Origin of the sequence: Neisseria sp. (genome assembly GCF_030527965.1) — a bacterium.
Lineage (GTDB): Bacteria > Pseudomonadota > Gammaproteobacteria > Burkholderiales > Neisseriaceae > Neisseria.
In genome coordinates this window covers 1-95,156 of the sequence record NZ_JAUMZU010000010.1, presented here as the reverse complement: position 1 = coordinate 95,156, position 95,156 = coordinate 1, and the positions used below count along the sequence as shown (strand labels likewise).

At 48.2% G+C, this 95,156-nt stretch carries 90 protein-coding genes, 4 tRNA genes and 3 pseudogenes; 56 read left to right on the top strand and 41 right to left on the bottom strand.

Annotated features, from left to right (window positions below; all coding sequences use genetic code 11):
- From Q4A84_RS06135 to Q4A84_RS06125, 3 genes are all read left to right on the top strand, one after another.
- On the top strand, positions 1-370 hold a 370-nt coding region (locus Q4A84_RS06135), incomplete at its 5' end, for an EamA family transporter (RefSeq protein ID WP_303088049.1).
- Positions 367-693, top strand: a complete 327-nt coding sequence (locus Q4A84_RS06130) for a nitroreductase family protein (RefSeq protein WP_303088048.1) — start codon at positions 367-369, stop codon at positions 691-693. The genes Q4A84_RS06135 and Q4A84_RS06130, both read left to right, overlap by 4 nt.
- Before the next feature lie 8 nt (positions 694-701).
- Positions 702-851, top strand: coding sequence for a hypothetical protein (locus tag Q4A84_RS06125; RefSeq protein WP_303088047.1), 150 nt, complete (start codon positions 702-704; stop codon positions 849-851).
- Between the two features lie 195 nt (positions 852-1,046).
- Here Q4A84_RS06125 and Q4A84_RS06120 read toward each other — a convergent pair whose 3' ends face one another.
- Positions 1,047-2,126 (bottom strand): alkene reductase, encoded by a 1,080-nt coding sequence (locus tag Q4A84_RS06120; protein ID WP_303088046.1) that lies wholly within the window; start codon positions 2,124-2,126, stop codon positions 1,047-1,049.
- 120 nt (positions 2,127-2,246) lie between these two features.
- Between Q4A84_RS06120 and Q4A84_RS06115 the strand changes: the two genes are divergently transcribed.
- Positions 2,247-3,155, top strand: coding sequence for a LysR family transcriptional regulator (locus Q4A84_RS06115; RefSeq protein ID WP_303088045.1), 909 nt, complete (start codon positions 2,247-2,249; stop codon positions 3,153-3,155).
- Positions 3,156-3,220: 65 nt separating this feature from the next.
- Here Q4A84_RS06115 and Q4A84_RS06110 read toward each other — a convergent pair whose 3' ends face one another.
- Positions 3,221-3,664: a helix-turn-helix domain-containing protein gene (locus tag Q4A84_RS06110; RefSeq protein WP_303088044.1), complete on the bottom strand. Its 444-nt coding sequence runs from the start codon at positions 3,662-3,664 to the stop codon at positions 3,221-3,223.
- A gap of 277 nt (positions 3,665-3,941) precedes the next feature.
- Here Q4A84_RS06110 and Q4A84_RS06105 point away from each other — a divergent pair, with 277 nt between their 5' ends.
- Positions 3,942-4,562: a hypothetical protein gene (locus Q4A84_RS06105; RefSeq protein ID WP_303088043.1), complete on the top strand. Its 621-nt coding sequence runs from the start codon at positions 3,942-3,944 to the stop codon at positions 4,560-4,562.
- Positions 4,534-5,046, top strand: coding sequence for a hypothetical protein (locus Q4A84_RS06100; RefSeq protein ID WP_303088042.1), 513 nt, complete (start codon positions 4,534-4,536; stop codon positions 5,044-5,046). The genes Q4A84_RS06105 and Q4A84_RS06100 overlap by 29 nt, the downstream gene beginning before the upstream one ends.
- A gap of 207 nt (positions 5,047-5,253) precedes the next feature.
- Here the strand turns inward: Q4A84_RS06100 and Q4A84_RS06095 are convergent, their stop codons facing one another.
- Positions 5,254-5,589, bottom strand: a complete 336-nt coding sequence (locus Q4A84_RS06095) for a multidrug efflux SMR transporter (RefSeq protein ID WP_303088041.1) — start codon at positions 5,587-5,589, stop codon at positions 5,254-5,256.
- A 300-nt stretch (positions 5,590-5,889) separates the two neighbouring features.
- Here Q4A84_RS06095 and Q4A84_RS06090 point away from each other — a divergent pair, with 300 nt between their 5' ends.
- A complete protein-coding gene (locus Q4A84_RS06090) occupies positions 5,890-6,477 on the top strand; it encodes an NAD(P)H-dependent oxidoreductase (protein ID WP_303088040.1) in 588 nt (195 codons plus the stop codon).
- An 85-nt stretch (positions 6,478-6,562) separates the two neighbouring features.
- Here the strand turns inward: Q4A84_RS06090 and Q4A84_RS06085 are convergent, their stop codons facing one another.
- Positions 6,563-6,796, bottom strand: a complete 234-nt coding sequence (locus tag Q4A84_RS06085) for a DUF2798 domain-containing protein (RefSeq protein WP_303088039.1) — start codon at positions 6,794-6,796, stop codon at positions 6,563-6,565.
- A gap of 117 nt (positions 6,797-6,913) precedes the next feature.
- Between Q4A84_RS06085 and Q4A84_RS06080 the strand changes: the two genes are divergently transcribed.
- The gene (locus tag Q4A84_RS06080) at positions 6,914-7,759 is read left to right on the top strand and encodes a LysR family transcriptional regulator (protein ID WP_303088038.1); all 846 of its coding nucleotides are present in this window, start codon (positions 6,914-6,916) and stop codon (positions 7,757-7,759) included.
- A 78-nt stretch (positions 7,760-7,837) separates the two neighbouring features.
- Here the strand turns inward: Q4A84_RS06080 and Q4A84_RS06075 are convergent, their stop codons facing one another.
- A complete protein-coding gene (locus tag Q4A84_RS06075; protein WP_303088037.1) occupies positions 7,838-8,215 on the bottom strand; it encodes a helix-turn-helix domain-containing protein in 378 nt (125 codons plus the stop codon).
- Between the two features lie 108 nt (positions 8,216-8,323).
- On the opposite strand from Q4A84_RS06075, the pseudogene Q4A84_RS06070 reads away from it, so the two are divergent.
- From Q4A84_RS06070 to Q4A84_RS06050, 5 genes and pseudogenes are all read left to right on the top strand, one after another.
- Positions 8,324-9,336 (top strand): annotated as a pseudogene (locus tag Q4A84_RS06070) (zinc-binding alcohol dehydrogenase family protein).
- Positions 9,337-9,603: 267 nt separating this feature from the next.
- Positions 9,604-10,485 carry a GyrI-like domain-containing protein gene (locus Q4A84_RS06065; protein ID WP_303088036.1) on the top strand — a complete coding sequence of 294 codons (882 nt, stop codon included), beginning with the start codon at positions 9,604-9,606 and terminating at the stop codon, positions 10,483-10,485.
- Between the two features lie 246 nt (positions 10,486-10,731).
- Positions 10,732-11,283: an NAD(P)H-dependent oxidoreductase gene (locus tag Q4A84_RS06060; protein ID WP_303088035.1), complete on the top strand. Its 552-nt coding sequence runs from the start codon at positions 10,732-10,734 to the stop codon at positions 11,281-11,283.
- A gap of 77 nt (positions 11,284-11,360) precedes the next feature.
- Entirely contained in the window at positions 11,361-11,522 is a 162-nt protein-coding gene (locus tag Q4A84_RS06055) for a hypothetical protein (RefSeq protein WP_303088034.1), read from the top strand.
- Positions 11,523-11,579: 57 nt separating this feature from the next.
- Positions 11,580-11,735, top strand: a complete 156-nt coding sequence (locus tag Q4A84_RS06050) for a VOC family protein (protein ID WP_303088033.1) — start codon at positions 11,580-11,582, stop codon at positions 11,733-11,735.
- 70 nt (positions 11,736-11,805) lie between these two features.
- Here Q4A84_RS06050 and Q4A84_RS06045 read toward each other — a convergent pair whose 3' ends face one another.
- The gene (locus Q4A84_RS06045) at positions 11,806-12,168 is read right to left on the bottom strand and encodes a helix-turn-helix domain-containing protein (RefSeq protein ID WP_303088032.1); all 363 of its coding nucleotides are present in this window, start codon (positions 12,166-12,168) and stop codon (positions 11,806-11,808) included.
- A gap of 124 nt (positions 12,169-12,292) precedes the next feature.
- Here Q4A84_RS06045 and Q4A84_RS06040 point away from each other — a divergent pair, with 124 nt between their 5' ends.
- On the top strand, positions 12,293-12,922 hold the full coding sequence (locus Q4A84_RS06040; RefSeq protein WP_303088031.1) for a nitroreductase family protein: 630 nt from the start codon (positions 12,293-12,295) through the stop codon (positions 12,920-12,922).
- Between the two features lie 189 nt (positions 12,923-13,111).
- On the opposite strand, the gene Q4A84_RS06035 is transcribed toward Q4A84_RS06040, so the two are convergent.
- Positions 13,112-13,486 carry a carboxymuconolactone decarboxylase family protein gene (locus Q4A84_RS06035; RefSeq protein WP_303088030.1) on the bottom strand — a complete coding sequence of 125 codons (375 nt, stop codon included), beginning with the start codon at positions 13,484-13,486 and terminating at the stop codon, positions 13,112-13,114.
- A gap of 80 nt (positions 13,487-13,566) precedes the next feature.
- Here Q4A84_RS06035 and Q4A84_RS06030 point away from each other — a divergent pair, with 80 nt between their 5' ends.
- A complete protein-coding gene (locus Q4A84_RS06030) occupies positions 13,567-13,923 on the top strand; it encodes a MerR family transcriptional regulator (RefSeq protein ID WP_303088029.1) in 357 nt (118 codons plus the stop codon).
- 100 nt (positions 13,924-14,023) lie between these two features.
- Here the strand turns inward: Q4A84_RS06030 and Q4A84_RS06025 are convergent, their stop codons facing one another.
- The 6 genes from Q4A84_RS06025 to glyA all read right to left on the bottom strand — a co-directional run bounded on the left by Q4A84_RS06025 (position 14,024) and on the right by glyA (position 21,305).
- The gene (locus Q4A84_RS06025; protein ID WP_303088028.1) at positions 14,024-14,539 is read right to left on the bottom strand and encodes an energy transducer TonB; all 516 of its coding nucleotides are present in this window, start codon (positions 14,537-14,539) and stop codon (positions 14,024-14,026) included.
- A 163-nt stretch (positions 14,540-14,702) separates the two neighbouring features.
- Positions 14,703-15,998: an MFS transporter gene (locus Q4A84_RS06020; RefSeq protein WP_303088027.1), complete on the bottom strand. Its 1,296-nt coding sequence runs from the start codon at positions 15,996-15,998 to the stop codon at positions 14,703-14,705.
- A 147-nt stretch (positions 15,999-16,145) separates the two neighbouring features.
- On the bottom strand, positions 16,146-16,811 hold the full coding sequence (locus tag Q4A84_RS06015) for a glutathione S-transferase (protein WP_303088026.1): 666 nt from the start codon (positions 16,809-16,811) through the stop codon (positions 16,146-16,148).
- A complete protein-coding gene (xylB, locus tag Q4A84_RS06010) occupies positions 16,808-18,283 on the bottom strand; it encodes a xylulokinase (protein WP_303088025.1) in 1,476 nt (491 codons plus the stop codon). The genes Q4A84_RS06015 and xylB overlap by 4 nt, the downstream gene beginning before the upstream one ends.
- A gap of 126 nt (positions 18,284-18,409) precedes the next feature.
- Positions 18,410-19,777: a D-arabinitol 4-dehydrogenase gene (dalD, locus tag Q4A84_RS06005; RefSeq protein WP_303088024.1), complete on the bottom strand. Its 1,368-nt coding sequence runs from the start codon at positions 19,775-19,777 to the stop codon at positions 18,410-18,412.
- 277 nt (positions 19,778-20,054) lie between these two features.
- A complete protein-coding gene (glyA, locus tag Q4A84_RS06000; RefSeq protein WP_303088023.1) occupies positions 20,055-21,305 on the bottom strand; it encodes a serine hydroxymethyltransferase in 1,251 nt (416 codons plus the stop codon).
- Between the two features lie 282 nt (positions 21,306-21,587).
- Between glyA and alaS the strand changes: the two genes are divergently transcribed.
- From alaS to Q4A84_RS05910, 19 genes and pseudogenes are all read left to right on the top strand, one after another.
- A complete protein-coding gene (gene alaS, locus Q4A84_RS05995) occupies positions 21,588-24,512 on the top strand; it encodes an alanine--tRNA ligase (RefSeq protein WP_303088022.1) in 2,925 nt (974 codons plus the stop codon).
- A 399-nt stretch (positions 24,513-24,911) separates the two neighbouring features.
- Positions 24,912-25,214, top strand: a complete 303-nt coding sequence (gene ureA, locus Q4A84_RS05990; RefSeq protein WP_303088021.1) for an urease subunit gamma — start codon at positions 24,912-24,914, stop codon at positions 25,212-25,214.
- An 89-nt stretch (positions 25,215-25,303) separates the two neighbouring features.
- A pseudogene (locus Q4A84_RS11005) lies at positions 25,304-25,606 on the top strand (urease subunit beta); the annotation flags it as partial.
- On the top strand, positions 25,592-27,352 hold the full coding sequence (ureC, locus tag Q4A84_RS05985) for an urease subunit alpha (protein WP_368389564.1): 1,761 nt from the start codon (positions 25,592-25,594) through the stop codon (positions 27,350-27,352). The pseudogene Q4A84_RS11005 and the gene ureC, both read left to right, overlap by 15 nt.
- Positions 27,353-27,408: 56 nt before the next feature.
- Complete coding sequence (gene ureE / locus Q4A84_RS05980; protein WP_303088019.1) at positions 27,409-27,909, top strand: urease accessory protein UreE; 501 nt, start codon at positions 27,409-27,411, stop codon at positions 27,907-27,909.
- Positions 27,854-28,585 carry an urease accessory protein UreF gene (locus tag Q4A84_RS05975; RefSeq protein WP_303088018.1) on the top strand — a complete coding sequence of 244 codons (732 nt, stop codon included), beginning with the start codon at positions 27,854-27,856 and terminating at the stop codon, positions 28,583-28,585. The genes ureE and Q4A84_RS05975 overlap by 56 nt, the downstream gene beginning before the upstream one ends.
- Positions 28,586-28,652: 67 nt before the next feature.
- The gene (locus tag Q4A84_RS05970) at positions 28,653-29,219 is read left to right on the top strand and encodes a HupE/UreJ family protein (RefSeq protein ID WP_303088017.1); all 567 of its coding nucleotides are present in this window, start codon (positions 28,653-28,655) and stop codon (positions 29,217-29,219) included.
- A gap of 57 nt (positions 29,220-29,276) precedes the next feature.
- Positions 29,277-29,912 carry an urease accessory protein UreG gene (gene ureG / locus Q4A84_RS05965; RefSeq protein ID WP_303088016.1) on the top strand — a complete coding sequence of 212 codons (636 nt, stop codon included), beginning with the start codon at positions 29,277-29,279 and terminating at the stop codon, positions 29,910-29,912.
- Positions 29,913-29,974: 62 nt separating this feature from the next.
- Positions 29,975-30,811 carry an urease accessory protein UreD gene (locus Q4A84_RS05960; protein WP_303088052.1) on the top strand — a complete coding sequence of 279 codons (837 nt, stop codon included), beginning with the start codon at positions 29,975-29,977 and terminating at the stop codon, positions 30,809-30,811.
- A gap of 128 nt (positions 30,812-30,939) precedes the next feature.
- A pseudogene (gene urtA, locus Q4A84_RS05955) lies at positions 30,940-32,190 on the top strand (urea ABC transporter substrate-binding protein); the annotation flags it as partial.
- A gap of 216 nt (positions 32,191-32,406) precedes the next feature.
- Positions 32,407-34,023 carry an urea ABC transporter permease subunit UrtB gene (urtB, locus tag Q4A84_RS05950; protein ID WP_303088014.1) on the top strand — a complete coding sequence of 539 codons (1,617 nt, stop codon included), beginning with the start codon at positions 32,407-32,409 and terminating at the stop codon, positions 34,021-34,023.
- A complete protein-coding gene (gene urtC, locus Q4A84_RS05945; protein WP_303088013.1) occupies positions 34,020-35,162 on the top strand; it encodes an urea ABC transporter permease subunit UrtC in 1,143 nt (380 codons plus the stop codon). Before urtB ends, urtC begins: the two co-directional genes overlap by 4 nt.
- Positions 35,159-35,956, top strand: a complete 798-nt coding sequence (gene urtD / locus Q4A84_RS05940) for an urea ABC transporter ATP-binding protein UrtD (RefSeq protein ID WP_303088012.1) — start codon at positions 35,159-35,161, stop codon at positions 35,954-35,956. The genes urtC and urtD overlap by 4 nt, the downstream gene beginning before the upstream one ends.
- Positions 35,957-36,057: 101 nt before the next feature.
- A complete protein-coding gene (urtE, locus tag Q4A84_RS05935) occupies positions 36,058-36,765 on the top strand; it encodes an urea ABC transporter ATP-binding subunit UrtE (RefSeq protein WP_303088011.1) in 708 nt (235 codons plus the stop codon).
- 315 nt (positions 36,766-37,080) lie between these two features.
- Positions 37,081-37,992 carry a bestrophin family protein gene (locus Q4A84_RS05930; RefSeq protein ID WP_303088010.1) on the top strand — a complete coding sequence of 304 codons (912 nt, stop codon included), beginning with the start codon at positions 37,081-37,083 and terminating at the stop codon, positions 37,990-37,992.
- 186 nt (positions 37,993-38,178) lie between these two features.
- Positions 38,179-38,733, top strand: coding sequence for a phosphatase PAP2 family protein (locus Q4A84_RS05925; RefSeq protein ID WP_303088009.1), 555 nt, complete (start codon positions 38,179-38,181; stop codon positions 38,731-38,733).
- 189 nt (positions 38,734-38,922) lie between these two features.
- Entirely contained in the window at positions 38,923-39,597 is a 675-nt protein-coding gene (locus tag Q4A84_RS05920) for a response regulator transcription factor (protein ID WP_303088008.1), read from the top strand.
- A 105-nt stretch (positions 39,598-39,702) separates the two neighbouring features.
- A complete protein-coding gene (locus tag Q4A84_RS05915; RefSeq protein WP_303088007.1) occupies positions 39,703-40,113 on the top strand; it encodes an META domain-containing protein in 411 nt (136 codons plus the stop codon).
- Positions 40,114-40,116: 3 nt separating this feature from the next.
- Positions 40,117-41,415, top strand: a complete 1,299-nt coding sequence (locus tag Q4A84_RS05910) for a HAMP domain-containing sensor histidine kinase (RefSeq protein ID WP_303088006.1) — start codon at positions 40,117-40,119, stop codon at positions 41,413-41,415.
- 101 nt (positions 41,416-41,516) lie between these two features.
- Here the strand turns inward: Q4A84_RS05910 and mltB are convergent, their stop codons facing one another.
- The 8 genes from mltB to Q4A84_RS05870 all read right to left on the bottom strand — a co-directional run bounded on the left by mltB (position 41,517) and on the right by Q4A84_RS05870 (position 49,547).
- Positions 41,517-42,611, bottom strand: a complete 1,095-nt coding sequence (gene mltB, locus Q4A84_RS05905) for a lytic murein transglycosylase B (protein ID WP_303088005.1) — start codon at positions 42,609-42,611, stop codon at positions 41,517-41,519.
- A 162-nt stretch (positions 42,612-42,773) separates the two neighbouring features.
- The gene (gene radA, locus Q4A84_RS05900; protein ID WP_303088004.1) at positions 42,774-44,153 is read right to left on the bottom strand and encodes a DNA repair protein RadA; all 1,380 of its coding nucleotides are present in this window, start codon (positions 44,151-44,153) and stop codon (positions 42,774-42,776) included.
- A 68-nt stretch (positions 44,154-44,221) separates the two neighbouring features.
- Positions 44,222-44,971, bottom strand: a complete 750-nt coding sequence (locus tag Q4A84_RS05895) for an ABC transporter permease (RefSeq protein ID WP_303088003.1) — start codon at positions 44,969-44,971, stop codon at positions 44,222-44,224.
- 43 nt (positions 44,972-45,014) lie between these two features.
- Entirely contained in the window at positions 45,015-45,473 is a 459-nt protein-coding gene (locus Q4A84_RS05890) for a DMT family transporter (protein WP_303088002.1), read from the bottom strand.
- 31 nt (positions 45,474-45,504) lie between these two features.
- Positions 45,505-46,677 carry an ABC transporter substrate-binding protein gene (locus Q4A84_RS05885; RefSeq protein WP_303088001.1) on the bottom strand — a complete coding sequence of 391 codons (1,173 nt, stop codon included), beginning with the start codon at positions 46,675-46,677 and terminating at the stop codon, positions 45,505-45,507.
- A gap of 179 nt (positions 46,678-46,856) precedes the next feature.
- On the bottom strand, positions 46,857-47,651 hold the full coding sequence (locus Q4A84_RS05880) for an ABC transporter ATP-binding protein (protein WP_303088000.1): 795 nt from the start codon (positions 47,649-47,651) through the stop codon (positions 46,857-46,859).
- Between the two features lie 138 nt (positions 47,652-47,789).
- Complete coding sequence (locus tag Q4A84_RS05875; protein ID WP_303087999.1) at positions 47,790-48,893, bottom strand: acyl-CoA dehydrogenase family protein; 1,104 nt, start codon at positions 48,891-48,893, stop codon at positions 47,790-47,792.
- Positions 48,894-48,998: 105 nt separating this feature from the next.
- Complete coding sequence (locus tag Q4A84_RS05870; protein WP_303087998.1) at positions 48,999-49,547, bottom strand: carboxymuconolactone decarboxylase family protein; 549 nt, start codon at positions 49,545-49,547, stop codon at positions 48,999-49,001.
- 253 nt (positions 49,548-49,800) lie between these two features.
- Between Q4A84_RS05870 and aroC the strand changes: the two genes are divergently transcribed.
- The gene (aroC, locus tag Q4A84_RS05865) at positions 49,801-50,898 is read left to right on the top strand and encodes a chorismate synthase (protein ID WP_303087997.1); all 1,098 of its coding nucleotides are present in this window, start codon (positions 49,801-49,803) and stop codon (positions 50,896-50,898) included.
- A 128-nt stretch (positions 50,899-51,026) separates the two neighbouring features.
- Here aroC and rbsK read toward each other — a convergent pair whose 3' ends face one another.
- The 3 genes from rbsK to Q4A84_RS05850 all read right to left on the bottom strand — a co-directional run bounded on the left by rbsK (position 51,027) and on the right by Q4A84_RS05850 (position 55,371).
- The gene (rbsK, locus tag Q4A84_RS05860; RefSeq protein ID WP_303087996.1) at positions 51,027-51,965 is read right to left on the bottom strand and encodes a ribokinase; all 939 of its coding nucleotides are present in this window, start codon (positions 51,963-51,965) and stop codon (positions 51,027-51,029) included.
- A 10-nt stretch (positions 51,966-51,975) separates the two neighbouring features.
- The gene (locus Q4A84_RS05855) at positions 51,976-53,961 is read right to left on the bottom strand and encodes a DNA topoisomerase IV subunit B (protein ID WP_303087995.1); all 1,986 of its coding nucleotides are present in this window, start codon (positions 53,959-53,961) and stop codon (positions 51,976-51,978) included.
- A gap of 150 nt (positions 53,962-54,111) precedes the next feature.
- Positions 54,112-55,371, bottom strand: a complete 1,260-nt coding sequence (locus Q4A84_RS05850) for a D-alanyl-D-alanine carboxypeptidase family protein (protein ID WP_303087994.1) — start codon at positions 55,369-55,371, stop codon at positions 54,112-54,114.
- A gap of 242 nt (positions 55,372-55,613) precedes the next feature.
- Here Q4A84_RS05850 and ilvA point away from each other — a divergent pair, with 242 nt between their 5' ends.
- The gene (gene ilvA / locus Q4A84_RS05845) at positions 55,614-57,152 is read left to right on the top strand and encodes a threonine ammonia-lyase, biosynthetic (RefSeq protein ID WP_303087993.1); all 1,539 of its coding nucleotides are present in this window, start codon (positions 55,614-55,616) and stop codon (positions 57,150-57,152) included.
- Positions 57,153-57,365: 213 nt separating this feature from the next.
- Entirely contained in the window at positions 57,366-58,868 is a 1,503-nt protein-coding gene (gene ppx, locus Q4A84_RS05840; RefSeq protein ID WP_303088051.1) for an exopolyphosphatase, read from the top strand.
- Positions 58,869-59,106: 238 nt separating this feature from the next.
- Here ppx and Q4A84_RS05835 read toward each other — a convergent pair whose 3' ends face one another.
- The 6 genes from Q4A84_RS05835 to Q4A84_RS05810 form a co-directional block, all read right to left on the bottom strand.
- Complete coding sequence (locus Q4A84_RS05835; RefSeq protein ID WP_303087992.1) at positions 59,107-60,594, bottom strand: tannase/feruloyl esterase family alpha/beta hydrolase; 1,488 nt, start codon at positions 60,592-60,594, stop codon at positions 59,107-59,109.
- Between the two features lie 299 nt (positions 60,595-60,893).
- A complete protein-coding gene (lpdA, locus tag Q4A84_RS05830) occupies positions 60,894-62,675 on the bottom strand; it encodes a dihydrolipoyl dehydrogenase (protein ID WP_303087991.1) in 1,782 nt (593 codons plus the stop codon).
- 94 nt (positions 62,676-62,769) lie between these two features.
- Positions 62,770-64,401, bottom strand: coding sequence for a dihydrolipoyllysine-residue acetyltransferase (gene aceF, locus Q4A84_RS05825; protein ID WP_303087990.1), 1,632 nt, complete (start codon positions 64,399-64,401; stop codon positions 62,770-62,772).
- 115 nt (positions 64,402-64,516) lie between these two features.
- On the bottom strand, positions 64,517-67,189 hold the full coding sequence (gene aceE, locus Q4A84_RS05820) for a pyruvate dehydrogenase (acetyl-transferring), homodimeric type (protein WP_303087989.1): 2,673 nt from the start codon (positions 67,187-67,189) through the stop codon (positions 64,517-64,519).
- A gap of 436 nt (positions 67,190-67,625) precedes the next feature.
- The gene (locus Q4A84_RS05815) at positions 67,626-68,255 is read right to left on the bottom strand and encodes a Smr/MutS family protein (RefSeq protein ID WP_303087988.1); all 630 of its coding nucleotides are present in this window, start codon (positions 68,253-68,255) and stop codon (positions 67,626-67,628) included.
- 132 nt (positions 68,256-68,387) lie between these two features.
- Entirely contained in the window at positions 68,388-70,535 is a 2,148-nt protein-coding gene (locus tag Q4A84_RS05810) for a LysM peptidoglycan-binding domain-containing protein (protein WP_303087987.1), read from the bottom strand.
- A 350-nt stretch (positions 70,536-70,885) separates the two neighbouring features.
- On the opposite strand from Q4A84_RS05810, the gene Q4A84_RS05805 reads away from it, so the two are divergent.
- On the top strand, positions 70,886-71,575 hold the full coding sequence (locus tag Q4A84_RS05805) for a class I SAM-dependent methyltransferase (RefSeq protein ID WP_303087986.1): 690 nt from the start codon (positions 70,886-70,888) through the stop codon (positions 71,573-71,575).
- Between the two features lie 92 nt (positions 71,576-71,667).
- Here the strand turns inward: Q4A84_RS05805 and panC are convergent, their stop codons facing one another.
- The 7 genes from panC to pcnB form a co-directional block, all read right to left on the bottom strand.
- On the bottom strand, positions 71,668-72,504 hold the full coding sequence (gene panC, locus Q4A84_RS05800; protein WP_303087985.1) for a pantoate--beta-alanine ligase: 837 nt from the start codon (positions 72,502-72,504) through the stop codon (positions 71,668-71,670).
- A gap of 65 nt (positions 72,505-72,569) precedes the next feature.
- Positions 72,570-73,823, bottom strand: a complete 1,254-nt coding sequence (locus Q4A84_RS05795) for a PHB depolymerase family esterase (protein ID WP_303087984.1) — start codon at positions 73,821-73,823, stop codon at positions 72,570-72,572.
- Positions 73,824-73,881: 58 nt separating this feature from the next.
- Positions 73,882-74,451, bottom strand: a complete 570-nt coding sequence (locus tag Q4A84_RS05790) for a tetratricopeptide repeat protein (RefSeq protein WP_303087983.1) — start codon at positions 74,449-74,451, stop codon at positions 73,882-73,884.
- A gap of 24 nt (positions 74,452-74,475) precedes the next feature.
- A complete protein-coding gene (panB, locus tag Q4A84_RS05785; RefSeq protein WP_303087982.1) occupies positions 74,476-75,270 on the bottom strand; it encodes a 3-methyl-2-oxobutanoate hydroxymethyltransferase in 795 nt (264 codons plus the stop codon).
- 170 nt (positions 75,271-75,440) lie between these two features.
- Entirely contained in the window at positions 75,441-76,088 is a 648-nt protein-coding gene (locus Q4A84_RS05780; protein WP_303087981.1) for a deoxynucleoside kinase, read from the bottom strand.
- 97 nt (positions 76,089-76,185) lie between these two features.
- A complete protein-coding gene (gene folK / locus Q4A84_RS05775; RefSeq protein ID WP_303088050.1) occupies positions 76,186-76,668 on the bottom strand; it encodes a 2-amino-4-hydroxy-6-hydroxymethyldihydropteridine diphosphokinase in 483 nt (160 codons plus the stop codon).
- A 78-nt stretch (positions 76,669-76,746) separates the two neighbouring features.
- A complete protein-coding gene (pcnB, locus tag Q4A84_RS05770) occupies positions 76,747-78,105 on the bottom strand; it encodes a polynucleotide adenylyltransferase PcnB (RefSeq protein ID WP_303087980.1) in 1,359 nt (452 codons plus the stop codon).
- Between the two features lie 351 nt (positions 78,106-78,456).
- Here pcnB and Q4A84_RS05765 point away from each other — a divergent pair, with 351 nt between their 5' ends.
- From Q4A84_RS05765 to Q4A84_RS05715, 11 genes are all read left to right on the top strand, one after another.
- Positions 78,457-78,642 (top strand): DUF3460 family protein, encoded by a 186-nt coding sequence (locus tag Q4A84_RS05765; RefSeq protein WP_303087979.1) that lies wholly within the window; start codon positions 78,457-78,459, stop codon positions 78,640-78,642.
- Positions 78,643-78,652: 10 nt separating this feature from the next.
- Complete coding sequence (locus Q4A84_RS05760; RefSeq protein ID WP_303087978.1) at positions 78,653-79,318, top strand: class I SAM-dependent methyltransferase; 666 nt, start codon at positions 78,653-78,655, stop codon at positions 79,316-79,318.
- Between the two features lie 19 nt (positions 79,319-79,337).
- Positions 79,338-80,021 (top strand): tol-pal system YbgF family protein, encoded by a 684-nt coding sequence (locus Q4A84_RS05755; RefSeq protein WP_303087977.1) that lies wholly within the window; start codon positions 79,338-79,340, stop codon positions 80,019-80,021.
- A gap of 83 nt (positions 80,022-80,104) precedes the next feature.
- Positions 80,105-80,599: a 5-(carboxyamino)imidazole ribonucleotide mutase gene (purE, locus tag Q4A84_RS05750; protein WP_303087976.1), complete on the top strand. Its 495-nt coding sequence runs from the start codon at positions 80,105-80,107 to the stop codon at positions 80,597-80,599.
- A 152-nt stretch (positions 80,600-80,751) separates the two neighbouring features.
- Positions 80,752-81,531 (top strand): peroxide stress protein YaaA, encoded by a 780-nt coding sequence (gene yaaA / locus Q4A84_RS05745; protein ID WP_303087975.1) that lies wholly within the window; start codon positions 80,752-80,754, stop codon positions 81,529-81,531.
- A 69-nt stretch (positions 81,532-81,600) separates the two neighbouring features.
- A tRNA-Ser gene (locus Q4A84_RS05740) sits at positions 81,601-81,691 on the top strand.
- A 17-nt stretch (positions 81,692-81,708) separates the two neighbouring features.
- Positions 81,709-81,798 (top strand) — tRNA-Ser (locus Q4A84_RS05735).
- Positions 81,799-81,831: 33 nt separating this feature from the next.
- Positions 81,832-81,922, top strand: a tRNA-Ser gene (locus Q4A84_RS05730).
- Between the two features lie 192 nt (positions 81,923-82,114).
- Positions 82,115-83,512: a Trk system potassium transporter TrkA gene (gene trkA, locus Q4A84_RS05725; protein ID WP_303087974.1), complete on the top strand. Its 1,398-nt coding sequence runs from the start codon at positions 82,115-82,117 to the stop codon at positions 83,510-83,512.
- A 91-nt stretch (positions 83,513-83,603) separates the two neighbouring features.
- Complete coding sequence (locus tag Q4A84_RS05720) at positions 83,604-85,067, top strand: TrkH family potassium uptake protein (protein WP_303087973.1); 1,464 nt, start codon at positions 83,604-83,606, stop codon at positions 85,065-85,067.
- A 104-nt stretch (positions 85,068-85,171) separates the two neighbouring features.
- Complete coding sequence (locus Q4A84_RS05715; protein ID WP_303087972.1) at positions 85,172-85,705, top strand: DUF2062 domain-containing protein; 534 nt, start codon at positions 85,172-85,174, stop codon at positions 85,703-85,705.
- 48 nt (positions 85,706-85,753) lie between these two features.
- Here the strand turns inward: Q4A84_RS05715 and Q4A84_RS05710 are convergent, their stop codons facing one another.
- The 3 genes from Q4A84_RS05710 to Q4A84_RS05700 all read right to left on the bottom strand — a co-directional run bounded on the left by Q4A84_RS05710 (position 85,754) and on the right by Q4A84_RS05700 (position 87,430).
- The gene (locus Q4A84_RS05710) at positions 85,754-86,083 is read right to left on the bottom strand and encodes a rhodanese-like domain-containing protein (protein WP_303087971.1); all 330 of its coding nucleotides are present in this window, start codon (positions 86,081-86,083) and stop codon (positions 85,754-85,756) included.
- A gap of 78 nt (positions 86,084-86,161) precedes the next feature.
- Positions 86,162-86,818 (bottom strand): protein-L-isoaspartate O-methyltransferase, encoded by a 657-nt coding sequence (locus Q4A84_RS05705; RefSeq protein ID WP_303087970.1) that lies wholly within the window; start codon positions 86,816-86,818, stop codon positions 86,162-86,164.
- 126 nt (positions 86,819-86,944) lie between these two features.
- Positions 86,945-87,430: a GAF domain-containing protein gene (locus Q4A84_RS05700; protein WP_303087969.1), complete on the bottom strand. Its 486-nt coding sequence runs from the start codon at positions 87,428-87,430 to the stop codon at positions 86,945-86,947.
- Between the two features lie 186 nt (positions 87,431-87,616).
- Between Q4A84_RS05700 and tpiA the strand changes: the two genes are divergently transcribed.
- From tpiA to Q4A84_RS05685, 3 genes are all read left to right on the top strand, one after another.
- Positions 87,617-88,375, top strand: coding sequence for a triose-phosphate isomerase (gene tpiA / locus Q4A84_RS05695; RefSeq protein ID WP_303087968.1), 759 nt, complete (start codon positions 87,617-87,619; stop codon positions 88,373-88,375).
- An 11-nt stretch (positions 88,376-88,386) separates the two neighbouring features.
- The gene (secG, locus tag Q4A84_RS05690) at positions 88,387-88,743 is read left to right on the top strand and encodes a preprotein translocase subunit SecG (RefSeq protein ID WP_303087967.1); all 357 of its coding nucleotides are present in this window, start codon (positions 88,387-88,389) and stop codon (positions 88,741-88,743) included.
- Positions 88,744-88,755: 12 nt separating this feature from the next.
- Positions 88,756-88,841, top strand: a tRNA-Leu gene (locus tag Q4A84_RS05685).
- Between the two features lie 309 nt (positions 88,842-89,150).
- Here the strand turns inward: Q4A84_RS05685 and fumC are convergent.
- Positions 89,151-90,539: a class II fumarate hydratase gene (gene fumC, locus Q4A84_RS05680; RefSeq protein ID WP_303087966.1), complete on the bottom strand. Its 1,389-nt coding sequence runs from the start codon at positions 90,537-90,539 to the stop codon at positions 89,151-89,153.
- Between the two features lie 275 nt (positions 90,540-90,814).
- On the opposite strand from fumC, the gene Q4A84_RS05675 reads away from it, so the two are divergent.
- The 4 genes from Q4A84_RS05675 to Q4A84_RS05660 all read left to right on the top strand — a co-directional run bounded on the left by Q4A84_RS05675 (position 90,815) and on the right by Q4A84_RS05660 (position 95,085).
- Entirely contained in the window at positions 90,815-92,206 is a 1,392-nt protein-coding gene (locus Q4A84_RS05675) for a DHA2 family efflux MFS transporter permease subunit (RefSeq protein WP_303087965.1), read from the top strand.
- Positions 92,207-92,316: 110 nt separating this feature from the next.
- The gene (locus tag Q4A84_RS05670) at positions 92,317-93,774 is read left to right on the top strand and encodes a mechanosensitive ion channel family protein (RefSeq protein WP_303087964.1); all 1,458 of its coding nucleotides are present in this window, start codon (positions 92,317-92,319) and stop codon (positions 93,772-93,774) included.
- Positions 93,774-94,217: a dihydroneopterin triphosphate diphosphatase gene (gene nudB / locus Q4A84_RS05665; protein WP_303087963.1), complete on the top strand. Its 444-nt coding sequence runs from the start codon at positions 93,774-93,776 to the stop codon at positions 94,215-94,217. Before Q4A84_RS05670 ends, nudB begins: the two co-directional genes overlap by 1 nt.
- Positions 94,218-94,317: 100 nt before the next feature.
- A complete protein-coding gene (locus Q4A84_RS05660) occupies positions 94,318-95,085 on the top strand; it encodes an endonuclease/exonuclease/phosphatase family protein (protein WP_303087962.1) in 768 nt (255 codons plus the stop codon).
- Positions 95,086-95,156 lie beyond the last annotated feature (71 nt).

Here is a 95,156-nt window from a genome sequence, read left to right as displayed (position 1 = left end):
ACAATTGCCCGTTTTAGCACTTACCGGCTGGCAACTATTGTTTGGCGGCTTGTGCTTATTACCTATTGCATGGTGGCTGGAACCGGCTCTACCTGCTTTGACGCTCGCCAATATCGGTGGCTATCTTTATCTCTGTCTGTTTGGTGCTGTATTGGCTTATGTATTAATTTTTCGAGGTATCAGCAAGTTGCCACTTGCCGTGGTGTCTTCGCTAGGTTTGCTCAGCCCGATTTGCGCATTTGTACTGGGTTGGTTGTTTCTCAATCAAACATTGGATATCAAATCCCTGATCGGTTTGGCCTTGGCGTTGCTTTCGATTTTCGGTGTGCAGCGCGCGCTACAAACTGCTCAGCTTAAGGAGCATCAATGAGTTACTTATTTGATTTATTGAAAGAACACGTATCCACTAATACTTCTGCCGGTGGTACCATTAGCGATAGTGAATTAAAGGCGTTGGTTGAGAAAGCTTGCCGAGCCCCAACAGGCTACAACTTGCAGAATTGGCATTTCACAGCTGTTCGTTCCACAGCAACAAAACAAGCCCTTTTTGAAGCCGCTTTTTCTCAGCCGAAAATCCTGCAGGCGGCCGCAGTGATTGCGGTTAGCGGAGATTTGTTGGGCTATCAAAGCCTGTCTGAAAAGTTACAGCCTTCGGTACAAGCTAGCATGCCGCACAGGAACAAGGATGGGTAAGTTGTCCCATGGGTGGTTTTGACACAGAAGCGGTGAGCAGGGCCTTGTCGCTGCCTGAAAACTATTTGCCTGTTTTGCTGATAGCCATAGGCAAACCTGCAGGTGAACAGCAGCAAAAAATTCGCTTCAATGTTGATAAGGTGTTGGATATTATTTAAATCATTTGCATTGTTTTTAATAAAGCCTGTCTGAAACTTTGAAACAGGATGATTTCTAGGTAACGACAGCACTCTTGTTTGTCATTATTCGTTTTGAATGAAATTACCGTACTCCCGACACGGCAGGAAACCTAATTTGTAAAAGCCTGTCTGAAATTTTCAGACAGGCTTTTAATTTACAGAAAAATATAAAAATCAATCTAAAAACGGATAATCGGTATAACCCTTTTCGCCGCCACCAAAAAAGGTGGATGGGTCGGCTTGGTTTAATTCGGCATTCAACTCGAAACGGTGCGGCAAATCCGGGTTGGCAATAAAAGGGGCGCCATAGGCGATAAAGCTGGCAATGCCCTTTTCCAATTCTGCCTCACCGCTTGCCAAGGTGTAGGCAGTCCCTGCAATCAATGGTTGCTTGATCAGCTTGCCGAACAGCTCGATTTCATCATCTTGCGGATAATGCGACAGCAGCGGAAACGTCGGGCCGCGTTTCATCAGTTCGACAAAGGCAAAATTTAATTTGTTCAACTCATTGATTAAATAAGCATAAGAGGCAATCGGGTTATCAAAAGCGATGCCGGCATAGGGATGCAACGGGCTGATTTTTATGCCCACTTTTTCTCCGCCTACTGTATCAATCAATTTTTGCATCACTTCCAAGGTAAAACGCGCTTTGTTTTCAATGCTGCCGCCGTATTCATCGGTGCGCGTATTGCTGCTGTCGGCAAGGAATTGCTGCGGCAGATAACCGTTGGCGGCATGAAGCTCGACACCGTCAAAACCGGCAGCGATGGCGTTGCGTGCGGCTTGGGCATAGTCGGCAATTGTTTGTTTGATTTCAGACAGGCTTAAAGCTCGGGGCACTTCATAATTCCGTACGCCTTGCGAGGTGAAGTGCTGTACCCCGTCAATTTTAATGGCTGACGGGGCAACAGGTTGCACGCCTTGGCGGTCGATAGAATGTGCTACACGCCCTGTATGCCAAAGCTGGGCAAAAATCAGACCGCCTTTGGCATGCACCGCATCGGTTATGTTTTTCCAAGCACTGATTTGTGCTTCTGTATACAAACCGGGCGTAAACGGGCTGCCGACGGCATCGGGTGAAATATTAATCGCTTCAGATAGAATTAACCCTGCCGATGCGCGCTGAGCATAATATTCAGCCATAATGGCAGTTGGTATGCCGTCTGGCGTTGCTCGGCTACGGGTCATTGGCGCCATAACCATACGATTTTTCAAATGAAATTTGCCAAGGGTGGCCGATTGTAATAATTTCATGGGAACGCTCCTGTTGTACTGTTCAATTCAGATGTGCTCAGTATAGTTTGTTTTAATTTCATGATAAATAAGCTAATATAGAAAACACTGTTTGAAATTTAGAACAATATCGAGCGCAAAATGCAACTATTGAATGATATGGAGCTGTTTGTCGAAATCGTAAAAGCAAAAGGTTTTGGCAAAGCGGCGGAAAATGTCGGCATGTCCAAATCCACGCTATCCTTACGGCTGAGCCAACTGGAGCAGCATATCGGTTTACGCCTGTTGAATCGCACCACACGAAAGATTGCATTAACCGAAGCGGGCGCATTGTATTACGAACGGGCGGCGCGTATTGTGGAAGAAGCACAGCAAGCCCATCAGCAACTGGACGACTTGCTAAACGAAACGGCCGGATTATTACGTATAGCCCTGCCGGTAGATTTAGCACAGATATTTATTGCGCCGCTTCTGCCTGAATTTTGCCGACGTTATCCCAAAATACGCTTGGAACTCGATTTAAACCAACAAAAAGTTGATTTAATCAGCGATGCTTTTGATCTTGCCATACGAGCGGGCGAGCAACCCGATTCAGGGCTTATTAGCCGTGTTCTGGCACGAATGTCGAGCCGCCTTTATGCTGCTCCGGCTTATCTTGATAAACACGGCATACCGCAAACACCTGACGAGCTGAAAAACCACCAATGCCTGCGTTTCCGTGCAGGATTTGCTGACACATGGCGTCTGCTCAATGGCAATCAGGTCGAGGAAATAAAAGTGGGCGGAGATATTCTTAGCAATAGCCCCAATATGAACATGCAAATCGCATTAGCAGGATTAGGCGTCGCCTTGTTGCCTGAAATTATGAGCCAACACCAAACCCTTACAGGGAAGCTGCAAAACATTCTGCCGGATTGGCAGACCGCAACTGTTCCCGTTTACGCCATCACCACCACACGTTTATTGCCGGCAAAAACACAATGCTTTATTGATTTTTTAGCAGAGCATTTCGAGAAATACCAAATTAAATCTTTAAGCGAAAATCAGTAAGTTTGAGATTGATAAAAAAAGCCTGTCTGAAATTTTCAGACAGGCTTTATTGATCCTAATTAACTTTACTCCGCTGTGATGCCCAATTGCATCAAATCAATTTCTTCATTATTGATTTCATCCAACACAGCCAAACGCACCTGATTGCCTGTTTCTTGATTAATAATCTTCAACGGAGAAGTATTTTCATTATAAACATTCCATTTTCTACCCACTTGCGTCATAGCCAATATCACCCAGATTAAATCTTGACCTCGATTTGTCAGATGATATTCATAACGATCCGGGCCGGTTTGATAAAGGCTCTTTTCAATCAAACCATTGCCTTCCAACATCTTCAAACGAGCAGAAAGAGTGCTGTGAGTGATGTTGCTGCCTTGATGCAATTCATTATATTTGCACTTACCCAGAAACAAATTACGCAAGATCAACCCTGTCCATTTATCGTTAAGAGCGCTGAGTACGGTTGCAACAGGGCAAAGGTTATCGTTTAAATCATTGGTTTTCATTGCTATTTTTTTCTGTAGAAAAATTTAAATTGTTATTGTAGCAAAAATAATTTTAAAACTCTAATAATTAGAGATTGACTAGATACAATAATCAGAGTTAAACTGCATCAATCAACTTTATAAAACAGGATTTCAAATGAGCAACCTTAACCAACCGCTTTTTTTTCAGAATGGCATTGCCGCTAAAAACCGTTTGTTCAAAGCAGCGATGAGCGAACAAATTACCCAATGAAATCAACCTGATGCAGCATATGCCGAACTTTACCGCACATGGGCTTTGGGTGGTGTTGGCATATCCATAACAGGCAATGTGATGGTTGATTACAAAGCGCTAGGTTCGCAAAACGACGTCGTCATCGAAGATGAACGAGACTTACCATTATTGGAAAATTGGGCGAAAGCCGGCACAAAAAACGATACCCTGCTTTTAATGCAGATTAATCATCCGGGCAAACAATCTCCCAAAGATTTATCGCCAACGCCGGTCGCCCCGAGTGCCATTCCGATGCAAGGCAATGTGGAAGCTTTTTTCAACCCACCCCGAGCCTTAACCGAAACAGAGATTTTAGATTTGATTAAACGCTTTGGAAACGCCGCTGCCATTGCAGAAAAAGCAGGGTTTTCAGGTGTGCAAATTCATACGGCACACGGCTACCTTATCAGCCAGTTTCTTTCCCCGCATCACAATCGTCGCGAAGACCAATGGGGAGGCAGCTTACAAAATAGAATGAGGTTCTTATTGGAAATCTATCATGAAATTCGCCGTCGCACCCAACCAGACTTTTTGGTCTCCGTTAAACTCAATTCGGCTGATTTTCAAAAAGGCGGCTTTAGCGAAGAAGATTCGATGCAAGTAATCAAAACATTAGATGCAAGTAATCAAAACATTATCAGATGAAAATATCGATTTTATCGAAATTTCCGGCGGAAACTATGAAGCCCCCGCCATGCTGGAAGGCGTAAAAGACAGCACAAAAAAACGAGAGGCATATTTTCTGGCTTATGCAACCCAAGCCCGTCAGGTAAGCAAAGCGCCTTTGGTGGTAACAGGAGGATTTCGTTCACAAAAAGCGATGGAAGATGCGTTGGAAGATGGCGGAGTGGATTTTGTAGGATTGGCCAAACCTTTTGCCATACAACCGGATTTGCCTAACAGGATTTTTTCAGGCAGTTATCAAACGCTAGACCTGCCCCCTATCCGCACCGACATAAAGAAAATTGATGCCAAACTCGCTTCAATATTGGAAATGGGTTGGTATATGAAGCAGATGCAACGTATTTCCCAAGGAAAATCACCCAACTCTAAATTAAGTGCATGGCGCGTATTATTCAGTATTTTATGGGAAAATGGCAAAAACGGATTGCGTAAAGAACGGGCATAAAACAGTATCTTCCAATTTTTTAAGATAAAAGCCTGTCTGAAATTTTCAGACAGGCTTTATCATCATTAATTTCATTCTTCTTTGATACCCAAGTCGCTCCAACCTGATTTTTTGGTTTCCGTTAAGCTCAATTCAGCTGATTTTCAAAAAGGTGGCGTCCATTTTTAAATTTTTGATATTATACAAAATGTTAAGGCTGTCTGAAAATCAATGTCCTGACATATTCGACATGGTATTGAGCAACACCACACCAAGCAAAATCAACGCGATACTGATTACTCCCATCAAATCGGGTTTCTGACCAAAAAATACGATGCTCACCATCGAAGTCAGCGCCAAACCCAAACCCGCCCAAACAGCGTAAGCCGTTCCCAGCGGCATGGTTTTCAGAACCAGCGAAAAAAAATAAAACGACACAATAAAACCACCCACCACGCTCACCGTAGGCAGTGGCTTAGAAAAACCGTCACTTAATTTGAGCATGGAAGAGGCGAACACTTCACTGACAATGGCAACTGCCAGAAAGCCCCAGTGCATTTGCATAAAATCACTCTGATTTATAAATAATTATAATTATATCAGAAAGATAAAAGCTGAAACAGGCTTATCTATATGAGGTAAATTCAGAAATGTCAAAATAGATATAGGAAAATGAGGTTAAGACCATCTAACACAAATCATCAATTACAAAGCCACTGAGTACTCGTAGAAGGCATAAATCAACAATCTTAAAATTACAATGCATCCAAAGCACCTGAGAACGTAAAGTATACGTTGACATTCATGCCATATGCAATATATTCTGTTTATCAAATCAAACAGATAAGAAAGGAAGTTTCCAAAATGAAAATACTTGTCAACGCATTTCATCCCAACCTTGATAAATCGGTTGTTAACAAAGCATGGTTGGCTCGTCTGGCTAAAGAAGAAAATGTAACTGTTCGGCATATTGATGAAATTTACCCTGACGGCAAAATTGATATTGCCGCGGAGCAATCTGCCTTGCTCGCACATGACCGATTGGTCTTCCAGAATCCGTTTTACTGGTATTCCGTACCACCATTAATGAAACAGTGGATAGATGATGTTTTTACCTACAATTGGGCATATGGTCCGAAAGGTAACGCATTGGCAGGCAAAGAGTGGGTATCTGTTATTTCTACCGGAGGTCCGGCTGATTCCTATCAAGCAGGTGGCTATAACGGCTATTCTATGAGTGAATTTCTCAAACCATTACAACAAACGGCTAATTTGGTGCAAACCAAATTCCTACCTTCTTTTATATTTCATGGTGCCGTAAGTGCTAGTGAAGACGATGTTGCTCGCTCCGCAGAAGAAATGGTTGCTTACATCCTCGATCCACTGCTTGATCCTCAGAAAAAATTAGCCATGTTGCTGAAACAAATGGAAAATGATGGCATCAGTTTATAAAAAATATTATGCAAAAGCCAAACTAGAAACTATAACCTATAGTAATACTTTAGGGTAACCGAGTGAAAGCTATTTTAGCAAAGTGCTACGCCCTATCAGTGCTCCATTCGACTAATTTTGCAATCAATGGGCGCAATGTCGGGAAAATAAAAAAAGCCGCAGGAAAAGCCAATTCCCACGCTTTTAGCACCCGTATGAAATATCCAGAGTCTATGTCTGTATTAATCGCCACCAGTAATATGCACATAAGCAGCGACATCAACAACGTTGTATAAAACGTAGCAACCCAACCCGTATATTTTTTCGAAATTTTTTTCATAATAATTTGCTCTAACAATCTATTAATTGATAGTTGTTTGTAGTTTAAGTTGTTTAAAAATCGAATAATAGCTGTTATATTGGCAATAATTGATAATTTATGCACGAAAATTAAAAAATGGATTGGAATGATGTCGCCTATTTCGTGGCTTTGGTTGAGCATGAAACTTTAACTGCTGCTGCCGATGCTTTAGATGTACAGCACAGCACGGTATCGCGTCGCATTATGCAACTGGAAGAGTCACTAGGTTTGCGCTTGTTCGACCGCATTGGCAAGCGCTATCTGCTTACCGAAGACGGCGAACGCATTTACCATCACGCCACCTTGGTGCAAAAAGACATGAAAGCTTTGCAGAGGCTGGCACGAGAGCGGGTTGAAGCAGTTTCCGAAGTCGTAGTAACCGCACCGCCGACCGTGATGATATATTCACTGATTCCCAAGTTGCCTGAATTTTATGCCCGCCATTCTCATATTCGATTGATTTTACAAGGCATCCCTGCTCTGGTTAATCTGCACGAACGGCAGGCTGATATCGCATTAAGGTCTGTCAAACCACAGGAAAACGATTTGACCTTTCGCAGGCTGCGGCACTTCTATTTTGCTTTTTATGCCAGCAAAAATTATTTAAACACCCATGCCCGGCACCAATGGCAATTTCTAACTTTGTCTTTAAATTATGCCCATACACAATGGGCTGCCAATATTATTGGTGACTCTCCTATTATTATGACTGGTAATAATTTTAGTTTTATCAAACAAGGCGTGTTGGCAAACCTGGGCATCGGCTTTTTACCAAGTGATGTCGCCAAAGGTGATGATAATTTGGTGCAGGTTGCCATTCATAGTGACACCCCTGAAATGAAGCACGAAACCTTATATATGGTGATGCACGAAGATGTACGCCGTATCAACAGTGTAAGGGCTGTGGCTGATTTTTTGGTAGAAGTGCTGGGAGAGGAATAGGAATATTTTATAATCACAGGCACGTTATTGGAACAGATTGCAACCAACTATATTCATCGTTAGACAGCAGTGCTTTTTTCATTCAGACTGTAATGATTCATTGGTTGAAGTCGGCGCCATGCGGGCTTTATGTACATCGCCCCAGTTTTTCAAAGCCATAATCACTGGGCGCAATGTTTCGCCGTAGGCAGTCAGTCGATATTCCACTCGAGGTGGTACTTCGGGATATATCGTGCGGCAGATGATGCCGTCTTTTTCCAAGGCACGTAATTGTGCGGTTAAGGTGCGTTGCGACAGCTCAGGTAAAATACGGCGAATTTCGTTGAAGCGCAAAACTTCATCGCTAAACAAGCGATAAAGTATCGTGCCTTTCCATTTGCCGCCAATCACGGAAAGCGCAGCTTCAACGGAGCAGCCCTCACTGCAATCAAAAGTCTGATGGGGAATTTTGCTCATGGCTTTTAAGTATCTTTTAAGTAACTATCTGAAAAATAAGTGCGTTCTTTTGCATAATGATGCGTCTGGTTACAATACAACTTCTCTAACAAAAAAGGAAGCATTATTATGAAAGCCATTGGTTTCAATCGCCCTTTACCGATTATGCAAGCCGAATCATTATTGGATATTGATCTACCCGAACCTGAGCTAAATCCGCGCGATATTTTGGTAGAAGTACAAGCGGTTTCAGTGAATCCTGCCGATGTAAAGGTGCGTGCCTCGCATACACCGGCAGCAGGTGCATATCGTATTCTTGGCTGGGATGCTGCCGGCGTGGTCAAAGCAATCGGCGGTGAAGTACAAAATTTCAAGCCCGGCGATGAAGTTTATTATGCCGGCGTAATCAATCGACCAGGTTCTTATGCACAATTACAAGCAGTGGACGAACGTATTGTCGCCCACAAACCCAAAACGCTTAGTTTTGCGCAGGCAGCGGCTTTGCCTTTACCGCTCTGACGGCGTGGGAAACTTTGTTTGACCGACTCGACATGAAACGCGTCGTTTCGGGCGGCGCAAATGCATTGCTGTTGATTGGTGGCGCCGGCGGTGTCGGTTCGATGACGATTCAGCTTGCTAAAGTCTTAACCGATACGCAAATCATCGCTACTGCATCGCGTCAAGAAAGCCGACAGTGGGTTGAGGAGTTGGGAGCCGATTTTATCATTAATCATCATCAGCCCTTAACACCGCAAGTAGAGGCATTAAATATAGGCAAACCTTCTTTTGTGTTCTCGACCAATCATACCGAAACCTATTTGAAGCAAATCGTTGAGCTGATTACCCCGCAAGGTCGAATTGCTTTAATTGACGATCCTGAAGTATTGGACGTCAATCCGCTGAAAGGCAAAAGTTTGTCGTTACACTGGGAATTTATGTTTACCCGCCCCATGTTTCAGACGGCAGATATGGCACGACAAGGTGAAATCTTACAAGAAGTTGGCAAACTGATTGATGCGGGCAAAATTCGTACCACCTTAACTACCGAAATCCAAGGCATCAATGCCGAGAATCTACGCCGTGCACATGAGCTTGTAGAACGGGGCGATATGGTAGGCAAAGTCGTGGTAAGCGGTTGGTAGGGATTGCAAATATTCAAATTTAGTCGGTATTAAGAAAGCCTGTCTGAAATTTTCAGACAGGATTTTAAACAAACCATATCCTTCCATCATCGTAAATGCATTACCTGATAACTGTCAATCCTATATAGCACGACATTATTAGCTGTGCTTTCCACACGATATAATTTGTACAATAAATCTAGCGTATTTCATATCGGCATAGTCTATAATTCAAGACAAGTAGGTCAGAATGTACTATAAAATCATTAGCTGTTAGGGTATTATTTTATGAATATGATGGAATCATTCAACAATACGATTCAATATATAGAAACCGTATTAGACGATAGCATTGATGAAAAGGAAATTTCCTGTATTTCGGGATATTCTTTTCCGATGTTTAGTCGGATATTTTCCATTTTAACCAGCCAAACCTTAGCGGAATATATCAGATGCCGAAAATTGACACGCTCAGCAATAGATTTAAGAGAAACAGACCTGAAAATCATTGACATTGCTATTAAGTATGGATACGTCTCATCTGATGCCTTTGGTTTTGCTTTTAAGAATTATCATGGATTTACCCCTACAGAAATTAGAAAAGGGAAGCCTTTTAAATTATTTCCTTGCATTCAATTAGTACTTAGTATTAGCGGAGGTCGCAATATGAACATTAAAATTCAAAGAAAGCCCGGATTTAAAGTTGCCGGTATGATAATAAATAACGTTGCTTGTACAGATAGCTCACTATATCCTAAATTATGGGAAGATTTATTTAAAAAATATACGCATGAAGAGCTGTCTAAACTTACTGAATTCGGTAACGGGCAAAGTTATGGAGTATGCCATCATAATGGAAATGTTAACCCAACGAATTATATGTCTGGCTATATCAACTATATGGCGGGTTATGAAGTAACCGATATTGCCAAAGCAAAAGAAATGGGGCTTGAAATATTAGAAATTAGCGAAGAAGAGTATGCGGTTGTTACCTTAAAAGGGTCTGTACCAGAATGTATTCAACAAGGTTGGAAATACCTGATGGAAGTCTTTTTTCCGCAACATGGATACGCACATTCAGGCAAACCTGATTTCGAAGTTTATAACGAAGGGGACACCAATAGTCCTGACTATACGATGGAATTATGGTGCCCTATTGTTAAAGCCTAATGCTTGAAAATATCTCTGTTATAAAATCACCGTCTTTTCGATGCAGCAGGCGTGTTGATTTTATCGCAAAGCCTGTCTGAACTTTTCAGGCAGGCTTGAGAAAAATCATATCTCTTAATCATATTTAATACCTTACATCAATAAAATCAATACACTATTGCACGCTATGTTATGGGGAGCATTTTTGCAGGTCATTCAGTCAAGCAGCCGCAACCTCACATTTAATCATCGCCCTTTGGAGAAAATATGAAAAAAACACTCATCATTTCAGGACATCCTGACATACAGCAATCTACCGTTAATAAACACTGGTTGGAGAAAATACGCGAATATCCTGAGCGTTTTACCGTACACGAACTTTCCCGCGAATATCCCAACAGCAATATTGATGTTGCGCGCGAACAAACGCTGGTGGACGCGCATGATAACGTCGTGTTCCAGTTTCCGGTGTATTGGTTCAACTGCCCGCCATTACTGAAACAATGGTTTGATGAAGTGCTGACTTATGGCTGGGCATACGGCTCTACGGGCAAGGCTTTAGCGAATAAGAAAATTGGGCTGGCTGTTTCATTAGGCGCGCCTGCTGCAGATTATCAAAAAGACGGCGCTGTCGGTTATGAACTAGATGCAGTGCTCCGTCCCTTTGAGTTAATTGCCAACTATATTAATGCGGATTACCAGCCCTTCTTCGCTTTCCACACAATTGATAGCAATGACGGATATGACGAAGCCGGCATAAAACTCGTTAAGCAAAGTGCAGAAGATTATCTGGTGTATTTGAACAAGTATTTTTCCTGATTTTAAGAATCGACTTTTAACAACATTGTTCCACCATCGATAAAATTATTACCCCTAAATGACAAAGAGAGAAAATTATGAAAGCTATTTATCCCGTAACCATCACCCGAAAAATACAGGAATGCAAAGCGTTTTACGTTGATTTGTTCGGTTTTACGACCGTATTTGAAGCTGATTGGTATAAACAGTTATTACACGAAGCTAGTGGCATAGAAATTGGCCTTATGTTGCCAAATTAGCAAAATCAACCGCCCGAACTCCATGCTGAATTTAGCGGTCAAGGCATAATTTACACATTGGAAGTAGATGATGTTGAAAATGAATATGCACGTTTACAAAATGCAGGCGTTGATATTTATTATCCGCTCACTACTGAGGAATGGGGGCAAACACATTTTTGCCTACGTGATCCAAGCGGCGTAACAATTGATATCGTGAAGCAGGTCACCTAAGCATTCTCCAATATAAAAAGGCTGCCTGAAAACTTTCAGGCAGCCTTTACCATAACTGCACAATAATTCTTCAAACATCGTCACCTAAAAAGCTTCGTTGATCATTACAAATCGTGACTCGCTGTTCGTGGCGTCCATCATATTCTTTGCCCCAATTGCACATCGCACGCAGCACCGGTATAAATGTCCATCCTTCTTCGTTCAGGCGGTATTCCACCCGTGGTGGCACTTCAGCAAAGGCTTCCCGCTCAATCAAACCATCTGCCTCCAGCTGACGCAATTGTTCTGATAATACTTTCTGACTAATCCCGTCTAAATGATGCAGCAAGTCGCGCGTGCGCTTGGTACCTCTGCTTAAATAATACAAAATCAAACATTTCCATTTGCCGCCAACCAATTGCATGGTCATTTCAATAGCTGAAATTTTTTTCATCGCTAACCCGTTGCTATCGTTAAAAAACTACCCAAAGGTAACTATCCAACCTCAAAGTTCCTTATTTTATTTTTAATTTCAGCAAATTACAATACAGCTCTATTTATCAAACAAGGTAAATACCATGCATATATCCGAGCTATTGACTCAACGTCGTTCCACCCGCCATTTTGATGCCAATGCCAGCATCGCAACAGAAACGCTAACTCAATTACTGGATACCGCCAGCCGCGCACCGAGCAGCAACAATGCCCAACCTTGGCGTTTTATGGTGATTACTGAGCAAGCGCTACGTGAAAAACTCTTGCCGATTGCTTTTAATCAGCAACAGGTCATGACGGCTTCCGCGATTATTGTCGTGCTTGCAGACCGCGAAGCCTATGAAGTGGAAAATTTGACTCGTATCCATCAAGAGGAGTACAAAGAAGGTTGCTTCAATGCGGAAATACGTGATTTTCTCATTCAAGCTGCCGTCGGCTTCTATCAGCCTTTTCAGGAAACCGACACCCTGAAATCCATCGGAATGGATATTGGCTTGTTTGCGATGAGTTTTATGCTGGTTGCCGAAGAAGCCGGTTGGCAAACTTGCCCGATGAGCGGCTATCAGCCAACTTTGTTACGCGAGGCTTTTGCCATTCCTCATCGTTATATCGATCTGATGATGATTGCCATCGGCAAAGGTATTCAGCCAGGTCACCGTACCTTGCGCCGCCCAACAACACAACTGATAGGATGGAATGCCTTGCCGGAATAAAACGGCACTTATCCTTTTTCTGTGCATCCACTTATTCAATCTGTGAGTGCTGAGTCCATACTCGTAAGACCCTGCTTTACCTAACAGCCTGTCTGAAATTTCCAGACAGGCTTTCTTTATAGATTTATAGATAAGTACGCTATCAAATAGCAGAAACTTTCAATATTTCCTAGAGTAAACTCGCTTCTATTACTTTCCAAAAATCTCTTTCGCCACAAACACCGCATTCAACACTTTTGGGAAGCCAAGATACGGAATACATTGCATAAATGTTTCGATGATTTTTTCACGCGTAATGCCGACATTCAGCGCCGCATGAATATGCACTGAGAGCTGTTTTTCACAACCGCCCTGCGCTGCTAAAGTTGCCAAAGTAATCAGCTCCCGCTCCTGAACATCAAGATGCGGGCGGCAATAAATCTCGCCAAAGGCAAAGCCAATAATATATTGCGCCAAATCCGGCGCGATACCAGCCAGATTGGATACTACTGCCTCCCCTGCCGAGCCGTCGATTGCATTGAGTTTCTCCAAGCCGCGAGCTAATAAATCTTGGTTGCTTAACATTTTTGCTTCTCCATAGTCATTTGCAAAATTGCCATAGCAAGATAAACTATGGAGTAAACTCCAAGTCAAGCAGCTTATTTATGAAAATTCAAGCATTCTCAAAACAAACCGGCCTTTCCGTCGATACTTTACGCTATTATGAAAAAGAAGGATTGCTTCAGCCGGAGCGAGATAGCAACGGCTACCGTTGCTATACCGAACGCGATGCTGAATGGGTCGCTTTTATTGTGCGTTTAAAAGAAACCAATATGCCGCTGGCTCAAATAAAAAACTATGCTCGTTTGCGTCATATGGGTGATAAAACCATGGCCGAACGCTACCAAATATTGCTGGAACATCAGCAATATTTGGCTAAATTGCAAACTCAACTGGCCGCGCATCAAGAGTATCTGACAAACAAGCTAAAGATTTACCAGGGAATGATGGACAAAAAATGATGCCAAAACCATCATGAGTATTCATTAAAGCACAAGCCTGTCTGAAAATTTCAGACAGGCTTGTTTTTTATTTTCTGTTAAAGCAACCAAACACTATATTTCAGTATAAACAACTTGCCAGACGGTTTTGGAAACCGCAGGTAATGAATAAAGTGCTGGGCTCGGCAACCAATAAATTAGGTGGCGTAAACACTGAGCTTTCTATTGCCTTCAGTGCCGCTGTATCCAAGCTTTCATAACCGCTTGTTTGCGCAATTTTGATAGATTCTTTAAGGCCGTATTTATCTAAATCAACTTTATAGGTAACAAACCCTTCGTATCCGTTTTTCAAGGCAATCTGAGGATAGACAGGCTGTATTTTGCCTGAATAAAGTTCCATTCGAGGGGCATTTTTATCACCCGTATAGATGACTTTTCGGCCATCTTCCGATGGAATGGCACTTCTTAAATTTTTGCCAGCCTCTTCGGTTATCTGGCTGAGGTACCTTTGCGTTCCTTTTATTTCCGGATTGCTTGTCAACATCTGATAGCCTAAGTAGAAAAATCCTATGGCCATAGCGATGGTTGCAAGGGTTGCTACCTGATGAATATAACCTTGTTCGTTGCGCTTATTCATAAGCCGTTTCCTTTCTTGTGTTTAGTTTTTTCTATTTTTGTTTTTTTGATTGTTAATTTCTAGTGACATATCTCCTTATTTCAGTGTTTGCTAAATATATATTTTCTAGGCTAGTTTGTAAATTTGAAAAGCCTGTCTGAAAATTTCAGACAGGCTTTTTTTATCAGGCTTTCTCCGTGTCAAAACCAGGCTGCTTCACTTTAATAAAGTAAGTAATAAAAAAAGCGAAAATATACAATGCAGTATAAGCATACACAACGCCGATGAAGCTGAAGCTGGGCAACAGAATCGAGGCAATGGCCGGCGCCAGAAAATTAGATAGCCCGGCGGAAAGGTTGTATACGGAAATCGCGGCGCCTTGGTGCTTAGGCTCTAAGGTGGTAAATACGGCCGTCATCGGAACGAAGGCGGCAACAAACCAACCCAGCAAAATAGCAGGAATCCATGCCATCATAAATTCAGCGGTGCCGGCTCCATTGCTGCTTGCTGCGGCAACGCTATGGTAATACTGTGGGAAGTAATAAAAACTTAAAGTGGAAAGTGCCATGCCGATGCAGCCGAACCAGCGTACAACTTTCATCCAACCCAATTTTTCGCCGACAATGCCCCAGAAAACGTTGGAAACCAAGGTGGTGGCGAAGAAAACAGTCCATATTTGCAGCCATTGCGAAGTAGTAAAGCCGAGTTCGCGGGTAAACATAAGCGGCATGATTACGGCAAAACCGAACAGTGATAAGGTGTTGATAATGCGTACCCAACTTGAAAACAAAATATTGCGGTTGGTGATTAGCAAGGTAATCGCCCTGCTAAGCTCGGAAAATTTTTCTTTCATCGGCAAATCATGCATATGCGAATCTGAATTCACGTTGCGCAACATCAGCAATGCAATCAAGCCGCCTGCGATACAGAAAGCCAGCGCCAGCCATAAAGTGCTCATTTCGCCAATTGCAGGAATGGTCAGGCTGGGGATGTAGCTGCCGAACACGCCGATGCCTATTGAATACGTTGTCCAGAACCAACCCATCGACGGGCTGATTTGGGTGCTTTTAACGTTCTGAACAATCATAACGATAAACGAGTAGAGGAAAAGCGGATAGGCAAATCCCCGTATGCCGTAGAAAAGCAAGATCAGCGGATAACTTTTATGCCCTAAGCCAAAGATCAGAAACAAAGTATGAAATACGCACCACATCAAGAAACCGAGAATCATCGCTTTGCGCGGTGTAATGATTTCGGCAAACACGCCCGACACCCATGCAGAGAGTGCGGCGGCCAGCCCGTATATGGAAAAAACAAAAGACGATTGTGCTTCACTAAAGCCCAAATCTGTGATGTATTTGGATAAGAACGCAAGCTCAAAGCCGTCGCCGGTCATAAATAAAGCGATGGCAATATAGCCCCATAATAGATTCAGGGGCATTCCCAGCCATTGTTTGGTTTCGGTTTCTAAATTATTCATATAAACACCTCTATTCGTTTTTAGACTTAGAAAAGGCTGTCTGAAAATTTCAGACAAGCGTTAAAGACGTTTATCGTTGTAATGTGTAGAAACAGTTGAAAAATCCATGATAATGGAAATAATGCCTGTCTGAAAACCCGAATAGGGTTAAAGCAGGCTGAAATTCCCGATGCGTTGCTCTGCCCTCCGATAGGCCGGATTTGCTTCGATACGGCGAACATAATCGGTGATATGCGGTAAATCCAATGATGTCCGTTGCGTAGCGGCTTGTAGCGGAAAGCTCATCATAACATCAGCCAAGGTTAAAGTGTCGCCCAAAAGCCATTGCTTACCTGCCAACCGGCTTTCCACATATTGAAGATGCAACTGCAGCTGCGGATGAAGAAAAGATTCGCGTACACCGTCGGTAATTTTTCGAGCAACGGGCTTGATAAAGAAAGGCATTTTCTTTTCATCCACCCGGCGGAACACAAGCGACATAACCAACAAAGGCATCAAAGAGCCTTCTGCATAATGCAGCCAGAAAAGGTAATTCGGAAAAGCATCGCTATTTGAAGCCGGTTTCAGCGCACTTTCCGCACCGTAACGACTAACCAAATATTCGGCAATCGCCCCACTTTCAGCCAACACGAGAGAATCGTCTTTCAAAATCGGCGATTTACCCAAAGGATGAATCTTGCGCAAGGAATCCGGCGCCAATCCGGTTTCCAATTGGCGATCGATAATCTCGACATCATATTCCAAGTTAAGCAATTCCAGCAGCCAAGCAATGCGGTAGGCGCGAGATTGTTTAAGCGCATATAAGGTTATCATTCAGCCGTCTCCTGTTGGCGGAACATCAGATCATGGCGATACAAAGCCCGAAACAGCGCATAACGCTCATCCAAATCGGCAAACCGCGCTTGATTCGGCCGATAAATACTATCGGTTTCAGGTTTTTCGCATACCTCGGCTTCGCTTTTACCCGAGGCAAGCGCGGCCAATCTGGCGGCACCGAGTGCGCCGCCCGTTTCGCCGCCTTTATGCGTCACAATATCGATTTTCAGAATATCTGCCAACAGTTGCGCCCAAAAATGGCTTCGAGCGCCGCCACCCAATAGCGAGGCTTGCTGAATAACCGTGCCGCTCTCTTGCAGCACACGAACGCCGTCGGCAATGCCGAAGCTCACCCCCTCAATCACTGCATAGCCCATTACTGCGCGATTGGCGCTATGGCGGATGCCGTAAAACATGCCCGATGCTTTCGCATCGTTATGCGGCGTACGTTCGCCCGACAAATAAGGCAGGAAAATCGGCGCATGTTTTTTATCCTCGTCGCTCAGAGTTACGATTTCACCCAACAATTCGAGCTCTTTAACCCCTATCAGCTTGCAATACCAGCTCAAACAGGCCGCCGCGCTCAGCATCACACTCATTTGATGCCAACGCTGCGGTAATGCATGGCAAAAGCAATGCACCGCATTTTCAGGTGCAGGCCGGTAGCTATCGTTAACCACAAACACCACGCCGGAAGTGCCCAGCGAAATAAACGCGTCGCCCGCTTGCGTCGCTCCGACACCAACGGCACTAGCTGCATTATCGCCGCCGCCGCCCGCCACAATCACGCCCTCTGCCAATCCCCATTGCCTCGCAACAGTGGGCAACAAAGTGCCGCTGCTTTCGCTGCCCTCAATCAACTCAGGCATGTGGCCGCGATTTAAACCGCAAGCGGCCAATACTTGGTCGGACCAATCGCGTTTGGCCACATCCAGCCATAAAGTGCCTGCCGCATCAGACATTTCCGACACCTTTTTACCCGTCATCATCAGGCGGATATAATCTTTGGGCAGCAACACGGTAGCCGTTTGAGAAAACACTTCGGGCTCGTGTTTGGCAACCCATAACAATTTCGGCGCAGTAAAGCCGGGCATGGCCAGATTACCCGTGATGGTATGCAAATCAGGCACCAGCGCTTCCAATTCACTGCATTCAGCAGCGCTGCGCGTATCGTTCCATAAAATAACAGGGCGCAAAGGCCGATTAGAAGCATCCAACAACACGGCACCGTGCATCTGGCCGGAAAGGCCGATGGCTTTAACCTGCCGCCACGCATCGCCGCTTTTTTCCCGCATTTCCTCAATCAAAAGGTTGGTAGCGCGCCACCATTCTTCCGCATTTTGTTCAGACCAATGCAAATGAGGCCGCTGAATGCTCAGAGGCACACCGTGTGCCTGAACAATGCGGCCATGTTCGTCGGTCAGTAGCGCTTTGATTTCAGAAGTTCCGAAGTCGAGACCAAGATACATTTGAATTCTCCTTTGTTTTTTACATCATTATACCTAAAAAATATTATGATTAAATTGAGTGTTTTTATTTTAAACAAATGCCTGTCTGAAAAAAACGGGCTGTTTCCATCAGCCCGTTTTATTTGATTATCCTACCAGCTTGCGAACTTCATCGACCTGCTCGCGCAACAGCGCTTCAAATTCAGGTTTTCCGGCCAATTCGCCAAACAAAGCCTTATCGCTGGCAAACACATGAACCGGATCGGCGGATTCATACATGGCATGCACGGCCGCTTCGTCGAGAATGCCGTCTTGGTAGGTAAACGGCAATTTGCCTTGGTGCCAACGCTCCATAAATATGAAAAACAGAGCGGGCAATTTGGCAGTGGCGGCGGGGCGTGCTCCTTGTTTGAAACGCTCGATCAAAGTCGGCTGAATTTGCGCCGGAATTTTGGAGAAGCCGTCGGCTGCAACGCGCTGATTGGTATCTTTGATGTGAGGGTTGGTAAAACGATCCAACACGACATCGCGATATTTACCCAAATCAATCAATTCATTACCTAGACTGGGAATCACATCTTCGGTTACATAATCGTAGGCGATTTTTCTTACCGTATCAAGATTGGTGCTATCGTGGATGTACAACTCGCCCAGCAGCGTACCGGCCCAAGCAATCGCCGCATGCGGCACGTTCAACACGCGGATTTTCGCTTCTTCATAGGGAATAACCGATTCAACCAGCTCTACACCAACTTTTTCCAACGCAGGGCGCACGTTATCTTTGAAATTATCTTCGATAACCCATTGAATAAACGATTCGCCCATCACCGGTGCTTTATCGGAAATGCCGGTTTTCTCTTTAATCCGCGCAGGCAAATCTTCTGCCGGGCGCGGCACGATGCGGTCAACCATGGTGTTGGGCGTAGTAACGTGTGTTTTCATCCATTCAGCAATGTCGTTTTGCCCGGTCAGGCCGAGAAACTCAACCAAGCCGTCGTGAAACCGCTCGCCGTTGTGGCGCACATTGTCGCAGCAGAGCAAAGTTACATCGCCATCAGCGAGCTGCATGCGTTTTTTAAGGATTTTGGCGATGATGCCGTAGATGGTCTGATTGCCACCTGCCAAATCGGCTTTCAATGCGGGATCGTTTTGAACCAGTTTGAAATTGCTGTCGAGATAATAGCCGGATTCGGTTACGGTAAAGGCAATCACTTTGGTCGAGGGCTTAGCGCCTTCGTCAATCAACGGTGCCAAATCGGCCTGCCAAGGAATCAGTTTTTGAATGGATTTGATCACCTCATATTGGCGCTCGTCGCTCGGGCTGATGGTTTCCAATACATATTCGCCATTCTGCGCCGATAAGGCTTGAATGGTATGCTCGCTATCATCGCGGATATTACCCGCTGCAATACTCCAACTATCGTCGCCCTGCTTAATCAATTCATTGAGATACCATGCCTGATGGCCGCGATGAAAACTGCCCAAACCGATATGAAGCCAAGTGTTTTTACTCATTATGTATACTCCTTGTGAAAACTTGAGGTTGACAAATCTAACACGCCGAAACGTGATTAAATTTAAGGGAAACGATGATGGTTGATTGCCTATGATTGTTGCATGATTAGCATAAAAAGCCAAGCCTCTATACTAGTTTCATTCAAAGGTAAAGCAATAAATAACAATCGATTTGATATATAACAGCAAAGACTAGTTTTGTTATTGAATGTTATAAAAAATGCCTGTCTGAAATTTTCAGACAGGCATTTTTACCGGTTTTATAGATAAACAGTGATTAAGCGCCGTAAACCGGATATTTAGCGCACAAAGCCGTTGCTGCTTGAGCAACACGTTTCAGCGTAGCTTCGTCTTGCGGGTTCTCCAAAACATCAGCGACCAGATTAGCCAATTCACGGGCGTCGGCCTCTTTAAAGCCGCGAGTGGTAATGGCCGCCGCACCAACGCGAACGCCGGAGGTCACAAACGGTTTTTCAGGATCGTTTGGAATCGCGTTTTTATTAATCGTAATATGAGCTTTACCCAAAGCTTCTTCAGCCGCCTTGCCGGTGATATTTTTAGCGCGCAGATCAACTAAAAACACATGGCTTTCAGTGCGGCCAGAAATAATGCGTAAACCACGTTTAACCAATTCTTCCGCCATCGCGGCCGCATTGATTTTCACTTGTTTGGCGTATTCTTTAAACTCGGGTTCCAATGCCTCTTTAAACGCTACCGCTTTGGCCGCAATCACGTGCATCAGCGGGCCGCCTTGCAAACTTGGGAAAATAGCCGAATTCAGGGCTTTTTCATGCGTATTGTCGCGGCACAGAATCACGCCGCCGCGCGGGCCGCGCAAGGTTTTGTGCGTGGTCGTGGTCACAAAATCGGCAAACGGCACCGGATTCGGATATTCGCCGCCAGCGACCAAGCCCGCATAATGCGCCATATCAACAAACAAATAAGCACCCACTTTATCCGCGATTTCGCGGAATTTCGCCCAATCGATTTGCAAGGCATAGGCAGAAGCACCCGCCACAATCATCTTCGGTTTATGCTCCAAAGCCAAACGCTCTACTTCGGCATAATCCAACACTTCGTTTTCATCCAAACCATAAGTAATCGCGTTGTAAAGTTTGCCGGAAATGTTAACCGATGCACCGTGAGTCAAATGGCCGCCGTGCGCCAAACTCATGCCAAGAATCGTGTCGCCCGGTTTCAGCACGGAAGCATAAACGGCCTGATTGGCTTGCGAGCCGGAATGCGGCTGTACGTTGGCATATTCAGCACCAAACAATTTTTTCACACGATCGATTGCCAGCTGTTCGGCTACGTCTACATATTCGCAGCCGCCATAATAACGTTTGTTCGGATAGCCTTCGGCATATTTGTTAGTCAGTTGGCTGCCCTGAGCTTCCATCACGGCGCAGCTTACATAGTTTTCCGAAGCGATTAATTCGATATGGTCTTGCTGGCGCTGAACTTCGTCGGCAATAGCCGCCGCCAGCTCCGGATCATATTTTGCAATGGTTACGCTTTTTGAGAACATAATTTGACCTTTTCATTAATAAGTAGCGGGATAAGGAATAAAATATTTAGAAAATCACAATCCGGCAGATTGCAAAAACTGTGCGGATTCTGAATCTTTCCATCTGGATTGTCAACAATATGACAAATACCCGCCGGCAGCTTGCAAAACCCTCTGTTTCAGGATAGGCGTCATATCAAAACTGCGGTAAGATTACAAAATATTTTTCCAGTTTTTCAGACAGGCATGTTCATAAGCAAAATGCCTGTCTGAAACCGTTTCAACCCATACCCAGAAATTACTATGAAAACAGCAGAACTTCGCCAAAAATTCCTGAAATTCTTCGAATCAAAAGGCCACACCATTGTTCGTTCGTCTAGCCTGGTGCCGCATAACGACCCTACCCTGCTTTTTACCAATGCCGGCATGAACCAATTTAAAGATGTTTTTCTCGGCTTCGACAAACGCCCATACAGCCGCGCAACCACCGCGCAAAAATGCGTGCGCGCCGGCGGCAAGCATAACGACTTGGAAAATGTCGGCTATACCGCCCGCCATCACACATTCTTTGAAATGATGGGCAATTTCTCTTTCGGCGATTATTTCAAACGCGATGCGATTCATTTTGCATGGGAATTTCTAACCGGCTCCGAGTGGCTGAACCTGCCGAAAGAAAAGCTTTTGGCCACCGTTTATGCTGAAGACGAAGAAGCTTACAATATTTGGCTCAACGAAATCGGCATGCCGGCGGAAAAAATCATCCGCATCGGCGACAACAAAGGTGCCAAGTATGCCTCCGACAACTTCTGGCAAATGGGCGACACCGGCCCTTGCGGCCCCTGCTCCGAAATTTTCTACGACCACGGCGACCACATCTGGGGTGGCCCGCCGGGAAGCCCTGAAGAAGACGGCGACCGTTTCATCGAAATCTGGAATTGCGTATTCATGCAGTTCAACCGCGACGAAGCCGGCAATATGAACCCGCTGCCCAAGCCTTCCGTTGATACCGGCATGGGCTTGGAGCGTATGGCCGCGGTGATGCAGCACGTTAACAGCAATTATGAAATCGATTTGTTTGAAAACCTGCTTAAAGCCGCCGCCCGTGAAACCGGTATTGAATTCACGATGGAGCAGCCGAGCCTGAAAGTGATTGCAGACCATATCCGCGCCTGCTCCTTCCTGATTGCCGACGGCGTGATGCCGGGCAATGAAGGCCGCGGTTATGTATTGCGCCGCATTATCCGCCGTGCCGTACGCCACGGCTACAAGCTCGGTCAGAAACAACCGTTTTTCTACAAACTGGTGCCCGATTTGGTTAAAGAAATGGGCGCGGCCTATCCCGAGCTGAAAGAAAAGCAAACGCAAATTATGGAAGCCTTGCGCGGTGAAGAAACCCGTTTCGGAGAAACGCTGGAAAAAGGCATGGGCTTGTTTAACCAAGTTTGGTTTGGCATGAAGTTTTTAAAATTAGAAAGCTTGTTGCCTGCCGATGGTGCCGGCTCGCCTTTGAGCCTCTCCACAGAAGAAGGCACCGCATTTACCGCTGCTTCCCGCTCGCATAGCGGCAATAAGCAAATTGTGATTCGCCCCAACGTGGCCAACAGCCTGAACGAAAGCATCGTGCTGGATTTCAACGATGCCCTGAATGCAGCCGAGCTTGCCGATTTACGCAAAGCCGACGATCTTTCACAGTATCCCAAATATCCCTATGCCCTTGCCTTGGAACGCTATGTTCGCGAAAACATTGCCAACAGCAAATTGATTATGCCCGGCGATATGGTGTTCAAACTCTACGATACCTACGGTTTTCCTTACGACTTAACAGCCGATATGGCACGGGAATTAGGTATTGAATTAGACGAAGAAGGCTTTGAACGTGAAATGGAGGCTCAGCGCAACCGCGCCCGCGCCGCGCAAAGCTTCAAAGCCAACGCCCAAGTTGCCTACAACGGCGCCGACAGCCAGTTTCACGGCTATGACAAACGCGAATGCGAAGCGACCATTTTGGCTTTGTATAAAGGCAGCGAAGCGGTTGATGAATTACAGGCAGGCGAAAGCGGTATTGTCGTGCTCGATCACACCCCGTTTTATGCGGAAAGCGGCGGGCAAGTTGGTGATGTAGGCTACATTTTCAGCGGAGAACACCGGTTTGAGGTGGTTGATACGCAAAAAATCAAAGCCTCGGTGCACGGACAATTCGGCGGGGTGGTTTCAGGCAGCCTGAAGGTCGGCGACAGCGTTGTGGCTCAAGTAAACGAACACATCCGTGATGCTATTACAAAAAATCACAGCGTAACCCACCTAATGCACCAAGCCCTGCGCGAGGTATTGGGTACGCATGTCGAACAAAAAGGTTCGCTGCAAAATGCCGAGCTGACCCGCTTCGACATTTCCCATCCGCAAGCCATCAGCGCGGAAGAAATCGCCGAAGTGGAACGTCGGGTTTTACATGCCATTATGCAAAACGTGCCCGTCCGCATCGAAACCATGAGCATGGAAGAAGCCCAGAAAACCGGCGCCATGATGCTGTTTGGCGAAAAATACGGCGACTTCGTGCGCGTGGTAACAATGGATCAATATTCCACCGAGCTCTGCGGTGGCACGCACGTTGCACGCACCGGCGATATCGGCTGCTTCAAAATCATCAGCGAAGGCGGTATTGCCGCCGGCATCCGCCGCGTCGAAGCGATTACCGGCCAAGCCGCTTTGGCATGGGCGCAAAATCAAGAGCGCCTACTGAAAGACATTATTGCCGAAGTAAAAGCACAAACCGAAAAAGACGTGCTGACAAAAATTCAGACAGGCTCCGAACGCACCAAGCAGCTTGAGAAAGCTCTGCAAGCGGCAAAAACCGAACTGGCTAAACATGCCGGCGCCAAACTGCTCGACAACGCTAAAGACTTGGGCAGTGCTTTGTTGGTCGCTACACAAATCGAGGCAGATGCAGGCGCCTTGCGCGATATCGTAACCGACTTAACCGGCAAATCTGATAAAGCCGTGGTTTTACTGGCATCGGTAAACGACGGTAAAGTGGCTCTGTGTGCCGGCGTTTCCAAACCGCTGACCGCAAAAATCAAAGCCGGCGATTTGGTTAAATTTGCCGCCGAACAAGTTGGCGGCAAAGGCGGCGGCCGACCGGATTTGGCGCAGGCAGGCGGCACAGATGCCGACAAATTGCCGCAGACATTGGCAAGCGTAGCTGATTGGGTTAACGCAAAACTGATCTGATCGTTACCGTTTTTTCACAATAAAAAGGCTGTCTGAAATGTTTTCAGACAGCCTTTTTAGCGATTGTAGTCAAAAGAATTTTTCAATCAGAATATTTACCATATCAATAGCTTAACTATCAAAAGACAAAAACAAATGCCTGTCTGAAACGCCGATGCAAAGCTTTCAGACAGGCATTTGTTTGCCCAAACCCATCAAATTACGAATGACACCTGATGCCTAAAACAGCCTGATTTATTTAATTACCTTCCGATTCAATCATTTCATAAATTTACAATGTAAAATTGTCGACAATCTTTCTTGACCTGTGTACTATCCTTTCAAAGCCCCAACCACTCGAATAATGATGGTGGTTTTACCCATCAACGTTTTCATACTAAAAGAAAGAAAGATACCTTCATGCACTTAACATCTCGCGAACAAGAAAAATTGATGTTGTTTCTGGCAGGAGAATTGGCTGCCAAACGTCGTGCACGCGGTTTGAAGCTGAACTATCCGGAAGCCATCGCCTATGTTTCCAGCCATTTGCAAGAAGCCGCTCGAGATGGCATGAGCGTGGCCGAACTGATGCAATACGGTGCCACCCTTCTGACGGCAAACGATGTGATGGACGGCGTGGCCGATATGGTGCACGAAGTGCAGATTGAAGCGACTTTCCCCGACGGCACCAAATTGGTAACGGTGCACCAGCCGATTCGTTAATCAATGCGGGCGATAAACACTATAGATAAATGCCTGAATCCACATGATTTCAGACAAGCTCTAAGATTTACAAAGAAAGAAAAAATATGATGAAACCCGGAGAATACCTTCCTTCACAAGGCGATATCGCCGCGAATCTCAATCGGGCTACTCGCATATTAGAAGTGGTGAATCTTGGCGATCGTCCGATTCAAGTGGGCTCCCACTTTCATTTTTATGAAACCAATCCGGCGCTGCAATTCGATCGCGAACAAAGCAAAGGTTTCCGCTTGAATATCCCGAGCGGCAATGCGGTACGCTTCGAGCCGGGCGAGCGCAAAACAGTTGAGCTGGTCGCTTTCGGCGGTAATCAAAACCTGCATGGCTTTCATAACCGTGTGAACGGGCAAGTCGCCATACCGAAAACCGACGGCAAGGCCGCACTCACCATCCCGCGTGCCCAATATATCGCCACCTACGGCCCGACGGTTGGCGACAAAATCCGTTTGGCCGATACCAATCTATTTGCCACCATCGAACAAGACTTGTTGACCTATGGCGACGAATGCAAATTCGGCGGCGGGAAATCCGTACGCGACGGCATGGCGCAATCGGCTACCGCACCGCGTGCAGATGAAAACGTTTTGGATTTTGTGATTACCAATGTCGTCATTATCGATCACTCTGGCATTATTAAAGCCGATATCGGCATGCGTAACGGCAAGATTGCTGGCATAGGCCAAGCGGGCAATCCCGACACGATGGACGGCGTAACACCCAATATGATTATCGGCGCGGCAACCGAAGTGCACAACGGTGCACATTTGATTGCTACCGCCGGCGGTATTGATACGCACATCCATAATATTTGCCCACAGCAAATCGCCCATTCGATAGAAAGCGGCATCACAACTATGATTGGCGGCGGCACCGGCCCGGCCGACGGCACCAACGCCACCACGGTTACACCGGGCGCATGGAATTTGCAGCGCATGTTGCAAGCCGCAGAAGCCTATCCTGTGAATCTCGGCTTTTTCGGCAAAGGCAATTGCGCTTCCGTCGCTCCCCTGCGCGAGCAAATCGAAGCGGGCGCACTGGGGCTGAAAATCCATGAAGACTGGGGCGCTACGGCCGCAGTCATTGATGCCAGCCTGACAGTAGCCGACGAAATGGATGTTCAAATCGCCATTCACACCGATACGCTCAACGAAGGCGGCTTTCTGGAAGACACCATGAAAGCGATTGACGGGCGGGTTATCCATACGTTTCACACCGAAGGCGCCGGCGGCGGTCATGCCCCCGATATTATCAAAGCCGCCATGTATCCCAACGTATTGCCCGCCTCTACCAACCCGACGCGCCCTTATACCGTCAATACCATCGACGAACATTTGGATATGCTGATGGTGTGCCACCACTTGGATAAACGCGTGGCAGAAGACGTGGCTTTTGCCGACAGCCGCATCCGCCCAGAAACCATCGCCGCCGAAGATATTCTGCATGATATGGGTGTTTTTTCCATCATGAGTTCGGATTCACAAGCAATGGGGCGCCCTGCCGAAGTGATTTTACGCACTTGGCAAACGGCCGACAAAATGAAGCAGCAACGCGGCGCCTTACCTGAAGACGAACAAGACAGCGATAACTTTCGGATTAAACGTTATATCGCGAAATACACGATTAATCCGGCGATTGCGCACGGCATCAGCCAGCATGTCGGCTCGATTGAAGTGGGGAAAATGGCCGATATCGTATTGTGGAAACCGGCGTTTTTCGGCGTTAAACCGGAAATCATCATTAAAAACGGTTTCATCAGCTACGCCCGCATGGGTGATCCAAACGCAAGCATCCCGACGCCACAACCGGTTATCTACCGTCCGATGTTTGGCGCACACGGGCATGCGGTAACAGAAACAGCGGTGCTGTTCGTATCGAAAGCCGCCGTTGAAGCCAATATCCGTGAAAAATACGGCCTGAAAAAACAAACTATTGCAGTGGAAAATTGCCGCAATATCGGCAAAAAAGATTTGGTGCACAACAACGCTATGCCGGAAATCACCGTTGATCCGGAGCGCTATCAAGTATGCGTTAGCGGTGAGCACATCATCTGCGAACCTGCCTCCAAACTCCCTTTGGGACAACGCTATTTCTTGTTCTAACCAACCCAAAAATGATTTTTTGCATGCTTGAATATTGCATTGATAAGTAGATACCTATGAACCTGATTATTGAAGATATTCTCCCAGAAAATACCGCAGTGCCGCCGGAAGCGGAAAGAGATACCGTAGAAATCGAATGGTATGAAGCGGATCGCCGTATTCTGCGAAAAACAACGGCCAGCGGGCGTGACGTTGCCTTTCGTTTGCTGCGCGAAGGCCAACGCTTGGCGCACGGTGATTTGGTTCATGCCGATAATAAATTGGCTATTAATGTTGCCATAAAGCCTAGTGAAGTGATTGTTTTATCGCCGAAAACACTGCCGGATATGGCACGGGTTTGCTATGAAATCGGCAACAAGCATTCTCCTTTGTTTCTGGACGGTAACGAAGTGATTATGCCTTACGATAAACCCATGTTTCTTTGGTTGGAGGCTGCCGGCTTTCAGCCCAAACAGGATTGCCGCAGATTAAGCCATGCCTTGAAAGCCAATTCGGCTCAAGGTGCCGGAGGCCATTCTCACCACCATCACGCAGGCCACCATCATCATGAGTACTAAGCTGACCGCCCTGCTGCATTTGGTTGACCCCACCCTGCCCATCGGCGGCTTCAATCATTCCGGAGGATTGGAAACCTTTGTTCAGCAAGGCATTGTGACCAACGCGGCGCATCTGAAATCGTATGTGTTGACGCAATTGTTTCAAAACTGGGTTCACAACGACGGCGCTTATGTGGCTCTGGCTTACGAAGCGGCAGCAAACGCCGATATTGAAGCACTTATCCGGCTTGATAAAAAAATCGGCAGCAATAAAGCGCCACGGGAAATCCGCGAAGCCACTGCCAAATTAGGCGGCAGATTATTAAAGATTTTTGCCCGCTATGAAAAACATGATTTATTAATTGCTTTTCAGACGGCCTTAGAACAGAAACAGATTCAAGGCTTTTACCCCGTGGTATTCGGTTTACTCGCAGCGATAAGCAAACAGCCGAAAGACCAAACGCTGACCGCTTTTTACTATAACGCTGCAGTCGGCGCGGTAACCAACGGCGTTAAGCTGATTCCGCTCAGCCAGATGGACGGGCAAGATATTTTATTTGAATTGCGTCAGGCCATCGCCGAAGCAGTCGATTTAAGCCTGAAACCCGATTTAACTTGGCTGGGTGCGGCCTGCATAGCCAGCGACATTCGCGCGATGCAACACGAACGTTTGTATTCCCGCTTGTATATGAGTTAATGCCGCCCCGGCTAACTGGAATTACGATTAATTGACTTTTCTCATTAAAAAATAAGGAACTTTACCCATGAAAAAATTGCTTGCTTCTGTTGCTTTCTTAACTGCATCCGCTATGGCCTTTGCCCATCCGGGGCATGAGGGAGACGCAAGCGGCTTTGTGCACGGTTTTTTACACCCAATTAGCGGGCTAGACCATATTCTCGCCATGCTGGCTGTCGGTTTATGGGCGGCTTCATTTTCAGGCAAAGCACGCTGGCTGATTCCGGCCAGCTTTGTCGGCGTGATGTCGGTCGGTTTTTTAATCGGGGCCAATGGCGGCGAAATTCCAATGACTGAGCAAGGCATCGCCGCCTCTGTGTTGGTTATCGGCTTGGCTGCCGCTTGGGCGCAACGCATTCCGGCTAGTATAGCCGCCGTTGTAGTAGGTTTATTCGCTTTATTTCATGGCGTGGCACATGGTGCGGAAATGCACGGCAACGCAGGCCTCTATGCCATCGGATTCATTCTCAGCACCGCAGCCTTGCATGCCGCCGGTTTCTTTGCAGGTCTTTTACTCAATAAAAATGTATGGGTAAACCGCATAGTCGGTACGGCAATTGGTGCTGCCGGATTGAGCATGATGCTGGCCGGCTAACGCGATCCAAACCAAACATCTAAATCTGTTTTGTAAAAACGAAGACAGGAACAACCCATGCGCAGCTATATCAAAATCGGCGTTGCCGGCCCGGTAGGAGCAGGAAAAACGGCTTTAATCGAGCGGCTTACCCGCCAAATGGCTTCTCAATACAGTATTGCCGTTATCACTAACGATATTTACACCCGTGAAGATGCCGAATTTCTTACTAAGAATAGCTTGCTTCCTCCCGAACGGATTATGGGTGTTGAAACCGGCGGCTGCCCGCACACCGCGATACGCGAAGATGCTTCCATGAATCTGGAAGCCGTTGATGAAATGGTGGCTCGCTTTCCCGACGTTGAAATCATATTCATCGAATCGGGTGGAGATAACCTTTCTGCTACGTTCAGCCCGGATTTAGCCGACGTGACCATTTTTGTGATTGATGTCGCCCAAGGCGAAAAAATTCCGCGCAAAGGCGGGCCCGGCATTACTCGTTCTGATTTATTGGTCATTAATAAAATCGATCTTGCTCCGTTTGTAGGCGCTGATTTGAAAGTAATGGAACGGGATTCGCAACGCATGCGGAAAGGGCAACCGTTTGTTTTTACCAATTTAATGAAAGATGAGCATTTGCAAGATGTTATCGGTTGGATTCGTAAGTATGCCCTGCTGGAAAACATCGACGAACCAGCCGGCTTGGTACGCTAAATAGCTCGGCTACTTACTTATGCGATCGAACTGTTTTGAGCTGACACGGATATAGATTGATTATGCATGCCAAGCTAACCCTATCGACCCAAACTCGTAACAGGCAAACCATACTCAACAACAGTTTTGCAACACCACCGCTGAAACTATTGGCCTTACCGCCACAACAGCACGGCATTTTGCATGTAGTACAGATGTCATCTTCGCCGGGCTTGTTGGCGGGAGATGTGATTGATACCGAAATAAGCCTTGAGGAACATACTGCCCTGTCTTTCTACACGCAGGCGTTTACACGGGTTTTGAGCATGGATAAGGGAGAAAAAGCGCAACAGCGCACCCTTATCAGACAGGCACCGCACAGCAAATTGTGTTACCTGCCTCATCCGTTGGTTTTGCACAAAGACAGCACCTTAATCCAGACCACCGATATTGAATTGAGCGATGGTTGTACTTTGCTCTACGGCGAAATCATCGCAGCCGGTCGGATATTGAACGATGAACGTTTTGCTTTTGCCTATCTGTCTTCCCATTTGAATATCCGTCATAACGGAGCAGAAGTAGTTACCGACAACATCCAATGGCAACCGCAAAAATACGCGCTGGATGTTATCGGGCAGATGGAGCACTACACCCATCAGCTTAATCTATTTTATGTCGACACCGGTTTGGCTTCATCCGAAATCCGCCTGATGGTCGATCAGCTTTACGAAGATTTATCTACACAATTTACGGATAACGGCAAAGGGGTGTTATGGGGCATTACTCAAGCCAACCATCACGCATTGTGCTTGCGAGCGTTATCCGACAATGCCCAGGCTTTGCAAACCCTAATGCAGGAAGCCGTAGCAAAACTTTATACGGAACAAGTTTCTCCGCTTACGGCCGCTTTTTTCCGTTAAGCGAAAAATACAGAAATCTAACTGACTCAACACTGAAAAAATTAGATGAATAGCGTTACACAAGAAAAATAGATACGAATTTGATTAGTTACATTGGATTTACCCCTCAACTTCTGGAGATAACCACTATGATGACAAAACGTAAGTTTTTATTGTCAGTATTTTGTTCGGCCTTACTGCTATGCGGCTGCGGCCAAAAATCAGCGGAGCAAACAAGCCAAGCCGAACCGGGCTCGGCGCCGCAAGCTGCTTCCGGTAAAGACACGATTAAAGTCGGCATATTGCATTCTTTAAGCGGAACCATGGCGATTTCAGAATCCACCTTAAAAGATACGGTGTTGATGCTGATTGACGAACAAAATGCTAAAGGCGGCGTTTTGGGCAAAAAATTAGAGCCCGTTGTGGTTGATCCTGCATCGAATTGGCCTTTGTTTGCGGAAAAAGCCCGTGAATTGTTAGCCAGAGACAAAGTGGCCGTTACCTTCGGCGGTTGGACTTCGGTTTCGCGTAAATCCATGCTGCCCGTCTTTGAAGAGTTGAACGGCATCCTGTTTTATCCAGTGCAATGGGAAGGCCAAGAATCTTCCGGCAACATTTTCTATACCGGCGCCACGCCGAACCAGCAAGCAATTCCGGCCATTGATTATCTGTTAGAACAAGGCGTTAAGCGCTTTGCCCTGTTAGGCACCGACTACGTTTACCCCAGAACAACCAATAAAATTTTAGAAGCCTATCTGAAATCCAAAGGCATTGCCGCGAGTGACATCATGGTGAACTACACGCCGTTCGGGCAATCCGACTGGCAATCCATCGTATCGGATGTGAAGAAATTCGGTAGCGGCGGCAAAACGGCTGTTGTTTCCACCATTAACGGCGATGCAAACGTTCCTTTTTATAAAGAACTGGCCAATCAAAGCATTACGCCCGAGCAAATCCCGGTTATCGCCTTCTCGGTAGGCGAACAAGAACTTTCGGGCATCGATACCAAACCGTTGGTCGGCCACTTGGCTGCTTGGAATTATTTCGAACGCATTGATAAACCGGAAAACAGCACATTTATTAAAGCTTGGAAAGCATACAAGAAAAGCGACAATGCGGTAACCAACGACCCGATGGAAGCAACCTACATCGGATTCAACATGTGGGTGAAAGCGGTAGAAAAAGCAGGCTCAACCGATGTTGATGCCGTTAAAAAAGCTCTGCTCGGTATTGAAGTGCCGAATCTGACCGGCGGCAAAGCCAAAATGCTGACCAACCATATGATTACGAAGCCTGTATTCATCGGTGAAATCCAAGATAACGGCCAATTTGACGTTGTATGGCAAACTGAAGGCGAAGTTGCCGGCGAAGCTTGGTCTCCGCTGTTGAACGAATCGAAAAATCTGATTGCCGACTGGAGCGAGTCTGTGAAATGCGGTGCTTACGATAAAGTCGCTAAAAAATGTACTGCGGGCGTTAAATAAATAAGACTAAGGCTGTCTGAAAATGCAATGAAATTTCAGACAGCCTTTTTATACGGATATCTACGCTGATAAAACAGAAAAGGACGATTTATGAAGTCTTTGCCTCAACTCATAAATGCATTTGGCAGCTGTTTGCTGATCCTTGCATTAAACCTGATTTCCCTTCCTGCTTTAGCAGATGAAGGTGCCGCTTCTGCGACAAACACCACCATTAATAGCAACAGCCAAACGGCGCCAAAAGATTTTCAGACAGCCTTACAAGGCTTGCTATCGAATAATTTTTCAGAAAAACAAGCGGCTGTGGAATCACTGCCCTCATTTAAGCATCCCCATCACTTGGAAATCTTAAACGCATTGGCCGACGGCAGATTGGTAACGGCGGGGAATCAGTTTTTCATTAAAGATGAAGCCGCCGATAACTATACATCCATAGAAACATTGGAGCCTGCCGCCGCCCAACCTTCGAATACGAAAAAAGTAACCATCAATAATAAAATCCGGCAGTGGATTCGCAATTATGTGGCCAAAAACGCGTTACTCAGCAACGCGCCCGAACAACGTAAAAAAGCCATCGAGCAAATGCTGCAAAAAAATGATGCTGCAGCCTTGGCTCAAGTGCAAGCGGCACTACCGAAAGAAAGCGACAAAAGCATCCGCTCTTTAATGGAAGTTTATATTGCACGTTCGGATTTACAAAGTAACGACACCAGCCGCCATGCCGCCGCCATCAGTGCTTTAGGCGATACGGCGTTGGCAGAAAACTTGGCCGCCTTGAAAAATTATGCGCAAAAAGCCCCTACCCCAGCTTTGAAAGCACAAGCGGAAAAAGCAATATCGTCTATTCAAACCAAGCTCGATCTACTAAGCGGCGTTGAAACCTTAAGCTTCGGTTTGAGCTTGGGCTCAGTGCTGGTACTGACCGCCATCGGTTTGGCCATTACCTTCGGCGTGATGGGCGTGATTAATATGGCACACGGCGAACTAATGATGATTGGCGCCTATTGCGCGTATGTGGTTCAGCTTTTGATGCCAAACCAGGTTGCTTGGTCGCTTGCTATTTCGGTGCCGGTTGTCTTTATTGTAAGCGGCTTTATCGGCGTATTGATTGAGCGCTTCGTTGTGCGCTATCTATATGGCCGACCGTTGGAAACATTACTGGCCACCTTCGGTATCAGCCTCATATTGCAACAAGCTGTTCGCAGTATTTTTTCTCCGCTCAACAGATTGGTTCAAAGCCCAAGTTGGATGAGCGGTGCGTGGGATATCTTTCCCGGGCTATCCATCACATGGAATCGTGTTTACATCTTTATTTTCTGCATGCTGTGTTTCTTCGCTTTATTGGCGGTGATGAAACGCACCCGCCTCGGCTTGGAAGTGCGTGCGGTTTCTCAAAACAGGCATATGGCGCGCGCCATGGGCATCAGCGACAGAAAAGTCGATATGCTGACTTTCGGCTTGGGCTCGGGCGTTGCGGGTATTGCCGGTGTCGCTTTATCCCAATTGACCAACGTAGGCCCTAATTTGGGGCAACAGTATATCGTTGATTCGTTTATGGTGGTGGTGGTCGGCGGGGTAGGCAATCTGTGGGGAACGCTGGTGTCCGGGCTGACGTTGGGCGTGATAAATAAATTATTCGAGCCTTGGTTGGGTGCGGTTTTAGCTAAAGCCGTTGTGTTGGTATTGATTATTTTGTTTATCCAAAAATATCCACGTGGTCTGTTTCCACAAAAAGGTAGAGGTGTCGAATGAATTCTATCGTTTTCAATGCGTTCAAACGTGAACCGCGCTTAGGCAAAATTACCCTGACTTTGTTGGTTCTTTTAATTGTGATTGTTCCGATCGGAAATTTATTAATTCCCTCCAGTAGTGCGCTGCATATTTCAACTTATATCGTGACCCTATTGGGCAAATACCTTTGCTATGCCTTATTGGCGCTGGCACTTGATTTGGCTTGGGGCTACCTTGGCATCCTCAGCTTGGGGCACGGTGCATTCTTTGCCTTGGGCGGCTACGCAATGGGCATGTATTTGATGCGAGGAATCGGCGCCAACGGCGCTTATGGCAATGCAAGCCTGCCTGACTTTATGGTGTTTCTCGGCTGGACGGAACTTCCCTGGTTTTGGATGGGCAGCGAATATTTTATTTGGGCGTTTGTCATGATGCTGTTCATCCCCGGGCTCTTGGCTTTTATCTTGGGCTGGTTGTGTTTCAGATCGCGTGTTTCCGGTGTGTATCTGTCTATCATTACCCAAGCGATGACTTATGCTTTGATGCTGTCGTTTTACCGTAATGAAATGGGCTTCGGCGGCAACAACGGGCTGACCGATTTCAAAGATATTCTAGGCTTCAGCTTAACTTCCGATACCACGCGCGTTGCTTTATTCGCCATTACCGGCGTTGCGGTGTTGGCTACCTACGGATTGTTGCGGAATATTATGAATTCCCGTTTGGGCAAGCTGGTGATTGCCGTTCGCGATGCTGAGATGCGGGTTAGGTTCGTTGGTTTCCGTGTCGATCATGTCAAATTGGCTATTTTTGTTTTATCCGCCATGATTGCCGGGGTTGCCGGGGCATTGTATGTGCCGCAGGTCGGCATCATAAATCCGAGCGAGTTTGCGCCGTTGGCTTCCATCGAAATCATTATTTGGGTTGCGCTGGGCGGCCGCGCCACTTTATTCGGCGCCATTATCGGCGCATTCGTGGTCAATTATGCCAAAACCTGGCTGACCGCGGCTTTTCCCGATGCTTGGTTATTTTTCTTAGGTGCGCTCTTCGTGCTGGTAACCATCTTCCTGAAAGAAGGCATTGCCGGCTTATTGGCAAAAAAAGAACAGCAAGCGGCAACACCGTCAGATGGAAATCAAATCACTGAGGAGAAAACAGCATGAGCGCAGCCCGAGAAAACCGTTTCGATAACCTGCATATCGATAACAAATACACTCTATATATGGAAGACGTTTCCGTCAGCTTTGATGGATTCAAAGCGATTAACGGGCTCAATTTATACATCGATAAAGGCGAGCTGCGTTGCATCATCGGCCCGAATGGTGCCGGAAAATCAACCATGATGGACATCATTACCGGCAAAACACGCCCCGATCAGGGCAACGTTTGGCTGGGGCAAAGCCATAACTTGCTTGAGATGGACGAAGCGCAAATTGCCCGCGCCGGTATCGGTCGAAAATTTCAAACGCCGACCGTATTTGAATCTCTCAGCGTGTATGACAACTTATCTCTCGCAGCAGCAGGCAGTAAAAGCATATTCGGCGCATTTTTCGGACAAGGCCGCAAGCTTTCCGCCGAACAAAACGATTTGCTTGATCAGGTGTTGGAAACCATCGGTTTAGCAGAAACCCGAAACAATCAGGCCGGTGTTTTATCGCATGGTCAGAAGCAATGGCTGGAAATAGGCATGCTTTTGATGCAGAAACCACAATTATTGCTGATTGACGAGCCGGTAACCGGCATGACGCACGGTGAAATCGATCGAACGGCCGAGCTGCTTACTTCTTTGGCCGGGAAGCAAGCCGTGGTGGTAGTGGAACACGATATGGAATTCGTTCGCAAGATTGCGCGGAAAGTAACCGTTTTGCACCAAGGCAGTGTGCTGGCTGAAGGAAGCCTGTCTGAAGTGCAGAACAACCAACAAGTGATTGATGTGTATTTGGGCGGCAGCCATTAAGGTTGTCTGAAAAACGGCTTGGTTTTTAAAGCCAAGCCGGCATCCAAACCAATATCCGCATTTCTCAAAATTAAAGAGAAAAACGCTTAAAAGGAAAACTTATGTTATCTGTTGAAAACCTCAACCAATATTACGGCCAGAGCCATATTCTGCACGGCATCAGTTTTACCGCCCCGGAAAAAGAATGCACTTGCATCATAGGCCGCAACGGAGTCGGCAAAACCACCTTGCTGAAATCGATTATGGGGCAAGTTGCCGCCAAAGCGGATAAATTGCAGTACGGCGATGTCGATTTGCAGAAGCAACGGCCGGAAAAACGCCCCTATCACGGCATGGCTTATGTGCCGCAAGGGCGGCAAATCTTTTCTCAGCTCACAGTAGAAGACAATTTGAAAATCGGCCTGCCCGTTCACAACAAACGCAATAAAAGCGCCAGCCGAAATATTCCCGACATGATTTATGAATTGTTTCCGGTGTTGTTCGATATGAAGCATCGCCGTGGCGGCGACCTTTCCGGCGGGCAGCAACAACAACTTGCCATAGGCCGCGCCTTGGTGTTGAGCCCGAGCTTATTGATTTTAGACGAGCCGACCGAAGGCATTCAGCCTAATATCGTAGACGACATTACCAAAGTTATCCGCCGTCTTAACCAAGAATGGGGCTTAACTGTATTAATCGTTGAGCAAAAGCTCAATTTGATTAATATTTTGGCCGACAATTTCGTGTTGCTCGAAAGAGGCCATTGCGTTGCAAAAGGCAAAGGGCATGAGCTGACCGAGGAGCTAATTCAAACCTATCTGAGCGTTTGAATGGTTTATTTCATTAAATAAATTGCAAATCGGGCTGTAAACGGCGCAAAAAACCAAATACCTATTGCACCGTTTGCCGCTCGATTTTTATTTAAGCAATATAATATTGGCTCCAATACTTCAAGCCCGTTAAATTTAATATTTTAATAAGCCGTTTTCCAGACATTCAAATTGCCAACCGATTTCGTATCAAATGGTATAATCAGCCCATAAAAATAAAGCACCTCAAATTGTTCATACGCTCATAAAAGAATTAATAAGATGTTTGAATAATTGCTATTCGGAATTGCACCGTTCCTTTTCATTCCACTTACCATGATTATCCGCGATAAAACCACCCTTTCCCTCTTATTTGCATGGCACGGCACCATTTTGCCCAAAGTGCTGCCCGCCATTATCGGCTTATCGTCCGTATCCGTTTTATTGGGCATCGTGGCTCATTACAAATGGTTTTCCATCCCCACCCCGCCGGTTCTCGGCTTTACCATTTTCGGCATCATTCTTTCCATTTTCCTCGGCTTTCGCAACAACGCCTGCTACGAGCGCTGGTGGGAAGGGCGCAAGCTATGGGGCACGCTGATTGCAACACAGCGCCGGTTAATACGCGACAGCCAGATTCTGCCGATGCCCCGCCGCGAACGCCTGCTGCGCCAAACCATTCTGTTTACCCGTTTGTTACGCGACCGGCTGCGCCATGAAACCGCATATCATGAATCCCTGCTCGAATACGGCAATTTGGGCGAAAGCGGCCTGAACACATTGACTAGCGATCACATCAACCCGCCGCAATTCATTCTGGGCATGATGCAAAAAGAATTGATCAAATCGCTGAAAAATCAGGAAATCAGCGATATCGTTTATACTTCGCTAACCGAATCCATCGCCATATTGGGCAATGTGCAGGCAGGCTGCGACCGGATTGCCAGCACGCCGCTGCCGTTTGCTTATTCGGTGTTACTGCATCGCGCCATCTACAGTTTCTGCTTCATGCTGCCTTTCGGCATTGAAAACATATTAGGCTTGTGGACGCCTTTTATGGTGGCCTGGCTGGTTTACATGTTTCTCGGCTTGGATGCGCTGAGCAGCCAGTTGGAAGAGCCTTTCGGCACGCAGGATAACGATTTGCCGCTGGACGCCATCGTGCGGCTGGTGGAACGCGAGATTCTAACCGCCTTGGGCGGCACCTTGCCGGAAATGTCGGCGGCGGAACACTTCAAAGTATTGTAGTAGCCGCGCCTTTCTAAAAATCGCCGCCGCTTGCGTGCAAGGCAAACGAAAATGCCTGTCTGAATTTTCAGACAGGCATTTTTACTTACGCAAATAAAGAATCAAGGCCCATTTTTGCCTTATCCTAATTCCATGCTAATTTTCATTTCTTAGAATAGCGGGAAATCCATTCCACACTCTACCAAAATGCTTGAAAACTTATACTCCTTCAACCGGAAAATCTTTATTTTAATCAATGCCCACCCAAACGCCGATACGTTTCACGTCGAAGCCGCCATTTGGCTGGCGGAATATCTGATTATCGCATTTTTTCTGATTTTATCGGTTTATCTCGCTTGGAAACACCGCGCCGACAAGCACATTTATTTAGGCGTTTTATTCAGCACCCTTATCGGCATCGGCATCAGCTATCTGATTCGCAAAGAATTCCACTACCCGCGCCCGTTTGTTGAAAAGCTGGGCACCCATTTCTTCGAGCATGCTCCCTCTCCGTCTTTTCCGAGTAAACACCTTACCTCGATGTTTTCCGGCATCTTGTTTCTCTGCTGGTTGCCGGCAACCCGTGTTTTCGGCATCGGCTGGTTGCTGCTTGCGCTATCCGTTGCTTGGGCGCGCATTTATCTGGGCATACATTGGCCGCTGGATATGGCAGGCGCCTTTCTGGTAGGATTGGTCGCTTCTGCCTTAACTTTATCCATGCAAACCGAATGGGTTAAAAAAACAGTTTTCAGACAGGCATAAGCATAACATCAGCCTGCAGTTTTTTTCCGGTTACAATCAGGCAAAATTGCCGGCGAAAAACGATTCATCCCCTTCACAAAAAGAAAACGTATATGAATTTCAACAATCTACTTCATCAAGTTTCAAACCCCATTTGGCAAAACAAAAAACGAACAAAGCATATTCTGGCGCGTCGGGGAGGATTCTGATATGCGCATTTTATTGGTTGAAGACGACATCATGATCGGCGAAGCCGTTTCCGGCAGCCTGAAAGACGCGCGCCACACCGTAGATTGGACGCAAAACGGCTCAGCGGCATTAAGTGCGCTCGCGGCCCAAAGCTACGATTTGATGCTGCTCGATTTAGGCCTGCCGAAAAAAGACGGCTTAGACGTATTGAGCGAATTGCGCATCAACGGCAATAAGATCCCCGTGATTATTCTGACCGCCCGCGATGATCTTGAAAGCCGCCTGCGCGGATTGGACGGCGGCGCCGATGATTATCTAATCAAACCCTTCGACATGAGCGAATTGCTCGCCCGCATACGCGCCGTGTTGCGCCGCCAACACGGCTTGGCCAACAGCGAGCTGAACAACGGCATCTGGTCGCTCAATCCGGCCACTTATCAGGTGCGCCATATGGAAACAGGCGAAACCATCATCCTCAGCAACCGCGAATTTGCCATTTTCCATGCCTTAATTCAACGCCCCGGCATGATTTTGTCGCGCACCAATCTGGAAGACAAAATTTACGGCTGGGGAGAAGAGGTGGAAAGCAACGCCATTGACTACCTTATCCACGCCCTGCGGAAAAAACTCGGCGCAGACAGCATCAAAAACGTGCGCGGGGTCGGTTGGCTCGTGCCGAAGAAACAGGAAATTTAGAGCTAAAAACGCTCAAATTATCTATAATCAATCTGTGAATCGGCACTCGGAACGGCTTCCCCTTCCCATGCCTGTCTGAAAACCAATAGCAAAACGAGGTTTGCGATGAATAAACTCATTCCCCTATTACTGGCCGGCATACTGACCGCCGGTTGTACCGCCACCAATACAGCCCCTGCCGCCACTCTGGCAGGCCGCTGGCAGATTGAAGAAGTCAACCGTATCCGCCCTGAAAATCCAGCATCCATCGAATTCAAAGCGCAAGACAAAACCTACCATACCGCCGGCGGTTGCAATTCACTGTTCGGCCAATATCAGGCGCAAAACGGCAAACTACACCTATCTGATGCCGCCAGCACGCTGATGGCCTGCGAAGAGCCATTGATGAATTTGGATAACAGCCTTGCCACCATGATTGAAAACGCCTCATCCTATCAAATCAACGACAACCGCTTGGAAATCGTTGACTCGCAAGGCAAAGTTCTGCTTAAAGCCGTTAAAGCCGAACAGCAGTAAACCATGCTTAAACGCCGGCCCTCCCTGCAACTGCGCCTGATTCTCTGGCTAACGGCCACCGTTATGCTGGCAGCCATTGCCGCCAGCATAACCTCCTTTTTCGTGGTCTATCACGAAGCCCGGGAAATGCAAGACGAATTACTGGAACAAACCGCTCAATTCGCCGCCACCGCAGGGCAACCGGATAACGGCCACATCGACGACGATGTGCGAATACATCTCCAAACCGTCGATCAGCCGCGTAAAAACGATATTCCTCTGCCGAAAGGTTTGGCAAACGGCTTTCACAATATTACTCATAAAAAAGAAGATTATCGGGTATATATTTACGAAGATGCCCACGGCCAGCGCATGGCCTTATTGCAAGAAAACGACTTCTATCAAGATTCCGCCTACACCAGCGCCAGCCTGGTTATCTGGCCGATTCTGCTGCTGATACCCATTCTGGCTTTGCTCAGCTTTTTAGCCGTACATTTAAGCCTGAAACCCATCAAAAGCCTGTCTGAAAACCTGTCGCACCGCAGTGAGAACGATCTTTCACCATTATCAGAAAATAACATTCCGATTGAAATCAAAGGTTTTATTTCCGCCATCAACCGTTTGTTCGATAAAATTAAAGAAGGCATCGTCCGCCAACAGCGCTTTATCGCCGATGCCGCCCACGAGCTGCGCTCACCCATGACCGCCCTTTCATTGCAAGCGGAGCGTTTATCGCAGCGCGATCTACCGCCTGAAACCGCAGCGCAGCTCGACTCGCTGCGTGAAGGTATCCGCCGCAACCGCCATCTGCTTGAACAATTGCTAACCATCGCCCGGGCTCAGCAGGAAAACAAAACCGTTTCCTCGCAAACTTTATCCGCACGCCATATCTGCGAATGCGTGGTGCAAGATCTTTACCCGCTGGCCGAAGCCAAGAGTATCGATTTCGGCATCGACGGCGAAGCAGACGCTATGCTTATCGGCAACGAAACCGAGTTTTACACGCTCCTGAAAACGCTGGCCGACAATGCCATCAATTACACCGGCGAAGGCGGCCGCGTCGATTTGCGTGTTAAATCCTTGCAAAACGCATGTTTGCTGGAAGTGGAAGATAATGGCCCCGGCATTCCCATTGCCGAACGCGAACGCGTGTTCGATTCGTTTTACCGCATTCTGGGCACCGGCACCGAAGGCTCCGGCCTTGGCCTCGCCATCGCCAAAACGTTGACCGAACGCTACGGCGGAAGTATCAGCCTCCACGCCTCGCCCACCCATGAAAGCGGCCTATTGGTGCAGGTTCGGCTGCCTGTTGCACCTCATTAAACGTTATGCCAAAAGGCTTCTTTCGGGCAACAAAATAATAAAACGCCTGTCTGAAAGATATGTTCAGACAGGCATTTTATTTTTACCTTAATCACCGCCAATCACAAGCCGCCGGCGCCCAAGCCATTAGCAATATCGCGCACCGAAGTTACATACATGCGGCTGTGGTTATACTGCCATACCGCATAAAAATTGTTCAGACCGATGTAATAATCATAAACGCCCGGGCTGGTTTCCAAGCGGTAAAGCACGGCTTTTTCATTGTCAGAAACCGCTTCCAGCGGCGTAACCCCCAATTTTTTCAACTCGCCCACCGTACGGTTCATCGCCGTTTTCTCATCTATAATCGTCTGCAATTTATCATCCGGCACCAGCGCAACCGGCACCACCATCTTACCACCACTCTGCCAGCCGTGAACCTTCATATAATTGGCCACCGAAGCCGCCACATCGCCAACATTGCCCCAAATATCGCGGCGGCCGTCTTTATCATAATCCACCGCCCATTTACGAAAGCTCGAAGGCATAAACTGAGGCATGCCCATCGCACCGGCGAAACTGCCGGTAAACTCCATCGGATCACGTTTTTCTTCTTCCGCCATAGCCAAAAAGTCTGCCAGCTCCTGCTGGAAAAATTCGCCGCGGCGCGGATAATCAAAGGCCAGTGTTGCCAAAGAATCGGCCACGCGAATATTGCCTTTATTGGCACCGTAATTGGTTTCGATGCCGATAATTGCCACAATCAATTCGGCAGGCACGCCGTATTTGCTTGCCACATCATCAATAATATTGCGGTTTTCTGCATAAAACTGGCGGCCGCCGTTGATTTTGGCCGCGCCGGAATTGCCCTGCTTGAATTCATACCACGGGCGCGAAGTGCCCGGTCTGTCCATGATGCTGATTACATTGCCCCGATAAATCACTGCGTCGAAAAAATTTTGCAGTACCGCCCGGTTCAGATGATTTTGCTTGACCTGATAATCGATGAATTTTTGCACATTAGGATTCGCATTAAACCCCGTAACCGCAGGGCTGGGCGCGGCTTCATTAAAAAATGTTTTACTTTTATCAATCGGCTTGACCGGCTTGGCCTGCGCACTGCCCTTGAATATCTGCACAGGCTGCTCCTTGCTTTGACAAGCCGCCAGCAACAGAGCGGAAAGCATAATAGATGTAGAGAATAGATTTTTTTTCATACGTTTTTCCGTGAAAAAAGCAATGTCGCAGCCAGCGCTATCGACATTGGTGTGGCTCTGAAGGCCATTAGTGTAACAAAATTCAGAGAAAGCGGAAAAGGCGGATTATCAACAGGTTAAGCAAACTCAATGGCCAATGCCTGTCTGAAAACCTTAATCCGCTCAATCTGCCGCATCTCTGCATAATTGAACCGCTTCTTGCAAATTACCGACGCCGTGAATCTGCAAACCGGGAAATTCCTTCTGGCTGCGCGGCAGGTTAGCTTTGGGCACGATGGCTCGTTTGAAGCCCAATTTTTCTGCTTCTTTCAAGCGCTCCTGCCCGCGCGCCACCGGGCGCACTTCGCCGCTCAAACCGATTTCTCCGAAAGTCACCATTCTTTCCGGCAGCGGGCGGTTTCTAAAGCTCGACAACATGGCGAGGATAACGGCCAAGTCTGCAGCGGGCTCGTTGATTTTCACGCCGCCCACCGCGTTTAAAAACACATCTTGATCGAAACAGGCTATGCCGGCATGACGGTTTAACACCGCCAACAGCATAGCAAGGCGGTTTTGCTCCAGCCCTACCGTCAAACGCTTGGGCGTGAAGCCGTGCGCATCGTCGACCAACGCCTGAATTTCAACCAACAGCGGCCGGCTGCCTTCCTGAGTAACAAGCACGCAAGAGCCCGGCGTGTCGTCGCGATAGCTGGCGAGAAAAATGGCCGAAGGATTAGACACGCCTTTCAAGCCGTGCTCAGTCATGGCAAACACGCCCAATTCGTTGGCAGCGCCGAAACGGTTTTTAATCGCGCGTATCATGCGGTAGTTGGAATGCTGATCGCCCTCGAAATACAGCACCGTATCGACCATATGCTCCAACACGCGCGGGCCGGCGATGGCGCCATCTTTGGTTACATGGCCAACCAGAATCATGGCCGTACCCATCTGTTTGGCCATGCGCGTCAACTGAGCGGCGCACTCCCGCACTTGCGAAACCGAGCCGGGTGCCGAGCTGATTTGGTCGGAATACATGGTTTGAATCGAATCGATTACCACCACATCGGGCTCATGCTGCTTTAAAGCCGCCTGAATCGCTTCCATGCGGATTTCGGCCAGCAGATTCACACCCTCGGTTTGCAATTCCAGCCGCTGCGCGCGCAAGGCAACTTGCTGCGCCGATTCCTCGCCCGAAACATACAGCACTTTCCGACTTTGAGCCATGCGCGCAATCGTTTGCAGCAGCAAGGTCGATTTGCCGATGCCGGGGTCGCCGCCGAGCAAAATTACCGCGCCGCCAACCAGCCCGCCGCCCAATACGCGATCCAGCTCACCCATGCCGGTAGGATTGCGCGGCACTTCAACCGCCGTAACCCGCGAAAGCGGCTGAACTTGAGAAGCCTCGGCCGCCCACGATTGAAAGCGGGCGTTTTTCGGCTCCGGCGCGGCCAAGCTCTCCTGTAAAGTGTTCCATTCGCCGCAATGTGGGCATTTACCCTGCCATTTAGGCGAAGTGCCGCCGCATTCGCTGCATTGGTAAACGGTTTTCGGGGCTTTGGCCATATATGAAAATGCCTGTCTGAAAAACGTTATTGTAACATTTTCAGACAGGCATTCCTGATTTCAAGCAATCAACCGTGCTTCCACCAGTTTCCCAGCTTACGGGCGCCGCTATCCAGCGCCCAACCGATCAAGCCGATTAGCACAACCGCGGCCATCAGCTCCGAATAGGCCAGCCGGTCGCGCGTATCCAGAATGAAATAACCTAATCCCTCGTTCACACCCAACATTTCGCACGGCACCAGCACCACCCAAACGATACCGATTGCCAGCCGCAAACCGTTGAGAATATCGCCGGTAACGGCCGGCAGCATGATTTTAAACAGCATCTCGCCTTTCGTTGCGGAAAGCGAACGGCCCAGCTCCAGCCATTGCTTATTAATATTTTTCACGCCGGATGCCGTGTTCAGAATAATCGGCCACACCGCGGCAAAAGCTAGCAGAAAATAAATCGGCGCATCTCCGATGCCAAACAGCATCACTACCACCGGCATCCACGACAAAGGAGAAATCATACGCAGAAACTGAAACGCCGGGCTGCTGGTTTGCTCCGTTTTAGGCGACAAGCCCAATATAAAGCCGACCGGCACGCCGATGAGCAAAGCAAAAAACAAGCCGACAAACACGCGCCTCAGGCTGGCCAAAATATGAGGCAACAATTGGCCATCAGACAACAAAATGCCCAAGCTGTTCAAAGCGGGCGCGGGCGACAATAAATGAGCCAGCGACATATTCTGCGCCAAAAGCATCGTGCCGAGCTGCCATACAATCAATAAGAGCAAGAGGCCCAGGCCGCCAAGCAAAAAGTGGTTCAATTTCATTTTATTTCCTATTTTGATGTGCGTTCCGAAAAAGCGGTTTTGCCTAACCGAACAGACGCCTGCCGAAGAAAAACAAACCCAGCCCCGCCGCCATCACAAGTAAACCGGCCAAATGCCAAATTTGCAGCGGGCGCACCGGCATATGAATCAAACCGAAATGGTCTATGACCGCCGCCGTTAAAAGCTGCCCGATAATCACAAAAAACAACATATTCGTGATGCCCAGCTTGGGCGCCAACAACACGGTGGTAAACACAAATCCCGCGCCCAAAGCTCCGCCCAGATATTTCCACCACGATTGGTGCGGCATCTGCTGCCATGCGCCCGCCAAATCCGCTTTCCACAAGCATAAAATCAGTAATACTACGGTGCCGACCGCAAAAGAAACGGTTGCCGCTACCAGAGGCTGTACCAGCAGGCCTTTGGCCAACTGGCTGTTGATTGCCGCTTGAGAAGCCAATGCCGCGCCTGCGGCGAGTGCCATTAAAACAAAAGCCAACATAAAATCTCCTCATTCGTTTTCAGACAGGCATTCAGATTTCAAACCTCTCTTTTCTCGTCAACCCTTCTTGCAAGCCGAACATATCCAGCAAATGGGCTTCGCTTAATGCCTTTTCTACAAATCGCGTATCAAACAATTCTACCGCCGCGGCCGCCGGATTCAACTCGCCCAGAAAATTGTTCACGCCCGCCAGATGAGTTTCCTGCAGCAATTCAATCAACATCTTGCTATACGACACAAAAGGATAAGGCTGAAAATCAATGCGCTTCTGGTGCCAATCGACATGCCGGATGGCACCGTCTCGCTCGTATTTGGCCCATGCCAACGGTTCGGGCTGCAACACGCTACGCAACACCTTCACATCGTGTGGCGTGTATTTTTGAATCCCCTGCTTGGCAAGCAAATCTGCGGTTTCCACCCGATGCGTTTTCGCCCATGCCGCCGCCTCCACCAAAGCACCAATAACCTTCTGCACCCATTCCGGCCGGTTTTGGATATCGTGGTCGTGCATCATCGACAAGCAGCAGGCATGGTCTTTCCAGATATCGCCCGAAAAGCGCAACACTTTACCCACGCCTTTGGCTTCCGCCAGCGCATTAAAAGGCTCTGCCACGATAAAACCGGCAATCTGCTTGGAAGCCAAACCGGGCACCATATCGGAAGGCGGCATCACGGTCAGCCGCACCTGACCCGCCTGCGGGTTTTTCTCCACCACCGTTAGGCCCGCCTTTCGAATTATCTGCTGCACGATCACATTGTGAATGGAATACCAAAACGGAATCGCCACCGTTTGACCCTGTAAATCTTGCACGCCGTTAATATCCTGCCGCACGGTCAGCGCCGAGCCGCAGGTATGGTTCCACATCAGCGCGCGCACCGGCGCCTTGCTGCCGTAACGCATCCACACGCTCATCGGCGAGAGCACGTGAATCAGATTAACCTGCCCGCTTAAAAAAGCCTCCACCAAGCTGGCCCACGAACGAAACAAAACGGGCTTAACGGCTTCGACGCCCCTCTGTTGAAACAAACCCCTGCCATGTGCCACCAGAAGCGGCGTTGCATCGAGAATCGGCAGGTAGCCGATGGTCAGCGGCGCATTAGGATTGGCAGAAGCCCTATTGGAACAGGCTTGCAATAATGGCAATGCGGCAGCTGCACTGAATAAGGCGGAAAGTTTGAGGAAATCGCGACGGGTGTGCATCATATCAAGGTAAATAAAATTTCAGTGTAAAGCTGTTGGATGGAAAGCGGCAGCGTATATCGGCATTGCGTATATCGGCATTATGGTTTTCAGACAGGCATTCGATGCCTGTCTGAAAATATCGGGCGGCAACGCTTTTTCTTCTGTTTTATCAGATTAAAGGCCTGCCCGAAACCCGATAATCAAATCATGAAATCAATCGAGGTTTGCGCCGTATATTGCTGCGCCTGATGAAGCGATTGCAAAATTTCACCGCGCATGGTGTTCATTTCCCACAATTTATCGTGGCGCGGAAACGCTTGCGTCGGCTGCCAAGTACCTAAAATACGGCCGGGTGTTTGCCCGATCAGAACGATGCGGTCGGAAACCAGCAAGGCTTCGTCGATATCATGCGTAACCATTACGGCGGCTGTCTGGCGCTTATGCACAATCTGGCGCAGCAAATCTTGCATTTGCGCCCGAATAACTTCATCCAGCGCAGAAAACGGCTCGTCCAACAACAACACCTGCGGCTGGCGGGCAAGTGCGCGGGCAAGGGAAACCCGCTGCGCCATACCGCCTGAAAGTTCTGCCGGAAACTTATCGGCCGCGTGGCTGAGCCCTACTTCCGCCAGCGCGTCATCCACGCGGCTTTTTAAGTCGGCTTTATCAATATGCGGTTGTTTTTTGAAGTCTAAGCCGAAGGCCACGTTGTCGCGCACATTCAGCCAAGGCAGTAGCGAGGCGGTTTGGAAAACGAAGCCCACACGCGGGTGCGGCTGTTCCACCACATCGCCAAACAAAGTTACCTTGCCTTGCAACGGTCGGTTCAGGCCGGCCAAAATCCGCAATAAAGAAGATTTACCCACGCCGCTGGGGCCGAGCAAACTAACCAACTGGCCGGATTCCACTTCCAGCGAGAAATCCTGCAAAATGGTTTTAACACCGCCCTCATGGGGATAGCCGAGTGAAAGATGGGTAACGGATAAGGCGCTCATAGTGTGGCTTCCGATAGGCCTGCCGGGCATATTTTCAGACAGGCATTGATAAAAACAAGTTGGCGATAAAACAAACCGTCTGAAAAACAGATTACGTTCTTTCAGGCGGCCTATGCGATTGATTGGGCGGGTTAATAGTCAGATGGAAAACTCTTCGCCGCCCATAAATTCCAATTCGCTGATTTCTTTGCGCAGATGTTTCAACGCCGGCGTAACGATGGCAACAAACAAAGCTTCTCGCATGTGGCGCTGCACCGGGCTACTCATCAAATAACCTTTGGCACCGGCATGCAATGCGGAAGATTGCGCCGCATCAAGGCAAAGCTGGGAAGCATCGGCACGAGCTTGCAACGTTTCCAGTATATTACTTGAGCCACTCCACGTTTCATCGGCCAGATGAACGGTTTTTTCCAGCAACACCTGATAGCGCGCCTGTAATTCGTCAAAGCCGTTATCCAGAAAATAATTGGTTTCGCTGCCGATATTGGATAAATTAATTTCTTGCAGGCAGCCATCGATAATGCCGGCACCAATGCCGATTTGCAGCAGGATAAAGCCTGCCTTAATCGATTTGATAAATGCCGAAAACTGATCCGGTTCGGCCAAAACGTCGTCATGTGGAACGAATACATTTTCAAATTTGATGGCAAACGTGCGCGTGCCTTCCAATGCACAAAATTCAGGGCAGGCAATCAGCGACACGCCTTCCCGCTCGGCGCCGGTAATAAACATTACATAGCCGTCATCGGTTTGCGCCGTATTGGCCCAAATATGCGTTTCGCCCAAATTGGAAACCCACGGCAAAATACCGTTCACGATATAACCGCCTTCGGTTTGCTGCGCCTGCAATAAATGTTCTTCGATGCCGGCCAGGTGCTTAACGGTATTCGACATGCCGGTACCGGCCAGCGTTTTGGCGCTCAACACATCCGGCAGATAACGCTTCACCGCTTGATTCGGTGTCTGATACAGATACCATGCACAGGCGGCCTGACACCACGCAGAGAAGGATGTCGACCCGCACACCTTGCCGATTTCTCTTAACACGGCAATCTGGGCCGACAAGCCCAAGCCGTTTCCACCTTCTTCCTCATTCCCAACGCAGGCAAAGCCGCCGATACGCCCCAGTTCGCGCAGAAAATCTTCGGGATACAAACCCTTGCGGTCGATATCGTTTACCAGCGGCACCAATTTGGCCTGCACCAGCTCGGCCACATTTTTTAATAATATTTCACAGGACATGGGGGTTCTCAAAAGGTTCGGATGGGTTTTTAAAAGCGAAAACAGCAGTTTGAAGCCTGATAGCGGAATGCCTGTCTGAAAGCAGGCATTCCGAGCAACAGAAAATCAGGCGAAATCTTGCAATTCAGGGTTGATTTCAGTACGTGCCAGATTATTAGTGTAGTTGCACAAAGTTGCCAGAGCCACGCCCAGCACCACTTCCACCGATTGCTGCTGGTTGTAGCCCGCATCAAAAAAGGCTTTCAGCTCGGCATCAGAAACATTGCCTTTATTGGCCATTACGGCAACGGTAAAATCAGCGAGCGCGCTTAATTTAGCATCATCAAATCCGGCAGGATTCACTGCGCGTGAAGCTTCGATGGATTGCGCCGACATCAGTTTTTTCAAAGTAGCCAGTTTGGTATGGCCGGCCACGCAAAAGCCGCATTGATTGGTTTTCGCTGCAATAATCTGCACTACTTCGCGCTCGCCCGCCGTTAACGAAGTATTGCCGTTTAATTTACCCACTTCCTGATAAAACGCCAGCGCTTCAGGCGAATTAGCCAAAACGCCGATTAAATTCGGCAAAAATCCATTGTTTTTTAAAGCGGCTTCAACACGCGGTTTAGCGGCTTCGGGAGCGGTTTCCACGGTATGTACGGTTAAACGTGCCATTTTGGTTTCCTTAAAATTGGGGATTATAAATTTAAAGGCGAATCATAAAGATGCCTGTCTGAAAAAGGAAATAACCTATTCGCATGAATGATATAAGCAAAAGTTATATTGAAAATCATGCTCAAGCTAAGACTTTGTTATTTTACACCAATTGGGCGTTTGCCAGGACAAGTGTTTAGATTCGCAGAAAAGCCGCCTGCCCTATGCTAAAATCGCTCCGAATTTCCCTGCAAACAGATAAAGGCACCCAATCATGGCCGGCAACACTTTCGGACAAATTTTTACCGTAACCACCTTCGGCGAAAGCCACGGCCCCGGCTTGGGCTGCATCATCGACGGCTGCCCGCCCGGCTTAGCCCTATCCGAATCCGACATCCAACACGACCTCGACCGCCGGAAACCCGGCACCAGCCGTTATGTAACCCAAAGGCGCGAGGCCGACGAAGTAGAAATTCTCTCCGGCGTGTTTGAAGGCAAAACCACCGGCACCCCGATTGCCCTGTTAATCCGCAATACCGACCAACGTAGCAAAGACTACGGCAATATCGCCAGCCGCTTCCGCCCCGGACATGCCGATTACGTTTATTGGCACAAATACGGCACGCGCGATTATCGTGGTGGCGGCCGCAGCTCCGCCCGCGAAACGGCTGCCCGCGTTGCCGCCGGCGCCGTTGCCAAAAAATGGCTGAAAGCGCATTTCGGCGTAGAAATCGTATCCTATGTTACCCAAATAGGCGAACATCCGATTGGCTTCGAAGGTTATGAACACATCAGCCAAAATCCTTTTTTCGCCGCCAACCAATCGCAAATCGCCGAATTGGAAAGCTATGTCGACAGCATCCGCAAATCGCTGGATTCGGTTGGCGCCAAGCTGCGGGTCGAAGCAAAAAACGTGCCCGTCGGCTTGGGCGAACCGGTATTCGACCGGCTCGACGCCGATCTGGCTCATGCGCTGATGAGCATTAATGCCGTGAAAGGCGTGGAAATCGGCGATGGATTTGATGTGGTGGCACAGCGCGGCAGCTATCATGGCGACGAACTCACGCCGGAAGGTTTCCTAAGCAATCATGCTGGCGGCATCACCGGCGGCATTTCCACCGGCCAAACTATTACCGCCAATTTTGCCATCAAACCAACCAGCAGCATCGCCACCCCGCGCCAATCGATTGATATCGAAGGCAATCCGGTAGAAATCGCCACTCACGGCCGCCATGATCCTTGTGTCGGCCTTCGTGCGGCGCCGATTGCCGAAGCCATGACGGCATTGGTGCTTATCGATCACGCTTTGCGCCAACGCGCGCAAAATGCCGACGTACACGTGACAACGCCGGACATCGCGCGCCGGCGCTAAATCGTAAACGGCCTTTATCCTTCAACTATGTATATACTGGCAATTTAATCTGCTTATTGATAAACCTTCTATAAAACCATTAAAGCCTGTCTGAAAAAGTTTTCAGACAGGCTTTATGATTGGTTATCTTATATTCCGACTGTCGGTTCCGTCTTGTTAGCACAACGACCCCGATGAGCCAGAAACGCTTGCAGTTCGCCTTTGGTTGGCATACCGCCTTGCGCGCCCATACGGGTAACGGAAATGGCAGCGGCGGCACACGCTTGCTTAACCGCCTGTTTCAAACCTAAATGCAGGAAAACGGCTAACGCGGCATTGAATGTATCACCCGCTCCTGTGGTATCCACCGGCGTTACGGGAAAACTCGGCTGACGATGCTGCGTGCCGGTTTCATCATTAAACAGCACGCCATCGGCGCCCTGCGTCATAACCACCTGACAAGATGCCTGCTTCAGCATCGCTTCCGGCGCAAGGTTTGCCGGCAAACCCAAACTAATGGCGAGCTCGTGTGCATTGGGCGTTAGGATATCGGTTAAATCCAACAAATCCTGCGGCAGTTTTTGCGCCGGAGCGGGGTTGAGAATAAACGGTTTACCGTATTTTTTCGCCAGCCGCGCCGCTTCGGTTACGGTCTCCACAGGCGTTTCCAACTGCGCCATAACAACATCGGCATCGGCAATACGTGCTTCTTCCTTTCGGATATGCTCCGGCGTCAGGGCAAAATTGGCGCCCGAAATGACGATAATGTGATTGTCCTCTTCAGCAAGGGTAATATTGGCCATACCGCTCGGCCGGTCGTAAATAATGCTTACCGCGCCGGAATCCACCCCTTCGCGCTGTAAATTGTCCAGCAAGGCTTGGCCGAAATCGTCTGCACCTACGGCGCCGATTAAAGCCACTTCCGCGCCCAACCGCGCTGCCGCCACTGCCTGATTGGCACCCTTACCACCCATAAACTGCCGAAAATCGCTGCCCAACAAAGTTTCTCCGGGCTTCGGAAACCGCTCTGCCGTGGTAACCAAATCCATATTGATGCTGCCGATAACGGCAATTTTGGGTGTTTTCATACCTTGCTCCTCAGATATCCACTTCCGCCTTATCGCCTTCCCGCTCCATCCACGCACGGCGGGCGGCGGCTTCGCCTTTGCCCATCAGCTTCACAAAAATATCATAGGTTTCTTCGCCCGCGCCATCGGGAATATCCACCCGCAGCAAACGTCGGGTATCCGGATTCATAGTGGTGTCTTTCAGCTGGTCGGGGTTCATTTCGCCCAAGCCTTTAAAACGGCTGATGGAATAGGCCGTTTCTTTGACACCTTCTTTCTGCAATCGTTCCAAAATACCGTCCAGCTCGGTTTGATCGAGTGCATAAAACTTGCGTGCCGGCTTGCTTTTGCCCTGCGCATTCACATCCACGCGAAACAACGGCGGCTGCGCCACATAGATATGCCCCTCGGCAACCAGTTGCGGAAAATGGCGGTAAAACAGCGTCAACAGCAAAACTTGAATATGCGAACCGTCAACGTCCGCATCGGAAAGAATGGCAATCTTGCCGTAGCGCAAACCGCTCAAATCGGCACGCTCGCCCGGCATATGAGGATCGACACCGATGGCCACCGAAATATCATGGATTTCAGCATTGCCGAATAATTGATCGGGATGAACTTCAAAGCTGTTGAGCACTTTGCCGCGCAAGGGCAAAATCGCCTGCGTTGCCTTATCGCGCGCCAATTTGGCCGAACCGCCGGCCGAATCGCCCTCCACCAAAAACAACTCGTTTTCGCGAATATCTTCGCTTTCGCAATCGGTCAGTTTGCCCGGCAACACGGCCACGCCGCTGCCTTTTTTCTTTTCGATTTTCTTAACCGAACGAATGCGCGCCTGCGCCTGCCGGATGGCCAGCTCGGCAATTTTTTTACCCGCTTCCACATTTTGGTTGAGCCACAATTCCAGCGGATCGCCCGATACGGCCGACACCAATTTCAGCGCATCACGGTTAGTCAGCTTATCTTTGGTTTGACCTTGAAACTGCGGATCGAGAACGCGGGCGGACAGCACAAAAGCCACTCGACTAAACACATCATCACTCTGAATCTTCACGCCACGCGGCAACAGATTATGATGGTTGATAAAATTATTCACTGCGCCGAATACCGCCTGTTTCAGCCCCGCCTCATGCGTGCCGCCCAGCGGCGTAGGAATCAGATTGACATAGCTTTCGCTGTTGCAGGCGCCTTCTTCCAGCCAAGTTAAAGCAAACGCCGCGCCCTCGCCTATGCTGAAATCGCCTTCATGGCCGTTTGAAATATAATTTTCAGACGAAAATATCGGCACCGCTTCCTGCGCTTCGTTGATTAAATCGGCCAGATAGCTTTTTAGCCCGTTAGGATAATGCCAAGTTTGGGTTTGGTTCTCAGACAGGCTTTTCACCGGCCGCGTCAGTGTAACGGTTACCCCGGGCAGCAACACCGCCTTCGCGCGCAACAAGCGTTCCAGCTCCGTGATGCTGTAATTCGGGCTTTCAAAATATTTGGCATCGGGCCACACGCGCACTTCCGTACCGGAATCCTTGACCGCACACTTGCCGATTTGCGCCAAAGGCTCAATCACATCGCCGCCCGCAAACACGATACGATGGACTTTGCCTTCGCGCTTAACGGTTACCTCCAACCGAGTGGAAAGCGCATTGGTTACCGACACGCCCACGCCGTGCAAGCCGCCTGAAAACGCATAAGCGCTGCCGCCTTCTTTCTTATTAAACTTTCCCCCCGCATGCAAACGGGTAAACACCAATTCGACCACCGGCAAGCCTTCGCTCGGATGCAAGCCCACCGGAATACCGCGGCCGTTGTCGCGCACAGAAAGCGAACCGTCATCATGGATTTCCACTTCAATCCGGTCGGCAAAACCGCCGAGCGCCTCGTCGGCAGCGTTATCAATCACTTCCTGACAGATATGCGTCGGACTTTCCGTTCGGGTATACATGCCCGGGCGCTCTTTAACCGGCTCCAAGCCTTTAAGAACGGTAATGCTGGATTCGCTGTATTGAGATGGGTTTGCCATAAGATGTGTTTGAAGAAAAATTAAAGAAAAAAAATTAAGACGGAATTTTAGCACAATGGCTTGAAAACAGGGATTGGCGCCACTTTAAGCGCAATGCCTGTCTGAAAACTTTTCAGACAGGCATTATGTGTATAGCCAATCAAGCCGGCTTCAACTGAAAATATTTTTAAACCAAAGCTTGATGTTATCTAATAAACGCACAAACCAATTGGCTTCTTTAACCGGGCTGAGCGCCACCACTTTTCTTTCCGCCAACACTTTGTCTGCATAGGTAATTTTCAATTTGCCCAATTCCTGGCCTGTATGTATCGGCGCCACCACGGGCTGCACGGTCTCCAGCACAGGTTTGATTTTCTGGCCCTCAGCATGCGGAATAGTCAGATACACCGGTTCAATAAAGCCTACGTTGACCGATTTTTCACTGCCTTTATAAACCTTTACCCGCGAAATCACCTGCCCTGCATTGTAGAGCTTGGGCGTATCAAACGATTGCAGCGCCCAATTCAATAATTTACTGCTCTCCGCCGCACGGGCTTCAGGGCTTTCCGTGCCGACCAAAACCGCAATCACACGCCTGTCGTTACGGTTGCTGGAAGAAATCAGGTTGTAGCCCGCGGTGGGCGAATGACCGGAAATCATGCCGTCGATGCTGTTGTCACGATAAAGCAGCAGATTGCGGTTCGGCTGCTCGATTCCGTTATAAGTAAACGATTTCATAGAAAAAATCGGATAATAACGTGCAAAATCCTGAGCAACCGAGGCAGCCAGTTTCAACAAATCTTTAACGGTAGAAAAGTGGCCGTCCACCGCTTCGCCGGTGGCATTTTTAAACGTCGTATCCAGCATGCCGAGGCGGATGGCTTGTTCGTTCATTTTTTTCACGAATTCCGCCTCCGAACCGTTGCCCAGAGCTTCCGCCAAGGTAACAGTGGCATCGTTGCCCGACTGTACCAGCATACCTTTAAGCAAATCGCTCACGCTAACCGCCTTGTTCGGGCTTAAAAACATGCGCGAACCGCCGGTTTTCCACGCCTTTTCCGATACCTTTAACATTTGATCCGGCTTCAGCGTACCGCCATCCAAAGCTTTGAACACCAGATAGGCAGTCATCAGTTTGGTTAATGATGCCGGTTCGATTTTCGCATCGGGATTATGCGCGCCCAATATTTGCTTACTTTGCGCATCCATTACAGCATAAGCAGTGGCCGCCAACTCCGGCAGCTTGGGCAAAGCAGCAGCATCTTTCTCAGAAAGAGCAGATGATGCGGCTTGGGCAGCTGGCGCGGCAAGCGGCTTGGTAGCCGAAGCCAAGGCTGCTTTGGCCGCGGGAGCAACGTCTTTTTTCGGCATGTCGGCCGCATTAGCGGCGCAAACAGCAGCCAAAAACCAGCAAGAAAGGTATTTTTTCATAAAATCAGTGGGTAGCCGAAGAAGCGGAAAAATAAAGAAAGCCGTTGCAAATTGCGCGGCTTAAAGTGAAACTTTAATTGATTATACATGAAATCAGTTTCCGCTTGCACTATCGTGCCGCACAAGGTATGGTTCCAACTTTTCCGGCCTAATCCTTCATTCTAAAAACAGGCGGCCTGCTGCGGTTTTATCCTAAACCGCAGCCGGTATATTTTATTTTCCCAATCCAACGCAGCACTACCATGAATCCAAAACTGCATTCCGACTATCTGACCCGAATCTTAACCGCCTCCGTATACGACGTGGCCGCCGAAACGCCGCTCGATGACGCCCGCAACCTATCACGCCGAACCGGTAACCGAATCCTGCTCAAACGCGAAGATTTGCAACCGGTATTTTCATTTAAAATCCGCGGCGCTTATAACAAAATGGCTTCGCTCTCATCAGAAGCACTGGCAAAAGGCGTGATTACGGCCAGCGCGGGCAACCATGCACAAGGCGTCGCTTTGTCTGCTCAACATTTGGGTTGCGAGGCCACCATCGTGATGCCGGAAACCACGCCTCAAATTAAAATTGACGCAGTCAAAGCGCGCGGCGGCAACGTTGTGCTCGCAGGCGTGTCTTACAACGATGCCTACGATCACGCAATGAAACTGGTTTCGGAAAGCGGGTTAACCTACATTCCGCCCTTCGATGATCCTTACGTAATTGCCGGACAAGGCACCATCGGCTTGGAGATTATCCGCCAGCATCCGAAGCGCATCGATGCCATCTTCGTTGCCATTGGCGGCGGCGGATTGGCAGCCGGCATAGCGGCCTTCATTAAAAACGTACGCCCTGAAATCAAAGTCATCGGCGTAGAAACCTTTGACGCCTGCGCGATGAAGCAATCCATCGAGCAAAACCGGCGCGTAGAATTGAAAGACGTCGGCCTGTTTGCCGACGGCACGGCGGTTAAGCTGGTAGGCGAAGAAACCTTCCGCCTCTGCCGCGATCTGCTCGACGACATCATTCTGGTAGACACAGATGACATTTGCGCCGCAGTAAAAGACATTTACGACGACACCCGCAGCATCACAGAACCCTCAGGCGCACTGGCCTTAGCCGGCCTCAAAGCCTACATCGAACGCGAAAACTGCCATAATCAGACCCTCATCGCCGTTAACAGCGGCGCCAACATGAATTTCCATCGTCTGCGCCATGTTTCCGAACGCAGCGAATTGGGCGAAGGGCACGAAGGCATTTTTGCCGTTTCCATTCCGGAAACACCCGGCAGCTTTCGCAAGTTCGTCAACGTGCTGGGCAGCCGCAACATTACCGAATTCAACTACCGCTACGGCGATGACCGCGTCGCCCATATTTTTGTCGGCATTCAAACCGCCGGCGCACGCGACATCGAACTCATCGGCCAAGAGCTGACCGCAGCCGGGCTGCCCAATATTAATCTTTCCGGCGATGAAATTTCTAAAATCCACATCCGCTACATGGTCGGCGGCCGCACCGATAAAATCGCCAACGAACGGCTGATTACGTTTGAATTTCCCGAGCGGCCGGGTGCGTTGGCGCGCTTTCTCAACCATATGCAAACCGATTGGAACATCACGCTGTTTCACTATCGTAACCACGGTGCCGACTACGGCCGCGTATTGGTTGGCATCGACGTACCGGAGCAAGACACGGCCGCTTTTGCCGAGTTTCTGCAAAACGTTGGCTATGCCTGCTACGATGAAAGCGACAATGCCGCCTACCACCTGTTTTTAGGCACAACCCGTTCCGCATAAACAATGCCTGTCTGAAAAATTTTCAGGCAGGCATTAACAAAATCGGCCGTTACAACCCCAAACTAACACCTTTATCGGTGAAGATGACAAACATTCTGGCAGACAGTAATATATCGTCGTTTGCCAACGGCAAACAAAGCATGTTTTCAGACAGGCATTCATCTTAAAATGCCTGTCTGAAAAACAATATTGCATAACTTACACCCCCGAACCATCATGACAACATCTCAAAACATGCTTGCTTCAGTCGACCTCGGCTCCAACAGCTTCCGTCTGCAAATCTGCGAAAATAACAATGGCCAACTCAAAGTTATCGACTCCATCAAAGAAATGGTGCGCCTTGCCGCCGGCCTCGACGAACATAAAAAACTCGACCCGGCCTCGCAAGATCGCGCGCTCAATTGTCTGACCAAATTCGGCGAACGCCTGCGCGGTTTTTCTCCCGATCAAGTCCGCACCGTCGCCACCAACACCTTCCGCGTCGCCAAAAACATCTCCGAATTCCTGCCCAAAGCCGAAGCCGCATTGGGTTTTCCCATCGAAATCATTGCAGGCCGCGAAGAAGCTCGCCTGATTTACACCGGCGTAGTCCACACCCTACCGCCCAACGGCGAACGCATGCTGGTCATCGACATCGGCGGCGGATCAACCGAATTCATTATCGGCGCCCACCTCGAACCGGCCAATACCGAGAGCTTGCCGTTGGGTTGTGTTACCTACAGCATGCGCTTTTTCCAAAACAAAATCACCGAAAAAGATTTCAAAGCCGCCATTACCGCCGCCCGCACCGAAATTCAACGCATCAGCAAACTCTACAAACGCACCGGCTGGGATTTCAGCGTCGGCACCTCCGGCTCGGCCAAATCAATCCGCGACGTGATTTCAGCAGATTTAAAGATGGGAGAAGACATTACCTACGCCGGCATGCAAGAGCTTGTCAAACGCATCTGCCAGGCCGGCAGCGTAAAAAAAGCCCGCTTTGAAAACCTCAAACCCGAGCGCATTGAAGTTTTTGCCGGCGGGCTCTCCGTTATGATGGCCGCATTTGAAGAGCTGGAAATTCAAAAAATGATCGTTACCGAAGCCGCTCTGCGCGACGGTGTGTTTTACGACTTAATCGGCCGCCAGCTCAATGTCGACATGCGGGATCAAACCGTTGCCCAGTTTCAGCAGCGCTATCACGTTTCTCCCAGCCAAGCCGCACGCGTATCCGCTACCGCCCGAATTTTTATGGAAAGCTTGGCGCAAACCGCATCCGTGCAAGAGCTTGCACACTGGCAACAATATGTAAACTGGGCGGCCCTATTGCACGAAGCCGGTATCGACATTGCACACACCGCCTATCACAAACACAGCGCCTACATTCTTGAAAACGCCGATATGCCGGGTTTTTCACGCAAAGAGCAGCAAATCTTATCCACGCTCGTCTTAGGGCAGCGCGGCGACCTGCGCAAAATGGCTGATCTGGCCGGCAATAACCTGATGATGTGGTTTGCCATTACCGCCCTAAGGTTATCCGTATTATTCAACCGTGCTCGCCTTCCGCTTACCCTTCCCCCGTTTACTCAACTGCGCTTCGACCCGGAAAGCCATAAATTTACCCTGCGCATCAATCAAAACTGGCTGGATGAAAACCTATTGACCGCCGACGCGCTAACCTACGAAACCGAGCAATGGAATAAAATCGACACGGTATTCGATGTACAAGGCATTTGATGCCTGTCTGAAAAATAAGGAGTGAATCAGAGCAGCCGCTTACCGTCGCAAAACGGCTTTAAAGCGCTTTGCCATACTTCGTTTTCAGACAAGCTTATCCGGGCTGACAACGCTATAACAGCATTATCAGCCCGGATTGCTTTTTACAACCAGCTGCCCGCATCAGAGACCAATCACACTTAGGTTTAACAAATCTTCTTCAATACGCGGGATAAGTCAAAAACACTGGCAGTCATCTTTAACGACATTCGAAACTTGCCGCCTGATTTTTATCGCCGCCCACATAATTCGCCGTTTTCGGATAAGCGCAAAGAGGTTGTGATTTGCCGGGAAAAGCTTTTCCTGTAGCAACCATAGACTCCGGTGCCACATCTTTTTCATGCCAATTTTCCAACGCAGTAAGCGGATCAAAATTATCAAGAGCCGGGCCGTCTCCGCAATGAGTCATGCCCGGAATATTGAACAAGCGAACGGCTTCTCGCGCATTAGCAGTATCCTGCTGCAATTGCAGATACCAATCGCGCAAATCGTTAGCAGAAAATACCGGATCAGACACTCCCTCAAAGACAATCATCTTACCGCCGCGTGCTTTAAAGGTGCTCAAATCAGTGGAATCAGCATCATTGATGCCGCCCACTTGCACGGTTTTAGCCGGATCAGTATCAAAATTAAAATCCAGTATGCTGAACCTAGGGCTATGCGGTGTCATAAAATAGTTGGGCAATGATCCTGCACCCAACGTGAAATTAAGCGCATTCGGTTCGGCCGTTTGCGAAGTGCCTATTTTCCAAGCACGCCAACCAGGTGAATTAATGCCTGCATCATAAGGCCATCCACTATAAATGTGATCGCCTCGGCTGTTCTTCGCACCATTGAAAACGGCGTTAAGCAAGGCTACTTTCTCTTCGCCGATTTTATCTTGCACCATTTCCGGTTTAAAATCACAATGTTCCCATTGATTAACAATGCCATCTTTCAACCCGTCTTTAGCATCGCAACGGTTAAGAATCCCGGCAGTAAGCGAATCGAGGTCTTGCTGAGTCAGCGCGTTGGCCACAATACGCTGCCCTTGAGCGTTTTTAGGAGCAGCAGCAAGAAAATGCTGACTGTCCCAAGCTTCGCCCATTGCCGCTTTTGAAAGCCGAAAACCCGGATTACCTGCAATAACCCCATCAAATTCCAGCGGATAACGCATGGCAGCCATCATAGCCTCCCTGCCCCCGTTGGAGCAGCCCATAAAATAGCTGTACTGAAGTTTGTCGTGATACATGGTTTCGATTAATTGCTTGGCAACCGCGGTAACTTTTCCAATGGCAGCATAAGCAAAATTAATTCTTGCCTGTTGATCCGCTCCGAAAGCAGGCGTCATATCTTGATGCCCGCCATCCATACTAACCACCGCATAGCCGCGTTTGAGCGCAGGCACGGCGGTAGAGCCGTGAGAAGGAACGCTACCCACTGCCGGCGCTATAAAACCGTCGGTGCCGCCGCCGCCCTGAAAAAGAAATTTCTTATTCCAATTTTCAGGCAGGCGCAATTGGAAACCGATATGGTAAGGCTTTCCATCTGCACCATTTCGTTTCTCCATCTCTCCGGATATCATGCAATGAGCGGAATAATTCATATCGGCGATTTCACTTGATGCACCAGTCAAGCCGGCGGCAGAATCTTTAGGCAAAGGGCCGACGGCAACCCAATCAGCTTGGGTAATAACCGTATCGTTCATCTTTATATTTTTAAGCGCAACACAGCGCTCTTTCTCACTCTGGCTTTGCTCGGCCTTTTCAGAAGTTTTTTGTGAACCATCCGATACCTGATTTGACGATTCAGATTGATTTTGAGAACAAGCGGTAACAAGCAATGTTGTTATTAAAATAGAAAGTGGTTTTAAATTCATAAGAAATCCTATCAATCTGTCTTTAAAGCATTAAATTCAGATTTCATTTTGCTATGATTAAAAAAGAACCGCAACCGTTTAAAAACGGTTGCGGTTTTTCACAGTTAAACCACTCATTTAGCAGTTTATTATTTTTTGCGTTGCGGAGGCAAATCGGTGCAGGTGCCTAACGCCACTTCAGCTGCCAAACCAATGGTTTCACCCAAAGTAGGATGCGGATGAATGGTTTTGCCAATATCTTCGGCATCGCAACCCATCTCAATCGCCAAGCAAATCTCACCAATCATATCACCACCGTTGGGGCCCACGATACCACCGCCAATAATCTTGCCGCTTTCAGCATCGAAAATCAACTTAGTAAAGCCTTGGTCACAACCGTTGGCAATCGCACGGCCGGAAGCAGCCCACGGGAAACTGGCTTTGGTAATCTTGATTCCTTGCTCTTTGGCCAGCGTTTCCGTTACACCTACCCAAGCCACTTCCGGGTCGGTATAGGCCACACCCGGGATCACGCGAGCATCAAAGTAGGCTTTGTGTCCGGCACAGTTCTCTGCCGCCACATGGCCCTCGTGCACCGCTTTGTGAGCCAGCATAGGCTGACCAACCACATCGCCGATAGCGTAGATATTCGGTACATTAGTGTGCATTTGTTTATCGGTTTCGATAAAGCCTCTTTCGCTGACCACAACACCGGCTTTTTCCGCATCAATCAATTTACCGTTAGGCGCCCTGCCCGCAGCAACTAAAACCAAGTCGTAACGCTGAGGTTCTTTCGGCGCATTGGCTCCTTCAAACGTTACATAAATGCCGTCTTCTTTGGCATCCACTGCAACGGTTTTGGTATTGGTCATAATGTTATCGAAACGGTATTCGTTCAATTTCTGCCAAACTTTAACCAAATCGCGATCGGCACCTTGCATCAGGCCATCCATCATTTCAACCACATCCAAACGGGCTCCCAGCGTGCTGTATACGGTACCCATTTCGAGGCCGATAATACCACCGCCGATAATCAGCATTTTCTCCGGCACATTTGCCAAAGCCAGCGCACCGGTAGAATCGACAATACGCGGATCTTTCGGGATAAACGGCAAGTTAACCACGCGGCTTCCTACCGCAATAATACAGTTCTTGAATCCTATGGTTTTCTTCTCGCCAGTCTCAGCAGATTTTTCATATTCACTGCTTTGAGTCAACGCTACTTCGATGTGGTTGGCATCCAAAAATTTACCGAAACCTTGAACGATATCAACCTTGCGGGCTTTTGCCATACCGGCCAAACCACCGGTCAATTTACCGATGACTTTTTCTTTATAGCCGCGCAGCATATTAATATCTATTTCCGGCTCGGGATAGGAAATACCGTTTGCTTTCAGGTGACGCACTTCATCAATCACTGCTGCATTATGCAACAATGCTTTAGAAGGAATACAACCCACGTTTAGGCAAACACCGCCCAAAGTGCTGTACTGCTCCACAATCGCCACTTTCAAGCCTTCATCTGCCGCGGCAAAGGCTGCCGAATAACCGCCAGGACCGCCACCCAATACTACAACATCATATTCAGCATCCGACGAACCATTAAACTGAGCGGCTTGTGGCGCCGGAGTCGCTGCTTTAGGCGCTTCTTGTGCCGGAGCGGCTTTTACTTCGGGTACTTCAGCAGATGCACCGCTTGCTTCAATAACGGCAATCACACCGCCTTCGGAGATTTTATCGCCGACTTTCACTTTGACTTCTTTAACCACACCGGCGGCTTCTGCAGGCACATCCATCGTCGCTTTGTCTGTTTCCAAAGTAATCAAAGTATCTTCAATTGCAACAGTATCGCCGGCCTTAATTTCCACGGCAATAATGTCTACGTTTTCATGCCCGCCGATGTCGGGCACTTTGAGTTCAATCAAGCTCATTCTATAAACCTTTCTGGCAAGCAAACCTTTTTACAAGTTGCTTCGGTCATGTTTTTTCAGACAGGCATTAACCCTAATGCCTGTCTGAAAAGCGTTACAGTGTAATGCGGCGGAAGTCTTTCAGCAGATTCGCCAAGAACACGGTAAAGCGCATACCGGCCGCACCGTCAATCACACGGTGGTCAAACGACAATGACAACGGGCACATCAGACGCGGTTGAAATTCCTTACCGTTCCAAACCGGTTTCATTTGTGATTTGCAAACACCTAAAATAGCCACTTCCGGTGCATTCACAATCGGAGTAAAGCCTGTTCCGCCGATACCGCCCAAGCTGGAGATGGTAAAGGTTGCACCTTGCATTTCATTCGGTTTAAGTTTTCCTTCGCGGGCTTTTTTGCTCAACTCGGTCAACTCTTGCGAAATCTCTTTCAGACCTTTCTTATCGGCATCTTTAATGACCGGCACCACCAAGCCATTTGGCGTATCAGCGGCAAAACCGATGTTATAGTATTTTTTCAATACCAGATTGTCGCCATCAAGCGAAGAATTGAATTCAGGGAACGCTTTCAGTGCAGTTACCGAAGCTTTGATAACAAAAGCCAGTGGCGACAATTTCAAACCGGCGCGCTCCCACTCTTTGTTAAGCTGCTGGCGGAACGCTTCCAGGTCTGTCATATCGGCTTCATCATTCACGGTAACGTGAGGAATCATCACCCAGTTACGCGATAAATTCTGACCGGAAATTTTCTTAATGCGGGAAAGCGGTTGAACCTCAATTTCACCAAATTTGCTGAAATCAACTTTTGGCCACGGCAGCAAGTCTAAACCGCCGCCCAAAGATGCTCCGGCTGAAGCCCCCTGAACACCGCCACTTTGCATAGCGGCTTTCACAAAGGCCTTGATGTCTTCGCCGACAATACGGCCTTTCAGGCCGCTGCCTTTAACCAAGCTTAAGTCCACACCCAATTCGCGTGCCAATTTACGCGCCGACGGGCCTGCATGAGCTTTGGCAAATCCAGCTTCATTAACCGGCGTATTACCAAAAGCGGCCGGAGGCGTTGCAGAGGCAGGTGCCGCAGCCGCTGGAGCAGGTGCTGCTTTTGGCGCTTCAGCCGGTTTTTCAGCTGCAGCCGGCGCAGGAGCGGCACTTGCGGAAGCAGACGCACCGGCGCCTTCCACTTCAACAATTACGGCACCTTGTGAAACTTTATCGCCTACTTTTACGTAAACGGCTTTCACCACACCTGCCGCGGTAGACGGCACATCCATAGTCGCTTTATCGGTTTCCAACGTAATCAATGTATCGTCTAAAGCAACGGTATCGCCTGCCTTAACTTCTACGGCGATCACATCTACATTTTCATGTCCGCCAATATCCGGAACTTCCACTTTGCTTACTGAACCACCAGCGGCAGGCGCAACCGGAGCCGCCTCTGCCGGAGTAGATTCTGTTTTTGGCGCTGGCGCAGCCGAAGCAGCTGCACCTGCTGCCTCAACCAATACGATTACACTGCCTTCCGAAACTTTATCGCCCACTTTAACTTTTACTTCTTTGACCAAGCCGGCCGCATCCGCCGGTACATCCATTGTGGCCTTGTCTGTTTCCAGAGTAATCAGGGTATCATCTAAGGCGATGGTATCGCCGGCTTTCACTTCCACGGCAATGACGTCTACATTTTCGTGACCACCAATGTCGGGTACTTTGATTTCTACGATTTGACTCATCGTGATTTTCCTTTAACGGTTGCGAAGGGAATCGACAACCGGTTATTTCGTTAGAACCATTCAAAATCCGTTTTCAGACAGGCTTCAATGATTAAAGCCTGTCTGAAATATCTACTTAGCGTTCCCAGCTAGGCGCGGTGTCGGTTTTGATACCGTATTTTTCAATGGCCTGCTGCACAGTCTCACGGCTAACTTTGCCTTGATCAGCCAATGCGCTCAGAGCTGCAACGGCCACGCTGTAGCTGTCTACCTCAAAGAAACGGCGCAAGTTGGCTCGAGAATCACTGCGTCCGAAGCCATCGGTACCCAATACATGGTAATCATTCGGAATGTAAGCACGAATGCGATCGGCAAAGCTGCGAACATAATCGGATGCAGCCACTACAGGGCCTTCATGGCCTTGTAACTGCTGAGTCACAAACGGCACTTTCCGATCTTCCAAAGGATGCAGGCGGTTGTGGCGCTCAACCTTAATTGCATCGCGATGCAACAAGTTGAATGACGGGCAAGACCAAATATTGGCTTCTACACCGAAGTCATTTTTCAGTAAGTCGGCCGCTTTAATCACTTCGTTCAAGATGGTACCCGAACCCATCAGTTGGACTTTCTTATCGCTCTTACCGCCTTCTTTGAGCAAGTACATACCTTTCAAGATTTCTTGTTCAATGCCTTTTCGTTGGGGCATGGCCGGATGAACATAGTTTTCATTCATCACGGTCAGGTAATACCATACGTCTTCATTCTCGGCATACATGCGGCGCAAACCATCCTGAACGATCACAGCCACCTCGTATTGGAAGGTCGGATCGTAGCTGACGCAGTTCGGAATTAAATCGGCTTGAACTTGGCTATGACCATCTTCGTGCTGCAAGCCTTCGCCGTTCAGCGTAGTACGACCGGCAGTGCCGCCAACCAAGAAGCCGCGGGCACGCATGTCGCCTGCCGCCCAGGCCAAATCGCCAATACGTTGGAAACCGAACATTGAATAATAAATATAGAACGGAATCATCGCATAACGGTTGTTTGCGTAGCTTGTGGCCGCAGCAATCCAGTCTGCCATTGCGCCCGGTTCGTTAATACCTTCTTGCAGAATCTGACCGTCAATCGATTCTTTATAGAACATCAACTGGTCTTTATCTTGCGGCGTATATTGCTGGCCTTTCGGATTCCAAATACCATATTGGCGGAACATACCTTCCATACCAAACGTACGGCTTTCATCCGGCACAATCGGCACAATGCGTTTACCGATTTGCTTATCTTTCAACAAAGTAGACAAGATGCGTACGAATGCCATCGTAGTGGAAAACTCACGGTCGCCACTGGATTGCAATTGAGCATCGAATGTTTCCAAAGCAGGAATAGGCAACGGTTCGGTGTTTGGATTACGTTGTGGCAAATAACCACCCAAAGCGTTACGACGCTCGCGCAGATATTGCATTTCCGGGCTGTCTTCGCTGAAACGGTAGAAAGGCAGATCTCCGCTCTCAATTTGCTCGTCGGTTACCGGAATTTCGAAACGGTCGCGGAACTGTTTCAAAGAAGCCATATCCATTTTTTTAGCTTGGTGAGCTACGTTCTGACCCTCGCCGGACGCACCCATACCGTAACCTTTAATGGTTTTCGCCAAAATAACGGTCGGACGACCATCTGAATTGTTTACGGCTTCATAATAAGCAGCATAAACTTTATGCGGATCGTGACCGCCACGGTTCAACGCCCAGATTTCGTCATCAGACATATTGGCAACCATCGCCTTCAATTCGGGCGTATTGAAGAAATGTTCGCGCACATAAGCGCCGTCTTTTGATTTATAAGTTTGGTAGTCACCGTCCAAACATTCATTCATGCGTTGTTTCAAAGCATTATTGGTGTCGGCTGCGAGCAATGCATCCCAACGGCTGCCCCAAATTACTTTCAACACATTCCAACCGGCTCCGCGGAAGTTGCCTTCCAATTCTTGAATGATTTTGCCATTACCGCGCACCGGGCCATCAAGGCGCTGTAAGTTACAGTTAATCACAAAAATCAAATTATCCAAGCCTTCGCGAGCTGCTAAAGAGATAGCGCCTTGGCTTTCCGGCTCATCCATTTCACCATCGCCGCAGAATACCCAAACTTTACGGCCTTTGGTTTTGGTCAGTCCGCGAGACTCAAGGTATTTCAGGAAACGTGCCTGATAAATACCCATCAACGGGCCTAAACCCATGGATACAGTCGGGAATTGCCAGAAATCAGGCAACAAATAAGGGTGGGGATAAGAAGACAAGCCATTAGTGTCGGCTTCTTGACGGAAATGGTTAAGTTGCTCTTCGCTCAAACGGCCTTCAACGAAAGCACGAGCATAAATACCGGGAGCCGAGTGACCTTGCGAAAAAACCAAATCGCCTTCTTCGCCATCTTTGCCTTTGGCGTGCCAGAAATGATTAAAGCCAACATCATACAAAGTAGCGGCTGACTGGAAAGAAGCAATATGGCCACCCAATTCTAAATCTTTTTTACCTGCTTTCAATACCATGGCTGCGGCATTCCAGCGGATAATAGAACGAATGCGATGTTCCATTTCATGGTTGCCGGGAGATTTTTGCTCCTTACCGACCGGAATGGTATTCAAATAGGCAGTCGTCGCATCAAATGGCATATGAACGCCACGACGACGGGTGTATTTCACCAGATTTTCCAATAGGAAATGGGCGCGCTCGGTACCTTCGGTTTCCAGAACCGAGCTTAAAGCATCCAGCCATTCCTGGGTTTCAATCGGATCAACATCTTGAATTTGGGTGGACATAATGACTATCCCTTCAGTTGAGTTAATTAAAGCGCTTAAAATTATCAAACCTGTATATTTTCATTTTCGAAAACATCAAGACCTTAACAATACAAAGCAAACATTAAATTTGTATAAAGAATATATAAAACAATCGGTTGACAACTTACAACTCAAAGCAAACAGAATCAAGCAATTCCATCGCTTTATCAATAACTACCAGCTTCCTCGCTAATGCTAGCAGCAATCTCACGCACTGGCAAACCCGATATTATTTTCCTAACCGATGTTAATGGAATCGATTGAAAAGTGTTTTCTTAAATATTCGATTTTGAGTGAAAGAATATATTTTTTCGGAAAAACCGAACAAGAAAAACGCATACGACAATCAAAAACGAATCGATTCTCTACAATTTATTTAGAAAGCGGCAATGTTAAAAAATTTAAAAATAACCTTTCATTTTTTCTTGTCTCCTGCACCGCACTGCCATTTGCGTTTCAACAAAATCCTGACCGCTCCGTCATTGTTTTTATGCGGTTCGACGTAAGCCAAAACATCCGGGTGTTGCATTAGCCAGCGACGCACCAGATTTTTTAAAACTGGTTGATAACCTGAAGAACCCAAACCACTTCCGTGAATAATTTCGCCGCACACGCCTCTTTGTTGTGTGAATTCAATAAATTCGTTTAACACTTGTTGCGCTTCTTCTTGTGTGTAGCCGTGCAAATCGACATCTGCAACTACGGGATATTCTCCTCTCTGCAATCGCTTTATATCTTGTTGTCCACGCCCGTTTTTACTGAAAACAGCGGGAATATTCTGCCATTGGCCTTCTCCTACATAAAAATAATCTTGTTCCTCCAGCCCCGTGTCATGTTGTTTTCGAGGCTTGATAGGAGAAGTATCCCTAGGCTCAATATAGCGATTTTGATTTTTCAACGGCTTGGCATCCTGCATCGCTTTTTTAAAATCAACGTCTTCTTCAAGCTGCCTTGCCGCCTTTTTTTCTTGTTCGGTCCGAACCGAAGCCTCCTCTTTGGCTTGTTTACCCAATGTTTTTAATAAAGCTTTAGCATCCAAATCCATAAATCACCCATTTATTTTGATGAACCTCGTCAATCATACCGAATTAATGTTTTATTGTAGAGAAAAGCAAATAGTCAAATAAAATGCCTGTCTGAAAACATTTTCAGACAGGCATTTTATAATTGAGATTGATTAAATACCAATCAGATTGATTCTCTGCCCCGGTGTCACCGTTCGGGTATTCCGATTCCAACGCCGGATATCGTTAATATCTACGTTAAACCGGTTGGCAATGGTATTCAACGTATCGCCTTTGCGTACGGTGTAAGACACCGAATGGAAATTTTGCGAGCCGTTTCCATCAAGCACCACTTTCAACACCTGTCCTTTTTGGATGTTGTTACCACGAATATTATTAATGGTGGCCAAATCCGCAACGCTAATGTTGTAACGTTGGGAAATATTATACATAGTATCTCCGTCCGTTACACGATGCGTTCCTGCAGCCAGCATCTGTTGTTGTGCACGAGCCAAACGGGCTTGGGTGCGCTCTTGCTGCTTAGCCAAAGCCAAACGAGCCTTCGCCGCACGGGCTTCGTCTTCTTCATAACGAACAAGCGCACTGCGGATACTTTCCGCAGCGCTGCTTTGCTCTGCCAAGAGTTGCAATTCATCTTTAGATTGCCCTGCTTCGGCTGCTGCCACAGAAACTGCATCCTGAGTCGCCGGAGCGGATTCCAGTGCTTTGTTTGTTTGTGCAGTAAGAATTTCTTGCGGCTGAGTAACGGCTGCTTCGGTTATCGGTTTTGCAGCTTCGGCTTGAGCGTTAGAAGTCAGATTTTGCGGAATCGAAGGTTTTGCCTCGGCCTCTGTCGGTAAAGATAAAGGTTGGTTAATAGCAACAGCGGTGGGTTGAGCCTGAACTACCGGTTTCTGGGTGGTTGTAACATAAACAGGCGTTGTTTCAGTTTGTTTAGCCCGAGTGGCTACGAATGCCTGTTGTGCTGGGGCTGGGATAGCTGCCGGCGCAGATTCTGTTGCTCTGGTGGCAACAGTCTGCACTACAACCGGTTTGGGCATTACAGGTTTCGCATCGGCCAAAATACGAACATCAACCGGTTTTGACATCGGTTCGACCGTCTGCATTTTGTTATTACCCGGGTCAAGGTCTTTATCGATACTGGCAAAGTCGATATAGCTACTGTTACCGCCACCATTCTTGGCCACCAGAAGGCTATACCCGCCTTGTACAGAGCTACCTTTCAAGCCGTTCAAACGCTTCAGTTCGCTTAAGCTGGTTCCTGTTTCAGCAGCAATACTGGCTAGGCTCGTTGCATCCTGAGTTTTATAAACGTCCCATGACAATAAGGTTGCTTTATCTGCTTTTTTATAATTTTTTTCAAAGGTTGCTACCGCAGTAACCGGCAACAACATTTTACGCTTCTGATTAGGAACAAATACCGGTGCTTTAAAGGCAGGATTCAAAGCGAGAAACTCACTTTCGCTAATATCGGCCAAGCGTGCGGCGGCAGAAATATCAATAGGCTGATCAAGCGTAACGGCTTTGAAATAAGGTTTGCTATCGATTTCAGCAAGGTTGATACCGTAATATTGAGGGTCTCGCACGATATTGCGCACAGCCATCAATTTCGGCACGTAATTGCGCGTTTCATTTGGCATGCGCAGGTTTTCGTATACCGGCTCCAGTCCTTGGGCACGAGCTCGATTGACCGCACGGCTCACGTTGCCTTCACCCCAGTTGTATGCGGCCAAGGCAAGCGACCAATCGCCAAATAGTCCGTGCAGATATTGTAGATAGTTAAGTGCGGCGTCTGTAGCAGCCTCTACATCATGACGGCCATCATAAAGAGAGGTTTGTTCCAAACCGTAATGTCGGCCGGTGGAAGGCATAAATTGCCATAAGCCGGAGGCACCAACATGAGACTTGGCTTTATTGACGTAAGCGCTCTCGATAAAAGGTAATAAAGCAATTTCGGCCGGCATATTACGTTTTTCAACTTCACCGGCGATATAAGACATATAAGGCTTACTGCGCTCAACGGTGCGGGCGAAATAAGCGGAGCTGGAACTAAAACGGCTCTCATGATTGCGCACCAATTCCGGATTGACTTCGCCCATACGGAAGTCTTTGCGCAATTTCGCCCAAATACTGCCTGATTTTAGAGGTGTTTTCTTATTATGATCTAAAGGAGAGGCGCTTAAACGCATCATCGCCATACCGACCTGGTCTGGCGAGTAACCGGAGAATGTTTGGGCATGAGAAGCTGCGGATACGGACAAACCTGCTACGGCTAAAGAAATCGTTTTTAATGACGCCATGATTTTCTGTATATGTATAATGGTTAGAACTTTATAGATAGTATTGGGTTTGTTGGTAGGCGTCAAGTTTTACGGGGAAATTAATTTCATTTTTCAAGAGATTATCTGGCAAATGTCGTTTGAAAAAACTAGGTCGTGTAGGAAAAGGTTTGCATGTTTTATTTTGAAATGCCTGCTTCATTGGTATGATGCGTGTTTTATTTCGCGAATATCAAGGTGCGTTATCAATTGACATTATGGCGGTTCATTCCTTTCAAACTTAGTTTGGCATTTTTATTTGCATTTGGAAAATGTTTAAAAGCCGCCTGTAAATTGACCAACGTTTCTTAAACGATAACGGATTTAAGGATATGAATCGCAACAATCTGAGTTGTTGGTTTGATGAAACATTACTGGGACATTACGTGCAGCAGCAGGAAGAAAGTTTCTTCAATCATTCTGCTTCGCGTTATGCCTTTGGCACGACGGTACAGATGGGGATGCCGGAATGGGCTTTGCTTGGCGGCCATCAAGTTATCCGCTGCGAATATGATTTCAAAATGCGAGCAGAATATTCCGCTTGGATGACCGGTTCGTTAGACTTGCTGCTCATGCCGCATGTGTTGGAGTTTTGTGATGCATATACTTTAGCTTTGGCCGAGGCATACAGAGCATTAAAACCTGAAGGTCGTTTGGTGCTGACCGGATTAAACCCGCATTCCATTTTGAGGTTTAGCCGTTGTTTTAACAAAAAATATTATCCTCTGAAAAATAAATGTATACCATTGCCGCGCTTGAAAAAAAGCGTTCACAACCTGGGTTTTTCAATCGAAAGCGGACGATTTATGGCATATCGGCCTATGGTGCAGAATAAATCGGCACTGCATTTGTTGGGCTTTATGGAAGCGGCAGGCGATCGCTGGTGGCCGCATGCGGCGGCAGTATACGGATTAGTGCTGACCAAACGACAAGCAGGTGTGCATCTTTTAACACAAACGGAACAAAACCAGTCGACGGAGGAAATCATGGCGCTGACTCCGGCAAGAGTAAAATGTGGCTGATATCAAAAACTGTTTTAAAAATTGAACAATGCCTGTCTGAAAAGAGGTTTTCAGACAGGCATTGTTTGTAATCCGGCAAATCGCTATACGTATCAGTCTAGACTTACTTCGATATTGTCGATTAAACGAGTATTGCCTAAACGGGCCGCCGCAACAATGACAATATGCTTGTCGCCGGCATGAGCCACTTGCAGGTTACCGGCATGGCGAACTTCCACATAGTCGATCGCCCAGCCTGCATCATGCAAATGTTGTTTGGCGACATTTTCTAATCCCGCATAATCGACATCGCCGCTTTCGATGGCTTGAGCCATTGTAATCAATTCCCGATATAACCTCGGCGCTTCTAAGCGCTCGGCCTGGCTCAGATATTGATTGCGACTTGACAGTGCCAACCCGTCGGCAGCCCGCCCCGTGTCGACCGGAACGATTCGGATATCCATATTCAAATCATCAACCAAGCCTTGAATAATGGTCAGTTGCTGGTAATCTTTTTTACCGAAACAGGCTACGTCAGGCTCAACGATATTGAATAATTTCGTAACAACGGTAGCTACGCCGCGAAAATGCCCGGGTCTAAACATTCCACACAATTCGTTTTGCAGATTCGGCGGCTCCACATTATATTGTTGCTGAACGCGCGGGTACAATTCCCGTTCGTCGGGCGCAAATATAACAGCCACGCCCTCGCCTTCCAGCTTGGTGGCATCTTGTTGCAAGGTGCGCGGATACTGATCAAAATCTTCGCCTTGCCCAAACTGCAAACGGTTCACAAAAATGCTGACTACGATTTGATCGGCATATTTTTTGGCCTCCCGCACCAAAGCCAGATGCCCCTCGTGCAAATTGCCCATGGTCGGTACAAACGCCACAAGCCCTGCCTCTTTGCGCCATTCCCTTAATTCTTTGATTGTATGGATAATTTTCACATTAATACTTTCATAAATTAAACAATCCATGCTTGCTTAAACACAAGCATGGTTTCAGACAGGCATCAGGGTTTACGTTGGCTGAACAACCAATCACGTATGGCGGCAATATCATAAGCCACTTTCCAAGTACCCACATGTGCCTGGCCCTTATTGGTACTGTTCGGATCCTTCACCTGATCGGGCAGCGTTCCTGAGCGAATGGCCGCATAGTGCACGTTGCCGCCTTTAGCAAGCAACCGGCGGGTTTCTTCGTTCATTTGTGCGATATTGCTGCCATCCGCAAACACAGCTTTCTGAACATCAGCACCATGTTTGGCCAGCACCTCGGTAATCGCATTTTCACCCGGATAGGCTTTGGCATCATCTTGGGAAACCAAAATAAACAGTTTGTTTTTCGCCATCGGCGCCGTTTTTTCAGGCGCCCATTGGCCTGCCACGATATAGCTGGCGGCAAAAAAATCAGGATATTTGATATTCATTGCAATCGACATCATGGCGCCGCCGCTCTGGCCGGTTGTATAAATACGCTTGTCGTCAATGCGATATTGCCGTTCCAGTTGTTTAATCAGATTAATCGTCGGATCAAGGTCGACAGGATCATCGGAATTATCGTTCACAATCGTATGATCATATTGAGGCGCCAATACAAAAGCCGGATGCTTAGCTTGAAACTCAGGGCTGGCAAATGAAGTTGCACCGTCGCCTTGCAACAACGCATTGCGTACATTGCTATTGGTAGCGCCCGCATCATGAATAAACATTACCAACGGATAACGCTTTTTCGGATCGTAATTTTTCGGTACAAACAGATTGTATTTAACCGTAACGCCGCTGGCAGGGTCTTTAAACTCGGCTTGTTTGAAATCATCAACGATTTCATTCACCATACGGCTGCTTTGCGCTTTGCCTGGCATAACGACTCGTTGCTTGGCAGCTTTCAAAGGCTTAACCTGTGAAACTTGCAAATTAATCTTTCTTTCTACCGAAGGGTCGTGACCTTCATGTACGGTGAGCGCGGCATCAGCATCATCGGGCGACAACTTGATCATCACGATTTTTCCACTCTTAGGACGACTGGCAGACGCAATACGGTCAGTTGCATAAACCCCGGTAACCGTACGCCCGGCGACTTGAAAGCTGTCGGTTGATAACGTTGAATTGTTGATTGGTTCATCATATTCCACTGCGGCGGCGGTTACCTTCTGCCCATACGGTGTAGATTCGCTCAATGCAGTAACATTTTTAATGCCCGCATGGGCAACCGCAACAGGTAGTGCCATCAATAGCAAAGAAGTAATCATGCTTGTTGGCTTCATAAATGGTTTCCTTCAAATTATCGTAATTGAAATGCCTGTCTGAAACAGCATTGATACCTTATGGCGTACCCAACCGCTCAAGCGCTTTTTTGGCCTGCTCTTCTCCCACAGCCGCCGCCTGCCGGTAATAAGCAACGGCTTTTTGCTTATCCGCGGCAACGCCGATACCGTTTTCATACATTCTGCCCAAAGCCGTAATGGCAGGGGCTGCGATGATATCTCCGCGCATAGCTGATTGTTCGTACCAATAACGGGCTTTAGCATAATCCCGAGGCACGCCGTTGCCGTTTTCATACGACCAGCCCAACCAATATTGGGCGGTAATATCACCTTTCTCGGCAGCGCGCGAAAATGCGGCTGTCGCTTCAGTCAAATCTTTTGACACGCCGTAGCCGTTAAGATACATCAACCCGATATAACGGGCGGCCTTCATATGCCCCAACTGCTCTGCCTGCTGGAAAAAAGGAAATGCAGCCGTGTAATTTTTCCGTTGATATTCGGCAATGCCTTGATCCAAAGCGGCCTTGGCTTCTACTTTAATTTCCATCGATGCACCTTTGGTTTCATTCGACGGCACGTTGCAAGCAGCAAGCCCCGAAGCCATCATCAGGATTAAAATTTTTTTCATTGCCATATCGTTTCGCCCTTCTTTTTAAGATGCAAACGTATGTTCCGGAGCGGGGAAAGTTTGATTTTTTACCGCGTCAACATAAGCTTTTACCGCATCTTGGATACTAGTCTGTTCAATCATGAAATTTTTCACGAATTTAGCCGTTTTGCCGGGAAACACGCCCAGCATGTCGTGCATAACCAATACTTGACCGTCGCAATCCAAGCCCGCACCGATGCCGATGGTAGGACACGACACGCGTTCGGTAACCAGCCGCCCCAACTCGGCAGGAACACATTCCATCAAAATGATGGCCGCGCCCGCCTGATTATGCGCTTGGGCATCATGCAAAAGTGCCGACGCCGCTGCATCGCCTTTTCCCTGCACTTTGTAGCCGCCGAACGCATGCACCGACTGCGGCGTCAGCCCGATATGGGCGCACACCGGTATTCCGCGCATTTGCAGAAAACCAGTGGTTTCCGCCATCCATGCGCCGCCTTCCAGCTTAACCATATGAGCCCCCGCCGCCATCAATTCAGCCGAAGCAGCGAAAGCCTGTTCTTTGCTGGCCTGATAAGCGCCAAACGGCAAATCGGCCACAATCATCGCATTCCGATTGCCCCGCGCTACGGCGGCAGTGTGATAACACATATCGCGCAAAGTAACCGGCAGCGTCGATGTTTGGCCCTGCACGGTCATGCCGAGTGAATCGCCCACCAGCAAGACATCTACACCCGCTTCGTTCATCAAAGCGGCAAAACTGGCTTCATAGCAGGTAAGCATGGCGATTTTCTCGCCTTCGGTTTTCATTTTCTGCAAGGTATTAACGGTAATCATGTATTTTTATATTCCGAAATATAATTCAATTTTGGTTTGTCTTGCGTTAGGTATTTGGCTTCTCTTTGAAAAAACTATTTAAAAAAAAGCTTGTTTCCAACCAACACGAAATATGCCTGTCTGAACAATTCAGCCGCATAAAATCAAGTGCTTTCAGACAGGCATTAGGTTTATTTTTCACTTAAGTTTAAATAATGGCGGCTGCCTTTCATATCGCCCATCGCACGAATAAGCATTTCAAAATGCTCTTCGTTTTCTTCAAAATCCATTTCATCGGCATTGGCGATCAGCAGCGGAGAGTTTTGATAAAGATGGAAAAAACGGCGGTATTCTTCATGAATCTGATTCAAATGCCCCGCAGGGAAGAAATTTAAAACGTTATCTCCACGTTTTTGCAGGCGTTTTTTCGTATTTTCAACCGAAGTTTGCAAATAAATCACCAAATCGGGAACTGGAAATTCAGGCATGATTTTGTTTTTAATCTGCCAGAATAAAGTTTGCTCGTTGCCCGGCTCCTTGCCTTTCAACACCACCGGCACGAATATCTGGTCTTTTTCCAAAAGGAAATCCGCCACGATACGGCGGTTGCCTTCTTCTTCCGCGTTGATGGTGTCGACCGCTTCGGCGCGCCGCATCAGATAATAGAGCTCGGTAGCCAAGCCGTGATTGGTGGTATTGAGGTAAAACTGCTCCAGAAAAGGGTTGCGCTCCGGGTTTTCAGTTAAATAAAGCGCATCGAAATACTCTGCCAAACGTCGGCTGACTTCCGATTTTCCACTGCCTATGGTGCCTTCTACAACAATATAACGATAATCCATTCGGTTTGTTTCCTTTATTTTTCCATCGGCCGATTATTGCCAAGCGCGGCAATTTAGGCAAGTGCCGTTAAAACCATATCCGTTCCGTTTATGACATTCATATTTTAATCAAACCTTCGCTACCCAAACGCTCGGCTATTTGCCCCGCACTTTCCGCCATCCCCGGCAAGGCAAACTCCGGAGCAATCTCGGCCAGCGGCCACATCACAAAGCCGCGTTCCGACGCTCTCGGATGAGGCAAAGTCAGCCGAGGATCATCAGACTGAATACCCGCATAATCAATGATATCCAAATCCAGAGTACGCGGCGCGTTGCGAAAAGCACGCTCGCGCCCCGCTTCTGCTTCAATCCGATTGAGCGTTGCCAATAAATCGGCAGCAGCCAGCTCCGTTTCGATAATACAAACGGCATTGATAAAATCCGGCTGATCGGTATAGCCGACGGGCGCCGTGCGATAAAGCGAAGAAGTTTTCCGAATCCACACTTTCGGATGTGCGCCCAATGCGGCAAGCGCATTGTGAATTTGCTCTTCGGGATTTTGCAGATTACTGCCTAATGCGATAACGGCTGTTTGCTTCATCATCTGTTCCGTAGCAATGCCTGCCTGAATAATTCAGACAGGCATTGCCTTTATTTAAGAAACTGCTGAAACACCGTTTCAGCTATCGGATTCAACCGCTGCTTGCGGTTTGCGTTTACGCGGTTTGCGGCGGCGTTTTTTCTTAGGCTCGCCCGTTTCGCCGTTTTGAGTAAAAATGATATGACCGGCCGCCGTCATTTCTTGACGTTGTGTTTCATCTGCATGTTGAAACACAGTCCACCAATCGGCCAATTCCTGCGACACCTCGCCTAATTGGGCGCGCAATATTAAAAAGTCATACGCTGCGCGGAAGCGTTGCTGCGACAACAAGCGATGCGGGCGCCCGCCGCGGATAAAATCGAATTGCGGCTGAAACGTCCAGATTTCACGCATGGTTGCCGAAAAGCGTTGCGGCACGCCCCAGCCTTTTTCCATTTCCTCGCGTATTCTGGCAATAGCGCTGTTTAAAGCCGCCGCAGATTTCTCTCCTTGAGCCAAATGTTGCTGCCAATAGCGGTAAACCTGAGGCCACAACACCGCCGCCAATACAAAACCGACCGACACCGATTTATCGGCACGCAAGCGCTCGTCGGTATTCTTCAGCGCCAACGAAACCATGCTTTTGCCATCCTGTTGACTCGATTGCTGCAACGCGTCCAAAATCGGATGGATAGAAGTGTCGATGGCGGATTTTCTGAGCGCGGCCACACAGGCGCCACCGTATCCTGAAAGCAGGATTTTTAAAATTTCGTCAAACAAACGCGCTACCGGCTCATCTTTCAAGCGCGCCGAATTGGCTTGAATCGGCGCTGCGGTCGCCGCTTCGATTTCAAACTCCAATTTGCCCGACAAACGGATGGCTCGCAAAATCCGCACCGGATCTTCCTGATAACGCGCTTCCGGCTCGCCGATCATCACAAGCCGTTTAGCCCGCACATCTTCGACACCATGATGAAAATCAATGATTTCGCGCCGTATCGGATCGAAATACAAGGCATTGCAGGTAAAATCGCGCCGCATCGCGTCTTCTTCTATCGAGCCGTAAGTATTGTCTTTCATAATACGGCCGTGTTCGTTTTGCTGCGCGCTCTGGCCGCCGCGAAAAGTGGTTACCTCGATGGTTTCCGGCCCCACCATCACATGCACGATTCGGAAACGCCGCCCGATAATCCGGCTGCGGCGAAACACCTTCCTTACTTCCTCGGGCGTGGCGTTGGTTGCCACGTCAAAATCTTTCGGCTCCACACCCAATAACAAATCGCGCACCGCACCGCCTACCACATAAGCTTCGTAACCCGCCTGATGCAAGCGTTCTACAACTTTTTCAGCGGCAAAATTCAATTTGTCTGCGTCCAGGTGATGCTCCGAAAACGGCAGCACGCGCTTATGCGCACGTGCTTTGGCCGGTACCATCTTACGCCACAATTTTTTCAGCATAGTCTTCCTGTGTTTACAAACCCATCATCAATGCCTGTCTGAAACACAAAGATTCCGCTTAAAACCTTTGCAGAAGCATCTTGCCGCCAAATGCCTCTGCAAAGGTTTCAGACAGGCATACCAAACGGACCAATTATACCCGCATGCGCGGCGCTGACAATTTGTTTTGCAGGCGGCTATCACAGATTTACGTTGCTGCCGACAAAAAAATTTCACGCTATAATAGCAACAAAGCCATACAAAAACCGAAAAGCAGGGCCAACCGGTTGGTTTCCTGTCGTGAAATTTACGGCCTCAGCAACCGGCAAGAGGCTGAAACACCAAAACCAATACAATCATAAGGAATAAAACATGTATAACTATCAATCCGAAACAACCCAGTTTCTCAACGAATACATTGAAAAACACCCTAAAGAAGCCGAACAGCGCCTCAAAAACCGCGGCTTGCTGTGGGATGTAGAACTCAGCCCCGAAGAACAGGCCGGTTTCGAAGCAGCCAAGCTGCCGAAAAAACCCTACGCCTACCAGCCCGACTAACATCAACAACATGAGCATCCACGCCACTTCCGCCAGCGGATTAACGGAATACCTGCGTACCATCGGCGAAGCGGAGCATCCCGCGTTGACGCAGCTACGCCGGGAAACCTCAAGCCACCGCTTGGGCAAGATGGCGATTGCACCCGAACAAGCGGCCATGCTCGCCTGGCTCGCGCGGTTAATCCGAGTGGAAAATTATCTGGAAATCGGCGTTTTCACAGGCTACAGCAGCACCGCCGTGGCGCTCGCCCTTCCTGAAAACGGAAAACTAACCTGTTGCGACATCAACGTCAGCTTTACCGATATCGCCCGTCAATCATGGAATCGGGCAGGCGTTGCCCATAAAATCTCCCTCCATCTGCAGCCGGCTCTGATAACGCTCGACGAATTGATTGCCGAAGGCCGCGCCGCCAGCTACGACATGGCGTTTATCGATGCAGATAAGCCGCCTACCCCGCAATACTACGAACGATGCCTCACATTGGTACGCAGCGGCGGCATCATTGCCATAGACAACGTGTTACTGAGCGGGCGGGTTGCCTCTCCCGTTACCGACGACGACACCCCGGCCGTTGGCATTCTGCAAACCTTCAATGCAAACCTGCCACACGACAACCGCATCATTCCCATCACCCTGCCCATAGGCGATGGTTTGACGCTTCTTCTAAAAAAATAAATACCTTATCGCCCGTATTATGATGAAAAAAGCCCTGCCCCTCTTATTAATCTGCACCCTGACCGCTTGCGCAGGCAGCCGTTTGCCACACACGCCCGGTCAGCCGAACGAGTCCGACATACAGGAAGAAAGCATCCGTTATCCCGCCCCCGATGCGCAAACCCAAATCAACCAACTCGGCATTCAAGTCAGCCGCTTAGAGCAGCAAGTGCAGATTCTACAAACCCGCGTCAGACAACTTGAGCGTCGCAGCAGCCGGCCGGCCTCACGAACCGCGCCCTCTTCCGGCAGCAGCATTTCGGCCGCAGAAGCCGCACAAAGCCAGCAGGTACAACAAAACGCCGTAGAAACCCTTCAACGCGCCCAAAGCCAATATCGCAGCGGGCACTTCGCCGCTGCCGCTGCCACGCTCAAACAAGCTGAAAGCGGCGGCGACGGCAGCGATACCGCCCGCAAAAGCATGTTTTTGCTGATGCAGAGCCACCAACATTTAAAAAACTGCGAATCCGTCATCAACATCGGCAACCGCCTTGCCATTCGCTACCGCAACAGCAGCGAAGCGCCGGAAGCCTTGTTCAATATCGGCCAGTGCCAATACAACATGCAGCAGCGCGACATCGCCAAAACCACTTGGCGCAAACTGGTTCAAACCTATCCCGACAGCCCCGCCGCAAAACGCGCCCTCAAGCAGCTTAACCAATAAACCCACCGTTTTCAGACAGGCATCCGTCCATCAAATGCCTGTCTGAAAATCATCTCCTACTCATCAAGCTCAAGGAAAACAACATGGCTAAAATCGGTATCATTATGGGCAGCAACAGCGACTGGCCCGTTATGCAGCATGCCGCCCGCTTTTTAAAAGACTTCGGCGTCGAATACGAAGCCCGCGTCGTCTCCGCCCACCGCACGCCCGATTTAATGTTTGAATACGCGGAAACCGCTCGCAGCAGAGGCCTGAAAGCCATCATCGCAGGAGCCGGCGGCGCAGCTCATTTGCCCGGCATGGTGGCGGCCAAAACCACCCTTCCCGTACTCGGTGTGCCCGTACCTAGCAAATACCTGCACGGTGAAGATTCTTTATTGTCTATCGTACAAATGCCCAAAGGCATTCCCGTTGCCACCTTTGCCATAGGCGAAGCCGGCGCCGCCAACGCCGCCCTGTTTGCCCTTTCGCTGCTGGCCAACGAAGATTCCGCTTTGGCGCAAAAATTAGACGACTTCCGCAAAAAGCAAGAGCAAACCGTTTTAGACATGACGCTGCCCGAAGCACCGGAACTCTAGCCCGTTAATAGCACAATGCCTGTCTGAAAACACATTCAGACAGGCATTCCGTTTACATTAATCGACACCATTGCCGATTTCAACAGCAACAGCCTTGCCAAGCGGCCACAGCGGTTTTAAAGTGTAGACCGTCCGATTTTGAAAGAAGCCCTATGTTTTTCATACTATCTCCCGCCAAAAATCTCAACGAAAAAGACCCTTCGCCCACCACCCGCTTTACCCAGCCCGATTTACTGGCAGAATCGGAAAAACTGATGCGTGAAGTACGCAAACTCGCCCCGCAAGACATCGCAGCGCTGATGCACGTTTCCGACAAAATCGCCTTGCTCAACGCCGAGCGTAACGCCGCATGGCACACTCCGTTTACCCCCGAAAACGCCAAACAAGCGGTTTACATGTTTAACGGCGACGTTTACGAAGGCCTGAATGCCGCAGATCTGAATACCGACGCAATCGACTATTTGCAAAACCACGTCCGCCTGCTTTCCGGCTTATACGGCTTATTGCGGCCGTTAGATTTAATTCAGCCCTATCGGCTGGAAATGGGTACGCCGTTTGCCAACACACGCGGCAAAAACCTTTATGAATTCTGGGGCGAGCGCATTACCCGGCTGCTCAATCAAACTATGGCTCAAGCCGGCAGCAGCGTTTTGATTAATCTTGCCTCCCAAGAATATTTCAAAGCCGTTCAGACCGGAAAACTCAATGCGCGATTGATTACCCCCGTATTCAAAGATGAAAAAAACGGCCAATATAAAATCATCAGTTTTTATGCCAAACGCGCACGCGGCCTGATGGTGCGCTACGCCGCCGAACAAGGCATTACCCAGCCGGAAGACCTGAAAAATTTCGATTACGAAGGCTATACATTCCATCCCGCCTCGTCCAACGAAAACGAATGGGTATTCCAACGGCCCGAACAACGCAAATAAAGAAACAAACGCACGAAAACCACTTGGCAAAACCTTTCTTTTCCGCTAATATCCGCGTCTTCAAGAAACGGAAGCGTGGCAGAGCGGTTTAATGCAACGGTCTTGAAAACCGTCGAGGGTTGATAGCCCTCCGTGAGTTCGAATCTCACCGCTTCCGCCAATCTTCAAAAGCATGCAGGAGGCGTGGCAGAGCGGTTTAATGTAACGGTTTCGAAAACCGTCGAGGGCTAACCCCCTCCGTGAGTTCGAATCTCACCGCCTCCGCCAAAAACCTCGAAGTGATTTTGTTTTATTCAAGAAGGAAGCGTGGCAGAGCGGTTTAATGCAACGGTCTTGAAAACCGTCGAGGGTTGATAGCCCTCCGTGAGTTCGAATCTCACCGCTTCCGCCAAATCCGGTAAAAGCCGCTGAAAGCGTTCAGCGGCTTTTACTCTTTCTTTCTGAACTCTCAAGCAAAGCCGTCTCCTTGCATTTCAAACACACATTAAGCAGTTAGCTCGCCAGTGCCATGCCTGTCTGAAAACATGATTTTCCGGTTTTGGTTTACAATAACGCCGATTCCAACGGAGCAAACGGTTCGAACGTGAAAATTCTAATTCTCGGCAGCGGCCAAGTCGGCTCGACTTTGGCCGACAATCTGGCGCAAGACAATGATGTAACGATTGTCGATATAAACGAGCAGGCGTTAAAAAACATCGGCAGCCGGCTGGACGTGCAGACGATTGTGGGCAACGGCGCTTCTCCGGCGGTACTCGAATCGGCCGGTGCCGCGGATTCCGATTTATTGCTGGCGGTAACGCGCAGCGATGAAACCAATCTTCTGGCCTGTAAAATCGCTGCAGACATATTCAATATTCCAGACCGAATAGCCCGCGTGCGCCAAACCGATTACGTCGAATACAAAATCGATAAAGAAGACGAATTGGAAAACTGCCTGCAAATTTTCGGCGTAACCGATTCCATCCACCCTGAAGACTTGGTCACGGAGCGGTTGGTTGGCTTGCTTAGCTACAACAATGCTTTGCAGGTATTAAGTTTTGCCGATGAAAAAGCCAAAATGATTATTGTCGAGGCGCACAACGGCGGCCTGCTGGTCAATCGGGAAATTTCGGAAATCAACAGCCACCTGCCCGAAGGCGTGGATTGCCAGATTTGTGCCATTTACCGTAACAACCGCTTGATTGTGCCTTCAGCAAAAACAATTATTATCGAAGGCGACGAAGTATGCTTTCTGGCCGACAGCCGTTATGTAAAAACCATTCTGCGCGAGCTCAGGCCTTTTGCCCAACGCACCAAGCGCGTGATTATTGCCGGTGGCGGCAATATCGGCTACCGGCTGGCGAAAGAAGTGGAAAACCTGTATGACATTAAAATCATCGAAAATCGGACGCAACGTGCCGAATGGCTGGCTGAAAATCTGGATAACGCGCTGGTCTTGCTTGGCTCGGCTTCCGATGAGAATTTGCTTGCGCATGAAAATATTGATGAAACCGATGTATTTTGCGCGCTGACTAACGATGATGAAAACAACATCATGTCGAGCCTGCTGGCCAAAGACTTGGGTGTCAAACGGGTGCTGACGATTATCAACCGTTCACGTTATGTGGATTTGCTAGAAGGCAACCAGATTGACATTGTGGTGTCGCCCAATTTGGTGACCATCGGTCATATCATGGCGCATATCCGGCGCGGCGATGTGGTTGCGGTGTATTCTTTGCGGCGCGGTACGGCAGAAGCCATCGAAGTTGTGGTACACGGCACGCCGGAAACCTCTGCTTTGGTCGGCCGTCGGGTTTCCGAAGTAAAATGGCCTTCCGGCTGCCATTTTGCCGGCCTTGTTCGTGAAAACGAGGTAATGATGGGGCACAAGGAAGATGTGGTGCTGGTCGACGGCGATCATGTGATTTTCTTCGTTTCCCGTCGACGCGTGCTTCGCGAGCTGGAAAAACTGATTCAAGTCAGAATGGGCTTTTTCGGCTAAGAAAAACCTTTTCAGACAGGCATTACACCCATTAAGTTAAGCAAGACAACAGCCCGGATAGGCAATGCCTGTCTGAAAACAACAAACCACCATGCAAAACCGTAAAATTCTTCCCATCATCCACGTATTGTCAAAACTCGGCGTGTTTTATGCCATGATTTTGATGATACCGACGCTGTTTTCCTATTTTTATGTGGACGGCACGTTTACTGTGTTTGCCCAAACCGCTTTCGTAACATTTATCGGCTCCGCGGTCAGCTGGCTGGCAACACTCAATTTCCAACGCGAGCTGCTGCCACGCGACGGCTTCACGCTTGTGGTGATGCTTTGGGTCGGTTTTGCGGCCATTTCCGCCGTACCGCTTTATCTTTACCTGCCCGACATGAGTTACGGCGATGCTTTTTTCGAAGCCATTTCCGGCCTGACTACCACCGGTGCCACAGTCATATCCAGCCTCGACACATTGGCCCCTTCACTCAACTTCTGGCGCCATATGCTCAACTGGCTGGGCGGCATGGGGATTATTGTGTTGGCCGTAGCCGTATTGCCGATGCTGGGCGTGGGTGGCACGCAACTGTTCAAAGCCGAAATTCCGGGTATTGATAAAGACAGCAAAATCGCGCCGCGTATTTCCCAAGTGGCGAAAAGATTGTGGATTTTCTATTCATTAACCACCGCCTTGGCTTTCTTTGCCCTTCATTGGGCAGGCATGAGCTGGTTTGACGCGCTGTGCCACGCGTTATCGGCCATCTCCCTCGGCGGCTTTTCCACCCACAACGACAGTGTTATTTATTTCAACTCCATTGCCATTGAAATCGTATTGTCTGTGGTGACCTTACTGGGCGCCATTAACTTCGCCAGCCATTTCTCTGCTATACGCGAGCGCTCGCTTAAAGGATACTGGCTCAATGAAGAAAGCAGAACGATGCTGTTATTGCTTACCAGCAGCATCCTGATATGCAGTTTTTACCTCTGGCATAAAGAATATTACGCCAGCTTGCCGGAAGCATTCCGTTTCGTTAGCTTCAACTTCATTTCAACCGGCTTGGCCGGCGGTTTTGCCAACTATGATTTCGCCAAATGGCCGCTGATCGTATCGCTCTGGATGTTTTTCCTCGCCAATATTCTCGCGAATACCGGCTCGATGGGCGGCGGTGTCAAAATGGCGCGGGTCGTGGTATTAGCCAAATTCAGCCTGCGCGAGATGCTGTTATTGCTCCACCCGAACGCCGTGCGTACGGTAAAAGTCGACAAACGCCTGATTTCCGAGCGTACCGCATTGGCCGTGATGGCGTTTATCTTTGTGTATTTCATGACCATCATCTTTTTTACTTTCGCCCAAATGATAGCCGGCTTGGATTTTATGACCGCCTTTACCGCCACCGTCGCCTGCATTACCAATGCCGGCCCGGGTTTGGGCGCCGTCGGCCCTGCCCACAATTACAGCGAATTGAGCGATATGCAAAAATGGTTATGTTCTATCGTCATGCTGCTGGGCCGGCTGGAAATTTTTACCGTGTTCATCCTCTTTACACCCGCTTATTGGAAAAAATAAATTCATAGCAAAATGCCTGCCTGAAAACCGCTTTGTTTTCAGACAGGCATTTAAATTTCGATTACCGATACCATATAAGTTTTTTACCGCACACATCCAAACCTATGACCGAACCACGCCGAAAAACCTTACGCCAACGGCTGCCAAAACGTGAAGACATATTCGCCTCGCGTTGGACCAAGCCTTTCGCACCGATGTTTGACAAACCCTATTTCTGGACGCTCAACCGTCGGCAGGCCGCCGTTTCCGTAGCAGTAGGACTATTTTGCGGCTTGATGCCCGGCCCTACTCAGATGCTTAGCGCATTAATCATTGCTTATTTCTTACGCACCAACCTACCGCTTGCCGTATTTACTACGCTGTATACCAATCCGATTACCTACATGCCACTCTATTACTTGGCCTACCGCATCGGAAGTTTTTTGATGGGACAAGAAGCAGGCACCCTAAATTTCCCTCAATGGGGCGACAATTTTTTCAGCGAAGCATGGGCATGGCTTATTGGCACGGGAAAACCGCTGCTTATCGGTGTCCCGATACTCGGCAGCATATTCGCCATTGTCGGCTATTTTGCCGTGTTACTACTCTGGCGCGCATATACCGCCCATCATTGGCACAAGCGGAAGGCCAAAAGGTAAAAGAATTGCTTCCTTAGTCAGGCCTCAACACCATAACCGACGGTTGGATCAATAACGAGGTACTTCCGGATCAACCTCTAAAGCCCACGCATCAATTCCTCCTTTGAGGTTGTATAAGTCTTCAAAACCTGCTTCCGCCAGATACATGGCACTATGCAAGCTGCGTATGCCATGATGACAATAAAGCACGATCGGGCAACCATCCGGCAATTCGTTATGCCGCAAAGGAATCATGTTCATCGGAATATGAACATGATTAGGAAGGCTGCAAAACGCAACTTCATCATCTTCCCGCACATCTAACAATATCGTATCCGGATGGGCCTCTAAGAAAACTTTCAATTCATCGGGCGTAAGCTGGGAAATAACAGGATTCATAAGGTTTCCCTATCATAGAATAAAGAATAAGCTGCATTTTAAAGCAGCTTATTTCATAAAGATAACCAACAAAACAGATTAAAAACTGAACTTCGTCGAAGCCACAACCTTAGGCGCCTGCAAGCCTGCAACCATCGTGTCAAATAAAACAACGTCAGTAAAATCATCACCGTGCCGCGTAATCAAACGAGCGTGTTGCACGGGTTTGCCACCCGTAATAATAACCAACCGCCCGCCTTCTTTCAGCTGGCCTTTCAAAACTTCCGGCACAGCGGGTACGCTGCCGCCTACATAAATGGCGTCAAACGGCGCGCCGCCAACCAGCTCGGTCAAACCGTCGCCATTTTGAAAAACGATATTTTCCTGCCCGATTTTATCCAGCGCCGCTTTGGCAAGGGTTTGTTGAGCCGCATCCAAATCAATGGTAACCACTTCTTTGGCCAGCTTAGCCAATAAAGCGGTAGCATAGCCGGAACCGGTGCCAATTTCCAAAACTTTCTCATCTTTTTTCAACGCCAAAGCTTGCGCCAAACGAGCAACAACTCGCGGTTCCAACATATACCCGCCGTTAGGAAGAGGCAGGCTGATATCGGCATATGCGTAATTTTTTTGTTCTTCGGTCACAAACTCTTCGCGCGGAATGGTTTCCAATGCGTCCAAAACATCAAAATCCAGTACATCCCACGGGCGGATTTGTTGTTCTACCATATTGAAACGTGCTTTGTAAAAATCCATGGCGTGGCTCCATTGTTTATCATTATCGATAGTAATCTGGCGCTGATTATAATGCTTTTGTTTAGGTTTTAACAGTAAAGCCTGCCTGAAAATTCCCATCGGTTTTTCAGACAGGCTCTCATCAATTCAATTGAAATGTTGTTTTGAAATCATAAGACAGATTTGCGCCAAATAATCCGCATCGGTCTGATCGAATTGGTTTAATTGGTCGGAATCCACATCCAAAACCGCTACCACATTACCCGCTTCATTAAAGATTGGCACCACAATTTCCGATTGTGAAAAAGAGGAGCAAGCAATATGCCCTGCATAACGGTTAACATCGGGTACCACAATGGTCTGCCCGCTGGCCCAACTTTGCCCACAAACCCCACGATCATAATCAATCCGAGTACAAGCCACCGGGCCTTGAAACGGCCCCAGAACCAACTGATCATCTTCCACTAAGTAAAAACCAACCCAAAACCAGCTGAATGCCTGTTTCAAAACAGCCGTGATATTGGCCAGATTGGCTGTTAAATTGGCTTCTCCCTCGATAACAGCCCGAATCTGAGGCAATAGTTCACGGTAAAGTTCCGGTTTTTCACGGGAAGAAAAAGCAACTTCATACATATCGTTCTATTCTTTTCAATTCAAAAATCATATTAATAAAATGAGCAAGTTTCTTGCAGACTGAGCACTATATCACCAGCACGCTACACCTTACTACAAAACAGCAAGACGATGCAGTTAATTTGCGGTACAATCGGCAAGCACAGCAACCGCCTGCCATGAAAATGCAAGAAAGGAAAGCAAACCATGTGGGATAAAAAATGGGTCATCGGCAACTGGAAAATGAACGGCCAGTTGCAAAATAACAATGCGCTTGTCCACAAATTGCGCTCGCTTCATAAAGTGGACAATGTATGCATCGGCATTTCCCCGCCCACGGTTTACCTATCGCAAGTACATAATGCCATTAAAATCGTCTTAGAAAACAAAATCCTGACCTGCGCGCAAGACGTAAGCCGTTTTAACGGCAATGGCGCCTATACCGGCGAAGTATCGGCTGAAATGATGAAAGACGTCGGAGTCGACATCGTTTTGATCGGCCATTCCGAACGCAGCCTTTATTTTAATGAAAAAAACGACATACAACGCCACAAAATCGAAAATGTGCTCAATGTAGGGCTCATACCCCTCTTGTGCGTGGGCGAAAGCCTAAAAGAACGTGAAGACGGCAGGGAAAAAGAAGCCGTAGCCTACCAACTTTCCGTATTCAAAGGCTTAAAAACCAAAAATTTTGCCGTAGCCTACGAGCCGGTATGGGCCATCGGCACAGGCAAAGTCGCCACCAAAGAGCAAATTGCCGATATGCACGATTTTATTTACAACGAAATCTTGTCATTATGTGGTGACGATGCTAAAATTCGCGTTCTTTACGGCGGCAGTGTAAACGAAAAGAACGCGGCTGACATCTTCAGCGTATCCCACGTTGACGGCGCATTGGTTGGCGGCGCATCGCTTAAATACGAATCGTTTACCGCTATTATCGAAGCCGCCCAAGAATCTTCTTAATAAAGAATATTATGGAAACCATTAAAACCATTATCTGGCTATTGAACATTTTTGCTTCAATTACCGTGATTATCTTGGTCCTGATGCAGCAAGGCAAAGGCGCTGACGCAGGAGCCACATTTGGTGGTAGTGGTAGTGCTCAAGGCGTTTTTGGTTCGGCAGGCAGTGCCAACTTCCTCAGCCGCGCTACAGCCATCGCAGCAACAGTTTTTTTCGCAAGCTGCCTAAGCTTAGTGTACATTGACACCAACGTTCCAAAGCACGGGCTGGATTTTAGCTCAGTACAACAGCAAAATGCCCCAGCGAAAGAAAACAAAACCTCAGCGCCTGCCGCCGATACAAAATCAGCCGCTTCCAGCGCTCAATAAATTAAAGTTTATGCCGACATGGTGAAATTGGTAGACACGCCATCTTGAGGGGGTGGTGACCCTAGGTCGTATGAGTTCAAGTCTCATTGTCGGCACCAATAAAATGAATAAAATTAACAACATAGCACATAACTTGTGTCAATGGTGTGCATTTTATTTATTTAATGAAAATCAGGATATTGTATTTTCAATATCCTGATTTTTTTACTGTATTGATCGATAGCAATACAAGAACATTTTTAATTTTGAATACAAGACATATCAAAAGCCAGCCCATGCTTTAATTATAATTGACTTAAATTATTTTCATAAAGTCTATTACTGCAAGGTTAAGTTTTCAGACAGGCTTTTAATTAAAAATCGCCCGAAGGATAATCCTTCGGGCGATTTTAGGCTTTGTTTTAAATTTAACGCGGGCTGACCATATCTTCGGGTTTAACCAACTCGTCAAACTCCTCTCCTGTTAGCAAGCCCAGTTCAATCGCTGTTTCGCGCAGAGACTTATCGTTTTTATAAGCCGTTTTAGCAACCTTGGCTGCATTTTCATAGCCGATTTTGCGATTAAGTGCGGTGACCAACATTAGCGAATGATGCAGGAAATAGTCGATTTTTTCTGGCACAGGCTCAATGCCGGCGGCACAATTTTCATTAAAGCTGTTGCAAGCATCTCCCAATAGGCGGATGGACTGCAACAGATTGTAGCCGATAACCGGCATATACACGTTCAGTTCAAAATTGCCGCTTGCCCCTGCCATACCGATGGTAACGTCATTACCAAACACTTGGCAGCATACCATCGTCATCGCTTCGCATTGGGTAGGGTTAACCTTGCCCGGCATAATGGACGAACCGGGTTCGTTTTCAGGAATCTTGATTTCGCCTAAACCGCACCGCGGGCCGCTGGACAACCAACGAACGTCGTTAGCAATTTTATTCAAGCTGGTGGCCAATGTTTTCAAAGCACCGGATGCATAAACGGCCGCATCGCGCCCAGCAAGCGCTTCAAATTTGTTTGGAGCGGTTACAAAAGGCAAGCCGCTTAACTCGGCCAACTTAGCCGCGGCTTTAACGGCATATTCAGGATGGCTATTCAAGCCGGTGCCAACGGCAGTGCCGCCCAGAGGCAGCTCATACAAACCTTTGAGGGCATCTTGCAAACGGATTAAACCATGATCAAGCTGGTTAACGTAGCCCGAAAACTCTTGCCCCAGTGTTAACGGTGTGGCGTCTTGCAAGTGAGTACGGCCTATTTTAACGATGGATGCAAATGCTTTGGCTTTCTCGTCCAAAGTGTTGCGCAAAGCTTGAACGGCGGGAATCAGCAATTTGTTGATTTGTATTGCCGCCGCCACATGAATGGCGGTGGGAAAACTGTCGTTGGTGGATTGGGCGTGATTGACATGGTCGTTCGGGTGTACGGGCTGATATGCGGCCAAGCCGGTACCGGCAATTTCATTGGCGCGATTAGCCAATACTTCGTTCATATTCATGTTAGATTGCGTACCGGAACCGGTCTGCCATACGACCAACGGAAATTGCCCGTCCAATTTGCCGGCCAACACATCATCGGCGGCTTGGGTAATCAAATCTGCCTGCTCCTGCTTAATACGGCCGAGCGAAGCATTGGTGGCGGCAGCCGCCTTTTTTACCAAAGCCATGGCCTCAATCAGAGGTTGCGGCAAGGTTTCTCCGCCAATTTTAAAATTATCTCGGCTGCGTTGGGTCTGCGCGCCCCAATAAGCTTCAGACGGTACTTCTACATTGCCCATGGTATCGTGTTCGGTACGGGTAGCCATTCGGATTCTCCTTTTAAGCGGTTGTTTTCGATAGACAAAGAAGCCGGCTGCGATTACCGGCTCTGAATTCAGCAAATTCGATTATATATTATTTATCAACAAATGTTACAGCCGACAACAAATCCATGCAGCGAGTAATCAATACGCTACCCACGCCTGCACCTAGTGATTTGATTCTTGCTTGAAATCGGCTTATTCTATTAGGGTTTTCAGACAGGCATTCCTTACCTTTTGAGCATTACTCCAACCATTCATAATCTGATATTTCGATTAAAATGACTTCTTCCAAACCGCACAAACATTTGCCTTTTTTGCTTGCATTATCGATTTTCATGCAAATGTTGGACGCCACCATCCTCAATACGGCATTGCCCAAAATGGCGTTGGACTTGCACGAGTCGCCGCTTAATATGCAATCGGCAGTGATTTCTTACGCTCTCACGCTGGCGTTGCTGATGCCGTTAAGCGGCTATTTATGCGACCGTTACGGCACGCGCAAAGTATTTGCCGTCGCAATGGGGTTGTTTGTTGCCGGCTCATTAATGGCAGCGGCGGCGCCTAATCTTAATATGCTGGTTATTGCACGGGTGGTTCAAGGAATGGGCGGTTCCATGCTGATGCCCGTACCTCGTTTGGTTGTGATTCGCGCTTATGAAAAAAACCGGTTGTTATCCGTCATGAACTACATCATTATGCCCGCGCTTTTAGGCCCTGTGCTTGGACCTTTGGTTGGCGGCTATCTGGTGGAATATGCGAATTGGCATTGGATTTTCTTAATTAATGTGCCGATTGGCGCCATTGGTATTTTACTCACGCTCAAAATTCTGCCGGATTTTTACTCGCCGGAAAATAAAGTGTCGCGATTCGACGTATCAGGATTTTTATTGTTTGCGGCAGGCGCAGTATTGCTTAGTTTTGCGATGGAAACGCTGACTCGGCCCGGTGCATACCGCTTCGCCATTGCCGCGGCCATTCCCGGCATTATTGCATTCTGGCTTTACCTGCAACATGCCAAGCATAATGAACAAGCTCTTTATCCCTTGCATCTGATTCAAGTGCGAACGTTCCGCCTTGGCATATCCGGTAATCTCGCTTGCCGCCTCGGCATGGCGGCCGTGCCTTTCTTGTTGCCTTTGTTGTTACAAGTCGTATTTGGAAAAAGCCCCGCAGAATCAGGCTGGACGCTCGCGCCCATCGCACTGGCGGCTTTATTGACCAAACCCTTAGTCAAGCCGCTGATTGAACGCGCGGGCTACCGGAACACATTAATCTGGAATACGCGCATTATCGGCGTAGTGATTATGTTGCTGTCTTTCCCGACCGCCCAAACGCCATTTTGGCTCTTGATTCCATTATTGTTTTTTTTAGGAATGTGCAATTCCCTGCAATATTCTGCGATGAACACTTTAACCATAGCCGATTTACGGCCGCAGCAAACCGGTAGCGGCAATAGTCTGATGACGGTCAACCAGCAGCTTGCCATTAGTTTAGGCATCGCATTAGGTGCCTTATTGCTAAACCGTTTCAGTATTCCGGAAATCAGCAACGGTGATTTGCACAATGCGTTTCGCTACACCTTCTGGGTTATCGGTGCGATAACATTTGCTTCCGCCCAAATATTCACTCATTTGCACAAATATGACGGCGGCAACCTGACCGAACATTAAAAACCACAATAAAAATAATACCGAGGTTTTTCAGACAGGCATTTCCTTCTTTTCCAATATCAACGACATTCTTTATAATGCAGCTAATTTCCTTTTTATCATTATTTTCCATGCCTTCCTTACTCAATTTTTTAGATATTTCATTATCAGTATCCAACTTGGGCACATCCGATTTAATTCACAATACCGGTCAAAATTTCAAGCAATTTTTACTTTCCTTGTTTCAGCGCGACGAATTTACCTCGCAGCTTTTGCAAGTAAGCATTCAACATCCTTCAAGTTGGATTGATATCGCTGTAGTCATCGGCATTATGGGCTTGTCTTTTTGGCTATCCCAAATATTAATACGCAAATATCTGATTTCCAACAACACCCACTTTACCTTTCTGCGCCATCTCGGCAAGCGGATATTATGGCCCGTATTAATGCTGGTCATCACATTCTTTGCCGTTATCGTATGGAATGTTCTCGGTTTTCATCCGCTCTGGTTGCGCTTTCTCTTGCTGGCCACCCAATGGATGATTCTCATACGCACTGCCCTAGCCATCGTACATGTGGCCATGCCCGCGCATAAATTATCCGGCTGGCTCGAACGCACTTTAGCCAGTGTGTTTTGGGGCTGCTTCCTACTTTGGGTTTCCGGTATTAGCGACATCATTATCAACTGGATGAAAGGTCTTGAATTTACCGTCGGCTCCAGCACGCTAAACCTTTACACCATCGTTACCGGCGCGCTCTGGGTTGGTATGATTATGGTTTTGGCCATGTGGCTTGCCAAAATCATCCAGAATAAATTGATGGCCAGCACCAGGCTTGATATCAATCTGCGGATTATGCTGTCGAATATCATCAAAACTGTTTTAATGATTCTCTCCGTGTTAATTGCCTTACCATTGGTCGGCATCAATTTAACCGTCTTGTCGGTATTCGGCGGCGCATTGGGCGTCGGCATCGGCTTTGCGTTGCAAAAAATCGCCAGCAATTACATTTCAGGGTTCATCATCTTGGGCGACCGCTCCATCCGCCCCGGCGACAGATTGACGGTCAACAACTTTACCGGTTATGTAACCAAAATCACTTCCCGCTTCGTCGTATTGCGTAGCTCTGCCGGCGCCGAAGCTTTAGTGCCGAACGAAACCTTCATCACCTCCATGGTGGTCAACGAATCCTATACCGGCAAATCCTTGTCGCAAAGCTTGGATGTACAAGTATCATATAGTTCCGACATCGTGCGGGCATTGGAAATCATGCAATCTTGCGCCGCCGCCCAAAGCCGCGTCGAAAGCACGCCGCCGCCCAAAGCTTATTTGATCGGCTTTGCCGATAACGGCATCGACCTCCGCGTAACTTTCTGGGTGGCCGATCCGGAAAACGGCTTCCTCGGTTTGTTTTCGGCCATTTTGTTAGACATCTGGAAACACTTCAACGAAGAAAATATCGAGTTCCCGTTTCCTCAACGCGAAGTGCGCATTCTCAACGAAGCCGCAGAACCCACCGACACAGCCATTTTGCGTGCCGGCATCAAAGCCCGTAATAACACCGAATCCATCGATCCGGACAGCAATTAATGACACAACAATCAAAACCCCTCAAAAAACCCATTTCAGTTTTAGTCGTATTGCACGACGGAAAGGGAAATATCTTATTGTTGGAACGCGCCGATCGCGCAGGATTTTGGCAATCGGTTACAGGCAGCATCGAATCAGGAGAATGCCTGTCTGAAACCGCCCTACGCGAAGTATGGGAAGAAACCGGCATCCGTTTGTCGCACAACGATTTAAACGATTGGCACGAACACACGGTATATGAAATCTATCCCCATTGGCGCCATCGGTATCCCGCCGGCACCACCCACAATACCGAACACTTTTTTTCCGCAATCATTCCCCAAAACAGCACAATCAAGCTAACCGAGCACACCGCTTATCAGTGGCTCGATATGGCGGCAGCAGCCAAACTGGTATTCTCACCATCCAACCGTTCCGCCATCTTAAATTTAGCGCAACATTAAAAATGCCTGTCTGAAAAGATTGAATATCTTTTCAGACAGGCCTATATTGTTATTTGACTATACTTATAAACAACACAAACTTTACGGAAAACCAAACCGCATGCCGTCTCCAAGCCCCATTAGCATCGCAACCTACAACATGCACAAAGGCATGTCTCCGCTTAACCGTTTCGTTTACGTCGACAACATGGCCGAAGCCATCAAAAGCCTGCGTGCCGATATTTTGTTCCTACAAGAAGTGCAAGGTGAAAACCTGCAACGCCAATTCAAATTACCGGAATTTCCCGACCAGCCCCATTACGACATCCTCGGGCAACGCCTCGCTTACCATTCCAGCTACGGGAAAAACGCTGTCTACAAAGAAAAACACCACGGCAACGCCATTCTCAGTCATCTGCCTATCGACACCCGCCACAATCTCAATATCACAGTCAACAAACTTGAAAAACGAGGCGTGTTACATTGCGAAATCCAACCTGAAGGTTGGCCGCTTCCCATCGTTTGCCTATGCGCCCACCTTAATTTATTGGAAACCGACCGCGTAAAACAATACACCGCCATTTTTGAATACGTAACCACATACGTCCATCCCCAAAGCCCGCTCATTCTTGCCGGCGACTTCAACGATTGGCGTCAAAAATCCTGTTTAAACATCGGCCGCACACTCGGCCTGACAGAAGTCTTCGTCAGCTATTTCGGCTCACGCCCCAAAACCTTCCCCGCCCGCATGCCACTCCTAAGCCTTGACCGCATCTACACCCGCAATCTCAGAATTATTGATGCCAAACTACACAATAGCGCCCCATGGCTAACCCTATCAGACCACCTGCCCCTAAGCGCAACATTGGTGCCCATATTGCACCACTAATAGACAAATTATTTTAAATTAGGGGCTGTCCTAGATAACTAGGGAAATTCAAATTTAAGTTAGAATTATCC

Bases quoted from the DNA above. Each gene is read 5' to 3' on its own strand.
- Q4A84_RS05910 (WP_303088006.1), top strand. From the start codon at position 40,117: ATGCTTAAACGCCGGCCCTCCCTGCAACTGCGCCTGATTCTCTGGCTA.
- Q4A84_RS06015 (WP_303088026.1), bottom strand. From the start codon at position 16,811: ATGATAACCTTATATGCGCTTAAACAATCTCGCGCCTACCGCATTGCT.
- yaaA (WP_303087975.1), top strand. From the start codon at position 80,752: ATGTTTTTCATACTATCTCCCGCCAAAAATCTCAACGAAAAAGACCCT.
- Q4A84_RS05890 (WP_303088002.1), bottom strand. From the start codon at position 45,473: ATGTTGGCTTTTGTTTTAATGGCACTCGCCGCAGGCGCGGCATTGGCT.
- secG (WP_303087967.1), top strand. From the start codon at position 88,387: ATGGAAACCATTAAAACCATTATCTGGCTATTGAACATTTTTGCTTCA.
- Q4A84_RS05765 (WP_303087979.1), top strand. From the start codon at position 78,457: ATGTATAACTATCAATCCGAAACAACCCAGTTTCTCAACGAATACATT.
- Q4A84_RS05720 (WP_303087973.1), top strand. From the start codon at position 83,604: ATGCAAAACCGTAAAATTCTTCCCATCATCCACGTATTGTCAAAACTC.
- folK (WP_303088050.1), bottom strand. From the start codon at position 76,668: ATGAAGCAAACAGCCGTTATCGCATTAGGCAGTAATCTGCAAAATCCC.
- fumC (WP_303087966.1), bottom strand. From the start codon at position 90,539: ATGGCTACCCGTACCGAACACGATACCATGGGCAATGTAGAAGTACCG.
- urtC (WP_303088013.1), top strand. From the start codon at position 34,020: ATGAATTCTATCGTTTTCAATGCGTTCAAACGTGAACCGCGCTTAGGC.
- Q4A84_RS05895 (WP_303088003.1), bottom strand. From the start codon at position 44,971: ATGAAATTGAACCACTTTTTGCTTGGCGGCCTGGGCCTCTTGCTCTTA.
- Q4A84_RS06125 (WP_303088047.1), top strand. From the start codon at position 702: ATGGGTGGTTTTGACACAGAAGCGGTGAGCAGGGCCTTGTCGCTGCCT.
- radA (WP_303088004.1), bottom strand. From the start codon at position 44,153: ATGGCCAAAGCCCCGAAAACCGTTTACCAATGCAGCGAATGCGGCGGC.
- Q4A84_RS05835 (WP_303087992.1), bottom strand. From the start codon at position 60,594: ATGAACGATACGGTTATTACCCAAGCTGATTGGGTTGCCGTCGGCCCT.
- Q4A84_RS06100 (WP_303088042.1), top strand. From the start codon at position 4,534: ATGCAAGTAATCAAAACATTATCAGATGAAAATATCGATTTTATCGAA.
- mltB (WP_303088005.1), bottom strand. From the start codon at position 42,611: ATGAAAAAAAATCTATTCTCTACATCTATTATGCTTTCCGCTCTGTTG.
- Q4A84_RS06085 (WP_303088039.1), bottom strand. From the start codon at position 6,796: ATGAAAAAAATTTCGAAAAAATATACGGGTTGGGTTGCTACGTTTTAT.
- tpiA (WP_303087968.1), top strand. From the start codon at position 87,617: ATGTGGGATAAAAAATGGGTCATCGGCAACTGGAAAATGAACGGCCAG.
- Q4A84_RS05705 (WP_303087970.1), bottom strand. From the start codon at position 86,818: ATGGATTTTTACAAAGCACGTTTCAATATGGTAGAACAACAAATCCGC.
- Q4A84_RS05920 (WP_303088008.1), top strand. From the start codon at position 38,923: ATGCGCATTTTATTGGTTGAAGACGACATCATGATCGGCGAAGCCGTT.
- Q4A84_RS05885 (WP_303088001.1), bottom strand. From the start codon at position 46,677: ATGATGCACACCCGTCGCGATTTCCTCAAACTTTCCGCCTTATTCAGT.
- Q4A84_RS06060 (WP_303088035.1), top strand. From the start codon at position 10,732: ATGAAAAAAACACTCATCATTTCAGGACATCCTGACATACAGCAATCT.
- Q4A84_RS05915 (WP_303088007.1), top strand. From the start codon at position 39,703: ATGAATAAACTCATTCCCCTATTACTGGCCGGCATACTGACCGCCGGT.
- xylB (WP_303088025.1), bottom strand. From the start codon at position 18,283: ATGTATCTTGGTCTCGACTTCGGAACTTCTGAAATCAAAGCGCTACTG.
- Q4A84_RS05780 (WP_303087981.1), bottom strand. From the start codon at position 76,088: ATGGATTATCGTTATATTGTTGTAGAAGGCACCATAGGCAGTGGAAAA.
- Q4A84_RS06030 (WP_303088029.1), top strand. From the start codon at position 13,567: ATGAAAATTCAAGCATTCTCAAAACAAACCGGCCTTTCCGTCGATACT.
- Q4A84_RS05930 (WP_303088010.1), top strand. From the start codon at position 37,081: ATGATTATCCGCGATAAAACCACCCTTTCCCTCTTATTTGCATGGCAC.
- Q4A84_RS05960 (WP_303088052.1), top strand. From the start codon at position 29,975: ATGCATGCCAAGCTAACCCTATCGACCCAAACTCGTAACAGGCAAACC.
- Q4A84_RS05855 (WP_303087995.1), bottom strand. From the start codon at position 53,961: ATGGCAAACCCATCTCAATACAGCGAATCCAGCATTACCGTTCTTAAA.
- lpdA (WP_303087991.1), bottom strand. From the start codon at position 62,675: ATGAGCTTGATTGAACTCAAAGTGCCCGACATCGGCGGGCATGAAAAC.
- ureE (WP_303088019.1), top strand. From the start codon at position 27,409: ATGAACCTGATTATTGAAGATATTCTCCCAGAAAATACCGCAGTGCCG.
- Q4A84_RS06035 (WP_303088030.1), bottom strand. From the start codon at position 13,486: ATGTTAAGCAACCAAGATTTATTAGCTCGCGGCTTGGAGAAACTCAAT.
- urtD (WP_303088012.1), top strand. From the start codon at position 35,159: ATGAGCGCAGCCCGAGAAAACCGTTTCGATAACCTGCATATCGATAAC.
- Q4A84_RS05850 (WP_303087994.1), bottom strand. From the start codon at position 55,371: ATGAAAAAATACCTTTCTTGCTGGTTTTTGGCTGCTGTTTGCGCCGCT.
- ilvA (WP_303087993.1), top strand. From the start codon at position 55,614: ATGAATCCAAAACTGCATTCCGACTATCTGACCCGAATCTTAACCGCC.
- Q4A84_RS06080 (WP_303088038.1), top strand. From the start codon at position 6,914: ATGGATTGGAATGATGTCGCCTATTTCGTGGCTTTGGTTGAGCATGAA.
- Q4A84_RS05880 (WP_303088000.1), bottom strand. From the start codon at position 47,651: ATGAGCGCCTTATCCGTTACCCATCTTTCACTCGGCTATCCCCATGAG.
- Q4A84_RS05675 (WP_303087965.1), top strand. From the start codon at position 90,815: ATGACTTCTTCCAAACCGCACAAACATTTGCCTTTTTTGCTTGCATTA.
- Q4A84_RS06040 (WP_303088031.1), top strand. From the start codon at position 12,293: ATGCATATATCCGAGCTATTGACTCAACGTCGTTCCACCCGCCATTTT.
- Q4A84_RS05810 (WP_303087987.1), bottom strand. From the start codon at position 70,535: ATGGCGTCATTAAAAACGATTTCTTTAGCCGTAGCAGGTTTGTCCGTA.
- Q4A84_RS05660 (WP_303087962.1), top strand. From the start codon at position 94,318: ATGCCGTCTCCAAGCCCCATTAGCATCGCAACCTACAACATGCACAAA.
- Q4A84_RS06120 (WP_303088046.1), bottom strand. From the start codon at position 2,126: ATGAAATTATTACAATCGGCCACCCTTGGCAAATTTCATTTGAAAAAT.
- Q4A84_RS06025 (WP_303088028.1), bottom strand. From the start codon at position 14,539: ATGAATAAGCGCAACGAACAAGGTTATATTCATCAGGTAGCAACCCTT.
- glyA (WP_303088023.1), bottom strand. From the start codon at position 21,305: ATGTTCTCAAAAAGCGTAACCATTGCAAAATATGATCCGGAGCTGGCG.
- Q4A84_RS05710 (WP_303087971.1), bottom strand. From the start codon at position 86,083: ATGAATCCTGTTATTTCCCAGCTTACGCCCGATGAATTGAAAGTTTTC.
- aroC (WP_303087997.1), top strand. From the start codon at position 49,801: ATGGCCGGCAACACTTTCGGACAAATTTTTACCGTAACCACCTTCGGC.
- dalD (WP_303088024.1), bottom strand. From the start codon at position 19,777: ATGAGTAAAAACACTTGGCTTCATATCGGTTTGGGCAGTTTTCATCGC.
- Q4A84_RS05670 (WP_303087964.1), top strand. From the start codon at position 92,317: ATGCCTTCCTTACTCAATTTTTTAGATATTTCATTATCAGTATCCAAC.
- Q4A84_RS05815 (WP_303087988.1), bottom strand. From the start codon at position 68,255: ATGGATTTGGATGCTAAAGCTTTATTAAAAACATTGGGTAAACAAGCC.
- ureG (WP_303088016.1), top strand. From the start codon at position 29,277: ATGCGCAGCTATATCAAAATCGGCGTTGCCGGCCCGGTAGGAGCAGGA.
- aceF (WP_303087990.1), bottom strand. From the start codon at position 64,401: ATGAGTCAAATCGTAGAAATCAAAGTACCCGACATTGGTGGTCACGAA.
- purE (WP_303087976.1), top strand. From the start codon at position 80,105: ATGGCTAAAATCGGTATCATTATGGGCAGCAACAGCGACTGGCCCGTT.
- rbsK (WP_303087996.1), bottom strand. From the start codon at position 51,965: ATGAAAACACCCAAAATTGCCGTTATCGGCAGCATCAATATGGATTTG.
- Q4A84_RS05790 (WP_303087983.1), bottom strand. From the start codon at position 74,451: ATGAAAAAAATTTTAATCCTGATGATGGCTTCGGGGCTTGCTGCTTGC.
- panB (WP_303087982.1), bottom strand. From the start codon at position 75,270: ATGATTACCGTTAATACCTTGCAGAAAATGAAAACCGAAGGCGAGAAA.
- Q4A84_RS05700 (WP_303087969.1), bottom strand. From the start codon at position 87,430: ATGTATGAAGTTGCTTTTTCTTCCCGTGAAAAACCGGAACTTTACCGT.
- Q4A84_RS05715 (WP_303087972.1), top strand. From the start codon at position 85,172: ATGACCGAACCACGCCGAAAAACCTTACGCCAACGGCTGCCAAAACGT.
- Q4A84_RS05795 (WP_303087984.1), bottom strand. From the start codon at position 73,823: ATGAAGCCAACAAGCATGATTACTTCTTTGCTATTGATGGCACTACCT.
- Q4A84_RS06020 (WP_303088027.1), bottom strand. From the start codon at position 15,998: ATGAATAATTTAGAAACCGAAACCAAACAATGGCTGGGAATGCCCCTG.
- Q4A84_RS06110 (WP_303088044.1), bottom strand. From the start codon at position 3,664: ATGAAAACCAATGATTTAAACGATAACCTTTGCCCTGTTGCAACCGTA.
- Q4A84_RS05760 (WP_303087978.1), top strand. From the start codon at position 78,653: ATGAGCATCCACGCCACTTCCGCCAGCGGATTAACGGAATACCTGCGT.
- Q4A84_RS05970 (WP_303088017.1), top strand. From the start codon at position 28,653: ATGAAAAAATTGCTTGCTTCTGTTGCTTTCTTAACTGCATCCGCTATG.
- Q4A84_RS05755 (WP_303087977.1), top strand. From the start codon at position 79,338: ATGATGAAAAAAGCCCTGCCCCTCTTATTAATCTGCACCCTGACCGCT.
- Q4A84_RS06045 (WP_303088032.1), bottom strand. From the start codon at position 12,168: ATGAAAAAAATTTCAGCTATTGAAATGACCATGCAATTGGTTGGCGGC.
- Q4A84_RS05805 (WP_303087986.1), top strand. From the start codon at position 70,886: ATGAATCGCAACAATCTGAGTTGTTGGTTTGATGAAACATTACTGGGA.
- urtE (WP_303088011.1), top strand. From the start codon at position 36,058: ATGTTATCTGTTGAAAACCTCAACCAATATTACGGCCAGAGCCATATT.
- Q4A84_RS06055 (WP_303088034.1), top strand. From the start codon at position 11,361: ATGAAAGCTATTTATCCCGTAACCATCACCCGAAAAATACAGGAATGC.
- Q4A84_RS06115 (WP_303088045.1), top strand. From the start codon at position 2,247: ATGCAACTATTGAATGATATGGAGCTGTTTGTCGAAATCGTAAAAGCA.
- aceE (WP_303087989.1), bottom strand. From the start codon at position 67,189: ATGTCCACCCAAATTCAAGATGTTGATCCGATTGAAACCCAGGAATGG.
- nudB (WP_303087963.1), top strand. From the start codon at position 93,774: ATGACACAACAATCAAAACCCCTCAAAAAACCCATTTCAGTTTTAGTC.
- Q4A84_RS06090 (WP_303088040.1), top strand. From the start codon at position 5,890: ATGAAAATACTTGTCAACGCATTTCATCCCAACCTTGATAAATCGGTT.
- Q4A84_RS05875 (WP_303087999.1), bottom strand. From the start codon at position 48,893: ATGTCCTGTGAAATATTATTAAAAAATGTGGCCGAGCTGGTGCAGGCC.
- Q4A84_RS06130 (WP_303088048.1), top strand. From the start codon at position 367: ATGAGTTACTTATTTGATTTATTGAAAGAACACGTATCCACTAATACT.
- pcnB (WP_303087980.1), bottom strand. From the start codon at position 78,105: ATGCTGAAAAAATTGTGGCGTAAGATGGTACCGGCCAAAGCACGTGCG.
- alaS (WP_303088022.1), top strand. From the start codon at position 21,588: ATGAAAACAGCAGAACTTCGCCAAAAATTCCTGAAATTCTTCGAATCA.
- ureA (WP_303088021.1), top strand. From the start codon at position 24,912: ATGCACTTAACATCTCGCGAACAAGAAAAATTGATGTTGTTTCTGGCA.
- Q4A84_RS05870 (WP_303087998.1), bottom strand. From the start codon at position 49,547: ATGGCACGTTTAACCGTACATACCGTGGAAACCGCTCCCGAAGCCGCT.
- Q4A84_RS06075 (WP_303088037.1), bottom strand. From the start codon at position 8,215: ATGAGCAAAATTCCCCATCAGACTTTTGATTGCAGTGAGGGCTGCTCC.
- Q4A84_RS06065 (WP_303088036.1), top strand. From the start codon at position 9,604: ATGAATATGATGGAATCATTCAACAATACGATTCAATATATAGAAACC.
- Q4A84_RS05925 (WP_303088009.1), top strand. From the start codon at position 38,179: ATGCTTGAAAACTTATACTCCTTCAACCGGAAAATCTTTATTTTAATC.
- Q4A84_RS06095 (WP_303088041.1), bottom strand. From the start codon at position 5,589: ATGCAAATGCACTGGGGCTTTCTGGCAGTTGCCATTGTCAGTGAAGTG.